Origin of the sequence: Seohaeicola sp. 4SK31, from assembly GCF_028802875.1 — a bacterium.
Taxonomy (GTDB): domain Bacteria; phylum Pseudomonadota; class Alphaproteobacteria; order Rhodobacterales; family Rhodobacteraceae; genus Seohaeicola.
Map to the genome: position 1 here is coordinate 1 of NZ_JARAMP010000010.1, position 115081 is coordinate 115081.

Genomic DNA, 115081 nt, shown 5'->3' on the forward strand with positions numbered 1-115081 from the left:
GGCACCCTGACCGGCCCCTCCGGCACCGTCACCTTCTCCGAGATCGAGAACATCGCCCTCGGCGCGGGCAATGACACCGTCACCGGCAGCGCGGGCAATGACGCCATCGACGGCGGCGCGGGCGATGACGTGCTGAACGGCGGCGCGGGCAATGACACGCTCGCGGGCGGCACCGGCAACGACGTCCTCGACGGCGGCGCGGGCGCGGATCTGCTCGACGGCGGCGACGGCAATGACACGCTGACGGGCGGCGACGGCAACGACACGCTCACCGGCGGCGCGGGCACCGACTCGCTGATCGGCGGGATCGGCAACGACACGCTGGACGGCGGCGAGGGCGCGGACATCCTGCGCGGCGGAGCCGGGACTGACTCGCTCGACGGCGGCGATGGGGATGACGTCATCTTCATGGGCGGCAATGACAGCGCAACTGGCGGCAGCGGAGACGATGTCTTCGCGCTGGATGCGACCGACCCGGCGACCGATATCAACATCACCCTCGACGGCGGATCGGACGGCACCAACGGCGCCGCAGGAGGCCCTGAGAATGGCGATGCCGGCGATATCCTCGACCTGTCCAGCGCGACGGCGCCTCTGACGGTTGATTTCAACCCGACCCCAGGGACCGGCACGGTCAACGGGCTTGATGCCGACGCGGCCACCGACATCACCTTCTCGGGGATCGAGCAGGTGGTGACCGGTGCAGGCAATGACACGGTGCTGGGCGATGACGCGGTCGATGCGATCAATGTCGATACCGGCGATGGCGACGATCAGATCGCGACCGGCGCAGGCGATGATACGATCACGGCAGGCGCAGGCGATGATGTCGTCGATGCTGGCACGGGGAATGACAGTGTCGATGGCGGCGCGGGCGATGATGTGCTCGACGGCGGCGACGGCGCGGACACGCTGAACGGTGGCGCGGACAATGACGTCCTCGACGGTGGTGCGGGCGATGACCTGCTCGACGGCGGCGACGGTTCCGATACACTGATCGGCGGCGACGGGGATGACAGCCTGGCGGGCGGCAGCGGGGCCGACACGCTGGAGGGCGGGATCGGCAACGACACGCTCAACGGCGGCGAAGGGATCGACAGGCTGACCGGGGGGGCGGGGGCAGATGTCTTCGTCGCGTCCGGAGATGCCGACATCATCACCGACTTCGACACGACCACCGGGATCGGCGATGACGTCCGCGAGAACAACGACTTCGTCAACCTGAAGCCCTACTACAACAACGAAACGCTTGCGGCGTGGAACGCGGCAAACCCGACAGAACAGTATGACAATCCGTTGGATCTGCTGCGCGCGGATCAGGCAGATGGGGTTCTGGATCTGGCAGGTGGCCTGGTCATCAGCAATGGGGGCGTCGCCGTCGCGGCCAACGAACTGAACTCGGAAAACACCGGCGTGGTCTGCTTCACGCGCGGCACCCACATCGCGACGACACAGGGCGAGATCCTGATCGAGAACCTCAAGGTGGGCGATCTGGTCCTGACCATGGATCACGGCTATCAGCCGATCCGCTGGATCGGGTCCACCCGTGTCGCGGCGGTGGGCAACCTGGCACCGATCCTGTTCCGCAAGGGCGTGCTGAACAACGTCCGGGACCTGATGGTCTCGCCGCAGCACCGGATGTTCCTGAACGGCTGGCAGGCCGAGGTTCTGGTGGGTGAACACGAGGTTCTGGCCGCCGCCAAACATCTGGTCAACGACAGCACCGTGCGGCGTGTCGAAGGGGGCGAGGTGGAGTATTTCCACATCCTCTTCGACACCCACGAGATCATCTTCGCCGAAGGCTGCCCGTCGGAAAGCTTCCATCCGGGCGTGGTCGGCTGGGGTGCCTTGGCCGAGGAATCGCGGCAAGAAATCGTCACGCTGTTCCCGCAGCTGGAGCATGGGAACTTCAACGCGTTCGGCGACAGTGCCCGTGTGACGCTCAAGCCGCATGAAGCGCGGATGCTCTTCGCGCAGCAGGGTGGCGTTGAATAACGCCACCCTCCGGGGGAAAGGGACCGCAGGTGATCGTCGAAGACACGCTCATTACCGTGTCGGCCCGCAGGGCGGAGCGCAGGGTGCAGGACCTGCGCATCGCCGACCTTGTCTACAATCCCCTGACCCGAACCTGTGACGAAATCGCGGATATCCTCTCGCGCGAGATCCAGCCCGGATCGACCGAAGCGCGGACCATCTGGCCGAAAGTCATCCCGGCGGGCAGTATCGCACCCATGCGCCCCCGCCGGGATCTGGCTGTCTCGCCGGGGCAGATCCTGATGACCCTGCGTCCGTCAGCAACAGATTCCCCCGTGGCGGGCGTGGTCGAGGTCAGGGCCGACAGCCTGAACGCCGTTGAGATGAAGGAAACCCGGCCGATCCGGTATTTTGCCATATTTTTCGACCGTCCCCGCTATCTTGATGCAGGCGGTGTCCTGGCCCGGGCCTTCACGCTTGAGGATGTCACCAGTGACCGATTTCGATAGCGCGACGCACCCTGCGGATCCGGCTGCCACGGGCACGGCAGAACCGCGGCGGATCGCGGCGGACCCCGCCAGCGCGGACATGAGCCGGGCAACACGGCGCCAGACCAGACCGGAATTTCCGGAACTCCACCCACCACGCCCCCAGAAGCAGACATCCCACAAGGCGGCTGTAGCGTCGATACCCGGCCGGATGCCGCTCTGGACCGCAGGTGTCTGGACAGCCTCGCCCCTGATGCGCAGCCTCATGGCGGGGATCGTCGCCGGCGTGGTCGCTGCGGCTGCCACAGTCTGGCTATTTGACAACATATTGCTGGCCATTCTGGCCTATGCGGTTTTCGGCGCTGTCGGAATTCTCGTGATGGCCCTAAAATAGCATCAACTGCCCTGCGGTTCAGCCGATCAATCACAGGGCACAACAGGAAAGGCAGGCAGCATCGGCACAGGTAACAAGTCACAACTATAAAAAATGAGCAGTAAAACATGCAGTTTGACCGACAGGACTACCGCCATGACTTTGGCGGTCTAGCGGTGCCGCTTGTGGCGCCAGAAACACCTACCCGGGCCGCGCCGCGCCATTGCTTCGCGCCCGATGCACGCATTGCCACCCTGATGGGCGAGCGTGAGATCGACAGCCTTGTCCCCGGCCAGATGGTTCTGACCAATTCAGGCCCGCGCTGTCCCAAAGTGACGCGGCTGACACAGACCGACGACAGCCTCGTGTGCCGCGTCCCTGCCGGCGCCTTCGGGCCGAATGTCCCGCTTCATGACCTGTGGCTGTCGCCCGACCAGCCCATCGCACTGCGGCTGGATCAGACTGTTCCGGGCCGCGTGCCGGTCACCCATCGCCTGACCAACCTTCTGACAATGTTCGGCAGCGAAACAGGGGCGACACCCAGGGTCATGCCGATGCCAGGGGCGATGATCCGGCTGGACTTCGATCAGCCTGCCGTCGTCTACATCTCGGGCCTGCCCGTCCAGATCGACGACACGGATCTCTAGCGCGGCACCGCGCGGGGCCAGCAAGTCCGCGCCGATCAGGGAACCGGGATGCCGCAGGCGCAACCCCTGCGGCACCCCATTTGCCATGCTACGGCGTCCCGACCCCGCGCCGCCGCGGGCCAAGGCGGATGCAACAAAACACCAACGCGCGGCTTGCGCGGCAGGCGCTTTTCAAAAATAGTCATCGCTCAAGGGGGACACCGCACCATGAGCCAGACATTCCGACATCCCGACATCCTCGAAATCGCAAGGACCGAGGGCAAGGTCACGGTCGAGGGTCTGGCAGAACGCTTCGGCGTGACGGTCCAGACGATCCGGCGGGACCTGACCGAACTGGCCGAGGCGGGCAAGCTGGAACGGGTGCATGGCGGGGCCATCCTGCCCTCGGGCGTCACCAATATCGGCTATGACGAACGCCGCCGCCTGAACGCCGCCGCCAAGGCCGCCATCGCCCGGGCCTGCGCGCAGGACATTCCCGAAGGCGCTTCGGTATTCCTCAACATCGGCACCACGACCGAGGCTGTGGCGCGCGAACTGCTGCACCACCGCAACCTGATGGTGGTGACCAATAACATGAACGTCGCCAATATCCTTGTCGCCAACCCGGAGGCCGAGATCATTCTGGCAGGCGGCGTCCTGCGGCGCACCGATGGCGGTCTGGTCGGCCCCCTCACCGCCAGCGTGATCGAACAGTTCAAGGTCGATCTGGCCGTGATCGGCTGTTCCGCGATGGATATCGAAGGCGATCTGCTGGATTTCGACGTGCAGGAAGTCAGCGTCAGCCAGTCGATCATCCGGCAGGCGCGCCGCACCTGTCTGGTGGCGGACCACTCGAAACTGCAACGCGCAGCCCCGGCCCGCATCGGTTCTTTGCGCCAGATCGACCGCGTCTATACCGACCACCCCTTCCCGCCCGACCTGACCCGCGCCTGTGCCGATTGGGGCACCGAAATCACGGTTTGCGTCAGCAGTCAGACCTGATACGCCTAAAAAACAGGCAAGACGCACAGGGTTTACGCGCGGAAATGAGCCCGTTTCGCGATTTTCATTTGGTGAACAGGAGGTTGACGGGCCATCTTTGCAAAGACCGCTCCCTCCTCTAACGTGGACCCATGGACAAACAAAGCCGTTTCTTTGACGAGATGTTCGACAGCGCCGGTCAGGCCCGACAGCCGTATTCGCGCTACAATGAATGGTTCCAGACCGAGGATATCAAACACCTCCGGCGGAAATCCGAAGAGGCAGAGGCGTTTTTTCGCCGTATAGGGATCACCTTCAACGTCTATGGCCAGCAAGAGGCCGACGAGCGGCTGATCCCCTTCGACGTGGTCCCGCGCATCATCTCGGCCCGTGAATGGGCGCGGCTGGAAGACGGGATCGCACAGCGTGTCCGCGCCATCAACGCCTTCCTGCACGACATCTATCACCGTCAGGAAATCTTGCGCGCGGGCCGCGTCCCCGTCGAACTGATCGCGCGGAACGAGGCGTTCCTGCCCCAGATGATCGGGGTGAACCCGCCCGGCGGGGTCTATACCCATATCGTCGGCACCGACCTTGTCCGCACCGGCGAGAATGAATTCTATGTGTTGGAAGACAACGCCCGCACCCCCTCCGGCGTCAGCTACATGCTGGAAAACCGCGAAACCATGCTCCAGATGTTCCCGGAACTCTTCACCCGCCTGAAGGTCCGGCCCGTCTCCAGCTATCCGCAAAACCTGCGCCGGTCCCTGTCCGACTGCGCGCCCCCCGCCTTCAACGGTGACAAACCCGAAGTGGCGGTGCTGACACCCGGCATCCACAACTCGGCCTATTTCGAACACGCCTTCCTCGCCGATCAGATGGGCGCGGAACTGGTGGAAAGCCACGATCTGCGCATCGAAGGCGGCCGCGTCTGCATGCGCACCACACGCGGCTACAAACCCATCGACGTGCTCTACCGCCGCATCGACGACGACTACCTTGATCCGCTGAACTTCAACCCCAACTCGCTTCTGGGCGTGCCCGGCATCATGGATGTCTACCGCGCGGGCGGCATCACACTGGCCAACGCCCCCGGCACCGGCATCGCCGACGACAAGGCGCTCTACAGCTATATGCCTGATATCGTAGAGTTTTACACGGGCGAGAAATCCATTCTCCAAAACGTGCCCACATGGCGCTGCGCCGATGCCGACAGCCTGAAATACGTCATCGACAACCTCTCCGAACTGGTGGTCAAGGAAGTGCACGGCTCGGGTGGCTACGGCATGCTGGTCGGCCCCGCCGCCAGCAAGCGCGAACTGGCCCGGTTCGAGAAGAAACTGCGCGCCCGCCCCGCCAATTACATCGCGCAGCCGACACTGGCCCTGTCCACCGTGCCGATCATGACCAAGCGCGGCCTTGCCCCGCGCCATGTGGACCTGCGCCCATTCGTGCTCGTCTCGCCCAACAAGGTGCAGATCACACCGGGCGGCCTCACGCGCGTCGCGCTCAAGGAAGGCTCGCTCGTGGTGAACTCGTCGCAGGGCGGCGGCACCAAGGATACATGGGTTCTGGGGGACTGACGCGATGCTGGGAAAAACCGCAGGCGGACTGTTCTGGATGTTCCGCTATCTTGAACGCGCCGAAAACATCGCCCGTCTGGTCGAGGCGGGGTGGCGCATCGCCCTGACCCGGTCAGGCGATACGGAAAACGAATGGGAATCGGTCGTCACCACCGCAGGCATGCGCGCGGTCTATTGCACCAAATACGATGACTTCGAGGCATCGCATGTCATCAACTACCTGCTGCGCGACCCGGAGAACGCCTCCAGCGTGATGTCCGCGATGAACGCCGCCCGCTCGAATGCCCGCCTTGTCCGCACCGCCCTGTCCTCCGAGGTCTGGGAAGCGGTCAACGAATGCTGGATGGCGGTCAAGGCCGCTCTCGCGCGCCCCGTGACCGAACGCAACCTGCCCGAGGTGCTGTCGATCATCCGCACCCGCAGCGCCGTGGTGCGCGGCGCATTGCACGGCACCATGCTGCGCAACGAGATCTACAATTTCTGCCGCATGGGCACCTTCCTCGAACGCTCCGACAACACCGCGCGCATCCTCGATGTCAAATATTACGTCCTGCTGCCCTCCGCCTCCTTCGTCGGTTCCAGCATGGACAACGCCCAATGGGAAAACATCCTGCGCTCGGTCTCGGCGGAACGCTCCTTCAGCTGGCTGCATGGTGGCGAGACAACCCCCCAAGGCATCGCGCAATTCCTGATCCTCGACCGCCGCGTGCCCCGGTCCATGGCCTTCTGCTGCTCCAAAACGCGCGAGCAGCTCTCCCATCTGGAAGGCGAATACGGCGCGCGCCAACCCTCGCAGGATCTGGCAGACCGGATGTGTCGCCGTTTCGACCAGCCCATTACCGCGATTTTCGAAGAGGGGCTGCACGAATTCCTCGACGCCTCGATCCGCGATACCGCCGCGCTCGCCAGCCAGATCGAGCAGGATTTCCGCTTTTACGGTTAGGATGATGCCATGCGATTGAAGATCAGCCACGTCACCACCTACACCTATGACAGCCCCGATCACTATGCGCTGTTGCAACTGCGCATGACGCCGCGCAGCGGGCATGGGCAAAAGGTGCTGGACTGGACCACCAGCGTCACCGGCGGCACCAAGGAGCTGTCCTTTCTGGACCAATATGCCAATCAGGTCGACCTGCTTCTGGTCAACCGCGACGCCACCACCGTGGAAATCCGCAGCGAAGGCACGGTCGAGGTCGAAGACCGCGCCGGCGTCATCGGCCCCAATAACGGGCTGGCCCCGGTCTGGCTGTTCACCTCCTCCACTCCCGCCACCGCCCCCGGCCCGCACTTGCGCAAACTGGCGACACAGGCCCGCAGGCTGGAGGCCGAGAACGATCTGGACCGGATGCACCGCCTCTCCGCGCTGATCCTGCAAACAGTGCCATGGGTCACCGGACGCACGGATTCCTCCACCACCGCCGAAGCCGCACTCGAAGCCTGTGAGGGCGTCTGTCAGGACCACGCCCATATCATGATCGCCGTGGCGCGGCTTCTGGGCTATCCGGCCCGCTACGTCTCGGGCTACCTGATGATGGAGGGGCAGGTTCAGCAGGACGCCAGCCACGCATGGTGCGAGATCTGCCTCGATCCCCTGGGCTGGGTCGGCTTCGACGTGTCCAACGGCCTCTCGCCGGATGATCGCTATGTGCGCGTGGCGCTGGGGCTGGACTATGCCGATGCCGCCCCCGTGCATGGTCACCGCATGGGCAGCGGCATGGAATCGATGAATGTCCACTTGCAAGTGGCGCAGCAGCCTGATCAAACACAAGGCCAATCGGGCCAGGCCCAGCAGCAAACCTCCTCCTGAAGCGCGCGCGCTATTTTCGGATACGTTCCATGACCTACTGTGTCGGTTTCACCCTTGATCGGGGTATCGTCTTCATCTCGGACACCCGCACCAATTCGGGCGTCGACAATATCTCGATCTTCCGCAAGATGACGATCTGGGAAGACCCCGGCGACCGCTGCATCACTCTTCTGGCGGCGGGCAATCTGGCCACGACGCAGGCCGTCGTCAGCCTGCTGGAAGAACGCTCCAAAAGCCCGCAGGACCGCGCGCCCAGCATCATGGCCGCCGACAGCATGTTTCAGGTCGCCACCCTGATCGGCAGCACCCTGCGCGAGGTGATCTCGACCCATGCCATGACCGGCCAGCGCGCCGATGCGACGTTCAACGCCACGCTGCTGCTCGGCGGTCAGGTCAAGGGCGGACAGCAGCGCCTGTTCCTGATCTACCCTGAGGGGAACTTTATCGAGGCCAGCAGTGACACGCCGTTCTTCCAGATCGGCGAGACGAAATACGGCCGCCCCATCCTGTTGCGCGCCTATGATCCTGACATGACCTTTGAAGAGGCGGTGAAACTCCTGCTCGTTTCCTTTGACAGCACGATCAAGGCGAACCTCTCGGTCAGCCCGCCGCTGGATATCCATATCTACGAAAAAGGCAGCCTCCGCCAAGGCCGCACCCTGCGCGTCGAAGCCGACGATCCCTATTTTCAAGAGATTTCAAGCGGCTGGGGCGTCGCCCTGCGCGAGGCGTTTTCCAAACTCCCCGCCTTCCACTTCGCGCCTGAGTGACAGGCCAAACCCAGCCCCGCCAAGGCCCCAAGCCATGACGCGGCACCCGCTTCATCTTGCCCCAAATACTCGTCAACAGGGGCATCAGGCGCAAACAGCGCTTATATTATCCTGTCCATAACGCCACAAAAAATCCGAAAAATACCGCTAGAGTTGTGATTACTCCATCACGGCCCGACAGACCCCGGATGCCGGATCACCGCCGTCGCCTCGATCTCGACCAAGGCCTCATCCTCGACCAGACCGGCCACCACGACCATCGTCATGGCCGGGAAATTGCGCCCCAGCACCCGGCGATAGGCTTGGCCCACCTCGGCTTGCCGCGCCAGATACTCCTTCTTGTCGACCACATACCATGTCAGCCGCACCAGATCCGCCGCACTGCCTCCGGCGGCCTCCACCACCGCCATGATGTTGCGCAGGGCCTGTTCCATCTGGCCGATGAAATCATGCGTGCGAAAGACCTGATCCGCATCCCAGCCGATCTGCCCGCCCACATACAATGTGCCATCCGCGGTCAGCACCCCGTTGGCATAGCCCTTCGCCGCGGCCCAGCCTGCGGGCTGAATGATCCGATGTGCCATCACTCTTTTCCTTTTACCTGAAATTCCAATGCCTTGCGCAATGCGCCAGACCACGGGACAGATCGCCCGTCTGGCCCGACATGGACCAATGTCGATGACGCCGTCAGACGCAGTTCCGCGCCGCACCGCGCCGCGAAAGCCAGATCCAGACTGCTCCGCCCCAGCCTTGTGCAGACCAGCGTGATGTCAAGCCAATCGCCCAGACGGCTCGGCGCGTTGAACACCGTGTCGATCCGCGCCGTCGGCACGGCATGCCCCTGATGCAGCGCCTCAAAGGGGCAACCCAGCACCTCGTCGAAAAAGCATTCGACCGTGTCGTTCAGCATCTCGAAATAGCGCGGATAGAAAACGATCCGCGCCGGATCGCAATCCTTGAACATGACCTTGCGGCGATGAACATAGGCCATGCCTCAGACCCCCAGATAGCGGTTGGCCAGATCGGCCGTCAGATCGGCCGGCCGCCCGGTCCAGACCGATTGCCCCCGCTCGATGATGACGGCGCGATCCGCAATCTTGTTCAACTCTCTCAAGGCCTTGTCGACCACAACTATCGCAAGTCCACTGTCGCGTTTCAGCGTGGCGATGGCCGCCCAGATCTCCTGCCGCACCACCGGCGCCAGCCCCTCTGTCGCCTCGTCCAGCAGCAACAGACGCGGATTCGTCATCAGCGCCCGTGCAATCGCCAGCATCTGCTGCTCGCCCCCTGACAGCGACGCCGCCCGCTGATCGCGCCGCTCCTCCAGCCGCGGAAACAGCTGCGCCACGCGGGCCAGATCCCAATGCCCCGGCCGCGCACTGGCGATCAGGTTCTCCTCCACCGTCAGTGGCGCGAAACAACGCCGCCCCTCCGGCACCAGCCCCAGACCCAACCGCGCCGCCCGAAAGGACGGCAACCGCAGCAGGTCATGCCCGTCAAACGTCACCGTCCCGCCCATCGCAGGCACCATCCGGCAAATCGCGTGGATCGTCGTCGTCTTGCCCATCCCGTTGCGCCCCATCAGGGCCACGACCTCGCCCTCGGCCACGCTCAGACTGACGCCGAACAACGCCTGCGAGGACCCGTACTGCACCGCCAGATGATCCACCGATAACAGCGTCATGCCGCGTCCTCCTCACCCAGATAGGCGCGCCGCACCTCCGGGTTCGTCCTGATCTCCGCCGCCGTGCCCGTGGCGATGATCTGGCCATAGACCAGCACCGAAATCCGGTCGGCCAGCGCAAAGACCGCATCCATGTCATGCTCGACCAGAAGGATCGGCGCTTGCGCGCGCAGCCCGTCCAGAAACCCCGTCAGGCGTTTCGACCCGCCCGCGCCCAAGCCCGCCATCGGCTCGTCCATCAGGAACGCCCGCGGCTTCAACGTCAGGGCCACCGCCACCTCCAGCTGCCGCCGCTGCCCATGGGACAGTTCCGCCGTGCGCGTGGCCGCATGATCCTGCAACCCCACCCGCTCCAGCGCCTCGCGCGCACGCTCCACCAGCGCGGAGTCCTTCATCACGGGCCGGAAAAACCGCATCACATCGCCCCGCGCACCCAAGGCCCCCAGCACCGCGTTCTGCAACACCGTGAACTCCATCGCCAAGGCCGAGATCTGGAACGTCCGCCCCAGCCCCAGCCTTGCCCGCGCCACCGTATCCAGCGCCGTCACGTCCTGCCCCAGAAAATGCACCGTCCCGCTGTCGGGTTTCATATTGCCCGCGATCTGCTTGATCAGCGTGGATTTTCCCGCGCCATTCGGCCCGATCAGCGCGTGAATCTCGCCCGGCCTCAGGTCAAGGCTGACATCGCTCGACGCCTTCAACGCGCCAAAGGATTTGCTGATCCCGCGCGTCTGCAACAAGGGCTCAACCATGCGCCACCTCCCGCCCGGCCAATGTGCCGATCAACCCGCCCCGCGCGAACAGCACCACGGCCAGCAGCAACAGACCAAGGAAAATCTGCCAATAGTCGCTGACCCCGCCCAGAAGATGCTCCAGCAGAATATAGAGCGCGGCCCCAACCACAGGACCGTAAAGCCGCCCCACCCCGCCAAGGATCACGAAAATCATGATCTCGCCACTGGTGTGCCAACTGAACATCGTGGGGCTGATGAACCGGTTCAGATCCGCGAACATCGCCCCCGCCAAGCCGGTGATCGCCCCCGAGATCACGAACGCCACCAGCCGCAGCCGGAAAGGCGCGATCCCCACAGTTTCCACCCGGTCCGCATTCTGCCGCGCCGCCGTCAGCGCCAGCCCAAAAGACGACCGCGCCAGCCGTGCCGAAAACCACAGCGCCAGCCCCAGCACCACATAGGACAGGATCAGGAACTGCACCGGCACCAGCGTGTTCAGCCCCGGAAAACTGTTGCGCACATAGATCGACAGCCCATCCTCGCCGCCATAGGCCGGCCAGCCAATGGTGAAATAGTAAAGCATCTGCCCGAAGGCCAAGGTGATCATGATGAAATACACGCCCGAGGTCCGCAGGCTCAGCACCCCGATCAGCAGCGCGGCAAGGGCGGAACTCACCATGGCAACCAGCCAGATCACCGGCATGGATTTCGTGCCCTCGATCAGGATCGGCCATTCCGCAATCGGATCAAAGACCTGCGCATGGCTGGCCAGAATACCCATCGCATAGCCGCCGATCCCGAAGAACGCCGCATGGCCGAAACTGACCAGCCCGCCCAATCCCAGCGCGATGTTCAGCCCCACCCCGGCCAGCGCCAGAATGGCCACCTTGGTGCACAGCGTCAGGATATAGGCCTGCCCCGTGGACCATGCCCAGAACGGCACCAGCACCAGCAGGAATGTCAGGGCCGCGTTGATATATGTCTCACGCGTCATCTCAGGCGCTCCCGTACAGGCCCGACGGGCGGACAATCAGCACGACCGCCATCAGGATATAGATCAGCATCGACCCCAGCGAGGCACCGATCGTGGTCGCCGCCGACGGGTCCATGAACAGCGCGAAGAACCGCGGCAACAGCACACCGCCCATCGTATCGGTCAGTCCCACCAGCAACGCGCCCACCAGCGCGCCCTTGATCGACCCGATCCCGCCAATGACGATCACCACGAAGGCCAGGATCAGCACAGGCTCGCCCATACCCACCTGCACCGACTGGATTGCCCCCACCAGCGCCCCGGCCAGTCCGGCCAGCGCCGCGCCCAGCGCAAAGACCAGCGTGTAAAGCCTTGATATGTCGATACCCAGCGCCGCGATCATCTCGCGATCAGCCTCGCCTGCGCGGATCTGGATGCCGATGCGGGTGCGCGCGATCAGCGCGAAAAGCCCCCCGGCCACCACCAGCCCGGCCACGATGATGGCAAGACGATAAAGCGGATACTGGATGCCTCCCGGCAGCGTGACCGGCCCCGACAGATAGCTTGGCACATCCAGATACAGCGGGAACGACCCGAACACCCAGCGCGTGCCTTCCGACAGGATCAGGATCAGCGCAAAGGTCGCCAGCACCTGATCCAGATGGTCGCGCTTGTAAAGCCGCCGGATCACCGTCAACTCGATCAGCGCCCCCGCCGCCGCAGCAGCAGCAAGGCTGGCCATCAGCGCCAGCACAAACGACCCCGTCAGCCCCGCCACCCAAGCCGCGGCAAAGGCGCCGATCATGTAAAGCGATCCATGCGCCAGATTGATCAGGCCCATCACGCCGAACACCAGCGTCAGGCCCGCCGCCATCAGGAACAGCATGATCCCGAATTGCAGCCCGTTGAGCATCTGTTCAGCGAAAAGCAGAAACGTCATGAGGTCCGTCCGCTTGGGTTGAGAAAAGAAACCCCGCGCGCGCAGGACGCGCGGGATGGATCAGACTGCGGGGTTCCGGCCCTTGCGGACCGGAACCGTCTCACTGATTACATCTTGCACTCGGCCGCATAGGCATCGACATGATCTTCCAAGGCAGTGCCGATGATCTTGTTCGTAAAGACATCGCCCTCCTGAATGACCTCACGGACATAGATGTCCTGAATCGGGTGGTTGTTGTTCCCGAACTTGAAGTCGCCCCGCGTGCTGGCAAAATCGGCTTCTTTCAGCGCAGCGCGGAACGCCTCCTTGTCCGAGATATCGGCCTTGCCCATGGCCGACAGCAGCAGGTTCGCCGTGTCATACCCCTGCGACGCATAGAGCGAGGGCAGACGTCCGTATTCCTCCTGAAAGGCCGCGACAAAGGTCTTGTTCGCCTCGTTGTCCAGATCCTTGCCCCATTGCGAGGTGTTCACCACACCCAGCGCTGCCGCACCCACGGCCTGCAAGATGCCTTGGTCAAAGCTGAACGCCGGTCCCACCACGGGCAGGCCCACGCCGCTGTCGGCATATTGCTTCATGAAGGAAATCCCCATCCCGCCCGGCAGGAAGAAGAACACCGAATCCGCCCCCGAAGCGCGGATCTGCGCGATCTCGGCCGCGTAATCGGTCTGACCCAGCGTGGTATAGACCTCACCCGCCAGCTCGCCCTTGTAGAACCGCTTGAACCCCGTCAGCGCATCGGTCCCCGCCGGATAGTTGGGTGCAAGGATGAACGTCTTGGCATAGCCCGCATTGCTGGCATAAGCCCCCGCCGCTTCATGCAGGTTGTCATTCTGCCACGCCACGTTGAAATAGTTGGGATGGCACCCCGCCCCCGCCAGCGCGGACGGCCCCGCGTTCACCGACAGATAGATCTTGTCCTGCGCCACAGCCGACGGCACCACCGCCATGGCCAGGTTCGACCAGATGATGCCCGTCAGCACATCCACATTCTCGGCCTGGATCATCTTGTCGGCCAGCTGCACCGCCACTTCGGGCTTTTGCTGGTCATCCTCGATCACCACCTCGACAGCATCGCTGCCCGACAGTTTCAGCGCCAGCATGAAGCCGTCGCGCGCATCGATCCCAAGGCCCGCACCGCCGCCCGACAGCGTGGTGATCATGCCCACCTTCACCTTGCCATCGGCCATGGCCGCTCCCGCCGCCAGCATGGCCGTCGTCGCCAGCATCGCCAGTTTCATCAGTGTCATCGTGTCTTTCCTCCGTGTTGACCCGTTCGGGCTTGTGATTTTCGGTCGTTCAGAACGCCTTGAACGTCGGTGTGGTCAGGGTGCGCTCCACCCCGTCGATATCCAGCAGGTGATCATTGATATACAAACCCACATCGTCACCTTCAGGAATATACAGCTTCATCAGAAGGTCAAACGCCCCCGATGTCGAGTAAAGCTCGGAATGGATCTCGCGCAGCACGATCTGCTCCGCCACCTTGTAGGTCATGCCGGGACGGCACCGGATCTGCACGAAAACACAGGTCACGCCTGCCCCTCCTTCAACCGGAACCGCTGAATCTTGCCGCTTTCCGTCTTGGGCAGCGCCGCGCAGAACACGATCCGGCGCGGATACTTGTAGGGCGCGATCTGCGCCTTGACGTGATCCTGCAAGGCTTTCGCCGTCGCATCCGACGCCTCTCCCCCCTCACGCAACACCACATGCGCCTGCACGATGGCCCCGCGCTCTTCGTCCGGCACACCGATCACCGCACATTCCGCCACATGCGGATGCGCCAGCAACGCCGCCTCGACCTCCGGCCCCGCGATATTGTAGCCGGACGAGATGATCATGTCGTCATTGCGCGCCGCGAAATGCAGATAGCCATCCTCGTCCATGACAAAGGCATCCCCCGTCACGTTCCAGCCGCCCTGCACATATCCCGCCTGCCGGTCGTCCGCCAGATAACGGCACCCCGTCGGCCCCCGCACCGCCAGACGCCCCACCTGCCCGCGCGGCACCTCGGCCCCCTCCGCGTCGATCACTTTTGCCTCATAGCCCGTCACCGGCCTGCCGGTGCAGGCCGGGCGATGATCATCGAACCGGTTGGTGATGAAGATATGCAGCAACTCCGTCGCCCCGATCCCGTCCAGCATCGGCTTGCCGGTCTTGGCCATCCACTCCTCATACACGGGCGCAGGCAAGGTCTCTCCCGCCGACACCGCCGCCCGCAGGGATGACAGATCCGCGCCCTGCTCCATCGCCGCCAGCATGGCGCGATAGGCGGTCGGCGCCGTGAAACACACGGTCGCGCGGTATTTCTGGATGATCTCGATCATATGGGGGGGCGAGGCATTCTCCAACAACGTCGCCGCCGCCCCGAAGCGCAACGGAAACACCGCCAGACCGCCCAGCCCAAAGGTAAAGGCCAAGGGCGGCGAGCCGACAAAGACATCCTCCGGCACAACGCCAAGAACCTCCTTCGCATAGCCATCCGCGATGATCATGAGATCGCGATGAAAATGCATCGTCGCCTTGGGCGCGCCCGTGGTCCCGCTTGTGAACCCCAACAGCGCCACATCATCGCGCCCCGTCGGCACCGCGTCGAACTGCACGGGCTTCTCCAGCGCCAGCCGGTCCAGTTCCGCGTCATGGTTCGACGTGCCGTCAAAACCGACCACCCGCTTCAGAAACCCCGAAGACGCCGCACACCCCTCCATCTCCGCCATCAGCCGCGTGTCGCACAACGCATGGCTGATCTCGGCCTTGTCCACGATCTTGCTCAACTCGCCCGCGCGCAGCATCGGCATCGTGTTCACCACCACCGCCCCCGCCTTGGTCGCGGCCAGCCAGCAAGCCACCATCGCCGGGTTATTGGCCGACCGGATCAGCACCCGGTTGCCCGGTTTCACCCCCAGATCATCCACCAGCGCATGCGCCAGACGGTTGGTCCAGTCGGCCAGTTCCTTGTAGGTCCGCCGCCGCCCGTTCCCGATCAGCGCCGTCCGGTCCCCGAACCCACGCGCCACCATCGCATCGGTCAACTCCACCCCGGCATTCAGCCGTTCGGGATAGTCAAAGCCGTCCAGCAGGAAATCGGGCCATTGGTCCGGGGGCGGCAGATTGTCCCGCGTGAAGGTATCGACATGCGCGCTTGGTCCCAGCATCTCAAATCACTCCCCCTGAAAGGCGCCCATCGCCTGCCGCGCGATCACGACTCGCTGCACGTCGGACGCGCCCTCATAGATACGCAGCGCCCTGATCTCGCGGTAAAGCCGCTCCACCACGGCACCCGACCGCACCCCGTCGCCACCATGCAACTGCACCGCCATGTCGATCACATGCTGCGCCTCATCCGTGGCAAAAAGCTTGGCCATCGCCGCCTCGCGCGTCACCCGCGGCGCCCCCGCATCCTTGGCCCAGGCCGCCCGATAGACCAGCAGCGCCGCCGCATCGACCTTCAATGCCATATCCGCCACATGCCCCTGCACCATCTGCAAATCGAACAGCGGCGCGCCCTGCACGCGGCGGTCCTGCACACGGGCCAAAGCCTCGTCCAAGGCGCGCCGCGAAAAGCCCAGCGCCGCCGCCGCCACGGTCGAGCGGAACACATCCAGCACACCCATCGCGATGCGGAACCCCTGCCCGCGCTGCCCGATCAGCGCAGAGCCCGGCACCCGCACCCCGTCAAAGCGCAACCTTGCCAGCGGATGCGGCGCAATGGTCTCCAGGCGCTCCACCACCTCAAATCCCGGCAGCCCCGCCGGCACCACAAAGGCCGACAGCCCCCGCGCACCGGGTGCCTCACCCGTGCGGGCAAAGACGGTATAGACATCCGCGATCCCGCCATTGGAAATCCAGGTCTTTTCCCCGTTCAGCACAAAGCCATCCCCATCGGCCTCGGCCGTCATGGTGGAACTGGCCACATCCGATCCCGACTGCGGCTCGGTCAGCGCAAAGGCCGAAATCGCCCGCCCCTCCCGCGTCCGGGTCAGCCATTCCTCTTTCTGGCGGTCCGTCCCGAACAAGGACAGCGCCCCTGTCCCCAAGCCTTGCATGGCAAAGGCGAAATCCGCCAACCCGTCATGCCGCGCCAAGGTCTCGCGGATCAGGCAGAGGCTGCGCACATCCAGCGCCCCCTCCATCGCGCCAGAATGGCGCAGCCAGCCACCCTGACCCAGCATGGCGACCAGCGCCCGACAGGCCGCATCCGTATCCGAATGATCCACCGCCCCCAGATGGGCCGCACACCAGGCCTCCAGCGCCCCCGCCAATTCGCGATGCCTGTCCTCAAAGAAAGGCCAGTCCAGAAACGACCGATCAGCCATGACGCGCCGCCCCCCGTTTCATCTTGCCAAAAATACTCAAATCCATCGCTCAATCCCCCGCAAACACAGGTTTTTCCTTCGCAACAAAGGCCTCATAGGCCCGCACGAAATCCTGCGTCTGCATGCAGATCGCCTGCGCCTGCGCCTCGGCCTCGATGGCCTGATCGATCGACATCGACCATTCCTGCGCCAGCATGGTCTTGGTCATCATGTTCCCAAAGCCGGGTCCCGCCGCGATCCGCGCCGCCATCTCCTGCGCCGCCGTCTCAAGCTGATCACCGGGCACCAGCCGGTTGAAGAACCCCCAACGCTCCGCCTCCTCGGCGGTCATCACGCGGCCCGTATAAAGCAGCTCCGCCGCCCGCCCCTGCCCGATGATGCGCGGCAGGATCGCGCAAGCGCCCATATCGCAGCCCGCCAACCCCACACGCGTGAACAAAAACGCCGTCTTCGCCTCGGGCGTGCCGATCCGCAGGTCCGACGCCATGGCGATGATCGCCCCCGCCCCCACGCAAACCCCGTCCACCGCCGCAATCACCGGCTTGCCGCAATTCACGATCGCCTTGACCAGATCCCCGGTCATCCGCGTGAACGCCAGCAATTCCTTCATGCTCATCTTCGTCAGCGGCCCGATGATGTCATGCACATCCCCGCCCGAGCTGAAATTGCCCCCGTTTGACGCAAAGACCACCGCCTTGACGTCATCCGCATAGACCAGATCCCGGAACCAGTCGCGCAACTCGGCGTAACTCTCGAAGGTCAGCGGATTCTTCCGCTCAGGCCGGTCCAGCGCAATCGTCGCAATCCCCCCCTCGATCCTGCACAGGAAATGCTGCACATCGCTCCGCATCGCACTCATTCGCTCGCTCCCTTGTCATCCAGTCTCTGCGCCAGCGTCCGCAGCCGCGCCGCATAGCTCCGCGCCTCATCCGCGCTCAACTCGGCCAGCATCGCGTCGATCCAGCCCTCATGCTCAGCCGCCTGCCGCGCAAAGACCTCCGCCCCCTTGGCCGTCAGCCGCACCAGCGTCGCCCGCCGATCCCCTGCCACGGGCACCCGCATCACCAGCCCATCCTCGGCCAGCCGGTCCACGATGCCCGTCACATTCCCGTTCGACACCCGCAGCACGCCCGACAGCGCAGACATCCGCAGCCCCTGCTCGTTCCGGCTCAGCGCCGCCATCACGTCAAAGCGCGGCAGCGTGCTGTCAAACTCGGTCCGCATCCGCTCGCGCAACTCCGCCTCGATCTTGCGCGTCACCGCCAACAGCCGCAGCCACAGCCGCAGCCGCTGCTTCGATCCCTGCTCGGCCGGGCGGATATCAGGCGTCGCACTCATATCTCGCCCCCCGACACCGCCAGCGCATGCCCGTTCACCATCGACGCGCCGGGCGAGGCCAGAAACATCACCGCCGCCACCACCTCATCCGTGGAAATCAACCGCCCCATCGGATTGTCGCTGACCACCTCGGCCAAAGCCGCCTCCCGGCTTAACCCAAACCGCTCAGACACCGCCGTTACAGCCGCCTCGGCCAGATCCGTATCCACGAAACCGGGGCAGACCGCGTTGCAGGTGATCCCCTTGCCCGCCACATCCAGCGCGACCGACCGCACCAGCCCCAAAACCCCATGTTTCGCCGCCGCATAGGCCGGAATCCCCGCGCCCCCCTTCAGGCTCGCGGTCGAGGCCATGGCGATCAGCCGCCCGCCCGGCCCCATCCCCCGCAAGGCCTCGCGGAACAGCAGGAACGTCCCCGTCATGTTCACCGCCAGCGTGGCGTTCCAATCCGCCAAGCTGACCCCCTTCAGCTTGCCCGCCACCCCGCCGCCCGCATTGGCGATCACCACATCATAGGGCGCATCAAACAACGCCTGAACCGCCGCCTCGTCCGTCACATCGGCGGTGCGGCAGTCCATCGCAAAGCCCTCCGCCGTCTCCTCCAAGGCCTCCAACCGCCGCCCGACAACGGTCACCCCGTCGCCTGCCGCCGCAAAGGCCCGCGCCACCGCCCGCCCGATGCCTGACCCGCCGCCTGTGACCAGAACCCGGCGTGTCATACCTTGCCCACCTGTTCCGCGCCGCGTTCGGCCAAGCGCATCGCCTGATCCCGCCCCGCCAGATAAGGCAGCGGCCAGCGCGCCTGCGTGTCGCCCAAGGCCACCCCCGCATGCAGCGTCCAGTAAGGATCGGCCAGATGCGGCCGCGCCAGACAGACCAGATCGGCACGCCCCGCCATCAGGATCGAATTCACATGATCCGGCTCATAGATATTGCCCACCGCCATGGTCGCCAAACCCGCCTCGTTGCGGATGCGGTCGCTGAACGGCGTCTGGAACATGCGCCCATAGACAGGCCGCGCCTCGGTCGAGGTCTGCCCCGCCGACACGTCGATGATGTCCGCACCCGCCGCATGGAACATCCGCGCGATCTCGACCGCCTCTGCTGGCGTCACGCCATCATCGCCCGCCCAGTCATTGGCCGAGATCCTGACCGCCATCGGCTTGCCCGCAGGCCAGACCGCCCGCATCGCCGCGAACACCTCCAAGGGCCAGCGCATCCGGTTCTCCAGACTGCCGCCGTATTCATCCGTCCGCACATTCGACAGGGGCGAGATGAAGGACGACACCAGATACCCATGCGCCGCATGCAATTCGACCATGTCGAACCCGGCCCGCGCCGCCATCTCGGTCGCCGCCACGAATTCCACTGTCACCCTGTCCATATCGGCACGGCTCATCTCACGCGGCACGGCATTATTCTTGGACCACGGAATGGCCGAGGCTGACATGACCTCCCAATTCCCTGCCACCAGTGGCGCGTCCATCTTTTCCCAGCCCAGCTGCGTCGATCCCTTGCGCCCGGAATGGCCGATCTGACAGCAGATCTTGGCCTCCGTTTCCGCATGCACGAAATCCACCAAGCGCCGCCACGCCGCCTCATGCTCCGGCGTATAAAGCCCCGGACAACCGGGCGTGATCCGCCCTTCCGGCGACACGCAGGTCATTTCCGTATAGACCAGCCCCGCGCCACCCTTGGCGCGTTCGGCATAATGCACGAAATGCCAATCGGTCGGGCACCCCTCCACCGCCTTATACTGGGCCATGGGCGACACCACGATCCGGTTCGCCAAAGCCATATCCCGCAACCTGAACGGTGCGAACATCGGCGCGCGCAGCGGCGCATCCTCAGGCACGCCCGCCTGAGTCTGGAACCAGCGTTCCGCCGAGGCCAGCCATTCCGGGTCGCGCAGGCGCAAATTCTCGTGGGAAATCCGCTGGCTGCGGGTCAGAAGCGAGTAATTGAACTGCACCGGATCAAGGTCCAAATACCGCTCCACCTCCTCGAACCACTCCAGCGAATTGCGCGCCGCCGATTGCAGCCGCAACACATCCAGCCGCCGCTCGTCCTGATATTTGACGAAGGCCTGTTCCAGCGTGGGCTCGGTATCCAGATAGGTCGCCAGCGCAATCGCACTGTCCAAGGCCAGCCGTGATCCCGATCCGATCGAAAAATGCGCCGTCGCCGCCGCATCCCCCATCAGCACCACATTCTGATGATGCCAATGCTCGCAATTCACTCTTGGGAAGTTGATCCAGACCGCCGATCCGCGCAGGTGATTGGCATTCGACATCAATTGATGCCCGCCCAGATGCCCCTCGAAAATCTTCCGGCAGGTCTCGACCGTCTCTTCCTTGGACATGTCGGCAAAGCCCCACTTGTCCCATGTGGCCTGCGTGCATTCCACGATGAAGGTCGCGGTCTTGTCGTCGAACTGATAGGCATGCGCCCAGACCCAGCCATGCGGGGTTTTCTCGAAAATGAACGTAAACGCATCGTCAAACTTCTGATGCGTGCCCAGCCAGATGAACTTGCACAGGCGCGTATCCACATCCGGCTTGAAATGTTCCGCCCATTGGCTGCGGACGCGGGAATTCAACCCATCCGCCGCCACCACCAGATCATAGTTTTTCGCGTAATCCTCGACCGGGCCGACCTCGGTTTCGAACTGCAAGTCCACACCCAATTCCCGGGCCCGCTCCTGCATGATGGTCAGCAGCTTCATCCGCCCGATGCCGGCAAAGCCATGCCCGCCCGACACCGTACGATGCCCGTCATGGACCACGGCGATATCGTCCCAATAGGCAAAGTTTTCGCGGATCGTCGCCGCACTCACCGGATCATTGGCCTCAAGATTGCCCAAGGCATCATCCGACAGCACCACGCCCCAACCGAAGGTGTCATTGGCGCGGTTGCGCTCGAACACGGTCACTTGCGTGTCAGGCTGGCGCAGCTTCATCGAGATGGCGAAGTAAAGCCCCGCCGGGCCGCCCCCAAGACATGCGATCTTCATTCCGCGTCATCCTTCCCTCAGCTCATGGGGAAAGCCTATCCGCCCTCGATTATATTTCAAGCATAAATGTTTTAAGTATGAAATAAATTCTCAACCGTCGCCCTTGCGGCCTGCTGTGACGGGCAAACGTTAAAAAGTGGTAAACGCAGACGCGTAACCCTTTGATATTGCTTGAACCGGAAAATGTCCCACGGTGGGACAGCCCCGCCCCTGATTGCCAGCAGCCCCCAGACATCCTAGACTGGCGGCTCCAGCAGAAGGGCGCGCCCATGTCCCATATCTTCCCCCGCCATTCCCGCCAAAGCCCGCCCACCGTCGCAGGCGGCGAAGGCTGCTACCTGATCGATTCGACCGGCAAGCGATATCTCGACGGATCAGGCGGCGCCGCAGTCTCCTGCCTCGGCCACGGCGACAAGACCGTGATCGACGCGATCAAGGCGCAACTGGACAAGGTCGCCTTCGCCCATACCGGCTTCTTCACCTCCGACCCCGCCGAGCAACTGGCCGACCTGCTGGTCGAACACGCCCCCCAAGGCATCGACCGCGTCTATCTGGTCTCCGGCGGCTCCGAAGCGACCGAGGCCGCGATCAAACTCGCCCGGCAATACTGGGTCGAGAAAGGCCAGCCCCAGCGCGGCCGCCTGATTGCCCGGCAGCAAAGCTATCACGGCAACACCATCGGTGCCCTGTCCGCAGGCGGCAACGCATGGCGCCGCGCGCAGTTCGGCCCCCTGTTGCTGGACGTCAGCCATATCCCGCCCTGCTACGACTACCGTCTGCGTCACGACGGAGAAAGCCGCGAGGATTACGCCCTGCGCGCCGCCAACGCGCTGGAGGACGAGTTGCTCCGCGTCGGTCCCGACACCGTCATGGCCTTCATGGCCGAACCCGTGGTGGGCGCCACCGCAGGCGCGCTGCCCCCCGCCCCCGGTTATTTCAAACGCATCCGTCAGATCTGCGACAAATACGGCATCCTGCTGATCCTGGACGAGGTGATGTGCGGCATGGGTCGCACCGGCCATCTTTTCGCCTGCGAGGAGGACGGCATCGCCCCCGATATCATCTGCATCGCCAAAGGTCTGGGCGCAGGCTACCAGCCCATCGGTGCCATGCTGTGCAGCGCCGAGATCTATGACACCATCGCGGCAGGCAGCGGCTTCTTCCAGCACGGGCACACCTATATCGGCCATCCCGCCGCAGCGGCGGCGGGGCTGGCGGTCGTGTCCTCCATCCTTGACCGTGGCCTGATCCCGCGCGTCAGGGCACAGGGCGACAAGCTGGCCGCACGGCTGGAAGCGCGCTTCGGGCAGCACCCGCATGTGGGTGACATCCGCGGCCGCGGCCTGTTCCGCGGCATCGAACTGGTGGCGGATCGTGAGACGAAAGCCCCCTTCGATCCGGCGCGCGGCATCGCAGGCAAACTCAAGAAAGCGGCCTTCGATGCGGGTCTCATCTGCTATCCAATGCAGGGCACGATTGACGGACGACAGGGCGACCATGTGCTGCTCGCCCCGCCCTTCATTATCGAGGATGCACAACTGGACGAATTGACCGAGAAACTGTCTATTGCGCTGGATTGTGTCTTGGCGGCCTAATCCAGTATTTTTATTAATATAAATCATTATCTTACACGAATTCGCACGGGCATTTACCCATGCGCCACGCTGTTCCTGCGTTGCACTTTGGAAAAATGCCGCTAGGGTTGTTATCAAAAGATAATCTTGGGTTGCTAATTAAAACCCAGAGGCAGGCATCCAAAGGCAAGACGTCTCTCGACACACGAGCTTTGAAAAAAGGGAGACCACCAATGAAAATGCTCAAAGCCGCATCCCTGACTGCGGTCGTCGCGCTCAGCGCGCAGATGGCCACCGCACAGGAACAATTCATCACCATCGGCACAGGTGGCCAGACCGGCGTCTACTACGTCGTCGGCCAGTCGATCTGCCGTCTGGTCAACCGTGGCACCGCTGATCACAACCTGCGCTGCACGGCGCCTTCGACCGGCGGTTCCATCGCGAACATCAATGCAATCAAGGCCGGCGACATGGACATGGGCGTCGCCCAGTCGGACTGGCAGTTCCATGCCTATAACGGCACCTCCGAATACGAAGGTGACAAGTTCGACAAACTCCGCGCGGTCTTTTCCGTGCATGGCGAACCCTTTACCGTGCTGGCACGCGCCGATGCGGGGATCACCGATTTCGCCGATCTCAAGGGCAAGCGCGTCAACGTCGGCAACCCCGGCTCTGGCCAGCGCGCCACGATGGACGTGGTGCTGAACGCATTGGGTTGGTCCATCGACGATTTCGCCATGGCGTCCGAGCTTCAGCCGTCGGAACAGGCGGCGGCCCTGGGTGACAACAAGGTCGATGCCATCGTCTATACCGTGGGCCACCCCAACGGCTCGATCCAGGAGGCGACCTCGACCGTCGACTCGCGGCTGGTCAATCTGACCGGACCGGAAATCGAGGCGCTGATCGCGGACAATCCCTACTATGCCAAGGCCACGATCCCCGGCGGGATGTATGCAGGCAACGACAACGAGACCACGACCTTCGGCGTCAAGGCCACTTTCGTGACCTCGGCCGATGTGGATGACGAGGTGGTCTACACCGTCGTGAAGGCGGTGTTCGACAACTTCGACCGCTTCAAGGGTCTGCACCCCGCCTTCGCCAATCTGACCGAGGAAGAGATGATTGCGAACGGCAACAGCGCCCCGCTGCATCCGGGTGCCGAGAAGTACTATCGCGAGCGCGGCTGGATCCAGTAAGCGCCATGGCGTCCTGACTCCGGGCAGGCCCGCATCGCTGCGCGGGCCTGCCTGCAACCTGCCCATATGAGGCAGGCGTAAAGGCAACTTCCGACAGGGACATGACCGATGAGCGACGATCCGAACCGCGCCTCCGCCTCAACCGCAGCACAGAACGCCACTGAAGGGCTGAGCCAGGAAGAGCTTGATGCCCTTGTGGCCGCTGCCGATACCGGCGGACGCACGCCGTCCGGCCCGGTGGGTCTGTTCATCCTGCTGGTGGCGCTTGTATGGTCGCTGTTCCAACTCTGGATCGCCTCGCCCTTGCCTTTCATGGTGGGCTTTGGCGTCTTCAATGACACCGAGGCACGCTCGTTCCATCTGGCCTTCGCACTGTTTCTGGCCTTTGCCGCCTATCCCGCTGCGCGCGGCACCTTCCAGACCGGCCTGGCCATCGCGGTGCCTGTGATCCTCTCGGCTCTTTTCATCTATGGCAGCCGCGAAGGTGATCCGATCTGGTGGATTCCGCTGGCCGGTGCCGCAATGGTGGGAATGGTCCTGCTGGGGTCGCCGCGCAACCGTGTACCTGTCTGGGAATGGGCGCTGGCGATCCTTGGGGCCGCAGCCGCGCTCTATATCTACTTCTATTATGACGAAATCGGCCGCCGCGTCGGGGCTCCAATCGTTCAGGATTTCGTCGTGGCCGTCATCGGCATCCTGATCCTGCTCGAGGCCACCCGCCGCGCCTTGGGACCCGCGCTGATGATCGTGGCCAGCGTCTTTCTGATCTACACCTTCCTTGGTCCGATGATGCCCTCGATCATCGCCCACAAGGGCAATTCGCTGTCCGAGGTGGTCAATCACCAATGGATCACCACGCAGGGCGTGTTCGGCATCGCACTTGGCGTCTCGACCTCGTTCGTGTTTCTCTTCGTCCTTTTCGGCTCGCTGTTGGACAAGGCTGGCGCGGGAAATTACTTCATTCAGGTCGCGTTCAGCCTGATGGGTCACATGCGGGGCGGACCGGCCAAGGCGGCCGTGGTCTCGTCAGCCATGACCGGCCTCATTTCGGGGTCTTCCATCGCGAACGTGGTCACGACCGGCACCTTCACCATCCCGCTGATGAAGCGCGTGGGCTTTTCCTCGGAAAAAGCGGGCGCGGTCGAGGTGGCATCATCGGTCAACGGCCAGATCATGCCCCCCGTCATGGGGGCTGCCGCCTTCCTGATGGTCGAATATGTGGGCATCCCCTATTTCGACGTCGTCAAGCATGCCTTCCTGCCTGCGGTCATCAGCTATATCGCGCTGGTCTATATCGTGCATCTGGAGGCGATGAAGGCGGGCATGGAAGGTCTGCCGCGCGCCTATACGCCCAAGCCCATCGTGCAGCGGCTGATCGGCATCGCCTTCACCATCGCGGTGATCTGCGCGCTCAGCTTTGCGGTCTATTACGGCATGGGCTGGATCAGACCCACCTTCGGTGATGCAGCAGGCTGGATCGTCTTTGCCCTGCTGATCGTGGTCTATGTGGCGCTGCTGCGCGTCGCCGCGAACGAAGCCCCGCTCAAGATGGAGGACCCCAACGCGCCGGTGACATCGCTGCCCCTGCCCGGTCCCACAATCCGCTCGGGTCTGCATTTCCTGCTGCCCGTGGTGGTGCTGGTCTGGTCGCTGATGGTGGACCGCCTCAGCCCCGGCCTGTCGGCCTTCTGGGCGGCGGCCTTCATGATCTTCATCCTGCTGACACAGCGCCCGATCATGGCGATCCTGCGCCGTGAAGGCGAATTGGCCATGGCGTTCCGCGCCGGGTTCATCGACCTGATCGAAGGACTGGTCGCGGGTGCGCGCAACATGATCGGCATCGGCATCGCGACGGCAACGGCGGGCATCATCGTGGGCGCGGTCAGCCAGACGGGTGTCGGCTCTTCCCTTGCCGATGTAGTCGAGGTGCTGTCGGGCGGTCACATCATGGCGATCCTGCTGCTGACGGCGGTGCTGTCGCTGATCCTTGGCATGGGTCTGCCGACAACGGCCAACTATATCGTGGTCTCGGCCCTGCTTGCGCCAGTGATCGTGACCCTGGGCCAGCAGAACGGGCTGATCGTGCCGCTGATTGCGGTGCATCTGTTCGTCTTCTATTTCGGGATCATGGCCGACGTGACCCCGCCGGTGGGTCTGGCCAGCTTTGCCGCTGCCGCCGTATCGGGCGGAGATCCGATCAAGACCGGTGTGGTGGCCTTCTTCTACTCGCTGCGGACGGCGGCGCTGCCCTTCCTGTTCATCTTCAACACCGATCTGTTGCTGATCAACGTGACATGGGCGCAAGGGATCCTAGTCTTTGTGGTGGCCACGGTCGCCATGCTGCTGTTCGCCGCCGCAACGCAGGGCTGGTTCCTGACCCGCAATCGCATCCACGAAACGGTGCTTCTGCTTCTGGTCGCCTTCACCTTCTTCCGGCCGGGCTTCTGGATGGACATGATCTCGCCACCCTATGAAATCCTACCCCCGGCACAGATCGACACCGCCGTGATGTCCACCCCACCTGGCGAGCTGCTGCGGCTGCGTGTGGACGGCATGAACGACGTGGGCGACCCAATCAGTTTCGTAGCCCTACTTCCCGTGGGCGAGGGTGACACCCCCGAGGACCGTCTCTTCGCGTCGGGTCTGGAACTGATCACGCAGGGCGACACGGTGATCGTTGACAATGCCACATTCGGCAGCCCCGCGCAGCAAGCGGGCTTCGACTGGGATCAGACGATCACGCAGGTTCTGGCCCCACTGCCGCAGCCGTCGAAATACTGGATGTTCCTGCCGGCCTTCCTTGTTCTGGGCGGGATCGTTCTGATGCAGCGCCGGCGTATCGCCCACGCCCCAGCCACCGCCTGAGGGAGACCGCAGATGTTCCGCAACATTCTCATGCCCATCGACATCGAACACCCCGAATCCTGGGAAAAGGCCCTGCCGATGGCGGTGGAGCTGACCGGGACCGAGGGCACGCTGCATATCCTTGGCATCGTCCATGATATCGGTTCCGCATGGGTGGCGCAGTCCTTGCCGCGCGATTTCGAGGAGAAATCCCTCCAGAACATGAAATCGCGCCTCAATGCCTTTGCTTCTGAACACCTACCGGGCAACATGCGGGTCAAGACGCATGTCGGGCATGGGCATGTCGCCGAGCACATCCTGAAGGCCGCCAAGACGATCGGGGCGGAACTGATCGTCATCGCCGCGCATCACCCCGACGATCTGCGCACGCTGCTGATCGGATCGAACAGTGGCAAGGTGGTACGCAACGCGACGATTCCCGTCCTGACCGTGCGCTAAGGCGAATGGCCGATCAGCGCCACAAGTTGACGCAGCGTCACCTTCGGAAAAACCGGACGAAATTCGAACAACAAGCTATTGTTCCGGCAGGAAGCGGCCCCAAATAGGGCCGTGCGCGCATCTGGTGCCAGTTTTTGAAGTGAAACGATCCGGTTTGGGGGGCTCCTTGGACCGGTCAGGTCGAAACCGTGTTGCACACAGGGTTTCAACCTCTTTAAAACGGCGCAACCCGTTTGCCGTCCACGGTATGACAGTCTGACCAAGGAGCCCCATTTCGTGTCTCTGATTCTCATCGCTGCCCTTCCGTTTCTGGGTGCGCTTCTGCCGGGACTGATGATCCGCGCGGGACGCAACGCCTGCGCCTGGACCACGGCCCTTGTCACACTGACTGCGTTGATCGGCCTGCTGGTCCACGCCCCCGCCGTCATGCGCGGCGAGGTGATCCAGTTTCGCCTGGACTGGATCCCCATGCTGGGCCTGAACGCGAATTTCTTCCTCGACGGTCTGGGCCTGCTGTTTGCCGGCCTGATCCTTGGGATCGGCCTCTTGATCATCATCTACGCGCGCTTCTACCTGTCGCGGAACGATCCGATGGGGCAGTTCTACACCTATCTGCTGCTGTTCCAGGGCGCGATGGTGGGCATCGTGCTGTCGGACAACGTCCTGCTGTTGCTGATCTTCTGGGAGCTGACCTCGCTCTCGTCCTTCCTGCTGATCGGCTATTGGAAACACCTGCCCGAAGGCCGTCAGGGCGCGCGCATGGCGCTGGCTGTCACCGGCATGGGCGGACTGGCCCTGATCGGGGGCATGCTGATCCTTGGCAATATCGTGGGCAGTTATGACCTGACCGTGATCCTTGAAAACAAGGACATCATTCAGGCAAGCCCCCTCTATCTGCCCGCGCTCATCCTGATCCTGCTGGGTTGCTTCACCAAATCGGCGCAGTTCCCCTTCCATTTCTGGTTGCCCCACGCCATGGCAGCGCCCACGCCGGTGTCGGCCTATCTGCACTCGGCCACGATGGTGAAAGCGGGTCTGTTCCTGATGGCCCGCCTCTGGCCGGTGCTGGCGGGCACGCCGGAATGGTTCTACATCGTCGCCACAACGGGCCTGATCACGATGGTGCTGGGCGCGGTGATTGCGCTGTTCAAGGATGACCTCAAGGCCCTTCTGGCCTTTTCCACCGTGTCACATCTGGGCCTGATCACGATGCTTCTGGGCTTCGGCACGCCCTTCGCCGCCGTGGTCGCGGTGTTCCACATCATCAACCACGCCACCTTCAAGGCAGCTTTGTTCATGAGCGCGGGCATCGTCGATCACGAGGCCCATACACGCGACATCAAGCGTCTGGGCGGGCTGCGCCACCTGATGCCGGTGACATTCACCATCGCCACCGTGGCAGGTCTGTCCATGGCGGGCATCCCGCTTTTCAACGGGTTCCTATCCAAGGAAATGATGCTCGACGCCGCCTCCAACACCGTCTGGCAGGGCAATCCCTGGATCATCCCGGCATTGGCCACCTTGGGCGCGCTTTTCTCGGTCGCCTATTCCTTCCGGCTGATCGTTCACACCTTCCTTGGCCCCAAGCGCGACGATTATCCCGCCAAGCCGCATGATCCGGGCTTCGGCATGTGGGCTTCGCCCGCGCTGCTGGCCACGCTGGTGATCCTGATCGGGATCATGCCCGCGCTGATGGTCGGCCCGCTTGTCGCCACAGCTTCCAGCGCGGTGATCGGCGGCGAACTGCCCTATTACTCGCTCAAGATCTGGCACGGGGTGAACACCGCACTGTTCCTGTCCATCGCAGCGGTCGTGGGCGGCCTGATCCTTCTGGCCCTGCACCGCCCGCTGGATGCCGCATGGATCCGCGCGCCCCGTCCCGAGGCCAAGGCGATTTTCGACGCGCTGCTGGGTGCCATCACCCGCGCGGCCAATGCCCTGACCGACGGTCTGCACAACGGAGCCATGACCCGCTATGCGGCGGTCTTCACCCTTGCAGTGATCGTAGCAGGCACGACCGCATGGTTCGGCGGCACGGCCCCCGCCCCCGCGCGCGAGGTGATGGCCATCGGGCCGGTCCCGCTGATCGGGTGGTTCCTGCTGGTCGTGGCCTCGGGCTGCATGGTGGCGTTCCACCGCAACCGCCTGCTGGCGCTGGTCCTGATGGGGATCGTGGGTCTGATCGTCTCGGTTGCCTTCGCCTATCTGTCCGCCCCGGACCTTGCACTGACACAGTTCTCGGTTGAGGTGGTCAGCATCATCCTGCTGCTTCTGGCCCTGAACTTCCTGCCCAAGACCACGCCCAACGAAAGCGGAAGTGGCCGTCGCCTGCGGGATGGCATCATCGCGGTGTTGGGCGGGCTGGCCGTCGGTGGGCTTGCACTTGCGGTGCTTCTGTCCGACTTCTCGCAAGAGAGCATCTCGGCCTTCCACCTTGCCAATTCGAAACCGGGTGGCGGCGGCACCAATGTGGTGAACGTGATCCTTGTGGACTTCCGCGGCTTCGATACCTTTGGCGAGATCATCGTGCTGGGCATCGCGGCCCTCGTGATTTTCGCCATGACCGAATCCGTCCTGAACGGGCCCGTCGGTGCCAGACTCAAGCAACGCCCGATCAACCCGAACGAGGCCGGAGACCGCCATCCGCTGATGATGGTCGTCGCCACGCGCGTGATGATGCCCATCGCCGTGATGGTCGGTGTCTTCATCTTCCTGCGCGGCCATAACGAACCGGGCGGCGGCTTCATCGCGGGCCTGATCGTGGCCATCGCTCTGGTCATGCAATACATGGCCAGTGGCTTTGAATGGGCGGCCGCGCGTCAGCGCTATCCCTATCACATGATCATCGCGCTGGGGATCTTTGCCGCCGCCTTCACCGGGATCGGCTCGTGGTTCGCGGACCGGCCCTTCCTGACCAGCAACTACGGCTATTTCCAGATCCCGCCGATGGGCGAGTTCGAGCTGGCCACGGCCATGGCCTTCGACGTGGGCGTTTTCCTCTGCGTCGTGGGTGCCGTGATGCTGGCACTGGAAAGCCTGTCCCGCTTTGCCCACCGGGCCGGCGATCGGCCCAGCCCCTATCCCATGGATATCGACCCCTCGCGGGATCTGCCGCAGGAGGCGAAGGACGCGTAATGGAATACCTTCTTGCAACAGCCATCGGCGTGATGACCGCAGCGGGGATCTATCTGCTGCTGCGTCAGCGCACTTTTCCGGTGATCCTTGGCATCTCGATGCTGACCTATGCGGTGAACCTGTTCCTGTTCGCTTCGGGACGGGTGGCCATCAACCTGCCGCCGGTCCTGCTGAACCAGACGCCCACCTATACCGACCCGCTGCCGCAGGCGCTTGTCCTGACCGCTATCGTGATCTCGTTCGGGATGACGGCGGTTGTGGTGCTCATGGGGCTGGGGGCCTTCCTCTCGGCCAGAACCGATCATATCGACCTGGCCCGGACCGGCGATCAGGCTGAGGAGTCGGGCAAATGAACCACTGGATCATCGCCCCCGTCCTGCTGCCGCCCCTTGTCGGCGCGGTCATCATCCTTGCCGCCCGCTATCAGGTGGCCTTGCAGCGTGTGTTCTCGGTCGCCTCAACCGTGGCACTGGCCGGAATCGCCATTGGCCTTCTGGTCCAGAGCATGAGCGGCCAGATCGGTGTCTATGAACTGGGCAACTGGCCCGCCCCCTTCGGCATCGTGCTGGTGCTGGACCGGCTGACAGCCACCATGGTGACCCTGACCGCGCTGCTGGGCGTGGCGGTCGTTCTCTATGCCATCGGCTCGGGCTGGGACAAACGCGGCAACCACTTCCATGCGCTCTTCCAGTTTCAGCTGATGGGCATCTTCGGGGCCTTCCTGACCGGCGACGTGTTCAACCTGTTCGTGTTCTTCGAGGTGCTTCTCATCGCCTCCTACGGTCTGATGATCCACGGCGGCGGCGCGGTGCGCCTGCGCGCGGGCGTGCAGTATGTAGTCTACAACCTGCTCGGTTCGACCCTGTTCCTGTTCGCGCTGGGCACGATCTATGCGGTGACAGGCACGCTGAACATGGCCGATCTGGCCCTGCGCGTGGCCGAACTGCCTGCGGATGACACCGCGATGATCCGGGTTGCCGCAATCCTGCTGCTGCTGGTCTTTGCGGTCAAGGCCGCACTGATCCCCCTGCATTTCTGGCTGCCCGCCACCTATGCCGAGGCACCCGCGCCCGTCGCCGCCCTTTTCGCGGTGATGACCAAGATCGGCGCCTATGCGATCATCCGCATCTACACGCTGGTCTTCGGCCCCGAAGTTGCGGCCACCGCCGACATCATCGGCCCGTGGCTAATGCCCGCGGCACTGGTGACGCTGGCCATCGGGATGCTGGGCGTGCTGGGGGCCACCCATCTGGGCCGTCTGGCCGCCTTTGCCGCCATCGGCTCGATGGGCACGCTGCTGATCGCCATCGCGCCCTTCACCCCGCAGGCCACCACGGCGGCGCTCTATTACATGATCCATTCGACGCTGGCGGGGGCCGCCCTGTTTCTGGTGGTGGACATGGTCCGCGCGCGGCGGCAGGCCGAGGATGACGCCATCGCTCCGCGCGCCGTGATTGCGCAAAACGGACTGATCGCAGCCTATTTCTTTGCCGCCGCCATCGCCACGGCGGGCATGCCGCCACTCTCGGGCTTTCTGGGAAAGCTGCTGGTTCTGGACGCGCTGCGCGGACATGATCTGGTCTGGCTGATCTGGGCGACGATCCTTGTCACCTCGCTGGTCGCCGTGGTGGGCTTTGCCCGCGCGGGCAGCATGGTCTTCTGGAAGGTCGAACCCGCGCCCGAGGTGGACTCCGCCGCCGCGCCCCCCGCCGCCCTGCCCTTTGTGGCGACAGGCAGCCTGATCGCGGGCATCGTGGCGCTGACCGTCTTTGCGGGCCCCGTCACCGCCTTCCTGTCCGACACCTCGGAACAGGTCTTTGACAAGCAAGCCTATATCGACGCCGTGATGGACACCCCCCGCGCGCAGGAGGCCGAGGCGGCGAATGCCGCGGGCAAGCCTCTGGCCTATTATGGCAACACCGAAGGCAGCGCGGACAAGGCCGACGCCGAAAGCACCACCGACAGCCAGCAGGAGAAGACCGAATGATCGCCCGTATCTTTCCCCATCCCCTGCTGACCCTGACACTGGTCATCGTCTGGCAGATGCTGGTCAATTACGTCTCGCTGGGCACCCTTGTGTTCGGCCTGATCCTTGGCATCGTGATCCCCCTGTTGACCGCTCCTTATTGGCCCGACCGCCCGCGCCTCAAAAGCCCGATGATGATCGTCGAGTTCATCCTGATCGTGCTCTGGGACATCGTCGTGGCCAATATCGTGGTTGCCAAGACCATCCTCTTCACCCGCAATGCATCGATGCACCCCACCTGGATCACCATCCCGCTGGACCTGCGCACCCCCGAGGCGATTACCGTGCTGGCGGGCACCATCACCATGACACCCGGCACCGTCAGCAGCGACGTCGCCGCCGATGGCCGCAGCCTTCTGGTGCATTGCCTGAACGCGCCCGATCCGGATGCAGTCGTGGCCGACATCAAGCAGCGCTACGAGCGACGCCTGAAGGAGATTTTCGAATGATCCTCACCTATGCCCTGATCTTTACGACCGGCTGTTTCGCCCTTGGCCTGCTGATGAACCTCTGGCGCGTCGTCAACGCACCGGGCGTGCCCGACCGCATCCTGGCGCTGGACACGATGGTGATCAACTTCATCGCCATCCTCGTCCTTTATGGCATCATCGAGGGCACGGCGGTCTATTTCGAAGCCTCGATCCTGATCGCCATGGTCGGCTTCATTTCGACCGTGGCCTATGCGCGCTTCATGCTGCGCGGCAACATCATCGAATGACGGGGGATATGGCAATGGGTCTGGACATGGCACTCTGGCAGGAAATCACTGTCTCGGTCTTTCTGGTCATCGCGGGCATCTTCGGCCTTGTCGGGTCGTTCGGCCTGCTCAAGCTGCCCGATCCGATGACGCGGCTGCATGCACCGACCAAGGCGACGACATTGGGCGTCGGTGGCGTGCTGATCGCCTCGATGCTCTATTTCATCTTCGCCAAGGGGCAGATCAGCTTTCACGAGCTGATGATCACGCTGTTCCTGTTCCTGACCGCTCCGATCACCGCGCATTTTCTGGCCAAGGCGAATCTTCATACCAATGTGAACCGCGCCGATGTGCCGCCTCCCGTGGGGGATCGCCCTTGGGCAGGCTATGAAAGCGACGACGCCCGCCGCATCGCCGAAGGCGAAAGCACCCCCGGCGCATGACCGATCAGCCAAGCGCCCCGCCTCCACGCGACGCGTTGATCGTGGCGCATGGCGCGCCCGCCGATCCCGCCCCGCAGGAGGAGGTGCTGCAAGCGCTTGCCGCCGCCACGGCCCCGCATCTGCCCGCAGGCTGGCGCGTCCGTGGCGCGACGCTTGCCGCGGACGGCGCGCTTGAAGCCGCTCTCCACGGCCTGACCGATCCGCTGATCTATCCGTTTTTCATGGCCGAAGGTTTCTTCACCGGCACCCTGCTGCCGCGCCGCCTGACAGAGGCTGGCGCGACGAACGCCCGGCAAACCGCCCCCTTCGGCGTGGACCCGGCCCTGCCCGATCTGATGGCCCGCGTAGCCCTCGCCGCGGCTGAGGGCAGACCCGAAGACACCAAGCTGCTGGTCGCCGCCCATGGCAGCAAAGTCTCGCGCACCTCGGCTGACAGCACCCATGCCATGGTCGCGGCCCTGGGCCCCTTGACCGGCTTCAACCGCATCTTGGCGGGATTTGTCGAGGAAGCGCCCTTTCTGGCCGATCAGGCCCGCGCTCTGGGCGCAGGCATTTGCCTGCCCTTCTTCGCATTGGAAGCAGGCCATGTCGTCGGCGACATCCCCGAAGCGCTGGAAGAGGCAGGCTTCCAAGGACCGATCCTGCCGCCCATCGGCCAGCACCCCGAGGTGCCCGCCCTGATTGCGGCGGCCCTGATGCGTGCGGCGGCGGATCATCCCGCCGCCTGATCCTGCTCTACTTGAACAAATCGCCGAACTGATTGCGCAATTCGTTCTTCTGAACCTTGCCCATCGTGTTGCGCGGCAGTGCCGCCACGATCTTCAACGCTTTCGGCTGTTTGAAACGCGCCAGCGACCCGCGCAACACCTGATCAATCGCCTGCAAATCCGGCGACTGCCCCGGCTCGGCCACGATCACGCCCAGCACTGCCTCGCCGAAATCGGGATGCGGCACGCCCACCACTGCGCTTTCCAGCACACCGGGTTGTTCGTCAAGGATCAGCTCCACTTCCTTGGGATAGACGTTGAAGCCGCCCGTGATGATCAGATCCTTCTGCCGCCCCACGATGGACAGATAGCCATCCGGATCGAACTGCCCTAGATCGCCGGTGATGAAAAACCCGGTATCGCGCAGCTCTTCCCGCGTCTTTTCCGGCATCTGCCAATAGCCCTTGAAGACATTCGGCCCCCGCACCTCGATCATGCCGACCTCGCCCTGCGGCAGAACCTCGCCCGTCGTGGGATCGGTCACCACCACCTCGACCCCCGGCAGGGGCAGGCCCACAGTGCCCGCGCGCCGGTCGCCCTCGTAGGGGTTCGAGGTATTCATATTGGTTTCCGTCATCCCATAACGCTCAAGAATGCGGTGGCCTGTGCGGTCCTCGAACTGCACATGGGTTTCCGCCAGCAGCGGGGCCGAGCCTGACACGAACAGCCGCATATGCGCGGTCAGATCAGCGGTGAAACGTGCATCATCCAGCAGACGGGTATAGAAGGTCGGGACCCCCATCATCGTGGTTGCACGCGGCATCAGGCGGATCATCTCGTCCATGTTCAGGCCGGGCAGAAAGATCATCGCCCCACCCGCCATCAGCGACACATTAGTTGCCACGAACAACCCATGCGTATGGAAAATCGGCAGCGCATGCAGCAGCACATCTGCATCCGTAAACCGCCATTCCGCCGTCAGCACCTTGGCGTTGGACAACAGGTTGCCATGCGTCAGCATCGCCCCCTTGGACCGCCCCGTCGTGCCCGAGGTATACAGAAACGCCGCCAGATCATCCGCGCCGCGTTCCACGGGTGTGAAGTCTTCGGATTGCGTAGCTGCCAGATCGGCAAAGCTGCCCGACCCGTCCGCATTCACGACCATCAGCGCCGCGCCATGCGCCTGCGCCACAGGGGTCAGCGCCTCGGCCTTGCGGCCATCGGCCAGCAACAGCTTGGGCGTGGCATTGCCCACGAAATAGTCGATCTCGGCCGCCGTATAGGCCGTGTTCAGCGGCAGAAAGATCGCTCCTGCCGCCACCGCACCGCCATAGATGGCCAGCGCCATCGGCGATTTCTCGATCTGCACCGCAATCCGGTCGCCGGGCTGCACACCGCTGGCCACCAGAGCATGCGCCACACGGTGAACCATGCGCAAAAAGGCATCGCCGCTGATCTCGGTGCCGTCGGGCAGGATCAGAAAGGCACGGTCGCGCCCGGACTGCGGGGCAAAAAAGGCATCATACAGCAGGTTGGTCATGGGTCTTTCCGTCCTTTGTCCTTCCGGTCTTTCACAGCCGCCGCCAGAGCCTTGACCCCGCGCGTGGCGGCAATGGTCTGATGGGTGGCGAATGCTTCGTGGTTTTGTTCCACCCGCGCCGGATCGTAAAGATAATTCACCATCGCACCGCAGGATTGCTGCCGCCCCTTGGGCGACAGATCTGCGGCCGCATGGATCTCGTGCACCTCGGCACCGTTGCCCAGATGGAACCGCGCCACCGGGTCCAGCGGCGCGCCGTCCTTGGCCTTGGCCTCCAGCAGGTAACGGGCGGCCAACCTGCGCAGCGCTTCCGCATCCAGCGTGGCCGGGTCTGCGGCCAGCATGTCGCGCGCGGCGTCATCCTGCGTCTCGATCCAGCGGGACAGGCCGGGAATGGGCGATAGCGTCACAAATGTCTTGAGCCCCGCCACCTCGCGCCCCAGCACATCCACCACCTGTTTGATCAGCGAATTGCCAAAGGAAATACCCCGCAACCCCGCCTGACAGTTTGAGATGGAGTAGAACACAGCCGTATCCACCTCTCCCGGCCCCAAGGGGCGGCGATCCTCGGCCAGCAGCGGGCCAATCGCACCGGGTATCCCCCGCGTCAGCGCCACCTCGACAAAGATCAGCGGATCATCCGGCATGGCCGGATGGAAAAACGCGAAACAGCGCCGGTCCGGCGGCTCCAGCCTGCGCCGCAGATCGTCCCAACTGTGGATCTCGTGCACGGCCTCATAGGCAATGATCTTTTCAAGGATATTCGCCGGGCTTTCCCATCCGATCCGCCGCAGCACCAGAAAACCCCGGTTGAACCACGAGGCGAACAGATGCCTGAAATCCAGATCCACACGGGCCAGATCCGGCGCGTCCTTGGCCGCTGCCATCAGATCAACCCGCATTGCCACCAGATCCGCCGTCCCGTCCGGCGCCTGATTGAGGCGCCGCAGCAGTTCCTGCCGGGGCGGCTCGGCCGCCTCCAGCAGTGCCGCCATATGCTTGGCATCCGGTGAATCCGCATAGGCCTGCGCCGCCGCGCTGACCGCCGCAGGATCAAGGTCCATCTCATCGGCCAGAAACCGGAAGAAGGCCACCTTCTCCTCGGGAGTGGCCGTGCGATAGCGCATCAGCACCTCGGCCGCGCGCTTCATGCCCGACACCTCGCCCTGCCCGGACAGCAGCGCCCGGCACAGCGTGGGCAGCGGCTTGCCGCTGGCGGTCACATCGCCCGCTCGCCGCCGCTCGAACAGGGTGGTCAGCAGATCACCCAGCGCCCAGCCGCCCAGATCCCAACCGCGTGCCATCAGACCGGCCCCATCACCAGATCAGGCAGCCATGTCACGATCCCCGGAAAGAAGCACAGGATCACGATCGCCAGAACCATGCAGCCCACATAGGGCAGCGAGCCCACCAGAATTTTCTTGAGCGGAATATCCGGCGCGATGGAGTTGATCACATAGAGGTTCAACCCCCACGGGTGGCGATATCAAACCGATCTCCATGTTGATGGTCAGGATCACGGCAAACCAATAGGGGTCGAACTCGGCCGCAAGGATGATCGGCAACAGGATCGGAGCCGCCATCAGGATCACCGCCACGGGCGGCAGGAAGAAGCCGGCCACCAGCAGGAACACGTTGACGATCCCCATCAGCACCCAGCGGTTCACGTCCAGATCCGAGATCCACGCGGCAATCGACTGTGTGATATAGAGCGAGGACAGCATGTAGCTGAACACACCCGCCGCCCCGATGATGAACAGGATCATCACGGATTCCCGCGTGCTGTCGGACAGGATGGTCCACAGCGCCTTGGGCGACCACAGCCGGTAAATCACCATCGCGATCACCAGACACAACAGCGCGCCCACCGCCGCCGTTTCGGACGGCGTGGCGATGCCACCATACATGGCATAGAGCACGCCGAAGATGATGATGATGAAGGGGATCACGCGCGGCAGGATCTCCAGCTTCTGCTTCAGCGTATAGGTCCGCTGCGCCAGAACCTCGGCCGAACCATGCCGCCAGGTGTGATAGATCGACCACGCCATGAACAGGCCCACCAGCATCAGTCCCGGCACGACGCCTGCCAGAAACAACCGCCCGATGGATGTCTCGGTCGCGATCCCGTAAACGATCATCGTCACCGACGGCGGGATCAGGATACCCAGCGTGCCGCCTGCCGCGATGGACCCTGCGGCCACCTCATCGGGATAGCCGCGCTTGCGCATCTCGGGGATGCCCATCTTGCCGATGGCGGCACAGGTCGCGGGACTTGACCCGGACATGGCCGAAAACAGCGCGCAAGCCCCAAGGTTCGACATCACCAGACCGCCCGGCACGCGGGTCAGCCAGCGCTCCAGCGCCTCATACAGATCGGCCCCCGCCCGTGTCGATGAAATCGCCGCCCCCATGATGATGAACATCGGAATGGACAACAGCGCGAATGAGTTGAGCTTGCCGAAGAAAATCTCGGGCATCAGTTCCAGCGACCGCATGCCGTCAAAGACCAGCAGGAACCCGGCGGAAACGATCAGCAGCCCCGAGGCGACGGACACGCCCGAAAACAGCACCACAATGGTCATCAATGCGACCAGAAGGCCAAGCGAAAGCGGATCCATCAGTTATCCTCCAGACCAAAGGGGCGATCCACGCCCAGCACCAGCGCCACGAAATCGGCAGCCAGTTGCAGCAGATACAGGCCAAAGCCCAGCGGCAGCGCCAGATAGGGAATCCACAGCTTGGGTGCCCAGACGGTTTCCGACCGCCAGCCCCGCTCCCATGCGAAATGCCAGTTCTCATAGGAATAGAACAGGATCACGCTGACCACGGCCATGGTCATCAGCAACACCACCCCCGCCAGGATCTTGCGCGCGCGGCCCTTCACCAAAATCGGGATCAGGTCCACGTTCACATGGCCGCGCAGGCTCTGCACATAAGGCAGTCCCAGAAGCGTGGCACCGATCATCAGGTAGATCACCGCCTCGGTCTGCCAGACGGTGGACTGCTGCATCACGAAGCGGACAAAGATCATCTGACAGGTGATCAGCACCGAGGCGAGGATCATCACCGCAGCGATCCAGCCGCAAACTGTGGACAGGCCCTTGATCAGGCGTAGGACAAGGTAGCCGCCAGTGCTGGCGGCACGGGCAGAGGGCAGGGTTGCCATGGGACAGGCTCCGATGCTTGGGGTTTCGCGGGGGGCCGGGCAATCGCAGGACTGCCCGGCCCGTCATGGTCTCAAAGCTGCCGGATCACTCGACCGAAAGGGCCATGTCCAGCAACGCCTGACCGTTCGGCACGCTGTCAACGAAGGACTTGTAGGAGCTGGTTTTCGCCAGTTCCAGCCAGGCGTTGAAATCGTCCTGAGTCATCTCGGCAATCTCGACACCGGCCGCCTTGAACACCTCGACGGATGCCGCGTCCTCGGCCTTGGCTTCCTCCAGATACCAGGCTTCCGCCTTCTCGGCCGCCGCCAGCAGCGCTTCTTTCTGCGCGTCCTCAAGCCCGTCGAAGGTGGACTTGTTCATCAACACCGGCTGATACATGAACCACAGCGCGACATCGCCCGCCGGGGTATAGCACTTGACCTGCTCCTGCAGACGGAACGAGGCAAAGGACGAGGACGAAGTGTTCACCGCCTGAAGAACACCGGTCTGCATCCCGTTATAGATCTCGGACGACGCCATGGACGAGATCGAGGCCCCGGCCGCTGCCAGCATCTCTTCAAAGGATTTGCCCGCCGCGCGTGTGCTCAGCCCGTTCACATGCTCGGGCCGGGTGATGCACTCGCCGACGCTGGCAAAACCACCCGCCAGGTAACCATGGACCAGCACCATGATGTCATCTTCGGCCAGGATCTTCTCGATCTCTTCCATGAAGGGGCTCTCGTTCAGCCGCGCCGCATGGTCGTGGTTCTTCACCAGACCCGGCATCAGGGTCAGGTTGTATTCCGGGCGCTGCCCGCCCGAATAGGACAGCGGATAGACGATCATGTCGATCTGCCCGCGCGACAGCGGATTATACTGCTCACGCGCCTTCAGAAGCGACTCGGACGGAAAGATCTTGATGTCCAGATCGACGCCTGCGGCGGCGACGTCGGTGGCGATCATCTCGGCAACCTTGTGGCGCACATCGCCGGTCGACCACTGATGCGACAGACGCAATTCGGTGGCATTGGCCGCCGTCACGCCCATTCCGAAAACGGCAAGAGCCGCAGCAGCGGCGAAAGTTCTGATGGTCATGGTATCCTCCCAGATGGATGCGCTGCGGGCTCCCTCCCGCAATCGTTCCGATCCTGCGCGGACGTGCATCCAATGTCAAACGTTTTGTATACAAGAATTCGATTGCCCAATATCAGGCCGCGGGATACTGTGGCCCACATGAACACCCGTATGGCCGATAACGTGCGCGAAGCACTGGAGCAGATGATCGTGACCGGCGAATTCGCCGATGGCGAGCGGCTGGACGAGAACCGGCTGGCGGACCGTTTCCACGTCAGCCGCACCCCCTTGCGCGAGGCGTTCCAGATGCTTGCGGCGTCCGGTCTGGTCGAACTCCTGCCGCGGCGCGGGGCCTTTGTGCGCCACCCTGCCTTTCACGAGATGATCGAGATGTTCGAGGTCATGGCCGAGCTGGAGGCCGTCTGCGGCCGTCTGGCCGCGCGGCGGGTCACACCCGAAGTGCTGGCCCAGGTCCGCGCCACCGTGATCGCCTGCGAAGCGGCGGTGGAGGCGGGGGATACTGACGGCTACTACCGCGAGAACGAGCATTTCCACATGCTGATCTATACCGCCTCAGGCAATGATTTTCTGGCCGGCGAGGCGCGGCGGCTGCACAAGCGGCTGCAACCCTTCCGGCGGATGCAGCTGCGGGTGCGGGGGCGGATGATCCAGTCGCTGACCGAGCATCGCCAGATCCTGACCGCGCTGGAGACGGGCGACAGCGCCGCCGCCGAGACGACCCTGCGCGACCACGTCGCGGTGCAGGGGGGCAAGTTCAACGACCTGATGGCCAGCTATAAGCAATCCAACCTGCGGGCCAACCCGCACCTTGTCGCCATGCGGGGGTAATCCGGGGATGTCCCATCGTGGGACATTTTTTCAGCCCAATGTTTTCAATGGGTTGCGTGACCGCGTTCAGGAAAAATTAACGATTTCGGGTGATCAGGGCGCACAGATGCGCAACGCACCCGCCCCGGTTGGGCGCCGCCAGAAACAGGGCGGGCCGTGACGCCGCTTGTGTTGAATGCAGCATTCGGCCCATGGCACCCTTGCGCGCTTTGAACAGAAGCGAAATGACCAGCCCTTCGCGGCAGGGAAAGAGCCTGCCGGGTCTGCCGGATCTTCCGGGGGCAAAGCCGATGTCCCTGCCACTCCGGAGATGATCCGCCTGAAGGGTCGCGCTCTGAAACGCGCCTACCAGCGATAGCTCACTGTCAGCGATCCGCCGTAGTCCTGCGTGTTTGCGGAATATTCTGCGTTCAGGCCGGCATCGAGATAGAGACCATTCATCGCAGACCAACCCGCATTTGCCGCAAGTAAAAGGCTGTCGCGGTCGCGCGTGGCGCCAGAGACGGGGATGCTGAGGCCGGGAATGATTTGATAGGAGGCCCGCCCGCCATCGTTGGAGGCCAGTTCATGCGCCCAGGCGGCGCGCAATCCAAAGGTTGGACGTGCTCCCTGCATACCCTCTGCCGGCCACTGCATCGCAACGCCAAGTTCAGTGCGCAGCGAAGTCGTGGTGTTTCGATCAAAATCCATTGCAAAGCTGGCCGTGCCGGAGGTTGCCGTCTCGGAATAGGCATCTGTGGTGATGGATTTCGCCCGCAAACCGGCGAACGGCGTGAACATCCCCATGTGATAGCCAGCTTCGACATGGGCTGCCATTGTCTGGGCGGAGGTCTCTCCGGCAAGCCGATCCGTCCCGGCGATGGTCAGAGTGCGGTTGGTGGTGATATCGCTTTGACCAAAGGCCAAAGCCCCTTGGATATACCCGCGTTCAGACACGGTCCGCCCGCGCAGGGCCACAAACACCGTATCGCTGGTCCCGGATCCGAACCCACCGACGAGTGAGAAATCCGCTTCATTCCACGAGACAGCAACCCCGACGTCGGTAGCGGCATTGAACGCATAATTCAGACCTGCGGCCAAACCGCGATTGTCTGAACTTCGGTCGTGATAACCGCGCCCGGCATCGCCGTCCGTCGTATTGCGTGAGCCATAGCCCGCGGCCCAGATATCCCAAGGCCGCGTTTCCATGGGCTGTGCTGCCGCAAATGACAAGGCCATCCCCTCGGACGCCGCATCGCCGCGCGAGGCCAACCGCGCCGTGTCATACTTGCTGCCGCCATATTTTCCGGCATAGGCCTCATCGTTGCCAACCAAGCCAATTGGGGCATCCAGTTCTGTCGCAGGCGTCATCTTGATAAATCCGGTGCGACCAGACCTCAGGGCAGTATCCAGAAAGGCATCCATGGCTTGCAGTCCCATGGGGGCCACACCTGTGGCCACCTCACCTGAAAGTTGCGAAAGGCTTGATGCCAGTTCGGTCGGCGACTGCGTCGCGGCGAGAATGGCGAACTCGATGGGAAGCACACCGCCATTGATCACAAAATCAGACAAGGCTCCGGCAATGGCTTTCTGGTTGGCGCTTAGCAACGGATCGACAGCAACAACACCAAAGCCTTGCGCAGCAAGTGTGCAGATCTGGATCGTGTTGGTATCCAGCGTCACCGATCCATTGCGGGCATAGGCAGAACCACACTCAAGGGACGCGCCCGTGTTCATCGTTATACTTGTCAGCGCCACGATCTGACCTTGCATTTGGGACGTGGTATGCAGTGTGGCAGAGCTGCCGACGCGGTAGAAGACATTGCCACCTTGGGCATCATTGATCAGCACCACCCCCGCGCCTGCTTCTGCGGTCAATGTCGATCCGATATTGAAGATGAACACCGCATTGGGATCACCGCCTGCGTCCAGCGTCAGGGTTTCACCTGCCGCAATAAATGCCGATGTGTCGAAGTTGTAGATGCCTGGGGTCAAGGTCCTGCTGCCGAGGTTCTGTCCCGTCAGGTTGCCCCCTGACGAGGTCGAGCGACCGGCAAGAAAGTTATAAAGGGTGGTCAGCCTGTCTTGCTGGCGTGCAGCAACGGCGTCGGCCACGAAGACCTCGCCAGTCTGCGTCACGCTTGCCGAACCGGTATAGGACGTTCCAGGGCTGAGGGCGATGTTCCCGACAATGGTCGTCGGACCGGTATTGGTCAGTGTCGCGCCAGAGATGATCGCAAAGCTGGTCAAATCCTGCGCGGCGGCGGGGCCGGTCTGCACCATCATCAGGGGCATTGCGCCAAGTGTTGCCCCCATGACAAAACGCGTCGCGCTGAATTTCCTCGCTTCCTTCGGTCCGGTGTTTGCTTTGAGGGGAGTGGTGTTCTTGGAGATGGGCCGAGCATATCGCTTGGACATATCGTGATCTTTCAGTGAGGTTGCGCATATCCGCGTGTGAACGACATGGGGTTGCGCATGCGGCCAAACTAAGCCCCACGATAAAGAATTATTCTAAGTGTCTTTTAAATCTCTTCTGCGGGTGGCCACTTGATTGCTGCGCCGCCTCCGCGTGGTGTGGGACGGGCGGATATCCTGAAGAAGCGTTTCCAGCCACACGGGCGCAACACGAGCCGACAGTGTCGACTTTGGCTGACGGAACAACATTTCAGCTATTCACATGTCACGATTTCAGCGGCTTTGGAGTTGCCGGTCAATGGCCGCCTCGCCCTATGCTTGGCAGGCTTTGGCGCAAGCGCATCAGTCGCCCCCCCATCGCGACGGGGTGGGGCCAACCTGCCGGGCTGCGGCCGGTTTTACACGGACAGATAGGCGTCGCGGATTTCGGGGTGGGCGTTCAGTTCGGCCAGGGTGCCGTGGAATTTCTGCGCGCCGCCTTCGATGATGACCGCGACATCGGCCACGGCGCGGGCGAAGTGGAGGTTCTGTTCGGACAGAAGCACGGTCAGGCCCTCGGATTTCAGTTGCAGGATTACGCGGGCCATCTGTTCGACGATGACGGGGGCGATGCCCTCGCTGGGCTCGTCCAGCAGGACGAAGCTGGGATTGCCCATCAGGGTGCGGGCGATGGTGAGCATCTGCTGCTCGCCCCCCGACATTTCCTTGCCCCGGTTGTGGCGGCGCTCGGCAAGGTTGGGGAAGAGTTCGAAGAGCATCTCATGGGTCCATGTGACGGTGCCGTCGCGCGGGGGCTGGCGGCCGACTTCGAGGTTCTCCAGCACGGTGAGATCGGTGAAGATGCGCCGGTCCTCGGGGACGTAGCCGAGGCCGAGCTTGGCGACGCGATGCGGCGGCAGGCCAACGAGGTCATGGCCCATGAAGCGGATCGCGCCGCTGCGGGGGACGACAAGCTGCATGATGGATTTCATCGTGGTGGATTTGCCCGCGCCGTTGCGGCCCAGAAGGGCGGCCACCTGCCCGCGTGCGACGGTGAAGCTGAGGTCGCTGAGGACATGGGCCTTGCCGTAGAAGCTGTTGACGGCGGCGATTTCAAGCATCTGCGCTCTCCTCGGCGGGATTGAAGAGGGTGCCGCCGCCTAGATAGACCTCCTGGACGCGGGGATCGGTGCGGATCTGCTCGACCGTGCCGTCGGCGATGAGCTGGCCGCGGTTCAGCACCATGACGCGGTGGGCATGGGCGAAGACGACGTCCATGTCATGTTCGGTGAAGAGGACACTGACGCCGCGGTCGCGCACGATGTCGGCGGTCAGTTGCATGAGGGCGATGCGTTCGCGCGGGGCCATGCCGGCGGTGGGTTCGTCCATCAGGAGCAGGCTGGGTTCATGCGCCAGCGCGATGGCCAGTTCCAGCCGCTTGAGATCGCCATAGGCCAGAACGGCGCAGTGGCGGTCGGCCTGATCGGCCATGCCGACGAGGGCGAGCAGGTCGAGCGCGCGGTCGCGGTAGAGGCGGTGGGCATAGGGCAGGATCGAGAAGACGCGGCCGTGATGCGAGATGAGGGCCATCTGCACGTTCTCGGCCACGGTCATCGAGGCGTAGGTGCCGGTGATCTGGAAGGTGCGGCCCACGCCCATGCGCCAAATCTGGCGGGGGCCGAGGCCCGCGAGGTTCTGACCGTTCAGCCAGACGGTGCCCGCGCTGGGTTTGAGCTGGCCCATCAGCATGTTGAAGCAGGTGGATTTGCCTGCGCCATTGGGGCCGATCATGGCCAGCAACTCGGCCTTGTGCAGGACGAAGGACACATCCGAGACGGCCTTGATCGCGCCGAAGGATTTGGACAGGCCCTTGGTTTCCAGAACGATCGTCATGAATATGCCTCCGGTCTGCGGGTCATTTGCTGTCCTCGGGGGTGCGCAGCAGGCCGGTGCGTTCGGCCAGTTTGCGCGCGGTGCCCACCAGCCCGTCCGGGGCGAGGATCACCACGACGATGATGAGCACACCCAGCGCAAGGCGCCAGTATTCGAAGCGCGTCAGCACATCCTTGACGCCTTCCAGCGCGACGCCGCCCACGACGCCCCCGGCCAGCGTCTTGACGCCGCCCAGGAAGACCACGATCAGCGCGTCAAAGCTGCGGGCGATTTCCAACTCGTTGGGAAAGACGCTGCCCTTGGAAAAGACGAACAACCCGCCCGCGAGACCCGCCATCGCGCCCGCCAATGCGAAGGCCGCCCATTGCACACGTTTGGTGTTGATGCCTGTCGCCTCGGCCTGCCGGGCGCTGTCGCGCGCGGCGCGCAGGGCATAGCCGAAGGGCGCATGGGCGGCGTGGCGCAGGAAGAGGATGCCCCCCACGCAGATCACGAGGCTGAGGTAGAAATAGACCGTGGTGCCCGAGGCCCATGCGGAGGGCCAGATATTGACCAGACCGTCATCCCCGCGCGTCACCTCGCCCCATTGGAACACCAGCGACCACAGGAGTTGCGAGAAGGCCAGTGTGAGCATGGCGAAATAGACACCCGTCAGCCGCAGGCAGACCCAGCCGATGATGATCGCGGCCATGCCTGCGCCCAAGGGGGCCAGCAGCATGGCCAGTTCCATCGGGGTGTCCGCGTAGGTGACCAGAAGGGCCGCGACATAGGCCCCGCCGCCGAAGAAGGCGGCATGACCGAAACTGACCAGTCCGCCCAGCCCCAGAATGAAATGCAGGCTGGCGGCGAAGAGGCAGAAGATCAGGATATCGGTCGTCAGCACCAGCGCGAAGCTGGACCCATAGAGCGGCATCAGCCCCAGCAAGGCCAGACCCGCCGCCACGATCATGCGCACCTGCGCGCCCGCGGGCTTGATCGGGCGTTCCGGCTCTCCGACCTGTCCGTGTTCGCCCGCCACTTCGGGGCGGCCGAAAAGGCCGTAGGGGCGGACCATCAGCACCAGCACCATGATGACGAACATCAGCACGAGCGTGCTTTGCGGCATGTAGGTGACCCCAAAGACGCCCAGCACCGAGATCAGCACTGCCGCCAGATAGGCACCGGGCAGCGATCCCATGCCGCCGATCACCACGACCACGAAGACGGCGGTGAGGATGTTGAAATCCATCAGCAGGTCAGCCCCGCCCTTGGGCAGTTGCAGCGCGCCGCCCAGACCGGCCAGCGCGCAACCCAGAAAGAACACACCCGTGAACAGCCATGACTGGTTGACGCCCAGCGCGCCCACCATCTCGCGGTCTTGCGTGGCCGCGCGGACCAGCACGCCGACGCGGGTGCGGGTGATCAGATACCACAGCGCCAAAGCCACAAAGGGAGTGATCGCCAGAAGGGCGAGGTCGTATTTCGGGATCGGCTCGCCCATGATCCGCACAACGCCGGTCAGGCCGGGGGCGCGCGGGCCCAGCTTGTCCTCGGCCCCCCAGATCATCAGGGTGAGGTCCTGAATGACAAGAATGACCCCGAAGGTCGCGACAAGCTGGAACAGTTCCGGCGCGCGATAGACCGGGCGCAGGACGCAGATTTCCACGATCACACCGATCAGGCCGACAATCACGCCCGCCAGCAGGATCGAGGTCCAGAATCCGACCATCCCCGGCAGGACCTGCATCAGCGAATAACCGACATAGGCGCCCAGCATGTAGAAGGAGCCGTGAGCGAAGTTGACGATCCGCGTCACGCCGAAGATCAGCGACAGGCCCGAGGCGACCATGAAGAGCGCGCCCGCATTGGCAAGCCCCGTCAAAAGCTGTGCGATGAAGAAACCCATGAAACGGTCCCGCTGATGGAGGGAAGATCACGGCGCTGCGCCATGCCTGCCGCGGGGGCGGCAGATCTGTTGACGACAGGCCCCAAGGATCCGGGGGATGGCGGGGGCGACAGCGTCGCCCCGGCCGATCCGCGAGGGGGGCGCGCCTTAGTTGGCTGGGCGCATCTTGGCCACTTCCTCGTCCGTGGGCAGGTAATCGGCCCCGTCCTTGTAGGTCCAGTCCACCATCACGCCCTTGCCATCCTTGAGCGCGGTGGTGCCGACGAAGGCCCCCATCGTGGCCTGATGGTCGATCGCGCGGTAGGTGATCGGCCCCACGGGTGTATCCAGTTCCAGCCCCTTGAAGGCGGCTTTCAGCGCCTCGGTCTCGGTGCTGCCGGCCTTTTCGAGAGCGGCCTGAATGGAGAGCACGGTCATGTAGCCCACCAGCGAGCCGATGCGCGGGTAGTCGTTGAAGCGCGCCTGATAGGCATCGACGAAAGCCTTGTTCGCGTCATCGGTCACGTCATACCAAGGGTATCCGGTGACGATCCAGCCTTCGGGGGCCTCATCGGCCAGCGGGTCGAGATATTCCGGCTCGCCCGTCAGCATTCCGTAGACCGTGCGCCCGTCGAACACGCCGCGCGTGGTGCCTTCGCGGACGAATTTCGCCAGATCGGTGCCGAAGGTCACGTTGAAGATGGCATCGGGCTTGGAGCGTTCCAGCGCCTGCACCTCGGCTCCGGCATCGATCTTGAAGAGCGCGGGCCATTGTTCGGTGACGAATTCGACATCGGGTTTCAGCGTGGTCAGCACTTTCTTGAAGGCTTCGACCGCTTCCTTGCCATAGGCATAGTTGGGCGCGATGGTCGCATAGCGGACGGCATCGGATTGCGCCGCCGCTTCGGCCAGCATCGCGGCCTGCATATAGGTCGAGGTGCGCAGGCGGAACGTATAGTCATTGCCGCTGGCCCAGACGATGGAATCCGCCAGAGGCTCGGAGGCGAGATAGAGGTATTTCTTTTCCGCCGCGAGCGAGGAAATCGCGAGGCCCACATTGCTCAGGATGGTGCCGGTCAGCATCACCGCGCCGTCCCGGGTCATCAGTTCCTCGGCGATCTTGATCGCCTCGCCGGGTTCGCCCTGATCGTCGCGGAAGATGAATTCAAGCGGCTTGCCCAGCACGCCGCCCGCGGCGTTCACCTCTTCCAGCGCCAGTTCGATTCCCATCTTGTAGGGTTCGGCGAAGGCGGCCATGCGCTTGTAATGGTTGATCTCTCCGATCTTGATCGTGTCTTGCGCAAAAGCGGGCAGACCTGCCACGGCAAGGGCGGCGGCGCCTGCCAGTCCTTTCAGAAACGTCTTGCGATGCATGGGGGTATCCTCTGCTGTTGGGTGTCCTCAGTCGTGCTGGACAAAGGTTGGGCTTACAGGTTCCCCGAGGTCTTCGGTCGCCTCGGCTTCGATCAGGTCGCGTATCCTTTTACGGTATACGTTCGGCCCTTTGTCTATGGCAATGCGGATGGGTTTGCGTTTTTGGGGACGTTGTTCCTCCAGATGGATGGCTTCGAGGATCTCCTTGTCCTCGGCGAAGGCCACGCGGAACATCGCGTCCATCTGATCCGAGGCCGCATCATCGCCCACCGCCGCGTTGCGGATATGCATCCAGTGGTCGATGGTGTAGTCGGCGGTCACGGGGGTCACGAAGTGCAGCGCGAAGATCCGCACGCCCTTCTGGCGGTCCTCCTCGGGCAGGTTGAGGGCCGCGTCGGCGCTGCCGAAATCGATGACGGCGGTGCTGGGCAGATGCAGGTGGTAGTAGTGCCAGCGGTCCACATTGCCGGTGAAGCCGCCGAATTTCTGGAAGAACCCGACGGGCGGCGCGTCCCTGATCCAGCGCCATGCGACGATGGATTTGCCCCGCGTGCTGACATGGACGGGCACGTTTTCCGAGGCGGAGCTGCCAAGCGTCGTGGGATGCACGAAGCTGACATGGGCCGGATCGACAAGGTTTTCGGCCACGTTGAGGTAATTGGCCCTCAGGTGCAGCGCGTCGCCGTGATGGACATGCCAGGCCGGGTCACTGAATTCCGGCATGTCGAAGATCTGCCCGGGATCGGCGCGGTCGGGATCGCCCATCCAGACCCAGACGATGCCGTGGCGTTCCTCGACGCGGTAGGCCTCCACATAGGCGCTGGCGGGAAGGTTGTCCTGCCCCGGCACCCGGACACAGGCCCCGGTGCGGTCGAAGGTCATGCCGTGATAGCCGCACTGGATGGTGTCGCCGATGCGCTTGCCCTTGGAGAGCGGAAGCTGACGGTGCGGGCAGCGATCCTCCAGCGCGACCAGCGCACCATCGCTGGCGCGAAAGATCACGAGCGTTTCATCGACAATGGTCAGGGCGCGCATATCGGCGCCGAAATCATGAGACCAACCAGCGACATACCAGGCATTTCTGACGAAAGACATCGTCTCACCCTCCTGTTGTGCCACCCTTGCGCAGGGCGGTCTGTGGGGGCCATGTGACGTGTCGCGATCCTGCGACCGATCAACACGGGACTTGACCTTACGTCCATACGGCCCCAAAAACTTGTTAGCTGTCAAACAATTTTTCAGACCAAAACAGGAAATGGACCCCGGCCGCCTTTCGTGAAACACTGGTGCCCGGAACATGGGCGGACCCGTGACGGACCAGAGGCCGGACCGGGGCTGCACCGCAGGAAAGACGACGGATGGACATCGAGAATCGCGACCTGCCGGTTTACCGGCTGGAAGAGCAGATCGGCTTCAAGCTGCGCCTGGCCAACCAGAAGCATCTTGAGGTCTTTGCCCGGATGATGCCCGATGTGACGCCCACGCAATTCGCCGTGCTGGCCAAGCTGCTGGAAGAAGACACGATTTCGCAGAACCAGCTGGGCCGTCTGGTGGGGATGGATGCGGCCACGACCAAGGGCGTGGTGGACCGTCTACGCGCCAAGGGTTTCGTGCGGCGCACCAAAAGTACCAGCGACATGCGGCGGCTGGAAATCTCGTTGACCGCCGAGGGGCGGGCCTTTGGCGAACAGGCGGTGATGACCGCGTCCGAGATTTCGGCGGCCACGGCGCAGAACCTGACCCGGCGCGAGCTGGAGCGCCTGCTGGAGCTGCTGGACAAATTGTAAGAGGCGCAGGTTTTCCCCGCGCCTCCGTTCATCTTGCCATAAATACTCAAAATCCAACGGTTGCCGCAGGATCAGCGCAGCCCGTCCTTGCCCTCGGCCTCGGCATGGGTCAGCCCGCCGACGCGCGGCAGGGGACGGCCCGAATCCGTGACGGCAACGGCGACCATGATCTCGCCCGCGCGGGGCGCATCGTTCAGGCGCACTTCGATGCCGTCGAAATGGCTGCGGACGTATGCCGCGTCCTTGTGGCCCAGCGGCACGTCCAGCACCTGCCCCGGCCCGCCCATCTTCTTGGACGAGGGCACGAGGGCCGCGCCTTTTTCCACGGCCGCACGCAACGGTGCGCCCAGTTTGGGGTGCAGGATGGCGGCGGCATGTTCCAGCTCTCCGCCCTCGCCGACCATCGCGGCCTTGCCATAGCTTTGCGCCTGTGCGGGTGCGATGCCCAGCGCGGCCACGCAGCGCGCGCCCAGAAGGCCGCCCAGTTCCGCGCCGATCTCGATCAGTTCGGACAGGTCCTCGGCATAGCGCCCGGCAAAGGGGTTTGCGATCACCGCCACGGCCACGGCCTTGCGGGTGGCGGGGCTGATGGCTTTGCCCATTTCGGCATGCGTCTCCTCGACCCAGACGGCGAGTTTGCGGATATCGGCGCTCATCTCAGCCCGTCCTTTCCGGTGATCTGGTCGGCGGCCAGCCCGCCCGCGCGGTTATGGACGCGCGGCCCGGTGGTCATCACCAGCATGAGCGCCATTTCATCGGCGCGCGGCGCGTCGTTCAGGCCCAGTTCCATCGCGTCGAAATGGCTGCGGACGTAAGAGGCGTTGATATGGGTAATGGGCACATCGAGCCGCGTGCCGACGCCGCCCACTTTCTTGGTGGAGGGCACGATGGCCATGGCATCGCCCAGCACCTCGCGCATGGCGTAGCCGCCCGGCGCATGCCAAAGCGCGCCGTGTTCCAGCTCGCCCGCAGCCCCTACGATGGCGCCTTTGCCATAGCCCTCGACCACTGACGGATCACCGCCCAGCAGGTCCACCAGACGGTTCGCCATGGTCAAGCCAAGGGGTTTGAGGTCTTCCATGAAGGGCTGGATATCCGCGACGTAGGAACCCGCGAAGGGGTTTTTGATCACCGCGATCACGGCGGCGCGGCGCAGGGGGGTGGTGGCGCGGGGGCCGCCTTCGTGGAAGACCTCCTCCACGACGCTGGCGAATTTGCGTATCTCGACCTCAGGCATGTTCGAGGCTCCTTTCCGTTTGGGCCGTGGCCCTGTCTGTGAATGTTCCGACCATGAGGCCCTGACCTTGCAGGACCAGCGCGGCGGCGGCAATGGTGCCTGCGTCGATCAGCCGTTGGGCGCGGGCAGCCCCCTGTGACAGCGCGGTGCGGATGTCATCTGCCGATAGCGGGCCGACATGGGTGACGACAAGCCGCTGGCCCAGATCGCTGTCGGGGTGAAGGTCGCGGGCCGGCTGGCGGGTAATGGCGGGGTGGTCCGGCAGATCGACCGCGTTGGCGATGAGCGTGGCGGCGGCGTCGGCGGTGGCGGCATTGGGGGCGAGCACGGTGACCGATGAGGCGATGCCGAGGCTGAGGCTGCGCCCGCCCTGCCCCGAGGTGGCGATGCCGCCGATCCCGTCACCTGCGTGGAGGGTGATATGCCCCGAGATCTGGCCGTCCAGCCCGGCGATGGCGGCGCGGGTGGTTGCGCCGGGGGCCAGATGCAGGGCGATGTCGCCGCCATTGTTCACATGGGCGCGGGTGAGCGGGGTTGCGGCCAGCATCGCGGCCAGCACCGTATCGGCGACCGATCCTGCGACCGCGGCCATGGGCGTGATGAAATCGCCCTGCGCCACGCTGGTGCAGGCGTGGTGCATCCGGCGGGCGATCCGCCCCTGCGGGGCGGCCCCCAGAGGGCTGCGCAACAGAGGCAGTTCGGGGACGAGTTCCGCCAGCACGGTGGCGAAACGGTCGCGGGCGGCGCGATAGGCCGTGCGGGTCGCCTCGCCCTGCCCCTCGGCCATGATCACCAGATCAATGGGGCCGTGGTGCAGGTGCAACCGACCATCCGGCAGCAGGGCGGCTTGTGGCCCCATCAGCGCCGTCCCTTGCGGTCGGGCCGCCAGCGGTAGTTCTGCGGGTCATGCGGGTCGGGCTGGCTGATATTCGGCAGCACCTTGCGGATGGCGGGGGTCAGCACGTCCTCGACCGGTTTGACATGATCCACATGGCCGCCCAGCGCCGCGTAATCGGCCAGACGCAGGGTGAATTCGATGGGGGCGACCAGTGCTGGCGTGGGGACGTAGCCGAAGGAATTGGTGGGCATGTCCATCACATCGGCCATGACGGTGATGCCGCCGCCGGGCCAGACATAAGCCTCGGCCCCGCCGCAGGAGACGTAAGTCAGCGCGTCCTTGACCGAGCGGGTCAGGCGCACGGGGTTTTCCGTGACGCCTGCACGCAAGCTGCCGCCCGCGCCGCCCATGAACAGCACCGAACAGAGCGAGGGTTCGCAGTTTTCCGCGATCCGTTCGGCGGTGGCCAGCAGGGAAGGCGTGATATCAGCCGGTTGCGGGATCAGGTTATCATCAAGGATGTAATAGGCCCATTGCTCGCCGGTGGTCGAGATCATCAGAAGCCGCAGGCCCGGCCAAGCGACCTTGGGATCGGCGGGTTTCAGGATGGTCAGCGGGTCTTCGACATTGGTGCCGCCCCAGCCGGTGCCGGGATCGGCGACCTGAAAGTAACGGCCCGGCGTGGATTTGCGGCCCTTCACCTTGATGCCGGAGGGGCGCATGTCGAGGCCCTTGCCGGCCTCATGCTCGCTCAGGACGCCGGTGATGTGGTCATCGACGACGACGACCTCGTCGACATGGCCGTGCCATTGCTTGGCGAACATGCCGATGGTGGCCGAGCCGCAGCCGACGCGCATCAGCTTTTCCGGCACGCCGTTGATGATGGGGGCCTGACCGGCCTGCACCACGATGGTGACGCCTTCGTCGATCTGCATCTCTACCGCTTCGCGGTTGCACAGGCGCATGAGCGCGTCGCAGGTGACGCGGCCTTCCTTCTTGGACCCGCCCGTCAGGTGTTCGACCCCGCCCAGGGACAGCATCTTGGAGCCGTATTCGGCGGTCATGACATGGCCGATCGCTTCACCATCCACGCGGACGATGGCGCGTTCGTGGCCGATATGGCGGTCGGTGTCGATCTTCACCTTGACCCCGCAATAGGAGAAGATGCCCTCGGTCACGACTGTGACCATGTCCACGCCTTCGACCTGCTGGGAGACGATGAAGGGGGCGGGTTTGTAGTCGGGATATGTCGTGCCCGCGCCCACGGCGGTGACGAAGGTGCGGTTGCCCTGGATCACGTCGCCATCCCAGTCCTGCGCATTTTCGCCCTGGTCAAGAAAGGCCACGGCCTGCGCGCCGCCCTGAATGACGGTCAGGGGATCAAGGCGCACCAGTTCGCCGCCGTGATTGGCATAGCGGTCGCAGGCGCCGGTATTGCCATCGGCGATGTAGCACATGACGGGACAGGCATCGCAGCGGATCTTCTCGGATGCGGCCTCGGTCAGGGGGGCGTTGTCGTCAGGCATGTCCAGCCTCCTTGAGGGCAGCGCGCACGCGGGCGGGGGTGGCGGGCACTTGGGTGATCCGCGCGCCGGTGGCGTGTTTGATGGCATTGAGGATCGCGGGCGCGGTGGGGATCAGGACGTGTTCGCCCAACCCTTTCGCGCCGTAGGGGCCATGGGCATCGGGCACCTCGACAATGAGCGTGTCGATGGGGGGCACGTCGCCGATGGTGGGTATCAGGTAGTCATGCAGGTTTTCGGTCCGGTGGGGGATATATTCCTCCATCAGGGCCATGCCCATGCCCTGGGCGATGCCGCCCTGCACCTGACCTTCGACCAGCAGCGGGTTGATGGCCTGACCCACGTCATGGGCGGCGGTGAAATGCAGCGGGCGGACACGGCCAAGGGCGGTATCGACCTCGACCACCACCAGATGCGCGGCATAGCCGTATTGGGCATAGGGTTCGCCCTGCCCGTTCCTGTCCAGCGGTTTGGTGGGGGGATCGTAGGTTTCATTCACCTCAAGCACATAACCTGCGGGGTTGGGGGTCAGCCGCGCCAGATCGAGGGTGAAGTGCTGTGCGCCATCGGTGACGGTGAGGCCACCGGGGGTGAGGGTGATGGTCGCCTCGGGGCTGGCATTGACTTGCAAGAGCACGGCGGCCCGCAGCGCCTCGCCCGCGAGACGGGCGGCGTTGCCGGTCACGAAGGTCTGACGGCTGGCCGAGGTCTTGCCTGCGTCCGGGGTGAGGTCGGTATCGGCCCCGATCAGCGCGATCTGCTGGACAGGCACACCAAAGGCGCGGGCGAAGATCTGCGGGATCACGGTATTGGAGCCCTGCCCGATATCCATCGCTCCTTGGTGCAGGACGACCGTGCCGTCGGCGCGCAGCCCCGCGCGGATCGTGGAGGGGTTGGGCATCGAGGTATTGCCGCAGCCATACCAGCCCGCCGCCAGACCGACACCGCGTTTCATCGTGGCATTGGTCGCGTTGAAGGCAGCACAGTCGGCCTGCGCGGCCTTCCATGCGGGGCGCAGGGCCTCGAGGCAGGGCTTGACGCCGACGCCCTGGGCAAAGACCTGTCCGCAGACCGTGGGCACGCCGTTGTCCAGCGCGTTGAGGATGCGGAAGTCGAGCGCGTCCATGCCCAGCTTGGCAGCCAGTTCGTCGAACAGGCTTTCCTGTGCAATGGCCGATTGCGGCACGCCGAAGCCACGGAAGGCTCCGGCGGGCACACAATGGGTGTTCACCGCGCGGGAGGAAGCGCGGTAGTCGGACACCCGGTAAGGCCCCGAGGCATGGACCGGCACGCGGTTCGCGACAGTCGGGCCCCAGGAGGCATAGGCCCCCGTGTTGAAATCCCCGTCAAAGGTCATGCCCGAGAGGCGGCCATCGGCGCGGGCCCCGATCCGCATCGTGATCTGCGCCGGGTGGCGTTTGGTGGTGGATTGCATGGATTCGGTGCGTTCATAGGTCATGCGCACGGCGCGGCCCGTTTTCATCGCGGCCAAGGCCAGAAACGGTTGCAACGATACGTCGATCTTGGAGCCGAAGCCGCCGCCCACCGCCGTGGGCACGATGCGGATGCGGTCGCGCGGCAGGGCGAGGATCTGCATCAGCGCGTCCTGATCCATGACAGGCGCCTGTGTGCAGGCATGAACCACGACGCGGTTGCCATCCATTTCGGCGAAGCCGGCCTCGGGTTCGATATAGGCATGTTCGACGAAGGCTGTGGTGAAGCGGCCTTCGACCGTGACATCGGCGCGGGACAGGGCGGCATCCGCGTCACCGCAGGCGACATGACCACCGCACATGATGTTCTGCGCGCGGCCGGGGTGGAGTTGCGGGGCATCGGCGGCCAGCGCGGCGTCCACCTCCATCAGGGCGGGGCGGACATCCCATGTGACGGGGAAGGTGTCGAGGTCCAGCCGCGCCATGGTCGCGGCGTCTCCGACGACGGCAGCGATGGCCTCTCCCCGGAAGCGGATATGATCGACGGCAAAGACCGGCTGGTCGATGAAGCCGGGGATCACGCCGAAGGCATTGAGGCCGGGCACGTCAGCGGCGGTCAGGATCGCGTGGATGCCGGGGTTTGCGGCGCGCCAGGCGTCCAGATCGCCAAGGGTGAAGCCCGCATGGGCATGGGGCGCGCGGATCACGCGCAGGACCAGTGCGCCTGCAGGGGCGACATCATCGCCGAATGCCTCGGCCCCTGTGACCTTGGGCAGGCCATCAAGGCGGCGGATGGTGGTGCCGACATCGCCCGAGCCTTCCTGCGGCTGCGTGGCCCCTGCCCCCACCACGGCGTCGATGATCTTGCGATAGCCGGTGCAGCGGCAGAGCACGCCGCCCAGCGCGTCCTGCACCTGCGTGGCGTCGGGCGTGGCCGTGTCGCGCAGGAGTGCGACGGCGGAGACCATCATGCCCGGCGTGCAGATGCCGCATTGCGCGGCCTGATGCGCCTGAAAGCTGTCCTTGAGCCGGGCGGCATGGGGATCGGTCCTGACCAGACCGGCCAGCGTTTCGACCTGCCGCCCTGCGGCCTGTTGCACGGGCATGAGGCAGGCGCAGACCGGCGCGCCATCGACCAGCACGGTGCAGGCGCCGCAATCGCCCGCGTTGCAGCCGATCTTGACGTCGCGCGCGCCCAGACGCTCGCGCAGGGCGTGGGAGAGGCGCTCTCCGGGGGCGGGTTCGACCTCGACCACGGTGCCGTTCAGATGGAAGGCGGTGATGGTCTGTGCGCTGTGCTTATCCATTGGACGGCTTCCCTTGGGTGAGTGCCTGCGCAAGCGCGCGGGCGCAGAGGGTGGCGGCGGCTTCGGTCCGGTATTCGGCGCTGCCGCGCACATCGGCGATGGGCGAGAGCGGGGCCAGATGCGCGTCGGTGATGAGGGCGGGGCCTGCGGCAAGGATTTCGGCGGCGTTGCGGCCTGTCAGTTCCGCCTCAAGCGCGGGCAGGCGTTGGGCCGTGGCCGAGCAGGAGCCGACCGCAAGCGCTGCCTGCGCGATCCGGCCGTCTTCGACGGTGACGAGCGCCGCGACCATGGCGATGGAGATCACCAGATAGTGCCGCGCGCCAAGTTTGAGGAAGGCCCCCTGCGCCGACGCCGGCAGGTCAGGCAGCAGCAGGGCCGTCAGCACCTCGCCGGGCATGCGGGCGGTCTGGCGCGGGCCCTTGAGGAAGGTCGAAAGCGGCATGCGACGGGTGCCGTGGGTCGAGACGAGCTCCACAACCGCGCCCAAAGTCAGCAGCGGCGGCACGCCATCGGCGGCGGGGGATGCGTTACACAGATTGCCTGCGATGGTGCCCGCGTTCTGGATCTGGATCGAGCCGACCTCGCGCGCGGCGGCTTTCAGCCCGTCGAAGGCGGGCGGCAGGTCGGCGCGGATCACATCGGTCCATGTGGTCGCGCCGCCGATGCGCCAGCCGGTGCTGTCATGGGTGATGCCTCGCAGGCCCGGCACGCGGGTGATATCGACCAGATCGCCCTTGAGCGGCCGTATGCCCTGGGCGGGGAACCAGTCTGTCCCGCCCGCGACCACGGCGGCATTCCCCTTGCCCAGCGCCTCCAGCGCCTCGGACAATGATGCGGCAACAAGATATCCCATCGCAGCTTCCCCGTTGTGACCCGCTTTTGTCTGCGGTGTCTGATATTGTTTGCACACGAATAAGAAATCGGCACCTGCCCAGCTGTCAAATCAATTGTGACGATCAGCCGACGAAAGCGCGTTCCACCACGAAGGTTGCCGGGTTGTTGTTCGCGCCTTCCACCAGACCAAAGCCTTCGAGCGCGGCTTTGGTGTCGCGCAGCATTTCCATCGAGCCGCAGATCATGCCGCGGTCGGTGGCGGGGTCGATGGGGGGCAGGCCCAGATCGGTGAACATGCGGCCCGAGGCCATGAGGTCGGTCTGCCGCCCCATCAGGGCCGAGGGTTCGCGGGTGGTGGTGGCGTAGTGGATGAGGCCCCCGGCCATCTCGCCCACCAGAGGGTCGGCGCGCAGATCGCGGACAAGGTCATGGCCGTAGGTCAGTTCCGCCACATCGCGGCAGGTGTGGCAGAGAATGACCTGTTCGAATTTCTCGTAAGTCTCGGGGTCGCGGATCAGGCTGGCGAAGGGGGCAATTCCGGTGCCGGTGGCGAACATGTAAAGCCGCTTTCCGGGCAGAAGCGCATCCAGCACCAGCGTGCCGGTGGGTTTCTTCTTCATCAGAACGGTGTCGCCCACCTTGATCTTTTGCAGATGTTCGGTCAGCGGGCCGCCGGGCACCTTGATCGAGTAGAACTCGATCTGGTCGTCCCAAGCGGGCGAGGCGATGGAATAGGCGCGCATCACCGGCTTGGCCGCATTGGGCAGGCCGATCATCACGAATTCACCCGAGCGGAAGCGAAAGGCGGCGGGGCGGGTGATGCGGAAGCGGAAGAGGCGGTCGGTGTAGTGCTGCACCTGGGTCACGGTTTCGGCGAACATGCCCTCGGGCGTGGGGAAGGTCTGGCTTGGCAGGGCTTCGGTCAGGGACATGCGCTTTCCTCATAGACTGAATCACGTTTCCATATTTGTTAGTATGCAAACAAATTACCTGTCAACGGTTTTGATGCGAGCCGGGGCGACCTCCCCTCTTGATCCGTGCAACATTTCTGTTAGCGTTCTAACAAATCAAAGGAGTGATCCCATGGCCGACGCCGCCCAACAGACGCTTGATGCCACCCATAAGCTGGTGATCCGCAACATCGGATTGATGCTGTCGGGCAAGATCGAGGCGCCGATCCATGACGCCGATTGCCTGATCGCGGTGGGCGGCAAGATCACCGCCTGGGGGCGGGAGAAGGACATGGATACGGAAGGGGCCGACACGCTGATCGACGCGCATGGCACCACGCTGTGCCCCGGCCTGATCGACAGCCATGTGCATCCGGTCGTGGGCGACTACACCCCACGCCAGCAGCAGTTGCACTGGATCGACTCGACCCTGCATGGCGGGGTGACCACGCTGATTTCGGCCGGTGAGGTGCATATGCCGGGGCGGCCCAAGGATATCGTGGGGCTGAAGGCGATGGCGATCGCCTCGCAGCGCTGGTACGAGAATTTCCGCCCCTCTGGCGTCAAGGTTCATGCCGGTGCCCCCGTGATCGAACATGGCATGGTCGAGGAGGATTTCGCCGATCTGGCCAAGGCGGGTGTCAAGCTGCTGGGCGAGGTCGGGCTTGGCACTGTCAAGGATGGCAAGACCGCGCGGCAGATGGTGGATTGGGCGCGCAAATACGGCATCCAGAGCACGATCCACACAGGCGGGCCGTCAATCCCCGGATCGGGGCTGATCGACGCCGACATGGTGTTGGAGACGGGCACGGATGTGGTGGGCCATATCAATGGTGGCCATTCCGCCCTGCCCGATGATCAGATCATCTGTCTGTGCGAAGGCTGCAAGGCGGGGCTGGAGATCGTGCATAACGGCAACGAGCGCGCGGCCCTGCTGACGCTGAACACCACGCGGGAACTGGGCAAGCTGGATCAGGTGATTCTGGGCACGGATGGCCCGGCCGGTTCAGGGGTGCAGCCCTTGGGCATCCTGCGGATGGTGGCGATGCTGTCGAGCCTTGGGAATGTGCCCGCCGAGGTGGCCTTCTGCTTTGGCACCGGCAACACCACGCGGATGCGCGAACTGGATACGGGGATGATCGAGGTCGGATTGTGCGCCGATTTCGTGCTGATGGATCAGGCGCAGCATGCACCGGGCAAGACGATCCTTGAATCGATTCAGCTGGGCAACCTGCCCGGTGTCGGCATGACCATCATCGACGGGCGTGTGACCAGCCAGCGCAGCCGCAATACGCCGCCTGCGGGGCGGATTCCGGTAATCGTCAAGGGCTGAGGCTGCTGGCAGGCCAGTGCCTTTGCACCCCTGCCCCGCTTCATCGATTCACACATACGCAATCGCCACCGTCGTCACGGGTCTGCGGTCTGTGGCTTGTGTCCGCGCGGCGGCGCTCGTCAAACACGGCCCGCTTCGCGGGACCCGAGCGGAGCGTCGTTTTCGGGGACTGCTGGCTGTCGCGACTGCGCTACTCTGACCCCATGCAGAACGGGGACAGACCATCGTGACACGGGCAAGGCCACATTTGGCGACACATTCGTCGAAAAATCCGACACTCCTGTCGCTTTTGACCGGGATGCCCGGCGGGGCATCGGTCAGGATCAGCCCTGCGCCGCGCGTTCTGTGCGGTGCGATCCCTTGTCCCTGCCGGAGCCCAAGATGACCCAGACCGCCACAAAAGACCCGCTGCTGCAACCTTATCGGCTGGGCCATCTGACCCTGAAGAACCGGATCATGACCACCAGTCACGAACCGGCCTATCCTGAGGACGGGATGCCCAAGGAGCGTTACCGCGCCTATCACGAGGCGCGGGCGCGGGCGGGGGTGGCGCTGACCATGACGGCGGGATCGGCGGCGGTGTCGCGCAACTCGCCTCCGGTGTTCAACAACGTGCTGGCCTATAAGGACGAGGTGGTGCCATGGATGCGCGCCATTGCCGATGCCTGCCATGGGCATGGTTGCGCGGTGATGATCCAGCTGACGCATCTGGGGCGGCGCACCCATTGGGCCAAGGGTGACTGGCTGCCCGTCGTGGCCCCCGGCCCGTTCCGCGAGCCCGCGCACCGGGCCTTTCCCAAGGTGCTGGAGGATCACGAGATTGACCGCATCATTCAGGATTACGCTGATGCGGCGGAACGGATGCAGGCGGCGGGTTTGGATGGGGTCGAGTTCGAATGCTACGGCCATCTGATGGATCAGTTCATGTCGCCGCTGACCAATGCGCTGGATGCGCCTTGGGGGGGCGGGCTGGAGAACCGGGCGCGGTTTGCGCTGGAGGTGTATCGCGCTTGTCGCAAGCGGGTGGGCAATGGGTTCCTGCTGGGGATGCGCTATGCCGCGGATGAGGCGGCGGAGGGCGGCATCTCCGCTGAAGAGGGCATCGCCATCGGCCATATGTTCAAGGCGGAAGGGGTGGATTTCCTGAATGTCATCAAGGGGCAGATCCATACCGATGCGGCCCTGACCGATGTGATCCCGGTGCAGGGGATGCGGTCCGCGCCGCATCTGGATTTCGCGGGCCGTATCCGGGCCGAGGTGGGGCTGCCCACCTTTCATGCTGCGCGCATTCCCGATGTGGCGACGGCGCGGCATGCTGTAGCCTCGGGGCAGTTGGACATGGTGGGGATGACCCGCGCGCATATGGCCGATCCGCTGATCGTGACCAAGATCATCGAAGGGCGCGAAGAGGATATCCGGCCCTGCGTGGGGGCGAATTACTGTCTGGACCGGATCTATCAGGCAGGGGATGCGCTGTGCACGCATAACGCGGCGACAGGGCGCGAGTTGACGATGCCGCATGACGATCAGATTGCGCCTGCGGCGGAGCGCAAGCATGTGGTCGTCGTCGGCGCGGGGCCGGCGGGGCTGGAGGCGGCGCGGATCGCGGCGATGCGCGGGCACAGGGTCACGGTGTTCGAAGCGGCCCCCGATGCGGGCGGGCAGTTGCGGCTGGCGGCGCAATCGCCCCGGCGGCGCGAGATGATCGGCATCATCGACTGGCGCATGGCGCAATGCGCGGCGCGCGATGTTGTGTTTCACTTCAACACCTATGCCGAAGCCGCTGACATCATGGCGCAAAACCCTGATGTCGTCATCATCGCCACGGGCGGGATGCCCCATACCGAGGTGCTGGAGGATGGCAACGATCTGGTGGTGTCGAGCTGGGATATCATCGCGGGGGATGTGAAACCGGGCACCCGCGTGCTGGTCTATGACGATGCGGGGGACCATCCGGCCCTGCAAGCTGCCGAAGTGATCGCGGCCAGCGGCGCGCATGTCGAGGTGATGACCCCGGACCGCAGTTTTGCGCCCGATGTAATGGCGATGAATCTGGTGCCTTATATGCGCAGTCTTCAGGACAAGGATGTCCGGTTTACAGTGACTTACCGCCTGATGGCGGTGCAACGGGACGGCAATCAGCTCAAGGCCGTGATCGGCACGGATTATTCCACGCATCGCGAGACGCGGGCGTTTGATCAGATCGTCGTCAACCACGGCACCTTGCCGCTGGATGCGCTCTATTTCGATCTGAAACCGCAATCGGCCAACAAGGGGGCCATGGATCAGGATGCGCTGATCGCGGGGCGGGCGCAGCCATGGCAGGCGGGGCCGGAGCAATTCACGCTTTACCGGATCGGCGATGCAGTGGCGGCGCGCAATACCCATGCGGCGATCTATGATGCGCTGCGTCTGGTCAAGGATATCTGACAACTTCTAGACGATTAAAACTTACATTTACTCAACCATAACCCTCCATCTCCTCCATAGGATCACAGTCATGCTTGACGATTCCGAACTTCAATCCCTTCTGGCCGCGCGCAAGCCCGCGCATTCCCTGCCCCGCCCCTTCTATACCGACCCGGAGGTGTTTGCGGCGGATATGGAGAAGATCTGGTATCGCGACTGGCTGTTCGCGATTGCGGCGGCCGAGGTGCCCAAGACCGGGTCCTATGTCTCGTTGCAGATCGGGGCCTATGCGATCATCATCGTGCGCGGCGCGGATGGGGTGATCCGGTCGTTTCACAATGCCTGCCGTCACCGGGGCAGCCGGATTTGCGCCGCCGAGAAGGGCAACGCGCCCAAGCTGGTCTGCCCCTATCACCAATGGACCTATGAGCTGGATGGAAAGCTGCTTTATGCGCGCGACATGGGGCCGGAGTTCAAGCCGCAGGATCACGGGTTGCGCGGCGTGCATTGCGCCGAAGCCGCCGGGATGGTCTTTGTCTGTCTGGCCGAGGAGGCGCCCGATTTCGCGCCCGTGGCGGCGCAGATGGCGCGCTATATCACGCCCCATGATCTGAGCGGGCTGAAGGTCGCGCATCAGAGCACGATCACGGAAGCCGCCAACTGGAAGCTGGTGATGGAGAACAACCGCGAGTGTTACCACTGTTCCGGCTCGCATCCGTCGCTATGCCGGACGTTCAACGACGACCCCGATCTGGTGGGGGCGGATGACAGCATTTCATCCCCGGCAGGTCTGGCGCATGTGGAGCGCTGCGAGGCGGCGGGGCTGCCCTCGCGCTATGTCGCCGATCCGGACGATCAGTGGCGGCTGGTGCGGATCCCGTTTCTGGGGGCGGCTGTCAGCTATACGATGGATGGCAAGGCCGCGGTGGCGCGGCGCGTGGGTCAGGTGCCGTTCGACAATGCGGGGTCGTGCCTGTTTTTCCATTATCCCAACACATGGAACCATTTCCTGTCGGATCAGGTGCTGTTGTTCCGCCTGATCCCTGTATCGGTGACCGAGACGCAGGTGACAACCACGTGGCTGGTGCACAAGGACGCGGTCGAGGGTGTCGATTACGATCTGAACCGCCTGACAGAAGTGTGGATTCACACCAATGACGAGGATCGCCGGATCGTTGAGGAGAACCAGAAGGGCATCAATTCACCCGCCTATCTGCCGGGGCCTTATTCGGTGCGGCAAGAAAGCGGCGTGATCCAGTTTGTCGACTGGTATGCCAATACGATGGCGCGGCGGCTGACAGGGCCGTCCCGCATGGCAGCGGAGTAAGGCGCATGATCCCGATGCCCCGCGCCGACACGCCCGTCTGGCAGGATAGCGAGCCGCTGGAATGCGTGGCCGTGGTGCCCGAGACGCCGGGTGTGCGGACCTTCGTGTTCCGCCCGCCGTCGGGGGCCACTTTCGTCTATCGCGCGGGGCAGTTCTTGACGCTGGATCTGCCCTTGCCGGGTGGCCATGTGCAGCGGACCTATACGATGTCCAGCAGTCCGGTGGTGAATGCCTATGTCTCGGTCACGATCAAGCCGGGGCCGGACAGCGTGGCCGGGCGCTGGATGATGGAGAACCTGAGACCGGGGATGCGGATCAAGGCTTATGGCCCGTCGGGTCTGTTCCATCTGCCGCCGCAGCCGGACGGGAAATACCTGTTCATTTCGGCGGGGTCAGGCGTCACGCCGGTCATGTCCATGGCCGCGACCCTGTTCGAGCGGGGCGAGGACCCGGATATGACCTTTATCCAAGTTGCGCGGCGGCCAAGCGAGCTGATCTTTCGGCGCAAGCTGGAATATATGGCGGGGCGCGTGCAGGGGTTGAAGCTGCATTTCGTGGTCAGCCATGAGGACCCCTATGAGGTCTGGACCGGCTATCGCGGGCGGTTCAACCAGTTGATGCTGGGCCTGATGGCACCGGATTATCTGGAGCGGGATGTCTATTGCTGCGGGCCGGACAGTTTCATGCAGGCCGTGCGGGACATGCTGAACGCGCTGGGGTTCGATATGAGCCGCTATCATCAGGAAAGCTTCCACGCGCCGGCCGAAACGGTGGCGGAACTGACCGAGTTCGACGATGTGGTCCCGCAGGAGGATGTGGGGGCCGAGATGATCTTTGCCAGCGCGGGGATTTCGGCGCGCTGTTCACAGGCCGACACGGTGCTGAACGTGGCGCGGGGGGCGGGGCTGAACATCCCGTCGGGCTGCCAGTTCGGGATTTGCGGGACCTGCAAGATCCGCAAGATCGCGGGCGAGGTGCATATGGTGCACAACGGCGGCATCAGCGAGGATGATTTGGCCGAAGGCTATATCCTGGCCTGCTGTTCGCATCCCATCGGCAAGGTGACGGTCGAGGCTTAGCGCCGGTGGGTCAGCCCTTGGGCGTGCCCTGCCGCTTGCGCGCGGGGCGCGGCAGGTGGCGGGCGCGGAAGCGGTCCACCTCGGGCCCGGTCGGGGTCTTGCCGGTGAATACCTCGATATAGTTGGGCATCCGGTCGACACGGATCTGGGTGTCTTCCTTGACCATCATCGCGACATAGCCGACTTGGGTGTAATAGATGGAAAAGGCGCGGATGCGGGCGTCATCGGACGCATAACCGAAGCGTTCGAACATGGTGGCGATGGCGTCGATGCGTTCGCCGTCATTGCGTTCCAGCACGCGGCGCAGGGACGGGTCGCCCAAGGCCCAGTTGCGGATCGCATGGTCAAGGCGCGCGTCGAAGAGATCGGGGCGCAGCCAGCAGTCGAAGATGTTGAACACGGCCTCGGTGATCGTTTCGGCATAGGCCTGCGTCTGGCGGATCAGGTTGCCGGTGTTGCGGTCGCGCCAGCGGGCGACAAGCGCGTCGAGCAACGCCTCGCGGCTGTCGAAATGCCCGTAGAAGCTGGTGCGCGACAGGCCGAGGGTCTGGGCCAGCGGCAGGACCTTGACCGCGTCCACCCCCTTTTCGATCAGAAGGTCATAGGCGGCGTTGAGCCACAGATCTTCGGACCCGCGCCAGCCGCTTTTCTTCTGAGGGGGTTGCTCGTTCATGGCCCTTGTCTAGCAAGCGCGCGGGGGCGTCGCAATGGTATCGGGGGCCGACGGATCGGCCCCCAAGAGCTGTGTTGCCTTACGCCAGCCGCATCAAGAGCGCCGCCGTCAGCTTGGCGCGTTCGGCCAGGCTGGCGACCTCGATATGCTCGGTCAGCGTATGCAGGCCCTTGCCGCGCACGCCGATGGAATCGAGGGTGGGGATGCCCATGAAGCCGGTAAAATTGCCGTCCGAGCCGCCGCCCGAGCTGCTGCCTGTCAGGGTGAAGCCCAGATCGGCGCAGATCTCCTTGGCGATGTCGAACATGGCCATGGTGCCGGGCTGGTCGGGCTCCCATACAGGCCGCGTCACGCCGCGTGTCACCTCGAAGCTGACGCCGTTCTCCTCGCCTTGGAGGGCCATCATGGCGGCGACTCCGCGGTCCAGATCTTCCTGCGTCTTGGCCATGGTCAGGGCTTGGGCTTCGCAGGAAGACGAGACGCAGTTCACCCATTGCCCGGCATGGATCACGCCCACCGAGAAGGTGCAGTCGTCGGTCGTCATGGACTCGATCTCGAGGATCTTCTTGGCCATGGCGGCGATGGCGGAGCGGCCTTCGGCCAGCGCCCAACCGGCGTGGCTGGGACGGCCCACGGTGCGCAGGTTGAAGCGCGCGATGGCGTAGCGGCCGATCACCGCGCCGCCGTCTGGCTTGGCGGGTTCGGGGACAAGGACGTATTTGTTCTTGGCGGCCTCGGCCTCGATCAGGTCGCGGGTCGAGGGGGTGCCCACCTCTTCATCCGGGGTGAAGAGGACGGTGACGGGCAGCGGTGTCTGCATGCCCGCCATGGCCAGTGCTTTGATCGCCTCGAGGCTGATGAAATTGCCGCCCTTCATGTCCATGATGCCGGGGCCGTAGCAGATGTCACCTTCGCGTTTGAAGGGCAGTTTTTCCAGCGTGCCGATGGGATGGACCGTGTCCATATGGCCCGCGATCAGGATGCCCGGCTTGCCGAAATCGGGATGCGGAAAGCGCGCCCTGACCGAGCCGCCAAAGCCCATGCGGCCGGGGATGCGTTCGACCACCGCGCCTGCGACCGTGAGGTCATAAGCGGCAAGGTCCATCATCCGGTTCACGGCGTCGGCGTCATAGGGCGGGCTTTCGCATTCGATCCAGGGGCGCAGGCGCGCGACCATGTCATCGGCGTCGAAATTCAGGTCGAGCGGGTTCATGCAGCGGCCTCCGCCAGTGTTTCAGCGGGGTTCAACCGGCGTTCGACGATGCGGGCCATGATGGAAGCGCCGACCGGCAGAAGTTCGGTGCCCAGCACGAAACCGGGGTTGTGCAGGGGCACGGTGCCGGTATGGCCGACGCGGCAATAGGCGCCGGGGACGACCTTGAGCATGTCTGCGAAATCCTCGGACCCGGTCGCGGGTTCGTCGTTGCGGGAGATCATCTCATCCCCCACGATGTCGCGGGCGGCGTCCATATAGGCGTCGGACAGGTCGTGATCGTTCATCAGCACGTCAAAGACATTGCGCAGATCGACCTTGATCTCGGCCCCGAAGGCGGTGCCGAAACCGGCGCAGATTTCCTTCATCCGGGTTTCGGCGATGGCGTAGACCTCGTCCTTGAAATAGCGGATCGTGCCGCAGATATGGGCGGTTTCGGGGATGACGTTATAGGCGCTGCCCGCATGGATCTGCGTGACCGAGACGACGCAGGTGTCCAAGGGGGCGACGTTGCGGGCCACGATGGTTTGCAACTGCCCCACCAGCGCCGAAGCGGTGACGAGTGCGTCGCGCGACTGCTGCGGCATGGCGGCGTGGCTGCCTTTGCCGGTCACGGTGATGTCGAAGAAGGCGGCCCCGGCCATGGCCGCGCCCTTGCAGATACCCACAGTGCCGGGCTGGCCGTTGGGCGAGTTGTGCATCCCGTAGACCTCGTCGCAGGGGAAGCGGTCGAACAGGCCATCGGCCAGCATCCCGCGCGCGCCGCCCAGACCTTCTTCGGCGGGCTGGAAGATCATTACGGCGGTGCCGTCGAAATTGCGGGTCGCGGCCAGATGTTTGGCGGCGCCCAGCAGCATCGTGGTATGGCTGTCATGGCCGCAGGCGTGCATTTTGCCTGCGTTTTTCGAGGAATAGGGCAGGTTCGTCTGCTCGTGGATCGGCAGCGCGTCCATGTCGGCGCGCAGGCCCACGCGCTTGCCGCCCGCATCTTTGCCGCCGCGCCCGTAGATGATGCCCACGACGCCAGTGATGCCGATGCCGGTATGGACTTCATCCACGCCATAGCTGCGCAGTTTCTCGGCCACGATGGCGGAGGTGCGCTGCTCTTCCAGCCCGATTTCGGGATGGGCGTGCAGGTCCTTGAAAATCGTCACCAGCTCCTCCGTGCTGGCCTCGATCACAGGCAGAATGTTCATGTCTCTCTCCTCGGTCTTTAGTGGGGAAGGGATCAGGCGGTGGCCAGTTCCCGGAAATTGGCGAAGTCCCAGGCGCGGCCGGGGGCCGCTTCGATCAGGGATTTCGTGTAATCGTGCTGCGGATTGGCGAGAACAGCGGCGGCGGGGCCTTGTTCGACGACCACGCCGCGCTGCATCACCAGAACGTCGTCGCAGATCTGGGCGGCGACGCGCAGGTCATGGGTGATGAAAACGATGGTGATGCCAAGCTTTTCCTGAAGGTCGTTGAGCAGGTCGAGCACCTGCGCCTGCACGGAGACGTCCAGCGCCGACACGGCCTCGTCGGCCACCAGAACATCGGGCTGCATCATGACGGCGCGGGCGATGGCGATGCGCTGGCGCTGTCCGCCCGAGAATTGGTGCGGGTAGCGGTCAAGGCTGTCGCGGGGCAGGCCCACGATCTCCATCAGTTCGGCGGCGCGGGCCATGGCGTCCCGCGGGCTGGTGCCATAGTTCACGGGGCCTTCGATCAGGCTGCGGCCCACGGTCCAGCGCGGGTTCAGGGACCGGAACGGGTCCTGAAACACGACCTGAAGATGTTGGCGGTGGGGTTTGAGCTGGGCGCGGTTCAGATGCGCGATATCGGTGTCGCGCAGCCGGATGGAGCCTGCTGTGGGGGCGATGAGCCGCATGATGCAGCGCGCCACGGTGGACTTGCCAGAGCCGGATTCGCCGACGATCCCCAGCGTCCGGCCACGGGCGACGGTGAAGGTCACGTCCTTGGCGGCATGGGTGCCGGGGCGTTTCACGAAGAAACCGCCGCCGCCATAGATCATGTCGAGGTTATCGACCTTGAGCACCGGATCACCGCCCGGTGCCGCACGTGCGGCGCGCGGGATCAGGCTGGGCACGGCGCGCAGAAGTTTCTGGGTGTAATCCTGCTTGGGCGCGCGCAGCAGGGTTTCAATGGGCGCGTGTTCCACCAGATCGCCGGATTTCATCACATAGACGGTATCGGCGATTTCGGCGACGACGCCCATGTCATGGGTGATGAACAGCACCGCCGTGCCGTGCTTTTCCTGCAATTCGGCAATCAGCGAGAGGATCTGCTGCTGCGTGGTCACGTCCAGCGCGGTGGTGGGTTCGTCCGCGATCAGCAATTCGGGTTCAAGCACAAGCGCCATGGCGATCATGATCCGCTGGCGCTGTCCTCCCGAAAGCTGGTGCGGATAGCTGCGGTGGATGCGTTCGACATCGGGCAGATGGACTTGCTCCATGATGTCGATGACGCGTTTGCGGCGCTCGTCGGCGGAGAGGGAGGTGTGGCTTTCCAGAACTTCCTCGATCTGATCGCCGACGCGCATCACGGGGTTGAGCGCGGTCATCGGTTCCTGAAAGATCATCGCCACGCGGCGGGCGCGGATATCCTGCATGGCCGATGCGGGCTGCGCCAGCAGATCGGTGTCAGACAGGGTGATCTTGCCGCCTGTGACGAACAGCGCGTCCTTGGGCAGAAGGCCCATGATCGCGAGCGAGGTCACGGATTTGCCCGAGCCGGATTCGCCCACAAGGCAGACGGTTTCGCCCGCGCGGATGGTCAGATTGATGCGGTTGAGCACAGGCGGGGCCTTGGCGGCGGGGGGCAGGCTGACGGTCAGATCCTGCACCGTCAGCACGGTTTTCGCATCGTCGAAATTGCGCGTCTTGAACAGCATCGGCTTATTCCCCCCGTTTCTTGAGGCGCGGGTCCAGCATGTCGCGCGCGGTGTCACCCAGCAGGTTGATCGACAGGATGCAGAGCGACAGCATCAGGCCGGGCCAGAGGATCAGTTCAGGCTTGATACGGAAATACTGCCGTCCCTCGGCCATGATGTTCCCCCATGTGGGGATCTCGGTCGAGACGCCCGCGCCAAGGAAGGACAGGATCGCCTCGGTCAGGATGGCGGAGGCGAGGATATAGGTGCCCTGCACGATCAGCGGCGCCATGGTGTTGGGCATGAGGTGCTGGAACAGGATTTTCGGCATGGAGGAGCCAAGGGCGATGGCGGCCTCGACATAGGGTTCCTCGCGCGCGGTGAGGACGACCGAGCGGACAAGGCGCACGACGCGCGGGATTTCGGGGATGGTGATGGCCATGATCACCGACGTGATGGAGGGGCCGTTCAGGGCCACCAGCGCGATGGCCAGCAAGATCGAGGGGATCGCCATGAGGCTGTCCATCACCCGCATGATGAGCGTGTCGGCCAGCCGGAAGAAGCCGGCGATGAGGCCGATGATGAGGCCGATGAACACCGACACGACCGCAGCCCCGATGCCGATGAGCAGCGAGACGCGGCCCCCGATCAGCACGCGGGAATAGATGTCGCGACCGAAGGGGTCGGTGCCCAGCATATTCGTGTCGCTTGGCCCTTGCAGGCGGTTCATGGGGTTCATTTCCAGCGGATCGAAGGGGGCGAGCCAAGGCGAGATCAAGGTGACGATCACGATCATGGTCAGCACAGCGGCGGCGATCAGCGGGCCCGTGCCCAGCTTGGCGAGCGACGGGATCGAGAACAGCCGCAGCACCGATTGCATGGCCGAGGATGGGGGCGCGTAATGGGACATCAGTAACGGATCCTCGGGTCAAAGACGGTGTAGGAGATGTCGATGATGAGGTTCACCACCACATAGGTCGCGGAGGTGATCAGGATCATCGCCTGGATCACCGGATAGTCGCGGGCCAGAATGGCATCGACGGTCAGACGGCCAATGCCGGGAATGTTGAACACGCTTTCCGTGACCACCACACCCGAGATCAGCAGGGCAAAGCCGGTGCCGATGACGGTGAGGATCGGCACGGCGGCATTGCGCAGCGCGTGGCGGAACAGCACGCGGGATTCCTTGACGCCCTTGGCGCGGGCGGTGCGGATGTAATCCTCGCCCAGCACTTCCAGCATGGAGGCGCGGGTCATCCGGGCGATGAGCGCGATATAGATCGTGGCCAGCGTCAGGGCGGGCAGGATGGCGCGGTAGAGAAATTCGCCGAAGCCGTCGGCGGGGGCGGCATAGCCCTGCACCGGCAGCCAGCCCAGCACGATCGAGAACACGAGGATGAAGATATAGCCGATCACGAAAACCGGGACGGAGAAGCCCAGCACGGAAAAGCTCATGACCGCGTAATCGACCCATGAGCGGTGCCGCCATGCGGCCAGAACGCCCATCGGCACAGCGATGGCCACGGCGATGGCGATGGTCAGCAGCGCAAGGTTGATGGTCGGAAAGATGCGCTGGCCCACCATTGTGGTCACGGGTGTGCCGGAGATCAGCGAGGTGCCGAGATCGCCCTGCAGGAGCCGCCCCATCCATGTGATGAACTGGGTGTGGATCGGCTGGTTCAGGCCCATCGCCTCGCGGATACGCTCGAGCTGTTCGGGCGTGGCCATGTCGCCCGCGATGATCGCGGCCGGATCACCCGGCGTGAGGCGCAGCAGCAGAAAGACGAAAATGGCGACGATCAGCATCACGGGAAAGATCGCGAGGATGCGTCGGATGATGTAGCCCAGCATCGGCAGGGGACCCTTTCGGCGGGGAAATTCAGCGGGCAGGCGCGGTCAGGATCGACCGGCCACACAAGGAGCGACCCGGCGCGCAGGCTGCGCGCCGGGAAGGTTCAGACCGTGACGGTCACTCTTTCTTGACGTTCCAGAACACCGGCACGGGCGCGGGGATCATGTCGGTGATGTTGGCGCGGCGCGCCTGCGGGCTGACATACTGACCCAGCGGAATATAGAGCACCTGCTCCATGTTATGGGCCTGAATGTCTTTCGCGACGGCCAGCTGCTCTTCCGGGGTGCCTGCGTCGATGAAGGCTTCTTTCAGCTCTTCGATGCGGGCATCTTCGGGCCAGCCGAACCATGCGCCATCGCCGCGACCGTTCAGCATCGGCGAGATCAGCGGGCTGGAGATTTCAGGCACCAGCCAGTTGGTGAAGAAGATGTTCCAGCCACCATCGGCAGGCGCGTTCTGGCTGGCGCGGCGGGTCACGAGGGTCTGCCAGTCCATCGGCTGCATGTCCACGTTGAAGCCAGCATTGCGCAGCGACTGTGCCGCCACGACCGGCTGAGCGGCCAGCGTGACCACATCGGTCGGGGCCATCAGCACGATGGGCGTGCCATCGTAACCGGCTTCTTCCAGCAGCGCCTTGGCCGCTTCGATATCGCCGCCCGAGGTCAGGCTGTCGGACCCGGTTGCATCCGCCAGCGGGGTGCCGCAGCCGAAGATCGCGCCGCAGGTCGAGTAATATTCGGGGTTGCCGATCAGCGCGGCCAGAACCGCCTCTTGATCCAGCGCCATCATTGCGGCCTGACGGATCTTGACGTTGTCGAAGGGCGGGTGCTTGAAGTTCATCCGGCCGATGGTCTGATAGCCCAGCGGTTCACGCTTTTCAAAGACCACATCGGGATCCCCTTCCAGCAGGGGCAGAAGGTCCACCTGCACGGATTCGATATAGTCGATCTCGTTGCCCAGAAGCGCGTTGATCGAGGTCGATGCGTCGGGCATCGTGGCCCAGACGACCTTGTCCACATGCACGACCTTGCCGCCGGCCATGTTGTCGGCGGGCTCGTCACGGGGGACGTAATCCTCGTTCTTGACATAAGTGACGCTGACACCGGGCTGGAACTCAGCCTCGACGAACTTGAAGGGGCCGGAACCGACATGCTCGGTGATCGCGGTATCGGCCGGGGTTGCGGCGACGCGGGCGGGCATGATGAAGGGCGGCAGGGCGGATTGCTTGGCAATCGTGTCCAGCAGCGGGGCGAAAGGCTCTGTCAGGGTCCAGACAAGGGTTTTGTCATCGGTGGCGGTCAGGCTTTCGGTGCGGTCCATGATGAGCTGGCCGCCGGAATCCTTCTGTGCCCAACGCTTGAGCGAGGCTTCGGCATCGGCTGCGGTGACCGCGGCGCCATCGTGGAACTTCAGGCCGTCGCGCAGGGTAAAGGTATAGACCTTGCCGTCGTCGGACACGGTCCAGTCGGCCATCTGCGGCTGCGGCTTGAACTCGCTGTCCAGGGCGACAAGCACGTCATAGATCATATAGGCGTGGTTGCGGGTGATATGGGCCGTGGTGATGACCGGGTCCAGCACGCGCAGGCCGGAATGCATCACGGCGGTGATCGTCGTCTCGGCCCAGGCGGCGGATGCTCCGACCAGCGCGGTCGAGGCCATCAGCGCCCCTGCCATCAGGCTGCGGACGCGGGAGGCGCCCTTTGAACGGAAACTGTGTAAGGTCATGATATTCTCTCTCTGTTGCACTTCGGGTGGTCGTGATGTGCCCCGGTTCTTTGACGGGTGCACGGGGGTGAAAACGTGACTCAGCTCTCCTCAAGACTGGGGGCGGGGGTTTGCGCCGGTTGCCAGCGCAGGCCCATCGGTTCCAGTTTCATGCCCGGTGCCAGCCGTGTCCATGGCAGGCTGGCCGGGCTGATCGGCATCGGTCCGGGCGCGGTGCAAACGAGGATTGTTTCAGCGATCGGCTGAAAATCCGCGCGAAAATGCACCGAACTTTTGTTGACGAGTATCGCCTGTTGCGTGGGTTCGATCCCCACGAAGCGATACATCTGCTGGTCGGCCATCTGCGCCTTGTGTGTTGATACCACAATCCGCACGTCTCCGATACGCAGACAGGCGGAGGGGCCAAGATCAAGAGGGGCGCTGCCGTAAAAGGGGCCCGAGGCGATGAACTTGCCGTCCGACAGGGTTTCGACGGTGAAGCGCGCCTGAAACGGGCTGTCGCCGGGGATGTTCGAGAAGCCGCCGAGGGCGATGTCGATCTCGGCCCCCTGCCCTGCGGCATGGGCGGCGGCGGCGGCGGCGGGGTCGACGATGATGCCGGTGGCCGCGCGCTTTGCCTCCGCCCGCACGAGGGCGCGCAACATGCCGGTGGTGTTGCTGTCGCCGCCTGCGCCCGGATTGTCCTGCGTGTCGGCGATGACGACGGGTTTGCTGGCGGTGGCGGCGATGCGAATGGCTTCGGCCACACCTTCGTCGGGGCCATATGCCTTGCCCGCAAAGGCGGGTTCAGCCGCGCGCACATCGGCTGCGACCGCATCGGCGGCAGCATCAGCGGCGGCCTGCGTGGCGGCATAGGCCACGACCGTAGGACCACATTCGGGGAAATCGGCGGCGGGAAAGCCGGGGAAGAAGGACACCGTGGCGACCTCGCCGCCCTCAAGCGCCGCCATGCGGGCATAGATGCCTGCGGCGGGTTCCATCACGGTGCTTTGCCATGCGATGGGGATCAGGAAATCCAGCCTGCGGAAGGCTTTGGCGAAGGGCGCGCCGCGCGCCATCAGCGCGTCCAGCTGCACGGCGGCGCGGCGGCCTGTTTCGGCCATGTCCACATGCGGATAGGTGCGGAAGCCCACCAGCGCATCGGCGGCCTGCACCATTTTCGCGGTGATGTTGCCATGCAGGTCAAGTGCGGCGACGATGGGCACGTCGGGGCCGACGACCGCGCGGACGCGGGCCAGAAGCGCGCCTTCGCCGTCATCCTCGTGTTCCGCGACCATCGCGCCGTGCAGGTCAAGGAACACACCGTCCAGCGCGCCTGCGGCCTTGATTCCATCCACGATTTCGGTGGTGATCGCCTCATAGGCGTCGCGTGTCACATGGGCCGAGGGGATCGCCCCGCACCACAGGATCGGAACCATGTCCCAGCCCGCGCCTTCGCCATGTTCGACGGCACCGCCGATGCCGAGGTTGATGCCCCGGCCCGCTGCCATCAGCGCGGCGCCGCGCGCCATCGGCATATAGCCACCGCCCTGCACGAAGCTGGCCATGTCAGCAGGGCTTGGCGCAAATGTATTGGTTTCGTGCAGAAAGCCTGCAAGCGCCACGCGTTTGGTCATCTGTTCGGTTCAGCCCCCGTCATCCCGTCACGATCCGCCACAATCTGCCCTGTCCGGTGCCTTGTCGGCGGGATCAGATCGGAGATTTAGTGTATTGTCAGGCGATACGCTTGCATCGTATTCTCAGCCTAGGGGCTAACTTGCCGCCAAGTCAACTGGCACTGCGAGAGATCAGATGAGAAATACGCTGCGTGCCGAATCCGGTGTCCGTTATTTGAGCGAAGAACAGCGTGCGGACCCGCTTTTCACCAATTCCATTGCCCGCGCGATGCAGGTTCTGGCGGCGTTCCATCATGCGGATCACCCCTTGTCCCTTGCCGAGATCGCAACCCGTGCCGGAGTGGACCGCAGCGCGGCGCAGCGAATCGTCCACACCCTTCGGACGATGGGCTATATCACCCGCGATGCCGAGGATCGGGGCTTTCTTCCCGGTATCCGCATTCTGGATCACACACTGGATTACCTGCGGCTGAACCCGCTGATCCAGCGGGCGACGCCGGTGATTCTGGAGTTGCGCCGCAATGTGCGCGAGCGGGTCGACCTGTCGCTGTTCGACGGGCAGCGGGTGGTCTATGCCGCGCGGATGCAGAGCAAGCGCGAGACGTTTTACGCCACGCTGGTGGGGCATAGCGTGCCCACGTTCTGTTCCTCGGGCGGCTGGGCGATTCTGGCGCGGCTTGAGGACGAGGCGGTGCGGGCGATCGTCGATGCCTCGAACCGGCAACCCTTCACCCCGCGCACCCTGACCGATCCCGAAGAGATCATGGCCGAGGTCGAAGCGACCCGTGCGCGGGGCTATTCCATTGCGGTCGAGCAGATCCTGCTGGGCGAGGTGGCCATCGGCGTGGCCGTGACCGGGCCGCAGGGTCGCCCGGTGGCGGCGATCCATGTGGCCGGGTCGCTGGCCGAATGGACGGCCGAGGATTTCAGCACCCGCGTCGCCCCTCTTGCGCTGGAAGCGGCGCGCGCCATCAGCCAGATCTGACCTGAACACCGGAGCAAACGCCATGACCACCCATCACCTGCCCGGCCTTGCCGCCCCCGTCACCCTGCGGATCGACCGCTGGGGCCTGACCCATATCAAGGCCGGGGGTCTGGCGGATCTGTTCTTTGCCCAGGGCTTCAATGCGGCGCGGGACCGGCTGTGGCAGATCGACCTGTGGCGCAAGCGGGGACTGGGGCTGTTGGCGGCGGATTTCGGCCCCGGCTATCTGATGCAGGACCGTGCGGCGCGACTGTTCCTGTATCGCGGGGATATGGCGGCGGAATGGGCGGCCTATGGCGATGATGCCGAGACGATCTGCACGGCCTTTGCCGCCGGGATCAATGCCTATGTCGATCTGGTGCTGGCGGGAGAGATGCCCCTGCCCGCCGAATTCGCCGCGCTTGGCAGCAAGCCCGCGCATTGGGCCGCGGAGGATGTGGTGCGTATCCGCACCCATTGCCTGACGCGCAACGCGGCGTCTGAACTGGCGCGGGCGCAGGTTCTGGCGCTGGCCGATCCTGAGGTGGACTTGCTGCGCGCGCCGCTCAATCCGCCGGTGGAGGCGGCGGAATGGGCGGTGAATGCGGGCGAGGATCTGCCGCCGGAGGCGCTGGCGGTGTTCGAACTGGCGACAGCGCCGGTGACGTTCGCGACCGAGAGACTGGCCGCTGGATTGGAGGAGGCCGGGCGCTGGAGCCGTGTCGATCCGCGCAAGACGGTGGTGCAGGCCCCCAGCGTGGAAGGATCGAACAACTGGGTGGTGGCGGGGTCGCGCACCGCTTCGGGGCGGGCGATCATGGCAAGTGATCCCCACCGGCAGCATGCGGCCCCGTCCTTGCGCTATATGGTGCATCTGACGGCGCCGGGGATTGATGTGATCGGTGCGGGCGAGCCGTCCTCGCCGGGGATCATGGCGGGGCACAATGGGCATGCGGCCTTCAGCCTGACGATCTTCTGCGCGGATCAGGAGGATGTGATGGTCTATGACACGGACCCCGCCGCCCCTGTCCGCTATCGCTATGGCGACGGCTGGGAGGAGATGGAGGTCGTGACCGAGGTCTTTGCGGTCAAGGGCCATCCCGATCAGACGCTGGAGTTGCGTTTCACCCGGCACGGTCCGGTCGTCTGGGAGCAGGCGGGATTCGGGGCCGAGCCGGGGCGGGCGCTGGGCTTGCGGACGGTCTTCACCGAACCGGGCACCGCGCCTTACATGGCAAGCCTCAAGTCGATGCGGGCGAACTCGTGGGAGGGGTTCAAGGCGGCGGTGGACACATGGGGCGCGCCGTCGGTCAATCTGGTTTATGCGGATGTGGCGGGAGATTACGGCTGGCAGGCGGCGGGTTACGTGCCCAAGCGGAGCGGCTGGCGCGGGTTGGTGCCCGTGGCGGGGGACGGGCGGTTCGAATGGGAGGGGTTCATGACGGCGAGCACCCTGCCCCGGCTTGATCATCCTGCGGCCGGGTTTGCCCATTCGGCGAACGAGATGAACCTGCCAGTGGCGGCGCAGAACGGCCCCGCCATCGGGCATGAATGGTTCGAGGATCAGCGCGCGGCGCGGATTGCTGCGGCGCTGGGGGCGCGGGACGATCATGATCTGGGCGCCAGCACCGCGTTGCAGACCGATACCGGATCGCCCTTTGCGGCGCGGTTGATCGCGTTGCTGCCGCAGGATGCGCCGGGGCGGGATCTGCTGGCGGTCTGGGACGGGCGGTCCGATGCGGGATCGGCCCCGGCGCTGCTGTATGAGCTGTGGCTGTCCTCGCATCTGCGCCCGGCCCTGCTGGCGCGGGTGGCACCGGACCCGGATCTGCGGCGGTTTCTGGTGCCGGGGAACGTGCCGGTTGTGACGGAATTGCTGGAGGGCAAGCATCCGACCCTGACGGCACGAGCCGGGCTGGATGCGCCCGGTGCGCGGGATGCGCTGCTGCGCGAGACGCTGGCGGCGGCGCTGGCCGATGTGACGGAGCGGTTCGGCGCTGACCCGACGACATGGCGCTGGGGGGATCTGCATGTGGGCTGGTTCGAACATGCGCTGACGCCCTTGGGGGCCAGTTTCGATCTGGGGCCATGGCCCAAGGGGGGCGGGAACACCTCGATCATGCTGGCGCATCACGAGGCGTCGGATTACCGGGTGCGGATCGGGGCCAGTGTGCGCATGGTCGTGGATGTGGGCGCGTGGGACAACAGCCTGTGGATCAACGCGCCGGGCCAGTCGGGGATGCAGGACAGCCCGCATCTGGCCGATCTGGCACCGCTCTGGGCGGCGGGGGACTATGTGCCGATGGCCTATACGGATGCGGCGGTGGAGCAGGTGACCGTGGAGACGATCACCCTTTTGCCCGCCTGAAGCGCTTAGCGGCGCAGGCGCGTGACGATCTGCGCGGCCAGACGGTCGATCGCCTGCCCCTGCGCGGCGGCAATGGCACCGGGCCCTTCGCCGGCCAAGGGCACGCGGATGTCGAAACGGTCCAGCACCTCGCGGCCGGGCGCGTCGAAGCTGGACACGGCATATTGCCCGGCCATCTGATAGGTGCCATCGGCGCGGGCGACCAGCGCATCCACCCGCACATCAAGGCGTCCGGCGGGGGACTCCGAGAGGGGCCAGGGTTCGGCCGCGACGGCGGCAGTGGTTTGCAGATCAAGGCTGCGGGCCAGCGCGGCTGTCACGGCGCGGGCGGAGCTGTCGGCCCATTCGGCCCCCTTGATGGGGCGCAGCGCGCCGGTGGCGTCTTGCGCGAGGATCTGCACATCTTCGGCATAGGCGGGCAGGACCGTGTCGCGCACTTCGATACTGGACAGGCGCAGAGCCACGGGGGCGGCGGTGGGCGCGGGTTCGACCAGATAGCGCGCGGCGGTGTCGCCGCAGGCGGCCAAGCCAAGGCTGAGGGCAAGGGTCAGCGGGGCAAATATCTTCATGATCAACGTCCAATCAGCAGGGAATTCGGATTGCGTTCGATGGTGCGGGCCAGCTGCGTGACCGCGCGGGCGGTGGCGCGGAATTCGCGCATCACGTCCAGCGCTTCGGCGTTGAAGTCTGACCGCGCGCCATAAGAGGCGATCAGGCTGTCGGCCTGTGTCACCAGCCGGTCCAGCCGGGCGGATAGCGCGGGCAGGCTTTCCATCGCCTGCGCCACGGAGTCGGCGGCAGAGCGGGTGGAGGCGAGCGTGCGGTTCACGTTCTCGACCGCCTCGCCTTCGCGCAGGGCGGCGAGGACCTGTTGCACCTCGGCCAGCGCGCCCGCCAGTGCGGGGGGCAGTTCGCGCATCTGGTCCGAGCCGACCAGTTCTTCGGTGCTATCCAGAAGGCGGGTGGCGGCGGCGGCCAGTTCCTCGATCTCGACGCCCTGCGCGCGGTCCACCAACGTCTGCATGTCCTGCACCAGTGCCGGGAAATCGGCAGAGGCGGTGGCGGTGTTGGCGGCGATGGTATCGGCGCTGTCCAGCACGCTGGCCAGCCGGTCGATGGCACCACGCAGGCGCAGCTCCTCGACCACGGCGCGGAGTTCGGCCAGACCTTCGCGCAGCTCGCCCGGCAGGGCCTGGGTATCCTCGCCGCCGACCAGACCGCGAATATCCTCGATCAGCGCCAGTGCGGCGTCGGGGGCCTGCCGCGTGCCCTCGGAGGAGACGACCGCTTCGACCGAGGCCATGAGGGTGATGGCCTGATTGAGCAGATCCTCGACCGGGAGGGCGTTGATGCGTTCCAGCACGCCTTCGGCGGTGGCGGTGAAATCGGGCAGTTCGGAATAGACGGACGGCATGATGGCCAGACTGTCCTCGGGTCGTTCCAGCGTGGCGGGGGCGGCGTCGGGAAGTTCGGCCAGTTCCACGATCAGCGCGGCCGTGAAGAGGCTGGAAGTGGCCAGACGCGCGCGCATGCCATCAGCGACCGCCTCTTCGAGGAAGGCCAGCGTTTCCTCGGCCCCGGCCCCGTCGGGCAGGCCCAGCGCCTGCGGGTCGATGGCCAATGTGGTGCGCAGGCGGACGTCTCTTGCGCCGCTGTCATCGGACAGCACCGCGCCGATGGCGCGCACTTCGCCGACACGCAGGCCGCGGAAGCGCACGGCGGCGCCGGTGGTCAACCCGTTGACCGAGCCATCGAATTCCACCGCGATTTCGACGGCATTGGCGGCCACGCCCCGGAACAGGCTTTGCCGCGCGGTCTGCTCGTCCGGGAAGAGGTCGAAGACATAGCCGGGGTTGAGCGGTTCGCCGTTCGAGAAAACGGTATCGAAGGCGATGCCGCCGGTGACAAGGGCGGCGAGGTTGCCCACGTTCAGCGACAGGCCCGTGGCCCCCAGCGAGACGTTGAATCCCGATGTGTCCCAAAAGCGCGTCGCCGTGGTCAGGCGGCGGTCATGCGGCGCTTCGATGAAGGCGTCAAAGACCACGCTGTCGCCGGACAGGATCAGGCGCGGGGCCTCGATCTGGCCTACCTCGATTCCCCGGAACAGGATCGGCGCGCCTTCGGAAATGCGGTTGGCATCGCGGGTACGCAGGGTGATGCGCGTCCCCTCTTGTCCGGCGCGCATCAAGGGCGGCGCATCGGCCCCGGTGAAACGGCGCACTTCGGACGCTTCACCCGGCGGGAAGGACGCCTCGATATAGACGCCCGACAACACGGTGGAGAGGCCCGTGATGCCACGGGCGCTGACCTCGGGCTGGACGACCCAGAACTGGGCGTCTTCGGGCAGCGTCTCGGCCACGGCGCGGTCGATGGAGGCCTTGACCACGACCTGCGCCAGATCAGGGGTGAAATGGACATCCTCGACCGTGCCGATGACCACATCGCGGTAGCGGATCGTGGTTTCGCCCGGTGTCACGCCCGAGGCATTCTGGAAGGTGATCTCGATCTGCACGCCGCGCGCGGCATAGGTCTGCCAGGCGATGCCCAGCGACACGGCAAGGGCCACGATGGGCACCAGCCAGACCATGGACAGGTTGCGCCAGAAGGCGCGTTTGGGCGGGTCGATCCGCATGGCGGCGGGCTCTTGTTGGCTCATGGGGCGGTGCCCTCCTCTGCGTCCCAGATCAGGCGGGGATCGAAACTTTGCGCGGCCAGCATGGTGAATGCAACCGATAGCGAGAAACTGACAGCCGCGATGCCGGGGCTGATGGTGGCGGCGAAATCCAGTTGCACCAGCGCGGCAAGGATCGCGACGACGAAGACGTCGATCATCGACCAACGCCCGATGAATTCCACCACCTCATAGAGGTGCTGGCGACCGCGCAACCCGCTGCCCCGCCCGATCCGGGCACCGGGGCGCACCACGAGGGCAAGGTAGCCGATGGCGATGAATTTGCCCACAGGGATCAGGACGCTGGCGACGAAGACGATCAGCGCCACGCCGAACGAGCCATAGTCGATCAGTTCGATCACGCCGCCGATGATCGTGTTTTCGGTGGTGCGGCCGAAGCTGGTGGTCAGCAGCATCGGATAGATGTTTGCCGGGATATAGACCACGATTCCGGCGAAAAGCCAGGCCCAGACCTTTTGCAGGCTGCCGGGCCTGCGGCTGTGCAGGGTCGCGCCGCAGCGTTGGCACTGTGCGATGCCGTCCCGGTGGACGCGCCCGCAGCTTTCGCAGGCGACCAACCCGGCCGCCCGCGCGGTCAGCGCCGGGGGGATCTGCTGGGGCACGGGTCCGCTCATGGCCGTCTGCGCTCTTCCAGGGTTTTCCAGACGGTCAGGCGGCACATGTAATTGTCGCTGAGCACGGTCACGAGAACCAGTGCCGCGAAGGTCCAGAAGGCCGGACCGAAAGAGAGTTTCGCAAGGCCCGCCACCTTGACCAGGGCGACCGAGACGCCGACGATGAAGATCTCGGCCATGGCCCAAGGCCTGAGCGCCTGCGTCAGGCGGAAGATCGGCACCGCATGGCGCGCCGGATGCCAGCCCAGCGCCATCGGGGCCAGCGCATAGACGATGCCCGCCAGACGCAGGGTCGGCAGCACGATGATCAGCGCGGCCGTGGCGAAGGTCAGCGGCAGCATCATGCCCGAGGAGAAGGCCAGCACCGCATCCAGCAGCGAGGAGCGGCGCACCATGCCCCCGGCGCTGAGTTCCAGAAAGGGAAAGAACACCGCCGCGACCATCAGCACCAGTGCGGTGGCCGCCAGCATGACGATCCGCGTCATCGCCCGCTCGCGCGGGGCCATGAGGACCGTGCCGCAGCGATGGCACCGCGCCTGCGCCCCGACCGGCACAGCGGCGTCATGCTGCAAGGCATCGCAGTTGGGACAGGCGATCAGCCGATCAGGATCAAGGGTCGGCGGGGACCCTGACCCTGCCCGCGCGCGTGTGGGGTCGGAGGCGTCAAACATGGGTGCAGTTTCTAGGTCGCGCGCGACAGATGCAAGGCAGGGTTGACGGGAACGTGATCACGGGGATTCACTCGGCGGTGAATTGCCGCTGAAACGGTGTCCAGAGCGGGCGATGGCGCGACGGCGGTGGCCCTGCTGCGGAGCGCGCCGTGTCCGACTGTTGCGAAAGGCAGAGCGATGCGCAAACCCCAAAGCGTCAAGGCGCTGGACGATCTGGGCCGGGTGCGGCTGTCCGAGAGTTTCTATCTGCGTGACTTCCTGCATAGCGAGGTGGCCGCGTTTCACGGGATGCCCAATATCCCCGATGATCCCGATCTGGCCATCGCGGCGGGGCGGCGTCTGTGCGAGGTCTTGCTGGAGCCGTTGCAGGCAGCCTTCGGGCGGATCGCGATCCGGTCGGCCTATCGCTGCGCGGCGGTCAACGCCTTTTGCAACGCGCAGCAAAGGGCGGGCAAGGCGGGCTATCCCTGCGCCTCCAACGCCACGACAGCGGCCAATCACATCTGGGACCTGCGCGATGCGCAGGGCCGGATGGGGGCCACGGCCTGCATCGTGATCCCGTGGTTCGCCGATCGCTATGCGGCGGGGGCGGATTGGCGCGGTTTGGCGTGGTGGGTGCATGACCACCTGCCCCATCACAGCCAGTTCTTTTTCCCGCGCAACGCGGCCTTCAACCTGACATGGCGCGAAGACCCCGAGGGGCGGATCGACAGCTATGTCGCGCCGCGCGGCTGTCTGACCAAGCCGGGCATGGCGAACCATGCCGGATCGCATGCCGCGTGGTATGAGGGCTTTCCCCCGGGGCCGGAACGCGGCACTCTGGGCCATCCCTGATCCGAGGACTAGTCATGCTGACCATCGACCCTGCCCGCTCTGCCCTGCTGGTGATCGACTTTCAGGAGCGGCTGATGCCCGCGATTGATCAGGCCGGTCAGCGGCTGGATCAGGCCGCGCGCCTGATCCGGGCGGCGGAGGTGCTGGGCCTGCCGCGCCACGTGACCGAGCAGAACCCCGCACAGCTGGGCGGCACCGTGCCCATGCTTGAGATCCCGGCGGGTGAGGCCATGGCGAAAATGGATTTCGACGCGGCGCGCGATCCGGTCATCGCGGCGGCGCTGGCGGGGGATCGGGCGCTGGTCGTCTGTGGCTGCGAGGCGCATGTCTGCGTCCTGCAAACCGTGCTGGGGCTGCTTGCCGAGGGGCGGCAGGTCTATGTGGTGGCCGATGCCGTGGGCTCGCGCACCGAGGCGAACCGGCAGGCGGGACTGGCGCGGATGGCGCGGCACGGGGCCGAGATCGTCACGACCGAGATGGTCCTGTTCGAATGGCTGGGCAGCGCGGCGCATCCGGCCTTCAAGGCGCTGATGCCGCTGATCAAATAGGGGCAACGACTCGGTTGACAGATGCGGGCGCGCGGCGCGACGCTGCGGGCAAGGCGGGATGGACCCGCCGTGACCAACAGGGAGTGTGAAGCGATGTGCCATGCCTGTGTGATGGAGTCAGTGAAGAACCGGATGTTGAGCCGCCGCGATCTGTTTCGCGGCACGGCGGCCAGTGCGGCGGCGGTGGCCCTTGGCGGGGTTGCGGGCGGTGGCTTGCTGGGCGCGCGGCCTGTGGCGGCCTCGACCCATTCCAGCGTGGCGGACATGACGCACACGCTGCATCCCGATTTCCCGACCTTTTTCGGGGATCAGCAGTTCTTCGAGGAGCAGAAGTTCAATTTCGCGGAACATAGTTTCAACCTCAAGGAATTGCGGGTGAACGAGCATACGGGCACGCATGTGGACGCGCCGCTGCATTTCTCGGCCGATGGAAACGCGGTGGACGAGATCGCGGTCGAAAACCTGATCGTGCCGCTTTGCGTGGTGGACATCCGCGAGCGCGCGGCGGCGGATGCGGATGCACAGGTGACGCCGGATGATCTGAAGGCGTGGATCGACGCGAATGGCCCGATCCCCGAACGCGCCTGTGTGGCGATGAATTCGGGCTGGGGGGCGTTTGTGAATGACCCCAAGTTCCGCAATGCCGATGGCGAGGGCAAGATGCATTTCCCCGGTTTTCACGTCGAGGCGGCGCAGATGCTGCTGGAGACGGGGGCTGTGGGGATTGCCAGCGATACGCTGTCGCTGGATCACGGCATCTCGCCGGATTTCGCGGCGCATTACGCGTGGTTGCCGCAGAACCGTTGGGGGATCGAGTGTCTGGCCAATCTGGACGCGGTCCCCACCACGGGGGCCACGCTGGTGGTGGGCGCGCCCAAGCATCGCGGCGGCACGGGCGGGCCTGCGCGCGTCTTTACCCTGATCTGATCCATGCCGGGGCGGGCCGCGTGTCCGCCCCCCCTTAGGAGCGTTCGATGGCCACTGTCACTCCCCCCGCCGATCCCGAAGCCGATCCCCGCGTCAAGGCGGTGTTCGACGATATCCGCGCCACGCGGAAGTCGGATTTCATCAATAATGTCTGGCGGTATCTGGCCTTTGATCCCGGCTTGCTGGAGGAGGTCTGGCGCGATGTGAAGGCGGTGCTGGCGACGCCCTCTGCCCTTGATCCCAAGGTCAAGGAAATGATCTATGCTGCCGTGTCCATCGCCAATGCCTGCGACTACTGCACCCATTCGCATCTGGCCTCTGCCCGCGCGAAGGGGATGACGGCGGCGGAACAGGCAGATCTTCTGCGCGTTGTTGCCACGGCGGGCAAGACGAACCATATCCTGAACGCGATCCGGCCACCGATCGACGATGCCTTTCTGATGGACAAGGGCTGACGCGATCCGCGCCTCCACCTCGTGGTGATCAGCGGTCATCCGCCCGGCGACCGGTGCAGGACCGCACTACACGCCATTGTGACGGAACGGATGTTCCGGGTCGTGCGTTTAGTCTCCAGATGAGCCAAGTCATCCGCGATATGGCCTGCCCCGCAGGTCCAGCACAAAGGCACAGGTGAGACATGACACGCAGAACACTGAAAACCACGACCGCCAGCATCCTGGCGCTGTCGTTGATCCAGCCCTATCCGGCGATGGCGCAGCTTCGTGCGCTGAATCCGCAAGCGGCGCAACATTCCAGCGCGAACACAGGGTCAGAGCGGATTTTCCTTGCGCAAGCCGAGGATGCAACATGCTTCACCGATGGTGAAGTCGATACCGCCCGCTGCGATATCGACATGATGCGTGCCGAGCTTGAGGCGCTGCTGGAAAACGGTCTGCCCGATGCGGCGGACCGGCCCGCCGAGGATGAGTTGACCGCCGCCTTGACCGCTGAAGAGCGGATCGGGTTGCTGAGCGCGGCCATCGAGGATGCGGAACGCGAAGCGTCGCTGGAGGCGGAAACTGTGGCCAATGCCGAAGCCGAGGCCACCGTTGCCGCAGAGGCCGAGGCGGCCGCACGGGCCGAAGCCGAGCAAGCGGCGGCTGCCCAGGCCGCGGCCGAGGAAACCGCGCTGAAAGAGGCTGAAGCTGCGGCAGCGGCGGAAGCCGAAGCGGCGATGGCGGCGGAAGCGGAAGCCGAAGCGGCCGCCCGTGCCGATGCCGAGGAGGCTGCGGCCGCCGGTGCCGCTGCGGAAGAGGCGGCGGCCGCCGAAGCCGCGCGTCTGGCGCAGGCAGAAGCCGAGGCTGACGCCGCTGTCGAAGCCGAAGCGGCAGCCACCGCAGAGGCCGAAGCCGCAACGGAGGCAGAGACCACAGCCGAGGGCGAGGTCAGCGCCGACGCCGAGGCCGAAGCGCTGCGCGAGGCCCTGACGGCTGCGGAGGCTGCGGATGCGGTTGCGGCGGATACCGCCGAAACCGACAGCGGTGAGGCAGAGCCTGCACCGGAAGCTACCGCCGAGGCAGAGATGGAAACTCCTGTCGAGGCCGAAGCGCCGGCCGAGGACGCAACCACCGACACGGCCGCCGAAGAGGTGCCCGCTGATACGGGCCCCGTCGCAGAGGCCCCCGCCGAGGAAGCCCCTGTCGAGGCGACCTCGACCCCGCAAGCGGAGACGCTGGTGACGAGCGAGGAAGAGACGGAAGCCTCGGCGTTGAAGGATGCCGAGATTCTGGCCGAGCAGGAGGCTGCGCAGACTCTGGGCGCGGTGGCCAGTGCTCTGGCCGGGGAAGAGGCGGGCGAACCCGCAGGGACCACGGACGGCACCGCGTCGGACGCTGATCCTGCCGCAGAGGCCGAAGCCGAGTCCGAGGTCACGACCGAGGTTGTGACCGAGCAGGATGTCCGCAGCAGCGACGAGGAATTCGCCGCTCCCGCCATCAGCAGCGCCGCCGCCCCGCAGGCGGTGGAAGCGGACCGCGACAGCGGCCTGTCCAATCTGGAAAAGGCCGGTCTTCTGGCGCTGGGAGCGCTGGCCGTGGGCGCGATCATGTCGAACGGGCAGCGGGTTGCCGCCACTTCGGGCGACCGGGTGATCGTCGAGGACAATTCGGGCCGGTTCCAGGTTCTCAAGGATGACGACGCGCTGCTGCGCCGTCCCGGATCGACTGTCGAAACCCGCCGTTTCAACGATGGGTCCACCACCACGACCACGACCCGCGAGGATGGGTCGCGCGTGGTGACGATCCGCGATGCCTCGGGGCGGGTGCTGCGCCGGTCGGTCTTTGACACCAGCGGGCGCGAGACGCTGCTGATCGACGACATCACCACGGTGGAGCCGGTCAATGTGGCCACCCTGCCCCCGGCCCCGCGGATGAACTTTGCCGCGACCGATCGTGACGCGCTGGAAGCCGCGCTGCGCGAGGCCGAGCGGCGTGATCTGGGCCGGACCTTCAGTCTGCGTCAGGTGCGCGAGATCGTGGAAGTGCGCGATCTGGCCCCGCAGATCAGCCTTGAGGATGTGACCTTCCGCAGCGGGTCGGCGGCGATCGAACCGTCGCAGGCCGAACAACTGCGCGAGATCGGCAATCTGATGCGTCAGATGATCCGCGAGAACCCGCGCGAGGTGTTTCTGATCGAAGGCTATACCGATGCCGTGGGCGGGGCTGCGTCCAACCTGCTGCTGTCGGACCGTCGCGCCGAAAGCGTGGCGCTGGCGCTGACCGAGTATTTCGACGTGCCGCCCGAGAACATGGTCGTGCAGGGTTTCGGTGAGCGGTTCCTGAAGATCCCGACGCTGGAGGCCGAGCGCCAGAACCGCCGCGTCGCCGTGCGCTGGATCACCGATCTGATTGCCGCGCGCTAAGGCTTGAGAATGTGAGAATGACGAACGGCCCGCTGTCACAGGCGGGCCGTTTGCCTGTGGCGGATCAGGTTACGCCATAGCCGTGCAGGAAACGGTCCACGGCGCGGGCAATCGCCTGCGCCGGATCGTCAGGGGTAGGCACCTGATAGATATGGCGGCGGATGCCGATATAGACGATGCCGCCATGCAGGTTCCAGATATCCTCCATCTGCGGATCGACGGGTGCAGGAGCGGCGGCGCGGATCTCGTCCAGCAACGGATGCAGAATCACCGTGCCCATATGGTGCAGATAGCGGCGATTGAGTTCCGCCCCGGCCAGCCCCGAGAACATGAAGATCCGCATCCATTCATATTCGAAGATCAGTTCGCTGTATTCGGTGTAGAAGGTCAGAAGCCGGGTGCGCAGCGGCAAACTGCGATCCGTCAGGCGGCTGGGCCAGTCGGGCGAGAGCCGGTCGATATAGACATGCTCATAGACGGCCTCGATGATTTCCGCCTTGTTGGCGAAATAGTTGAAGAGCAGCGATTGGGTGATCCCCAGTCGCTTGGCCAGATCGCGGGTTTTCCCGTCCAGCCCCACATCGGCGAAGAAGGTGACGGCCCCCTCGACGATCTGGCGGCGGCGTTCTTCGGGCGGCAGGCGACGCCGCTCGGCCGGTTCGGCGGCGACACTGTCAGGCGAGATCTGGTCCATGAACGTCCCCCAAGGCCAACGCATCCAGAGGTAGCGTAAAAAATTTCCACTTGCAAAACTATGCGATTTATAGATCATTCGATCAATAGGGTTGATCAGATGATCAACAAGCCTGTGGGAGCGGGCGCCTGTGAGGGAGGATTTCGCATGAAGGCTTTGGCGGGTGGCTATGCCCGGGCAAGAGACGTGACGCACGCGCTGGACCTGCTGGCGCAGGCGGACGGGATGGGCCGTGTGCTGGCGGGCGGGCAAAGCCTGATCGCGGCGATGAACATGCGGCTGAGCACAGGCGACATGCTGGTGGATATCTCGCGAATCGCGGATTTGCGCGGGGTGGCGGTCCAGGATGGTTGCCTGCGCATCGGCGCGCTGACGCGGCACGCCGATATCGGAACCGACCCTTTGGTGGCGACACATGCGCCGCTGCTGGTGCAGGCGGTGCATCACATCGCCCATGCCGCGATCCGTAACCGTGGCACCATCGGCGGATCGCTGGCCCATGCGGACCCTGCGGCGGAATTCCCGGCCTGCGTGCTGGTCTTGGGGGGCACGATCCATCTGCAGGGGTCGGAAGGCGTGCGGCAGGTAGCGGCGGAGGATTTCTTTGTCGATGTGTTCGAGACGGCGATTGAAGAGGGTGAGATCCTGACCGCGATCACCCTGCCCCTGCTTGAGGCTGGAGAGCGGCATGTGCTGATCGAGACCGCGCGGCGGTCGGGCGATTATGCGTTGGCGGGGCTGTGCGTGGTCAAGCGCGCGGCGGGGCATCGGGTCACGGCTTTCAGTGTGGGGCCGCGTCCCGTTCTGGCCATGGCGGCGATGGAACGGCTGGATGCGGGCGATACGGCGGGTGCCGTGGACGCGCTGCGGGCCGAGATTGATCCGCCCTCTGACACGCAGGCGAGCGCCGCCTATCGGCGCCATCTGGCGGGGGTCCTCTTGACCCGCGCCTTGCACGATCTGACAGGAGAGACCGCATGACCGAGGCGTTTCGCGACCGTATCGACATCGCCCTGACCGTGAATGGCGAAGCAGTGGAGGGCCGTGTGCCCGCAGGCCGCCATCTGATCGACTTTCTGCGGCTTGATCTGGGTCTGACCGGGTCCCATGCCAGTTGCGAGCATGGCGTGTGCGGCGCTTGCACGATCCATGTGGATGGGCAGGCCGTGCGGGGCTGTCTGATGCTGGCGGCGCAGGCGGACGGGGCCGAGGTCTGGACTCTGGAAGGGCTGACCGAGACGGGTGTGATCCGCGATCTGCAGGACGCTTTCGTGGAGCGCAACGCGCTGCAATGCGGGTATTGCACACCGGGGATGCTGGCCTCGATCAAGGAGTTGCTGGACATGGGCGGCGTGCCGGACCGGGCCACGATCCGCGAACATCTGTCGGGCAACTATTGCCGCTGCACCGGATACGAGGCGATCATCGACGCGGTGGAGAGCGTGGCAAAGGTCCGCGCCGGGGGGGCTGCGGCATGACCATTTCCTTCGGCAATCCCGACCGCCCGAACAGCTATATCGGCAAGACCGTGCCGCGGCCGAATGCGCCAAGGCTGGTGCAGGGGCGCGGTAAATATGTGGACGATATCGTGCTGCCGCGCATGGCGCATGTGGTGTTTGTGCGCAGCCCCCATGCGCATGCGAAGATCGGGGCCATCGACACGGCTGAGGCCGCGGCGGTCAAGGGTGTGTTGCGCATCTTTACGGGGGCGGACATTGCCGAGGTCTGCACGCCGTGGGTCGCGGTGCTGGCGCATCTCAAGGGGCTGAAATCCCCGCCGCAGCATGCGTTGGCGGTGGATCGGGCCTGCTGGGTCGGTGATCCGGTCGTCGCCGTGGTCGCCACGTCCCGCGCGGCCGCCGAGGAAGCGGCCGCACTGGTCGAGGTGGATTATGACCCCCTGCCCGCCGTCACCGACATGATGAGCGCGCTGGATGCGGACACGCCCGTGCTGCATCCCGATATGGGCGACAATCTGGCCTTCCGTCGGCTGCACGAGGAAGGCGATGTGGAGGCGGCCTTTGCCAGCGCTCACAAGGTGGTGGAGGCGCGGTTCAAGACGGCGCGGCACACGGGTGTGACGCTGGAGCCGCGCTCGATCCTTGTGGACTGGAACCCGGCCGAGAGGCAGATGACCGCGTGGCATGCGACACAGGCCCCACATATGATGCAGACGGTTTTCGCCAAGCATCTTGATCTGCCCGAAGGCCGGGTGCGCGTGATCTGCGACGATGTGGGCGGATCATATGGCATCAAGGTGCATGTCTACCCCGATGAGGTGGCGACGGCGGCGATTGCCAAGATCATGGCGCGGCCCATCAAGTTCGTGGCAGACCGGCTGGAGAGTTTCACGACCGATATTCACGCCCGCGACCACGAGATCGGCGCGCGGATCGCGGTGGATGAGACGGGCAAGATCCTGGCCATGGATATCGACGACTGGACGGCGATCGGCGCCTATTCGGTCTATCCGCGCACCTCGGCGATCGAGGGCAATCAGGTGGTGAACCTCTGTGGGGGACCCTATGATTTTGCGCATTACCGCGCGCAGACATCCGTGGTGTTCCAGAACAAGACGCCGACCTGCCAGTATCGCGCGGTGGGGCATCCCATCGCCGTGGCGGTGACCGAGGGTCTGGTCGATATGGCGGCGGCGGAACTGGGCATGGACCCGGTCGAGATCCGGCGGCGCAACATGTATGCCGATGACGCTTATCCCGTGACCTCGCCCGCCAAGATGCGGTTCGAGGGGCTGTCGCATCACGCCAGCATGGACAAACTGATGGCGCTGATGGATTACGAGGGCCTGCGCGCCGAACAGGCGGAATTGCGCAAGAAGGGCATCCATCGCGGCATCGGGATCGCCAGTTTCATCGAACTGACCAACCCATCGCCCTTCATGTATGGGATTGGCGGGGCGCGGATTTCGGCGCAGGATGGCTGCACCGTGCGGATGGACCCGGATGGCTCCATCGTGGCGCTGTCGGGTGTGACCGAACAAGGCCAGGGGACCGAGGCGATGCTGGCGCAGATCGTGGCCGAAGGCGTGGGCGTGGCCCCCGGACGGGTGCGCGTGATCACCGGGGATACGCAGGTGACGCCCTATGGCGGCGGCACATGGGCATCGCGCGGCGCGGGCATCGGTGGCGAGGCGGCGTTGCAATCGGCGCTGGCGCTGAAAGGGTCGATCCTTGAGGTGGCGGGTGCAATGCTGCAAGCGCCTGCCGACGCGCTGGATATTCGGGATGGTCAGGTCGTGGACACGGCCACGGGCGAGGCGCGGATGCCTTTGGAAGAACTGGGACGGATCGTCTATTTCCGGGGCGACACGCTGCCCAAGGGGCTGCCCCGCGAATTGGTGCAGACCCGGCATTTCATCACCTCGGACTATCCCTTTGCCTTCACCAATGGCGTGCAGGCCAGCTATCTTGAGGTGGATACCGGCACCGGCGAGGTGAAACTGCTGAAACACTGGTGCGTCGAGGATTGTGGGCGGATCATCAACCCGCAACTGGTGGATGAACAGATCCGGGGCGGGATCGTCCAGGGTTTGGGCGGTGCGCTGTTCGAGGAAATCCACTACGATGAGGATGGCCAGCTGCTGAACGGGTCGATGGCCGATTACCTTGTGCCGATGGCCGCCGAGATGCCCGATATGGTGATCGGCCATGTGGAGACGCCCACGATGGAAAGCACCCTTGGGGCCAAGGGCGCGGGAGAGGCGGGCACCGCCGGGGCGCCTGCTGCCGTGATGAATGCCATCAATGACGCGCTGCGCCCGCTGGGGGCGCAGGTCACCGCCATGCCCTTCACGCCGGAACGCATCCTGCGCGCGATGGGACAGATCGAAGACTGACGAAACCGCAGCGCGCAGGAGGAGGCACGCTGCACTAGGGAGGAAACACCATGAAGTTCACGACACTTACAGCGGCAACCGCGCTGGCCGTCTTTGGCGCGGGCTGGGCACAGGCGCAGCAATCCATCACGGTCAATATCGGATCGAGCCACCCGGAGGCGAATATCTGGGTCTATGCGATGAAGAACGCGTTCCAGCCCGAGGTGGACCGTATTCTGGCGGAAGCGGGCGAATACAAGATTACCTGGAACGAAGCCTATGGCGGCACGCTATACAAGTTCACCGACACCCGCGAGGCGGTGATGGACGGGATCGTGGATGTCGGCATGGTGGGCACTGTCTGGGAAGGCTCGGACATGCCGTTGCAGAACGTGACCTATTTCACGCCTTTCGCCACCTCGGATCACAAGATGATCATCGAGATCTTCGACGAGCTGAGCGAGACGCTGCCCGAACTGCGCGACAGCTGGGCTGCGAATGGTATGGTGCATCTGTCCTCGCTGATCACCGACAGCTATGACATCTATGCAAATTTCCCCGTCAGCAGCATGGCTGATCTGCAGAACCGCAAGCTGAACGCGCCGGGCACATCGGCCAACTGGTTGCAGGGCACGGGGGCGACCCCGGTGGATGGCGCGCTGACCACCTATTACACCAATATCCAGACCGGCGTGACCGAAGGGGCCTTGTCCTTTGCCTCGGGCATTTTGCCGACGCGGGTTTATGAGGTGGCACCTGAACTGACCCGCGTGGGCATCGGGTCGATGTATTTCGGCGGGATCGCGGCCAACAAGGACTTCTTCGAGGGTCTGCCCGAGCCCGTGCAGGCCGCATTCCGCGAGGCGGCCAAGGCTACGTCCAAGGCGCATGGCGATTATGTCCAGCAGCTTGCCGACCGCGCCATGACCGAGATGCAGGCGGCAGGTCTGAAAGTGACCGAACTGCCCGCCGATCAGAAGGCGGCATGGGTTGAAAACCTGCCCAATATCATCGAGCCTTGGCTCCAGCAGACGGGTGATGCGGGCAAGACCGTTCTCAAGGCCTATTTTGCGGCACTGCGCGAGCGCGGGGCCGAGCCACTGCGGGCCTGGGACGAAGGTCTCTGATCCGCACCACCACTCACGCGACATGCGCCCGTCCGGATCTGTCCGGGCGGGTGTTGCACCAAGAAAGGCAGGACCACAGCCATGGCAGGGCAGGATGACACCGGGACGCGGGCCGGCATAGGCGCACCGCTTGGCCCCATCGGAGCAGCGCTGTCCATGGCGGCGGCGGTCTTGTCCAGTATCGGCACGGTCTGGATCGCGGCGCTGATGTTTCTTGTCGTGGGCGATGTGATCGGCCGCAATTTCATGAATGCCCCGATCACCGGCGTGGCCGAGATCGCGGCGCGGTCGGTCGTGGCCATCGTGTTCCTTCAGGTGGCCCATGCCATCATGCAGGGGCGGCTGACGCGGGCGGATTTCCTGATCCGGGGGATCGGGGCACGGCTGCCCATGGCGCGCGTCGCGCTGGAGCGCAGTTTCGCGATTGCGGGCGCGATTGTCTTTGCGCTGATCGTCTGGGCGTCCTGGGGCAAGACGGTGGGCAGCTGGACCTCGGCCGAGTTTTTCGGCGTGCAGGGGGTGTTCACCATCCCGACCTTTCCATTCCGGGCCATCACCATCATCGGCGCGTCGCTGGCCTGTCTTGCCTGCCTCTATCGTGCCGCCCATCTGGACGACAGCGGCGAGGCTGACGCATCATGACCACTCTTGCCATCGGCTTTGTCCTGATCGTTCTTCTTGTGGCGCTGGTCCTGCTGGGGATGCAGATCGCCTATGCGCTGTTCGGCGTGGCCTTCATCGGCATCTGGATCATCCGCGACAATATCGACCTAGGCTTCCGGATGCTGGAGCTGACGGTCTATAGCGGGATTGCGGATTATCTGTTCGCGACCATTCCCCTGTTCGTGCTGATGGGGTTGCTTGTCAGCGTGTCCAATGTGGGCCGCGACACGTTCGAGGTGGCCGAGGAATTGCTGCGCCGCATGCTTTGTGGTCTGGGCGTGGCGACGGTGGCGGCGAATACGGTCTTTGCGGCCGTGACGGGCGTCTCCATCGCATCGGCGGCGGTCTTTACACAGGTGGCGGTGCCCGAGATGACACGGCACGGCTATCGCCCGGCCTTTGCCGCAGGCACGGTGGCCGGATCGTCGGTGCTGGGCATGATGATCCCGCCGAGCCTGTTGCTGATCATCTATGGCGTGTTGGCCGAGGTGTCGATTGGCGGCATGTTCATCGCCGGCATCGTGCCGGGTCTGCTGATGGCGGTGGGTTTTGTCGTGATGCTGATGCTGATGGCGCTGCTGGCACCGCGGTTCGTCTTTGTCGATGCCGCCGCCGCGCGGGAGAAGCGGCTGGACCGGAACGGGCCGAAGATGCCGCTGGGCGTCATGCTGTCCAAGCTGGTGCCCATCGTGGTGCTGGTGCTGCTGGTTCTGGGCGGTCTCTATACCGGGTTTTTCACGCCGACCGAAGCGGGCGGTGTCGGGGCCTTTGGCGCGCTGGTGATCGCGCTGGCGCGGCGCAGTCTGGACCGCCGCAAGATGTGGGAGGTGCTGAAACAGACCGGCACGATCTCGGTGTCGATCCTGCTGCTGCTGATTGCGGCCAGTTTCTATTCGCGGATGCTGTCGATTGCCGGTCTGCCCGCCGCCATTGCCGATCTGGTGCAGGCGGGCGGGTTCAGCCCGCTGGGGTTCCTGTTTCTTTATGCGGTGATCATCTTGCTGATGGGGATGATCCTGGACAGCACCTCGATCCTGCTGATCATGGTGCCGATTGCCGCGCCCATTGCGCAAAGCCTTGGCATTGACCTGATGCAGTTCGGGATCGTCACCGTCATCGCGGTCGAGATCGGCTTGCTGACGCCGCCCTTCGGGATCTCGGTCTTTACGGTGCACAACACGCTGAACAGGCCGGATGTGAAGGTGGAGCAGATCTTTGCGGCCACCCTGCCCTTCATCGCGGTGATGCTGGCGGTGCTGCTGCTGGTGGCGCTGGTGCCCGCAACGGCGACGGTGTTCCTGTAGGCGGAGCGGGATCGCCCCGCGCGGTGTCAAGGCGCGGCTCGCGCCGCCGCGCGATTGGCCGATCCGCCCCGCGTGTCGGCCATCGCACCCTCACCGTTGCAGATCAGCGCGCGCCCATCGGCAGGTGCAGGACCAGTGCGGGAAAGACGATCACCAGAAGCAGCGCCGCGATCTGGATCAGAACGAAGGGCATGACCCCCTTGTAGATGGTCGAGATCGGGATATCGGGGGCGATGCCGCGCAGGTAAAAGAGCGCATATCCGAAAGGTGGCGTCAAAAAGGACGTTTGCAGGTTCACCGCCAGTGCGATGGCGAACCAGATCATCACCTGCTCGGACGGCATGCCGAAATCCAGCAGCGCCACGACGGGGGCGACGATGGGGACAACGACCAGCGTGATCTCGACCCAGTCCAGAAAGAAGCCCAAGAGGAAGATCAGCGCCATGATGATGAACAGGACCCAATAGGGGTTCGCATCCTCGATATTGAAGATCTCCAGTATCATCGCGTCCCCGCCCAGACGGCGGAACACGACCGAAAAGATCGAGGCCCCGATCATCACGAACACGATCATGGCCGTGGTCTTGGTGGTCTCGTAGACGGCGCCTTGCAAGGCCGGGAATGTCAGCTTGCGCGACATCAGCGCCAGCAGCAGCGCGCCCGCCGCGCCGATGGCCGCGGATTCGGTGGGGGTGGCGATACCGGCGATGATCGTGCCCAGCACCGACAGGATCAGCACGAACGGGGCCAGCAGATCGCGGGTCAGCGCCCATGCGGCGGGCCAGAAGGCGATAGGCTCGACCCGTTCGGGCGCGGGCACGCGATGGGGCGCGAAGAACGCCACCCCAGCGAGGTAGAGGAAATAGAGTCCGGCCAGCAGCAGCCCGGGCCCGATGGCCCCCATGAACAGATCGCCCACGGACAGGCGCATCTGATCGCCCAGAATGATCAGCATGATCGAGGGCGGCAGCAGGATGCCCAATGTGCCCGATGAGGCGATGAGGCCACAGGAGAGCTTCATGTCATAGTTCGCCTCGCGCATGGCGGGCAAGGCCATCATGCCCATCATCACGACAGAGGCGCCGATGATGCCGGTCGAAGCCGCCATGATCACACCGATGATCGCCACCGCGAAGGCATAGCCCCCCGGCAAGCCGCGAAAGAGGGCGGCCAGCGAGCGCATGAGCCGTTCCGCGATGCCCGAGCGTTCCAGCATCAGGCCCATGAAGACGAACAGGGGGATGGCGACCAGCAGCCAGTTGGTCAGGATGCCCGAATAGATGCGCTGCACGCCCATGGACAGAAAGAGCATCGGCACATCGGCCAGCACGGCAAAAAGGATGCCGACGCCTGCCAGAATGAAGGCTACCGGATAGCCCGAGAACACGCCCGCCATCAGCGCGAGCAGCATCAGCATGGGCCACAGATGTTCGGTCATGACAGGTCCTTCTGGTCTTTGTCCGTTGTGCCGCGCAACAGTTCCACCGCTGTGCCAAGCCCGCGCAGGAGGCCCATCAGACCCAGAATGGCAAAGGACAGCGGCACCATCGCCTTGATGATCCAGCGGCTGTTCAGCCCGCCCTGGGTCGAGCCTTCGCCGGTCGTCCATGCGGTCAGCGCAAAGGACCAGCCATACCATGCGATGATCAGGCAGAAGGGCAGCAGGAAGAGAAGATCGCCCAGCATGCGGGTCCACAGACGCTGGCGCTGCGTCATCATCAGTGACAGGAAATCCACCGCCACATGCTTGTCGTCACGCAGGGCCCATGCGCCGCCGAACAGGACCAGAAGCGCGAAAATATACCATTGCAGGTCGAACAGGCCGTTCACCGTCAGGGCGCGGCCCAGAACGGGCAGTTGCGCATCCCACGCCATCAGGGTGTTCAGGCCCATCTTGGCATAGACCACCGCGATCAGGATCGAGGCGATCAGCGGCAGGATCAGCCAGCTGACCCATTTGCCGGGCAGGCACAGCAGGTCCAGCAGTTTCGTCAGGATTGCAGGCATGTCTCCCCCTCCCCTCGCAAGGAACAGGGCGGCGCGGGGCCGCCCTGCCATTGGTTCAGTCTAGCAAAGGGTCAGCGCGGCGGAAGGGCTTGCAGCGCGCTCCATTCCCCGACCGAGTCCATATAGGCGCGCAGCGATGTCAGCGCCTCGGCGAAGATCGGGTCGTTCTGGGCCTGCTCTTCCAGCACTTCCTCGGATGCGGCGCGCAGGGCCAGCAGCACCTCATCGGGGAAGCGTTTGATCTCGACGCCGGCTTCGCGGATCGTGGCGATGGCCTCGGCCTGCGCATCGACCTGATCGTGCAGGTTATAGGCGATGTTGGCGTAGCAGGCTTCTTTCATGATCTCCTGCGTGGCCGCGTCAAAGCCGTTCCAGACATCCATGTTGATGATGATGCTGTCCCAGCTTGAGGGCTGATGCCAGCCGGGGAAGTAGTAGTATTTCGTCACGCGCTGGAAGCCGAAGCCCACGTCAAGCTGCGGGGCGGAAAACTCGGCGGCGTCGATGCGACCGGTTTCGAGGCTGAGGAAGATCTCGCCCGCTGGCACCATCTGGGTATTGGCGCCCAGCTTGGCCATGGTCAGGCCACCAAGGCCCGCGATGCGCATGTTGAGGCCCTTGAGGTCGTCAACCGTGTTGATTTCCTTGTTGAACCAGCCGCCCGCCTCGGCACCGACCAGATGGCAGGGCAGAACCTTGACGTTCAAAGGATCATAAGCCTTCTGGATGATCTCGAGCCCGCCGCCTTCGAACATCCAGGCCAGCGCGATATCGGGGGTCGGGCCGAAGGGCATGGAGCCCACGAGGTTCGCGACGGGGATCTGTTGCGCCCAGTAGCCGATCCAGTCGAAGCCCATCTGGAGCGCACCCGAACTGACCGCGCCGAACACTTCGAACGGGGGCACGAATTCGCCTGCGCCATGCACCTTGATGGTGACATCGCCGCCGGTCATCTTCGACACGCGATCCGCCCAAAGCTGCGGGCTGGGGCCGATCGAGGGCACGTTCAGACCGAAGACGCTTTGCAGGTCATAGGTCTGCGCCTGCGCCACGCCGACGGATGCGCCCGTGGTCATCACAGCGGCCAGAACAGCCGTACTCAACACATGTTTCATGGTTTCTCCTCCCTGAAGGTGCCTGCGCGGTCTGGGCCGGCAGGCGGTCTTTGGCACAGCATGGGACTGCCCCTGCCGCTCCCTATTTGTTAGATATAATCAAATACGTTTGCAAGAAACAAATTATTTGCTAGGTACAGCCCAAGGATGAACCGGGGAGGATGGGACATGACAGAGCGGTTTGACGGCAAGGTGGCCGTCGTCACGGGAGCGGCGCAGGGCAATGGAAAAGCCATCGCCACAGCGCTGGCACAGGCCGGGGCCGCCGTCGCCTGCTGTGACATGCAGGCCGATTCGCTGGCATCCACCGTGGCCGGGATCACCGCAGCCGGAGGCCGCGCCGTCGCGGTGCCGCTGGACGTGACGGATGCGGCGGGATGTGTCGCGGCGGCTGAACGGGTGCGCGCGGAACTGGGTGACGCCGCCATTCTGGTGAACAATGCGGGCATCATCCGGCGCACGCCGCTGGACGCGGACAGCTTTGCCGCCGACTGGGACGCGGTCATGGCCGTCAACACGACCGGCGTGATGCAGGTCAGCCGGGCCTTTCTGGATCAGTTGAAGGCGACGCGGGGCAGCATCGTCAACCTTGGCTCGATCATGTCGGTGACGGCAGGGCCGGGATTGTCGGCCTATGCCGCGTCAAAGGGCGCGGTGCTGCAACTGACCCGCGCGATGGCCCATGACCTTGCCCCCTTCGGCATCCGGGTGAACGCGATTGCGCCCGGCGTGATCGAAACTCCCATGACCGAGGCGACCCGCACGAATGCCGATGCCATTGGCCGGTTCATGGCCCATACGCCGATGCGCCGCGTGGGCCTGCCCGAAGAACTGGCGGGGCCGGTCCTGTTTCTGGCGTCAAGCGCCGCAAGCTATGTGACGGGGGCCTTGCTACCCGTCGATGGCGGATACCTGTCCGCCTGAAGGAAGGAATTGACGAGATGACACGCAAGGATGTGGATGTATTGGTGGTAGGTTCGGGTGCGGGCGGGCTGGCGACAGCTGTCGCCGCCGCCCATCGCCGCCTTGAGGTGCTGGTGGTGGAGAAAGAGCCTGTGTTCGGCGGCACCACGGCGCGGTCGGGCGGCTGGATGTGGATCCCCGGCAACGGGCCTGCGATGCGCGCAGGTGTGGATGACAGCGCGGCCAAGGCGCGGACCTATCTGGAACATGAGGCGGGCGCGCATTTCGATGCCCCCCGCGTGGATGCCTTTCTTGAGGCGGGCCCCAAGGCGGTGGCGTTCTTCGAGGACAACACCGCGCTGCAATTCGACCTTGGCCCGTTCTTCGCCGATTATCATCCCGATGCGCCAGGGGGCATGGACGGGGGCCGTTCCATCGTGGCGCGGCCCTTCGACGGGCGGGAGTTGGGGCCGGAGATAGCCCGCCTGCGCCCGCCTCTGGCCGAGATCACCTTTCTGGGCATGATGATCGGGTCGGGCAAGGAATTGCTGCACTTCTTCAATGTGACACGCTCGCCCGTCTCGGCCTTCTATGTGGGCAAACTGTTCCTCAAGTTCCTGCGCGACATGGCCTTTCATGGGCGGCCGATGCGGCTGATGAATGGCAATGCGCTGGTGGGGCGGCTGGCGCGGTCGGCCTTTGACAAGGGCGTGCCGATCTGGACCAACGCGCCGGTGCGCGGGTTGATCCGCGACGATGCGGGTCGGGTGATCGGGGCGCGGGTGGACAGTTCGACCGGACCGGTCGAGGTGATGGCCCGCAAGGGCGTGGTGCTGGCGGCGGGTGGCTTTCCGCAGGATGCGCTGCGCCGCAAGGAACTGATGCCCCATGCGCCGAGCGGGCACGAGCACGTCTCGCCCGCCCCTCCGGGCAATACCGGCGACGGGTTGCGTCTGGGAGAATCCGTGGGGGCTGTGGTGGATACCACCCTGCCCCATGCCGCGGCCTGGGTGCCGATCTCGCGCCCGCGCCGCCCGGACGGCACCTTGGGCACGTTTCCCCATTTCGTGGACCGCTCGAAACCTGGTGTGATCGCGGTCACGCGGTCGGGTCGGCGCTTTGTGAACGAGGCCAATTCCTATCACGATTTCTGTCAGGCGATGGTCGCGCGCTGCCGCGCGGAAGCTGGCGAGGATGCCGAGATCGCGGCGTGGTTCGTGACGGATCACCGCGCTTTCCGCAAATACGGGTTGGGCTTTGCCAAGCCCGCGCCGGTGCCTTTCGGCAAGCTGATCAAGGATGGCTATCTTTTGCAGGGCAAGACACTGGCCGATCTGGCCGCGCAGATCGGGGCGGATGCGGCGGCCTTGCAAGAGACCGTGCGGCATTTCAACGAGGGCGCACGACGGGGCGAGGACCCGGACTTCGGCAAGGGCACGACCAGCTATAACCGTTCGCTGGGGGACCCGGATCATGGGCCGAACCCCTGTCTGGCCCCGCTGGAGACGGGACCGTTCTATGCGGTGCGCCTCTATGTCGGCGATCTGGGCACCTTTGCGGGCCTCAAGACCAATGCCAATGCGGAAGTGCTGGACGAGGCGGGCAAACCGCTGGGTGGGCTGTATTCGGTGGGCAATGACGCGGCTTCGATCATGGGTGGCAACTATCCCGGTGGCGGCATCACATTGGGTCCCGCGCTGACCTTTGGCTATATCGCGGCCCGGCACATGTCCGGCGCCAATGACTGAGGCGCGCCGGGCCAGGGTCGGCATCGCGCTGGGGCTGGGGGCAGCGTTCAGTTGGGGCATCTACAACGTCGGGGCCGAGATCGGTCAGGCCAGCGGGTTTCGCCCCGCTGACCTGACCATGCTGCGCTATGGCGGGGCCGCGCTGCTGATGCTGCCCCTGCTGTGGCTGGCGCGGCATCGCTTGCCGCCGCTTGGGCAGATCGCATGGGTGACGCTGCTGATCGGTCCGCCCTTTGCATTGCTGTTCAATTTTGGTTTTCAGCGCGCGCCGCTGTCGCATGCGGTGGTGATCGGGCCGGGCATGTCGATGCTGATGGCCAATGCCTTGGTGCGATGGCGGGACGGTGTGCCTTTGACCCTGCACCGCAAGATCGGCATGGGCGTGCTGATTGCGGGGCTTCTGGTGATCGCCGCCGATCAGCCCGCGCCGAAATCCTGGGGCGGGTCGGTTCTGCTGGGGGATCTGTGCTTTGTCGGATCAGGAAGCCTGTGGGGGATTTACGTCTATCTCATGGGCCGCTGGCGGTTGCCGCCAATCGAGACCACGGCGGCGGTGGCAAGCCTTGCCACGCTGTGCTTTGTGCCGGTCTACATGATCGTCTGGGGGCTGCCGGTCATGCCTGCGGCGCTATGGGCCGAGCAGTTCTTCTATCAGGGCGCGATCGGTGGCTGTCTGGCCTTTGTGGTTTTCGCCGCCGCCGTGGGGCGTCTGGGTGCGGGGCGGGCCGCGCTGTTTGCGGCGCTGGTGCCGTCATCGGCGGTGCTGCTGGCGATTCCGCTGACAGGGCAATGGCCAGAACCGCTGCAATGGGCGGGTGTGGTGCTGGCCTCGGTGGGGCTGATCGTGTCGCTGGACCTGTGGGCGGGGCGCAGGACACCATTGCCGCAGGCCGTGCCGGGCACTAGGTCTGGGAACTGACAACAAAGGGCGCGGATGTGAGCATCGCAGAGGACAAACCGACCAAGGCGCAACGCGGTATCCGGTCATTGGAGACGGGGGGCGCGATCCTGCGGGCCATGGCGCTGTCGCAGGACCCGATGAAGCTTCGGGATCTGGCTGAGGCGGTTGATATCGCGCCGGCGCAACTGCATCCCTATCTGGTCAGTCTGCGGGCCATCGGCATGGTCGAGCAGACGGAAACCGGGCTTTACCAGCTTGGCCCCTTTGCGCTGGAACTGGGGTTGAGCCGTTTGCGCGCGCAGGACGCCTATCACGAGACGATCCGCCGTGTTGGCGCGCTGGCCGAAGAAACGCGGCTGATGGTGGCCCTGTCGGTCTGGGGGCTGCACGGCGTCACCATCGTGCATGTGACGGAAGGCAGCGCGCAGATCCATGCCAATGTGCGTGCCGGTGGCGGGTTCATGATGACGGCCACGGCTACGGGGCGCCTGTTCGCGGCATTCCTGAACCCGGCCCTGACCGCGCCCGTCATCGCGCGCGAGATCCGGGACAACGCCACGGGCAATGCGCCACCCTTCGACGAGGCACGCTATCGCGCCGAGGTGGCGGCCATCCGCGCGCGCGGATACGAGACGACGCTGGATGCGCCGATCCCCGGTGTCAGCGCTGTGACCGCGCCCGTGTTCGACTATAGCGGGACGATCCAACTGGCCATCACCGTCGTCGGCCCGACATCGCAGATCGACCTTGCGCCAGAGGGGCGGACGGTGCGGGCTGTGCTGGATTTCACAGGACGGTTGTCGGCCGATCTGGGCTATTGCGTGGCCCATTCCGGCGGGCTTGAAGCGCGGGGTTGAGCCGCGCCTGAAAAACGGACGGTTGCTCGATTTTTTGCGGCCTTGCGCCATGATCCGACTTGCCAAGCCATGCGGATGACATAAGCTTCCCAAGGGTAAACATATGGGAGGATTACCGGAATGACTTGGCTTGCATCCTCGATCATGGGGCGGCGCGGTGAGGCGCAGGCGCGCGCGGGAAAGACGCATTTCCTGAGCGAGGCGGCGCAGGGGCAGTATCACTATGTCTATGGCCCCTATGCCGATCCGGTGATGACAGTGGCCCCCGGAGACGTGGTCGCGGTGGAAACGCTGGATGCCTTTGGTGGCGCGGTCAAGACCGAAGCCGACCTGCCGTCCAAGGTGCTGAACATGCCCTTCGTGAACCCGCAGAACGGCCCCATTGCCGTAACAGGCGCGAAGAAGGGCGATGTGCTGGCGGTCTATATCAAGGACCTGCTGCCGCGCGGGCCGCAGCCTGCGGGGACCACGGCGCTGATCCCCGATTTCGGCGGGCTGGTGGCCTCCAGCCTGACCCATCTGAACGCGCCGATTGCCGAGCGGGTCAAGAAGATGGAGGTGACGCCGGATGGCGTGAAATTCTCGGACAGGATCACGCTTCCTTACGAGCCTTTCGTGGGCACGATGGGGGTCAGCCCCGAGCTTGAGGCGATCTCGTCGCTCGTGCCGGACTATTACGGCGGCAACATGGACCTGCCCGACGTGGCCCCCGGTGCGGTGATCTATTTCCCCGTGCAGCGGGATGATGCCTATTTCTTCATCGGCGATTGCCACGGCCGACAGGGCGATGGCGAGTTGTGCGGCGTGGCCGTGGAAATCCCCGCCACCGTGACCGTGCAGATCGACCTCATCAAGGGCTGGTCAATCCCCGGCGTGCGGCTGGAGACCGAGGATTTCATCATGTCGGTGGGCTCTGCCCGCCCGATGGAGGATGCGGCCCGCATGGCCTATCGCGATCTGATCCGCTGGATGGTTGATGATTACGGGTTCGAGGAATCCGAGGCTTATTTTCTGGCGACACAGGCGGGAAAGATGCGCGTCGGGAATATGGTGGACCCGAAATATTCGCTGGGTGCGTCAATGTTGAAAAAGTATCTGGGCTGAGAGGGACGACACGAGATGGATCTGGGATTGAAAGGCAAGCGCGTGCTGGTCACGGGCGGCACCAAGGGGATCGGCCTGCATTGCGCCGAGATCTTCGCGGCGGAAGGCGCGGCGGTATCGGTCTGCGCACGCGATGCGACGGGCGTGACGGCCACGGTCGAAGCGCTCAAGGCCAAGGGCGCCCATGCCTTTGGCCGGGCGGTGGATGTGTCCAATGCGCATGCGTTGAAATCATGGGTGCAGGACAGCGCCGCCGCTTTGGGCGGCATCGACATTGTCGTGGCGAATGTGTCGGCGCTGGCCGTGGCCGATGACGAGGCGGCGTGGCAGGCCGGGTATGAGACGGACATGATGCATTCGGTGCGTCTGGTGAATGCCGCGATGCCTTGGCTGGAGAAATCCGATGCGGCGTCGATCACGCTGATCTCATCGGTTTCGGGGCGCGAGGTGGATTTCACCGGACCCGCCTATGGCGCTTTCAAGGCCGCTTTGGTGCATTACGCGCAAGGTTTGGCGATGAAACTGGCCCCCAAGGGGATCAGGGCCAATACCGTGTCGCCGGGCAATACCTATTTCGACGGCGGCATCTGGCAGTCGATCGAAAAGAACAACCCGGCGCTGTTTGCCGAAGCCTTGGGGATGAACCCGATGGGGCGGATGGCGAAACCCGAGGAGATTGCACGGGGTGTTGTCTTCCTCGCCTCGCCCGCGTCCAGCTTTACCAGCGGCACCAATCTGGTGATCGACGGGGCGCTGACCAAGGGCGTGCAGCTTTAACGAAAAAACACCTCCGGCCCTGTCACCACGGTGGCGGGGCCGTCGAGCAGATGGCCCGCGGCGGCGAAGAACCCTTGCGATCCCGCGCCGTTGTTGTGCCGCTCCATCGCGGCGCGGTCCGTGAACCGCTCATGGGTCACGAAAAGACAGGGATCATCGGCGCTTTGCGTTACGAAAAAACTGGCCGTGTCGGGTTCTTGGGCGCGGACATAATCGCCCACCTTCAACAGTTCCGCCTTCACCGTATCCTCATGCCCCTTCTGGGCGCGCAATATTGCGGTCAGGGTGAACATCGGTCTTTCCTTTTCTGATCAGGCGGTCAGGCCCAGATCGGCCATCATCTTGTCGCGCATGATGAATTTCTGCGGCTTGCCGGTGACGGTCATCGGCATGTCGGTGACGAAGCGGATGTAGCGCGGCACCTTGTAATGGGCGATCTTGCCACGGCACCAGTCGCGCAAGGCGTCTTCGGTCATGGACGCACCGGGGCGCAGGATGATCCAGGTCGCAACCTCCTCGCCGTATTTCGCATCCGGCAGGCCGAAGACCTGCGCCTGCGAGATGTCGGGGTGGGTGGTCAGAAACTCCTCGACCTCGGCGGGGTAGACGTTTTCGCCGCCCCGGATCAGCATGTCCTTGGACCGGCCCGTGATGCGGCAGTAACCTTCGGCGTCGATGGTCGCCAGATCGCCGGTGTGCATCCAGCCGCGCTGGATCGACTCGGCGGTGCGTTCGGGATCGTTCCAGTAGCCTTTCATCACCAGATAGCCGCGTGTCAGCAACTCGCCCTGTTGCCCCACCGGCAGGGTGCGGCCATCGGGGCCGACAACCTTGCATTCGGCATGGGGCTGGATGCGGCCCACGGTCGAGACACGGCGGTCCAGGGGATCATCCACGGCGGATTGGAACGAGATCGGGCTGGTTTCGGTCATGCCGTAGCCGATGGTGATCTGGTGCAGATGCATCCGTTCCATCACGCGGCGCATCAGGGGTTCGGGGCAAGGTGCCCCCGCCATGATGCCAGTGCGCAAGCTGCGCATGTCGAAGCTGTCGAATTCGGGATGGTCCAGCATCGCCTGGAACATCGTGGGCACGCCGTGGAGGGCAGCGCAGCCTTCGGCGTCGATGGCGGCAAGGGTGTCGCGGGCATCGAACGCCTCGCCGGGGATGACCATCGTCACGCCATAGGAACAGGCGGCCAGATTGCCCAGCACCATGCCGAAGCAATGATAGAAGGGCACGGGGATGCACAGCCCTTCGCCCGGTTGCAGGCGCATGGCGCGGGCGGTGGAGATGGCGTTGTTGACGATGTTGCGGTGGCTGAGGGTGGCCCCCTTGGGTGCGCCTGTGGTGCCCGAGGTGAACTGGATATTGATCGCGTCATCGGGGTTGAGGCTGGCGCTGATCGCGTCCAGACGGGTGCGGACGGCACGGTTGCCCCGGTCCATCACCTCGTCGAAGGACAGCGCGCCGGGGCGGGGTTTGGGACCCAGTTGCACCACGCTGCGCAGGGCGGGCAGGCGTGCGGCCCGCAACCGCCCCGGCGGGCAGGTGGCCATTTCGGGGGCAAGTTCCGCCAGCATCGCCATGTAGTTGGAGGATTTGAACTGCGGCGCCACGATCAGGCAGGAAACACCCGCCTTGTTCAGCGCGTAGTCCAGCTCGGACGTGCGGTAAGCCGGGTTGATGTTCACAAGGATCGCGCCGATGCGGGCGGTGGCGAATTGCGCCAGCAGCCATTCGGGACGATTGGGGGACCAGATGCCGACGCGGTCGCCCTTGTAGACACCGATCGACAGCAAGCCCGCTGCCAGCCGGTCGATCAGGCGGGCGAATTCATCGTAACTCCAACGGTCGCCAGTCTGACGGAAGACCGCCGCCGCACGGTGGCCGTGGCGGCGCACGACCTCGGCCAAGAAGGCCGGGATCGTCGCCTCGATCAGCGGGCGGTCGGTGCTGCCCGCCACATGCGACAGCCCGTTGGCGGGGCGGATGCCCGGCTGTGATGTGACCCGTGCCGACATGATCCGCCCTTGCCCCCTGCCCTTACATCTTGCGCCAGTCGCCGGCCTGCTCGAACGCCCCGGCGGCGCGGTAGATCGTGCTTTCCTCATAGCGCCGCCCGATCAGTTGCAGGCCGATGGGCAGGCCATCGGACATGCCGCAGGGGATCGACATGGCGGGATGGCCCGTCACGTCGAAGGGCGAGGTATTGGGCAGCATCTCGAAGGCGCGCTGTGTCCAGAGGGCGAGCGAACTGTCGGGCGGCGGCAGCGGGGTTGCCTTCATCGGCGTGGTGGGCATCAGGAGCAGGTCATAGGAGGCGAGGACCTTGTTGTATTCCTCGCGCAGCTGCCGCGACAGGTTCTGCGCCTTGGCATAGTAGCGCCCGCGCGTGTGCTTGAGGTGATACTGCCCCACCAGCATCGAGATCTTGAGCGTGTCCGACAGCTCATCCGCGCGGGAACGCCAGTTCGAGTGATAATCCAGCAGGGAGGTTGTATAGAGCCCTTCCCAGCCGGTGCCGAAGCCATTGCCCAGCATCATCTGGTTCGTCAGACCTTCCAGACCGATGGGTGTCCAGATGGCGGGTCCGTGCAGGTGCCAGGGGATAGAGATCTCGTCCACGGTTGCGCCCAGACGGCGGAACATCTCGGCCCCGGCGCGGACTTTCGCGTCCACGTCGGCCTCGGACGAGGCATGGCCGAAACCTTCCTTGACGACCCCGATCCTGAGGCCCGAAACGCCCCGGTTCACGGCGGCGGTGTATTTGTCGGTGACGACGTCATATTGGCGCGGATCAAGCCCGTCGGCCCCGGCGATGACTTCCAGCATCAGGGCGTTGTCCATGACGGTCTGAGTCATCGGCCCGGCATGGTCGATGGTGTTCTCGATCGGCATGATGCCGGAATAGGGCACAAGGCCGTGGGTCGGCTTCATGCCGTAGACGCCGCAGAAGGACGCAGGCATGCGGATCGAGCCGCCCTGATCGCCGCCAATGGCCATGTCCACCAGCCCGGCCCCGACCAGCGCGCCGGAGCCGGAGGATGACCCCCCGGCCGAGTATCCGTGCTTGTGCGGGTTGTGCACCGCGCCCGTGGCGTTGGTATGGCTGCCGCCGGAGAGGCAGAAATATTCGCAATGCGCCTTGCCCACGATGGTGGCACCTGCGTCCAGAAGCCGGGTGACGATGGTGGCGTCCAGATCAGGGGTGTAGCCCTTGAGCGTGGCCGCCCCGTTCATCATCGGCACGCCCGCAAGGCAGACGTTATCCTTGAGCGCGATGGTCCGCCCCAGCAAGGGCCCGCGCGGCGCGCCCTTGATCTCGGTCTTCACATACCACGCGTTCATCGGGTTTTCATCGGCCGTGGGCCGATAGCCGGAGGTGCGGGGATAGAGCACCGGGGGCAGGTAATCGGGCAGCGCATCGACAATGTCATAGGCATCAAGCGTGCCCTGCATCACGTCCAGAAACTCCTGCACGCGGGCATCCGACATGTGCATGCCCAGTTCCTCGACGATGGTTTTCATCTGGGCATGGGTGGGGCGCTGGACGGTCATGTAGGACATCCTTTCTTGCAACGGGGCCGGGGCGGCGGACCGTGTCGTCTGTGTCTTGGCCTGTGTCGCGGCGTGTTGGGGCGGTGCGGCAGGTTTGGCCGCGCCTAGGGGTTTGGGCGCGGGTTTGGCCGCCTTGCCGCCGCTGGCACCGAAGCCGGTGAATTCCTCGATCAGGGCGGGATCGGCGGCCTCGGACCCTGCCACCTCGCCCATGATGCGGCCCTTCTGGATCAGCAGGACGCGGTCCGACAGGGCGGTGATGAAATCAAGGCTTTGTTCGACCAGAATGATGCTGAGGCCATCGCGGCGGTTCAACTCTTTCAGAAGGTCGATGATCTCGTCGATGATCGAGGGCTGGATGCCTTCGGTCGGCTCGTCCAGCAGGATCAAATCGGGTTCCGAGATCAGGCAGCGGGCGAGGGCCAGCAATTGCTGCTCGCCGCCAGAGAGCGCGCCGCCGTCGCGGTCCAGCAGACGGACAAGGCGGGGGAAATCGGCCAGCACGCGGTCAATCGCGCTGTCTTCGTCCATGTCATGGGCAGCAACGCCCATACGCAGGTTGTCGCGCACACTGAGGTTGGGGAATATCCCGCGCCCCTGCGGCACATAGCCGATGCCAAGCTGTGCGCGGCCAGAGGACCGCATCCGCACCATGTCCTGCCCGTCAAAGACCATGCTGCCACCTGAGGCCGGGATGATCCCCATCAGGGTTTTCAGCAACGTGGATTTGCCCATGCCGTTATGGCCCAGAACACCGAGGATTTCCCCTTCGTTCACGGTCAGGTCGATCCCGTGCAGGACCGGGACGCGGCCATAGCCGGCGCGCAGGCCCGAAACTTTCAGAAGCGTGCTCATGCCCGATGCCCCAGATAGACTTCGCGCGCGCGCTTGTCCGCCGAAATGGCGTCCATCGTATCCTCCATCAGGATGCCGCCTTCATGAAACAGCGTGACCGTGCGCGAGATCATGCGGATGAACTGCATGTCATGCTCCACCACGATCAGGGCCGATGTCTTGTTGATCTCTTCGATCAGCTCGGCAGTGCGGAAGGTTTCTTCATGCGTCATGCCGGCGGCGGGTTCATCCAGCAGCACCAGCCACGGCTCGGCCGCCACCACCATGCCCAGTTCGACCCATTGGCGCTGCCCATGGGCCAGACGACCCAGTTGCATCCGGCGGATATCGCCCAGACGCAGCCGTTCGATCGTCTCGGCGGTCATGCTGCGGGCGCGGCGGTCGTCATGCCAGCGGCGGGCGGAGATCCAGATGTTTTCCTCGGCGGTGAGGCCGTCGAAGACATTGGGCACCTGCGTCTTGATACCGACGCCAAGGCTGGCCACCTCGAAGGGTTCGGCCCCGGTCATGTCCTGCCCGCGGATCTTGACCTCGCCCGCGGAGGGGCGCAGCTGTCCGGTCAGGCATTTGAAGAAGGTGGATTTGCCTGCACCGTTCGGCCCGATCAGGCAGCGCAATTCGCGGTCGAACAGGGTGAAATCGACCTGATCCACAGCGCGGACGCCGCCGAAGTGCATACAGAGGCCACGGGTTTCGACGACCACTTCACCGCGTTGACGTGTCATTCTGTTCCCTCCGCCCGTGCGCCACGGCGGCGGCGTGTGCGCGTGGGGGCCTTTTTGCGCCTTGCATTGACCCAGTCGATGATCGTCGGAGCGACGCCCTTGGGCACCAGGAGCACGAAGACGATCAGGATCACGCCCAGCACAAGGTTGTTGTTCAGCACGCTTTGCCCGCCGAGGGCCGAGGTCAGGTAGAACAGCGCGAAGGTGGCCCCGATGGGGCCGATCAGCGTGCCGCGCCCGCCCACGATCACCCAGATGATCGTCAGCGCCGCGTTATACAGGCTGAACACATCCGGCGTGGTGCGCCCTACCCCGTTGCAGAACAGAACCCCGCCGATGGCCGCGATCCCTGCGCCGATGGTGAAGATGCCCAGTTTGTACAGGCGCGTGTCATAGCCCAAGAGTTCGGCGCGCAGCTCATTCTCGCGGATGGCGACGCAGACGCGGCCGAATTTGGTGTTCACCAGCCAGCCCACGAAGACATAGCACAGGATCAGGGCGGCCATGGCGACGTAGAACACATGTTCCGGGAACAGGAAGGCGGTGGGGTTCCACGGCAGGTTGATGGGCGGCGATGACACGCCGTTGAAGCCGCCCAGAAGCGCGTTGCCGATCTTGTATTCCGGCCCCGAGGTGCGCCGGATCAGCGAGAAGAAGATCAGCGTGACTGTCAGGGTGATGACGCCCAGATAGACATCCGACACCCGGCCATAGAAGATGAAATAGCCCAAGGCGGCGGCAAAGGCCGATGTGACCAGGACCGCCACAAGGATCGCCCATGTCGAGCCGCCGAAGTTGATGGCCGAGATCGTATAGGCGTAGGCCCCAAGGCCAAAGAACGCGACCTGTCCGAAGCACAGGATGCCGCCATAGCCCCAGATCAGCGCAAGGCTGAGCGCCAGCACCGCCAGTGCGATGGCCGTGGTCAGGTTGATGATGGTGAAGAGTTGCAACACCTGTGGGGCGGCAAACATGAACACCACGCCCAGCAGGGCATAGAAGAAGGTCGGGCGCATCTGGCGCAACATGCCGCTGTTCATAGCGATTTCCGGAAGAAGCGGCCCGTGATCCCGCGCGGCATCAGGCGCAAGAGGATGATGGCGGCCAGAAGAAGCGCGATCTCGCCGAAGGTCGATCCCGCGATGAAGGAGAATATGCCGTTGATCCCGCCCAGCAGGACCGATCCGGCCGTGGTGCCCGCAAGGATCGCCGATCCGCCCGAGATCACGGTGATGAAAGCCTTGGCGATATAGGTGGCGCCGATGGTGGGCAGAACGCCTGTCATGGGGGCCAGCAAGCCGCCCGCAAGGCCCGACACGGCCGCGCCCAGCCCGAAGGTGATCATGTAGATGCGGCTGGTGGAGACGCCCAAGGATGAGGCCATTTCCGCGTTCTGCATGGTGCCGCGCGCCAGCAGCCCCAGCTTGGTAAAGCGCAGCGTCAGCCAGACGGCGATCAGCAGGACGATGGTGATCAGGATCAGGAACAGCTCATATCCCGACGCCGAATAGGTGCCGATCTGGATCGCGCCCAAGGGCGGGGCCACGGTGGTGGCCGTCGAGGCCCCGAAGATCGAGGTCACGATCCCCACCAGCAGCAAGGACAGCCCCCATGTGGCCAGAAGCGTGTCCACCATCCGCCCATAGAGCCAGCGGATCAGCAGGCGTTCCACGATCACGCCGATGATCCCCACGACCAAGGGGGCAAGGATCAGCATGGCGACCCAGATGTTCACGCCCGCATTGGTGGCCACCACGACCGTATAGCCGCCCAGCATCAGGAATTCGCCATGCGCAAGGTTGATCACCCGCATCATGCCGAAGATGATCGCAAGGCCAAGGCTGATCAGGGCCAGGTTCGCGATGACATAGGCCAGTTGCAGGCCGATCGCAGCCACGAGATCCAAGGGGCTCTCCGTTCCGGTTCAGGGTTGCGCCGGGGCCATGGGGACCCCGGCGACAGGGTCAGGTCAGCAGCGGGTCGGGATCACTTGATCCCGGCGGCGGCCAGACCGTTTTCGAAGTAGAAGGTCGAAAGGGTCGGATTGGCGTTCAGGTCGCAGACAAGCTGCGTATCCGCCGGAGGCTGCGCCTCGTAGCTTTCGACGATGTTGAACTCCTGATCCTGCAATTCGCCCAGCACGACGTTCTGGATCGCGTGGTTGGTCTGTGGGTCGATGGTGATGGGGCCGGAGGGGCCGTTATAGGTCAGGCCCGACTTGAGCGCCGCCGTCACTTCGGCATGCTCGACGCTGCCAGCTAGTTTGACAGCCTCGGCCCAGAGCATCGCCCCCTCGTAGGAGCGCACGGTCAGCTCGTTCATCGTGGCGCGGTTGGCCCCGAACTTGGCATCCATGCGGGCGAGGAAAGCCTCGTTCTCGGCGTTCTTCACTCCTTCGAAGTAGGAGTAGGCGGCCAGCAGACCGTTGCCCTCTTCGGCGGAGATCAGCTTGTGTTCGTTCCCGATGCCGAAGGTCGTGGAGGCAATCGGGATTTCCTTGTTCATGCCTGCCGCCGCATATTGGCGGTAGAAGGACACATGCGCGCCGCCCACGAGGCCCGAGAACACGAGATCCGGCTTGGCCTGCTGGATCTTGTTGATGGTCGGTCCGAAGTTGGTGACGTCGAGCGGGAAGAATTCGATGGCCAGAGTCTCGCCGCCGTTTTCCTTGACGAAGCGTTCCACCCACTGGGCGATGATCTGGCCATAGTTGTAATCGGCCGCGATGATATAGGCCTTCTTGCCCCATTTGTTCATCGCGTAAGGCACGACCTTGGCCACGGTCTGTGCGGGTGTAGAGCCGGTGCAGACGTTGTTGAAGTCGCACACACCGCCTTCATACTGAGTGTTGTAGAAATAGAGCGTCTTGAAGCGGGCGAGCGTCGGCCGGATGGCTTCGCGGCTGGCCGAGGTGATGCCGCCATGCACGGTTGCGGCGCGGTCGCCTGCGGCGGCTTGGGTGGCGTATTGGGTGTAGAACTGGATGGTGGACTGCGCGTCATACATCTTCAGCTCCACCTCCTTGCCCAGAAGGCCGCCAGCGGCGTTGATGTCGTCGATGGCAAGGCTGGTGGCATCGGCCATTGCGGTGCCGTAGATATCAAGGCCCCCCGACAGGTCGAGGATCGAGGCGAAGATGATCTTGTCGCTGCCCTGCGCCCGCCCGATGATCGGGGCGGATGACAGTGCCAGCGCGGAAGATCCGGCCAGAAAACTTCTACGCGAAAAAGTCATGTCAGTCTCTCCTGTTGGGTTGTGACCTTTGCGGTGCCCTTGCGGGGCCAAGCCGCATCAGTCCTTGGATTCGGACGTTTTGCCGTCCGTTTTCTTGGAACGGGATGCGCTGCTGCGGCGGTCCAGTTGTTCGGTCACGCCGCGCACGCCATCGCCGATATTCATGCCTACTTCCTCGCCCAGCCGCTGAACGGCGGGCAGTTGCAAGGCCATGGACAGCACACCATCGACAAGCTGGTTGACGGTGCCGCCATCATTGGCGGTGCCGCCCTCGCCACCGCTGCCACCTGCCCGGCCCATGCCGGTGATATGGTTGATGCGGATGCTTTCGATTTTCTCGGCCGGTTTGAGCATGCGTTCCACCACTTCGGGAAGGGTGCGGATGCGCGCCTCGTCGAGCTTCATGGCCATCAACTCGGTGCTCTGGCTGTTTTCGGCGGTGATGACGGCGCTGCGGCCCTCGGCCTCGGCCAGAAGCTTGGCCTTCTGCGCCTCGGCGCGTTCCAGCATGGCTTTTGCCTCGGCCTCGGCCATGGCCAGCAGCGTGCCCACTTCGGACCGGACGCGGGTATCGTCCACCTCGGCCTGCTCGGCGGCACGGATCAGGGCCAGCACCTTTTCGCGGTCGGCGGCGGCCTGTTCGCGGATGGTGCGGACCTTCTCCTCGGCCTCGGCCCCGGCGGCGGTGGCGGCAATCGCCTCGGCCTCGGCATGGGCTTCCTCGACCCGCTTGGCGGCAAGGCGCACGGCGTTGTCTGTCCTGGCCAATGCGGTGGCCAGTTCGGCGGCCAGCGTCTGCTCGCGCAGTTCGCGGTCCTTGCTGATCTCGGTCAGGCGCACTTCGCGTTCGCGGGCGATGCGCGCTGCCTCGCGGCGCTTCTCGGAGGTGGCCTGCTCCTCGGCGGTTTCGGCCATGGAGCGGGAGCGGGCGATCTCGATCTCGCGCTGCTGGGTGATCATCGCCTCTTCTTCTTCGCGGCTGATGGTCAGTTTGCGCTTGGTGGCATCCAGCTGGCTTTGGCGGACTGCCACTTCGGCATCCGCCTCGATCACGGCGCGCTCTTTCTTGTTCACGGCAATGATTTCAGCCAGGCGGCGCATACCGAGTGCGTTGAAGGCGTTGTTTTCATCCAGCGCATGGAATGGCGTCTGGTCGATCCGCGTCAGCGAGACGGATTCCAGCAAAAGGCCGTTCTGTGCCAGATTGTCGGTCAGCACGTCCGAGACTTCGCGCGCATAGCCCGCGCGGTTGTCCTGCAATTCATCCATGGTGTAACGCGCGGCGACGGACAGCATGGCATCGACCAGCTTGCCCTCAAGCGTTTCGGCCAGATCGGCAGAGCGGAAGGATTTGCCCGCCAAAGCCTGCGCCGCCGTGGCGACGCCTTCGGCTGTGGCCCGCACACGCACATAGAATTCCGCCCCCACATCGACGCGCAGACGATCCTTGGTGATAATGGATTTCGGCCCCAGCCGTTCGATTTCCAGCTTGGTGGTCCGCATGTTCACTTCGGAGACCTTGTGCAGGAAGGGCAGCGCGATGCAGCCCCCGTCCAGCACGACCCGCTGGCCCCCGGCACCCGTCCGCACGAGACTGACCTCACGCGTGGCTTTGCGGTAATACCTGTTCAGGAAAAGAATGATCAGAATGACGACGACAAGAAGGATGACCAGACTGACGAACACCGTCATCGCGCGCACTCCCGTTGAAGCGGCTCCTTCGGTCTGCGTGACCGTAGAGCGCTGTTATGTCGGCGAACATGTCACCGGATTTCGAACAACTGTTCGCTTTTATTGACCCAGCGTAAGCGGTGCTTTGAAATTCTGTCAATCACCTTGTGTGAGGGGCTTAAGTCCAGACGGCAAGGATGCGTGATGCCAGTTCGCGGGGCCTTTTTTCACTGCCACGCATTTACGCAACGCCCGGTGGCAAAGGCACGGATCAGGGCACGTTTTGTATCGCTTGCGGTTGATCAGACCTGCGCGGCAGACCATGCGGTTTCCAGCCCGATGCGCAGCCCGGTGACCATGTCATCAAGGTGCATCGAGGCGAAATCCGCCCTCTGATGCTGTTCGACCTGCGCGTCATGCGCGATCTGGTCCAGCAGATCAGCCACTTGCGCGGGCAGATAGGGCAGATGGATGAAACCTGCCCGCGTTTCGGGGTGATGGAGTGCACAATGATTGAGCACAGTGTAGAGCGTGGCGTTGCACAGATAGGTGCCCGCGCTGCCGGACTGGCGGCATGGCAGGCCGCTGGCGCGAATCGCTGCCTGCATCGCATCGGCGGGCAAGGTGGAGAGATAGCCGTCCGGGCCGCCATCCAGAACGCGGCCATTCTGTCGATGGCCCATGTTGTCGGGCAGTTCGAACCACGACCAGTTGGCGGCC

101 protein-coding genes and 1 pseudogene (1 of these 102 cut by a window edge) are annotated in these 115081 nt (G+C 64.5%); 45 read left to right on the forward strand and 57 right to left on the reverse strand.

Annotated features, from left to right (window positions below; translation table 11 throughout):
- The 9 genes from PVW27_RS09835 to PVW27_RS09875 form a co-directional block, all read left to right on the forward strand.
- Positions 1-1995: Hint domain-containing protein (locus PVW27_RS09835; protein ID WP_274557292.1), on the forward strand; the 1995-nt coding region annotated here is incomplete at its 5' end.
- Between the two features lie 29 nt (positions 1996-2024).
- A complete protein-coding gene (locus PVW27_RS09840) occupies positions 2025-2483 on the forward strand; it encodes a Hint domain-containing protein (protein WP_274557294.1) in 459 nt (152 codons plus the stop codon).
- Positions 2467-2856 (forward strand): hypothetical protein, encoded by a 390-nt coding sequence (locus PVW27_RS09845; RefSeq protein ID WP_274557296.1) that lies wholly within the window; start codon positions 2467-2469, stop codon positions 2854-2856. Before PVW27_RS09840 ends, PVW27_RS09845 begins: the two co-directional genes overlap by 17 nt.
- Positions 2857-2963: 107 nt before the next feature.
- Positions 2964-3482 carry a Hint domain-containing protein gene (locus PVW27_RS09850; protein ID WP_274557298.1) on the forward strand — a complete coding sequence of 173 codons (519 nt, stop codon included), beginning with the start codon at positions 2964-2966 and terminating at the stop codon, positions 3480-3482.
- Positions 3483-3689: 207 nt separating this feature from the next.
- A complete protein-coding gene (locus tag PVW27_RS09855) occupies positions 3690-4463 on the forward strand; it encodes a DeoR/GlpR family DNA-binding transcription regulator (RefSeq protein ID WP_274557299.1) in 774 nt (257 codons plus the stop codon).
- Positions 4464-4594: 131 nt separating this feature from the next.
- Complete coding sequence (locus PVW27_RS09860; protein ID WP_274557301.1) at positions 4595-6025, forward strand: circularly permuted type 2 ATP-grasp protein; 1431 nt, start codon at positions 4595-4597, stop codon at positions 6023-6025.
- Positions 6026-6029: 4 nt separating this feature from the next.
- Entirely contained in the window at positions 6030-6968 is a 939-nt protein-coding gene (locus PVW27_RS09865; RefSeq protein WP_274557303.1) for an alpha-E domain-containing protein, read from the forward strand.
- A gap of 9 nt (positions 6969-6977) precedes the next feature.
- Positions 6978-7835, forward strand: coding sequence for a transglutaminase family protein (locus PVW27_RS09870; protein WP_274557304.1), 858 nt, complete (start codon positions 6978-6980; stop codon positions 7833-7835).
- A 29-nt stretch (positions 7836-7864) separates the two neighbouring features.
- Complete coding sequence (locus tag PVW27_RS09875) at positions 7865-8605, forward strand: peptidase (protein ID WP_274557305.1); 741 nt, start codon at positions 7865-7867, stop codon at positions 8603-8605.
- Positions 8606-8772: 167 nt separating this feature from the next.
- Here PVW27_RS09875 and PVW27_RS09880 read toward each other — a convergent pair whose 3' ends face one another.
- From PVW27_RS09880 to PVW27_RS09945, 14 genes are all read right to left on the reverse strand, one after another.
- Positions 8773-9189: a RidA family protein gene (locus tag PVW27_RS09880; protein ID WP_274557306.1), complete on the reverse strand. Its 417-nt coding sequence runs from the start codon at positions 9187-9189 to the stop codon at positions 8773-8775.
- On the reverse strand, positions 9189-9596 hold the full coding sequence (locus PVW27_RS09885) for an acyl-CoA thioesterase (protein ID WP_274557308.1): 408 nt from the start codon (positions 9594-9596) through the stop codon (positions 9189-9191). Before PVW27_RS09885 ends, PVW27_RS09880 begins: the two co-directional genes overlap by 1 nt.
- A gap of 3 nt (positions 9597-9599) precedes the next feature.
- Positions 9600-10289 (reverse strand): ABC transporter ATP-binding protein, encoded by a 690-nt coding sequence (locus PVW27_RS09890; protein WP_274557311.1) that lies wholly within the window; start codon positions 10287-10289, stop codon positions 9600-9602.
- A complete protein-coding gene (locus PVW27_RS09895) occupies positions 10286-11041 on the reverse strand; it encodes an ABC transporter ATP-binding protein (protein ID WP_274557312.1) in 756 nt (251 codons plus the stop codon). The genes PVW27_RS09890 and PVW27_RS09895 overlap by 4 nt, the downstream gene beginning before the upstream one ends.
- The gene (locus PVW27_RS09900; protein WP_274557314.1) at positions 11034-12017 is read right to left on the reverse strand and encodes a branched-chain amino acid ABC transporter permease; all 984 of its coding nucleotides are present in this window, start codon (positions 12015-12017) and stop codon (positions 11034-11036) included. Before PVW27_RS09900 ends, PVW27_RS09895 begins: the two co-directional genes overlap by 8 nt.
- Before the next feature lies 1 nt (position 12018).
- Positions 12019-12936 carry a branched-chain amino acid ABC transporter permease gene (locus PVW27_RS09905; protein WP_274557315.1) on the reverse strand — a complete coding sequence of 306 codons (918 nt, stop codon included), beginning with the start codon at positions 12934-12936 and terminating at the stop codon, positions 12019-12021.
- A gap of 107 nt (positions 12937-13043) precedes the next feature.
- Positions 13044-14186 carry an ABC transporter substrate-binding protein gene (locus PVW27_RS09910; RefSeq protein WP_432762071.1) on the reverse strand — a complete coding sequence of 381 codons (1143 nt, stop codon included), beginning with the start codon at positions 14184-14186 and terminating at the stop codon, positions 13044-13046.
- 49 nt (positions 14187-14235) lie between these two features.
- Positions 14236-14472, reverse strand: coding sequence for an Lrp/AsnC ligand binding domain-containing protein (locus tag PVW27_RS09915; RefSeq protein WP_274557316.1), 237 nt, complete (start codon positions 14470-14472; stop codon positions 14236-14238).
- A complete protein-coding gene (locus tag PVW27_RS09920; RefSeq protein ID WP_274557317.1) occupies positions 14469-16091 on the reverse strand; it encodes an AMP-binding protein in 1623 nt (540 codons plus the stop codon). Before PVW27_RS09920 ends, PVW27_RS09915 begins: the two co-directional genes overlap by 4 nt.
- 6 nt (positions 16092-16097) lie before the next feature.
- A complete protein-coding gene (locus PVW27_RS09925; protein WP_274557318.1) occupies positions 16098-17252 on the reverse strand; it encodes an acyl-CoA dehydrogenase family protein in 1155 nt (384 codons plus the stop codon).
- Between the two features lie 49 nt (positions 17253-17301).
- Positions 17302-18102 (reverse strand): enoyl-CoA hydratase family protein, encoded by an 801-nt coding sequence (locus PVW27_RS09930; protein ID WP_274557516.1) that lies wholly within the window; start codon positions 18100-18102, stop codon positions 17302-17304.
- A 5-nt stretch (positions 18103-18107) separates the two neighbouring features.
- On the reverse strand, positions 18108-18590 hold the full coding sequence (locus PVW27_RS09935; RefSeq protein WP_274557320.1) for a MarR family winged helix-turn-helix transcriptional regulator: 483 nt from the start codon (positions 18588-18590) through the stop codon (positions 18108-18110).
- Positions 18587-19309, reverse strand: a complete 723-nt coding sequence (locus tag PVW27_RS09940) for an SDR family NAD(P)-dependent oxidoreductase (protein ID WP_274557322.1) — start codon at positions 19307-19309, stop codon at positions 18587-18589. Before PVW27_RS09940 ends, PVW27_RS09935 begins: the two co-directional genes overlap by 4 nt.
- Positions 19306-21603 (reverse strand): bifunctional salicylyl-CoA 5-hydroxylase/oxidoreductase, encoded by a 2298-nt coding sequence (locus PVW27_RS09945; protein ID WP_274557324.1) that lies wholly within the window; start codon positions 21601-21603, stop codon positions 19306-19308. Before PVW27_RS09945 ends, PVW27_RS09940 begins: the two co-directional genes overlap by 4 nt.
- 269 nt (positions 21604-21872) lie before the next feature.
- Here PVW27_RS09945 and PVW27_RS09950 point away from each other — a divergent pair, with 269 nt between their 5' ends.
- From PVW27_RS09950 to PVW27_RS10000, 11 genes are all read left to right on the forward strand, one after another.
- Positions 21873-23198, forward strand: coding sequence for an aspartate aminotransferase family protein (locus tag PVW27_RS09950; protein WP_274557325.1), 1326 nt, complete (start codon positions 21873-21875; stop codon positions 23196-23198).
- A 212-nt stretch (positions 23199-23410) separates the two neighbouring features.
- Entirely contained in the window at positions 23411-24373 is a 963-nt protein-coding gene (locus PVW27_RS09955) for a TAXI family TRAP transporter solute-binding subunit (RefSeq protein WP_274557326.1), read from the forward strand.
- Between the two features lie 108 nt (positions 24374-24481).
- Positions 24482-27238: a TRAP transporter permease gene (locus PVW27_RS09960; protein ID WP_274557328.1), complete on the forward strand. Its 2757-nt coding sequence runs from the start codon at positions 24482-24484 to the stop codon at positions 27236-27238.
- Between the two features lie 12 nt (positions 27239-27250).
- The gene (locus tag PVW27_RS09965; RefSeq protein WP_274557330.1) at positions 27251-27676 is read left to right on the forward strand and encodes a universal stress protein; all 426 of its coding nucleotides are present in this window, start codon (positions 27251-27253) and stop codon (positions 27674-27676) included.
- Positions 27677-27952: 276 nt separating this feature from the next.
- Positions 27953-30811, forward strand: coding sequence for a monovalent cation/H+ antiporter subunit A (locus PVW27_RS09970; protein WP_274557332.1), 2859 nt, complete (start codon positions 27953-27955; stop codon positions 30809-30811).
- Positions 30811-31164, forward strand: coding sequence for a Na+/H+ antiporter subunit C (locus tag PVW27_RS09975; protein WP_274557333.1), 354 nt, complete (start codon positions 30811-30813; stop codon positions 31162-31164). Before PVW27_RS09970 ends, PVW27_RS09975 begins: the two co-directional genes overlap by 1 nt.
- A complete protein-coding gene (locus PVW27_RS09980; RefSeq protein WP_274557335.1) occupies positions 31161-32798 on the forward strand; it encodes a monovalent cation/H+ antiporter subunit D in 1638 nt (545 codons plus the stop codon). The genes PVW27_RS09975 and PVW27_RS09980 overlap by 4 nt, the downstream gene beginning before the upstream one ends.
- A complete protein-coding gene (locus tag PVW27_RS09985) occupies positions 32795-33286 on the forward strand; it encodes a Na+/H+ antiporter subunit E (protein WP_274557337.1) in 492 nt (163 codons plus the stop codon). Before PVW27_RS09980 ends, PVW27_RS09985 begins: the two co-directional genes overlap by 4 nt.
- Positions 33283-33555: a K+/H+ antiporter subunit F gene (locus tag PVW27_RS09990; protein ID WP_274557339.1), complete on the forward strand. Its 273-nt coding sequence runs from the start codon at positions 33283-33285 to the stop codon at positions 33553-33555. The genes PVW27_RS09985 and PVW27_RS09990 overlap by 4 nt, the downstream gene beginning before the upstream one ends.
- A gap of 14 nt (positions 33556-33569) precedes the next feature.
- Positions 33570-33977: a Na+/H+ antiporter subunit G gene (locus PVW27_RS09995; RefSeq protein WP_274557517.1), complete on the forward strand. Its 408-nt coding sequence runs from the start codon at positions 33570-33572 to the stop codon at positions 33975-33977.
- On the forward strand, positions 33974-34705 hold the full coding sequence (locus PVW27_RS10000) for a CbiX/SirB N-terminal domain-containing protein (protein ID WP_274557340.1): 732 nt from the start codon (positions 33974-33976) through the stop codon (positions 34703-34705). Before PVW27_RS09995 ends, PVW27_RS10000 begins: the two co-directional genes overlap by 4 nt.
- Positions 34706-34712: 7 nt before the next feature.
- On the opposite strand, the gene PVW27_RS10005 is transcribed toward PVW27_RS10000, so the two are convergent.
- The 5 genes and pseudogenes from PVW27_RS10005 to dctP form a co-directional block, all read right to left on the reverse strand.
- A complete protein-coding gene (locus PVW27_RS10005) occupies positions 34713-36224 on the reverse strand; it encodes a malonate--CoA ligase (RefSeq protein WP_274557342.1) in 1512 nt (503 codons plus the stop codon).
- On the reverse strand, positions 36221-37528 hold the full coding sequence (locus PVW27_RS10010; protein WP_274557343.1) for a malonyl-CoA decarboxylase: 1308 nt from the start codon (positions 37526-37528) through the stop codon (positions 36221-36223). The genes PVW27_RS10005 and PVW27_RS10010 overlap by 4 nt, the downstream gene beginning before the upstream one ends.
- Positions 37528-38842, reverse strand: a pseudogene (locus tag PVW27_RS10015) (TRAP transporter large permease). Before PVW27_RS10015 ends, PVW27_RS10010 begins: the two are co-directional and overlap by 1 nt.
- The gene (locus PVW27_RS10020) at positions 38842-39390 is read right to left on the reverse strand and encodes a TRAP transporter small permease (protein WP_274557345.1); all 549 of its coding nucleotides are present in this window, start codon (positions 39388-39390) and stop codon (positions 38842-38844) included. Before PVW27_RS10020 ends, PVW27_RS10015 begins: the two are co-directional and overlap by 1 nt.
- 85 nt (positions 39391-39475) lie before the next feature.
- Positions 39476-40465 carry a TRAP transporter substrate-binding protein DctP gene (gene dctP, locus PVW27_RS10025; RefSeq protein ID WP_274557347.1) on the reverse strand — a complete coding sequence of 330 codons (990 nt, stop codon included), beginning with the start codon at positions 40463-40465 and terminating at the stop codon, positions 39476-39478.
- A 138-nt stretch (positions 40466-40603) separates the two neighbouring features.
- Between dctP and PVW27_RS10030 the strand changes: the two genes are divergently transcribed.
- Complete coding sequence (locus tag PVW27_RS10030) at positions 40604-41293, forward strand: GntR family transcriptional regulator (RefSeq protein WP_274557349.1); 690 nt, start codon at positions 40604-40606, stop codon at positions 41291-41293.
- Between the two features lie 345 nt (positions 41294-41638).
- On the opposite strand, the gene PVW27_RS10035 is transcribed toward PVW27_RS10030, so the two are convergent.
- The 6 genes from PVW27_RS10035 to PVW27_RS10060 form a co-directional block, all read right to left on the reverse strand.
- The gene (locus PVW27_RS10035) at positions 41639-43588 is read right to left on the reverse strand and encodes an ice-binding family protein (RefSeq protein WP_274557350.1); all 1950 of its coding nucleotides are present in this window, start codon (positions 43586-43588) and stop codon (positions 41639-41641) included.
- Between the two features lie 497 nt (positions 43589-44085).
- Entirely contained in the window at positions 44086-44787 is a 702-nt protein-coding gene (locus tag PVW27_RS10040) for an ABC transporter ATP-binding protein (protein ID WP_274557352.1), read from the reverse strand.
- Positions 44780-45559 (reverse strand): ABC transporter ATP-binding protein, encoded by a 780-nt coding sequence (locus PVW27_RS10045; RefSeq protein WP_274557354.1) that lies wholly within the window; start codon positions 45557-45559, stop codon positions 44780-44782. The genes PVW27_RS10040 and PVW27_RS10045 overlap by 8 nt, the downstream gene beginning before the upstream one ends.
- A gap of 22 nt (positions 45560-45581) precedes the next feature.
- A complete protein-coding gene (locus PVW27_RS10050) occupies positions 45582-47444 on the reverse strand; it encodes an ABC transporter permease (RefSeq protein ID WP_274557356.1) in 1863 nt (620 codons plus the stop codon).
- A gap of 147 nt (positions 47445-47591) precedes the next feature.
- Entirely contained in the window at positions 47592-48797 is a 1206-nt protein-coding gene (locus PVW27_RS10055; protein ID WP_274557358.1) for an ABC transporter substrate-binding protein, read from the reverse strand.
- Positions 48798-48824: 27 nt separating this feature from the next.
- On the reverse strand, positions 48825-49892 hold the full coding sequence (locus tag PVW27_RS10060; RefSeq protein WP_274557359.1) for an aromatic ring-hydroxylating dioxygenase subunit alpha: 1068 nt from the start codon (positions 49890-49892) through the stop codon (positions 48825-48827).
- Between the two features lie 263 nt (positions 49893-50155).
- On the opposite strand from PVW27_RS10060, the gene PVW27_RS10065 reads away from it, so the two are divergent.
- A complete protein-coding gene (locus PVW27_RS10065) occupies positions 50156-50584 on the forward strand; it encodes a MarR family winged helix-turn-helix transcriptional regulator (protein ID WP_274557361.1) in 429 nt (142 codons plus the stop codon).
- A 71-nt stretch (positions 50585-50655) separates the two neighbouring features.
- Here the strand turns inward: PVW27_RS10065 and PVW27_RS10070 are convergent, their stop codons facing one another.
- The 7 genes from PVW27_RS10070 to PVW27_RS10100 all read right to left on the reverse strand — a co-directional run bounded on the left by PVW27_RS10070 (position 50656) and on the right by PVW27_RS10100 (position 58688).
- On the reverse strand, positions 50656-51240 hold the full coding sequence (locus PVW27_RS10070; protein WP_274557363.1) for an amino acid synthesis family protein: 585 nt from the start codon (positions 51238-51240) through the stop codon (positions 50656-50658).
- Positions 51237-51821, reverse strand: a complete 585-nt coding sequence (locus tag PVW27_RS10075) for an amino acid synthesis family protein (RefSeq protein WP_274557365.1) — start codon at positions 51819-51821, stop codon at positions 51237-51239. Before PVW27_RS10075 ends, PVW27_RS10070 begins: the two co-directional genes overlap by 4 nt.
- Positions 51814-52680 carry a UPF0280 family protein gene (locus tag PVW27_RS10080; protein ID WP_274557367.1) on the reverse strand — a complete coding sequence of 289 codons (867 nt, stop codon included), beginning with the start codon at positions 52678-52680 and terminating at the stop codon, positions 51814-51816. Before PVW27_RS10080 ends, PVW27_RS10075 begins: the two co-directional genes overlap by 8 nt.
- Positions 52680-54185 carry a 6-hydroxynicotinate reductase gene (locus PVW27_RS10085; protein ID WP_274557370.1) on the reverse strand — a complete coding sequence of 502 codons (1506 nt, stop codon included), beginning with the start codon at positions 54183-54185 and terminating at the stop codon, positions 52680-52682. Before PVW27_RS10085 ends, PVW27_RS10080 begins: the two co-directional genes overlap by 1 nt.
- Entirely contained in the window at positions 54178-56922 is a 2745-nt protein-coding gene (locus PVW27_RS10090) for a molybdopterin-dependent oxidoreductase (protein WP_274557372.1), read from the reverse strand. Before PVW27_RS10090 ends, PVW27_RS10085 begins: the two co-directional genes overlap by 8 nt.
- Positions 56915-57775 carry an FAD binding domain-containing protein gene (locus PVW27_RS10095; protein WP_274557374.1) on the reverse strand — a complete coding sequence of 287 codons (861 nt, stop codon included), beginning with the start codon at positions 57773-57775 and terminating at the stop codon, positions 56915-56917. Before PVW27_RS10095 ends, PVW27_RS10090 begins: the two co-directional genes overlap by 8 nt.
- A gap of 103 nt (positions 57776-57878) precedes the next feature.
- Positions 57879-58688 carry a ferredoxin--NADP reductase gene (locus PVW27_RS10100; protein WP_274557375.1) on the reverse strand — a complete coding sequence of 270 codons (810 nt, stop codon included), beginning with the start codon at positions 58686-58688 and terminating at the stop codon, positions 57879-57881.
- A 151-nt stretch (positions 58689-58839) separates the two neighbouring features.
- Here PVW27_RS10100 and PVW27_RS10105 point away from each other — a divergent pair, with 151 nt between their 5' ends.
- The 4 genes from PVW27_RS10105 (at position 58840) to PVW27_RS10120 (ending at position 64854) form a co-directional block, all read left to right on the forward strand.
- Positions 58840-60039, forward strand: coding sequence for an amidohydrolase family protein (locus PVW27_RS10105; protein WP_274557376.1), 1200 nt, complete (start codon positions 58840-58842; stop codon positions 60037-60039).
- 381 nt (positions 60040-60420) lie between these two features.
- Positions 60421-62469 (forward strand): NADH:flavin oxidoreductase, encoded by a 2049-nt coding sequence (locus tag PVW27_RS10110; protein WP_274557378.1) that lies wholly within the window; start codon positions 60421-60423, stop codon positions 62467-62469.
- A gap of 70 nt (positions 62470-62539) precedes the next feature.
- Positions 62540-63775, forward strand: coding sequence for an aromatic ring-hydroxylating oxygenase subunit alpha (locus tag PVW27_RS10115; RefSeq protein WP_274557380.1), 1236 nt, complete (start codon positions 62540-62542; stop codon positions 63773-63775).
- Between the two features lie 14 nt (positions 63776-63789).
- Positions 63790-64854 carry a 2Fe-2S iron-sulfur cluster-binding protein gene (locus tag PVW27_RS10120; protein WP_432762072.1) on the forward strand — a complete coding sequence of 355 codons (1065 nt, stop codon included), beginning with the start codon at positions 63790-63792 and terminating at the stop codon, positions 64852-64854.
- A gap of 10 nt (positions 64855-64864) precedes the next feature.
- Here PVW27_RS10120 and PVW27_RS10125 read toward each other — a convergent pair whose 3' ends face one another.
- From PVW27_RS10125 to PVW27_RS10160, 8 genes are all read right to left on the reverse strand, one after another.
- Positions 64865-65527 (reverse strand): TetR/AcrR family transcriptional regulator, encoded by a 663-nt coding sequence (locus tag PVW27_RS10125; protein ID WP_274557383.1) that lies wholly within the window; start codon positions 65525-65527, stop codon positions 64865-64867.
- Between the two features lie 79 nt (positions 65528-65606).
- Entirely contained in the window at positions 65607-66740 is a 1134-nt protein-coding gene (locus tag PVW27_RS10130) for a M20/M25/M40 family metallo-hydrolase (protein ID WP_274557385.1), read from the reverse strand.
- Entirely contained in the window at positions 66737-67936 is a 1200-nt protein-coding gene (locus PVW27_RS10135) for a M20 aminoacylase family protein (RefSeq protein WP_274557386.1), read from the reverse strand. Before PVW27_RS10135 ends, PVW27_RS10130 begins: the two co-directional genes overlap by 4 nt.
- Before the next feature lie 32 nt (positions 67937-67968).
- Positions 67969-69630: an ABC transporter ATP-binding protein gene (locus tag PVW27_RS10140; RefSeq protein WP_274557387.1), complete on the reverse strand. Its 1662-nt coding sequence runs from the start codon at positions 69628-69630 to the stop codon at positions 67969-67971.
- Positions 69631-69634: 4 nt separating this feature from the next.
- The gene (locus PVW27_RS10145; protein ID WP_274557389.1) at positions 69635-70519 is read right to left on the reverse strand and encodes an ABC transporter permease; all 885 of its coding nucleotides are present in this window, start codon (positions 70517-70519) and stop codon (positions 69635-69637) included.
- Complete coding sequence (locus PVW27_RS10150; RefSeq protein ID WP_274557390.1) at positions 70519-71460, reverse strand: ABC transporter permease; 942 nt, start codon at positions 71458-71460, stop codon at positions 70519-70521. Before PVW27_RS10150 ends, PVW27_RS10145 begins: the two co-directional genes overlap by 1 nt.
- 118 nt (positions 71461-71578) lie before the next feature.
- Entirely contained in the window at positions 71579-73186 is a 1608-nt protein-coding gene (locus PVW27_RS10155) for an ABC transporter substrate-binding protein (protein WP_274557392.1), read from the reverse strand.
- 80 nt (positions 73187-73266) lie between these two features.
- The gene (locus tag PVW27_RS10160) at positions 73267-74802 is read right to left on the reverse strand and encodes a M81 family metallopeptidase (protein WP_274557393.1); all 1536 of its coding nucleotides are present in this window, start codon (positions 74800-74802) and stop codon (positions 73267-73269) included.
- Positions 74803-74977: 175 nt separating this feature from the next.
- Here PVW27_RS10160 and PVW27_RS10165 point away from each other — a divergent pair, with 175 nt between their 5' ends.
- Both PVW27_RS10165 and PVW27_RS10170 read left to right on the forward strand, forming a co-directional pair.
- The gene (locus PVW27_RS10165; RefSeq protein WP_274557395.1) at positions 74978-75787 is read left to right on the forward strand and encodes an IclR family transcriptional regulator; all 810 of its coding nucleotides are present in this window, start codon (positions 74978-74980) and stop codon (positions 75785-75787) included.
- Between the two features lie 22 nt (positions 75788-75809).
- A complete protein-coding gene (locus PVW27_RS10170) occupies positions 75810-78134 on the forward strand; it encodes a penicillin acylase family protein (RefSeq protein WP_274557396.1) in 2325 nt (774 codons plus the stop codon).
- A 5-nt stretch (positions 78135-78139) separates the two neighbouring features.
- Here PVW27_RS10170 and PVW27_RS10175 read toward each other — a convergent pair whose 3' ends face one another.
- Genes PVW27_RS10175 through PVW27_RS10190 form a run of 4 tightly spaced genes read right to left on the reverse strand, consistent with a single transcriptional unit; the run spans position 78140 to position 82111 of the window.
- The gene (locus tag PVW27_RS10175) at positions 78140-78703 is read right to left on the reverse strand and encodes a PqiC family protein (RefSeq protein ID WP_274557398.1); all 564 of its coding nucleotides are present in this window, start codon (positions 78701-78703) and stop codon (positions 78140-78142) included.
- A gap of 2 nt (positions 78704-78705) precedes the next feature.
- On the reverse strand, positions 78706-80790 hold the full coding sequence (locus PVW27_RS10180; RefSeq protein ID WP_274557400.1) for a PqiB family protein: 2085 nt from the start codon (positions 80788-80790) through the stop codon (positions 78706-78708).
- Positions 80787-81440 (reverse strand): paraquat-inducible protein A, encoded by a 654-nt coding sequence (locus tag PVW27_RS10185; protein ID WP_274557402.1) that lies wholly within the window; start codon positions 81438-81440, stop codon positions 80787-80789. The genes PVW27_RS10180 and PVW27_RS10185 overlap by 4 nt, the downstream gene beginning before the upstream one ends.
- Complete coding sequence (locus tag PVW27_RS10190) at positions 81437-82111, reverse strand: paraquat-inducible protein A (protein WP_274557404.1); 675 nt, start codon at positions 82109-82111, stop codon at positions 81437-81439. The genes PVW27_RS10185 and PVW27_RS10190 overlap by 4 nt, the downstream gene beginning before the upstream one ends.
- Before the next feature lie 177 nt (positions 82112-82288).
- Here PVW27_RS10190 and PVW27_RS10195 point away from each other — a divergent pair, with 177 nt between their 5' ends.
- The 5 genes from PVW27_RS10195 to PVW27_RS10215 all read left to right on the forward strand — a co-directional run bounded on the left by PVW27_RS10195 (position 82289) and on the right by PVW27_RS10215 (position 87280).
- The gene (locus tag PVW27_RS10195) at positions 82289-82945 is read left to right on the forward strand and encodes a hypothetical protein (RefSeq protein WP_274557405.1); all 657 of its coding nucleotides are present in this window, start codon (positions 82289-82291) and stop codon (positions 82943-82945) included.
- 14 nt (positions 82946-82959) lie between these two features.
- Positions 82960-83493, forward strand: a complete 534-nt coding sequence (locus PVW27_RS10200; protein WP_274557406.1) for an isochorismatase family protein — start codon at positions 82960-82962, stop codon at positions 83491-83493.
- 93 nt (positions 83494-83586) lie between these two features.
- On the forward strand, positions 83587-84420 hold the full coding sequence (locus tag PVW27_RS10205; RefSeq protein WP_274557518.1) for a cyclase family protein: 834 nt from the start codon (positions 83587-83589) through the stop codon (positions 84418-84420).
- A gap of 47 nt (positions 84421-84467) precedes the next feature.
- Positions 84468-84875 (forward strand): carboxymuconolactone decarboxylase family protein, encoded by a 408-nt coding sequence (locus tag PVW27_RS10210; RefSeq protein ID WP_274557407.1) that lies wholly within the window; start codon positions 84468-84470, stop codon positions 84873-84875.
- A gap of 182 nt (positions 84876-85057) precedes the next feature.
- A complete protein-coding gene (locus PVW27_RS10215) occupies positions 85058-87280 on the forward strand; it encodes an OmpA family protein (RefSeq protein ID WP_274557409.1) in 2223 nt (740 codons plus the stop codon).
- A 64-nt stretch (positions 87281-87344) separates the two neighbouring features.
- Here PVW27_RS10215 and PVW27_RS10220 read toward each other — a convergent pair whose 3' ends face one another.
- Positions 87345-87974 carry a TetR/AcrR family transcriptional regulator gene (locus tag PVW27_RS10220; RefSeq protein WP_274557411.1) on the reverse strand — a complete coding sequence of 210 codons (630 nt, stop codon included), beginning with the start codon at positions 87972-87974 and terminating at the stop codon, positions 87345-87347.
- 147 nt (positions 87975-88121) lie between these two features.
- On the opposite strand from PVW27_RS10220, the gene PVW27_RS10225 reads away from it, so the two are divergent.
- The 6 genes from PVW27_RS10225 (at position 88122) to PVW27_RS10250 (ending at position 94903) form a co-directional block, all read left to right on the forward strand.
- The gene (locus PVW27_RS10225) at positions 88122-88955 is read left to right on the forward strand and encodes an FAD binding domain-containing protein (protein WP_274557412.1); all 834 of its coding nucleotides are present in this window, start codon (positions 88122-88124) and stop codon (positions 88953-88955) included.
- Positions 88952-89452: a (2Fe-2S)-binding protein gene (locus PVW27_RS10230; RefSeq protein WP_274557414.1), complete on the forward strand. Its 501-nt coding sequence runs from the start codon at positions 88952-88954 to the stop codon at positions 89450-89452. Before PVW27_RS10225 ends, PVW27_RS10230 begins: the two co-directional genes overlap by 4 nt.
- On the forward strand, positions 89449-91830 hold the full coding sequence (locus PVW27_RS10235) for a xanthine dehydrogenase family protein molybdopterin-binding subunit (RefSeq protein ID WP_274557416.1): 2382 nt from the start codon (positions 89449-89451) through the stop codon (positions 91828-91830). The genes PVW27_RS10230 and PVW27_RS10235 overlap by 4 nt, the downstream gene beginning before the upstream one ends.
- A gap of 50 nt (positions 91831-91880) precedes the next feature.
- Entirely contained in the window at positions 91881-92936 is a 1056-nt protein-coding gene (locus tag PVW27_RS10240; RefSeq protein WP_274557417.1) for a C4-dicarboxylate TRAP transporter substrate-binding protein, read from the forward strand.
- Between the two features lie 81 nt (positions 92937-93017).
- On the forward strand, positions 93018-93578 hold the full coding sequence (locus tag PVW27_RS10245) for a TRAP transporter small permease subunit (RefSeq protein ID WP_274557419.1): 561 nt from the start codon (positions 93018-93020) through the stop codon (positions 93576-93578).
- A complete protein-coding gene (locus tag PVW27_RS10250; protein WP_274557421.1) occupies positions 93575-94903 on the forward strand; it encodes a TRAP transporter large permease in 1329 nt (442 codons plus the stop codon). The genes PVW27_RS10245 and PVW27_RS10250 overlap by 4 nt, the downstream gene beginning before the upstream one ends.
- Before the next feature lie 103 nt (positions 94904-95006).
- Here the strand turns inward: PVW27_RS10250 and PVW27_RS10255 are convergent, their stop codons facing one another.
- The 3 genes from PVW27_RS10255 to PVW27_RS10265 all read right to left on the reverse strand — a co-directional run bounded on the left by PVW27_RS10255 (position 95007) and on the right by PVW27_RS10265 (position 98025).
- The gene (locus PVW27_RS10255; RefSeq protein WP_274557423.1) at positions 95007-96341 is read right to left on the reverse strand and encodes a TRAP transporter large permease; all 1335 of its coding nucleotides are present in this window, start codon (positions 96339-96341) and stop codon (positions 95007-95009) included.
- Positions 96338-96910, reverse strand: coding sequence for a TRAP transporter small permease subunit (locus tag PVW27_RS10260; RefSeq protein ID WP_274557425.1), 573 nt, complete (start codon positions 96908-96910; stop codon positions 96338-96340). Before PVW27_RS10260 ends, PVW27_RS10255 begins: the two co-directional genes overlap by 4 nt.
- Before the next feature lie 71 nt (positions 96911-96981).
- On the reverse strand, positions 96982-98025 hold the full coding sequence (locus tag PVW27_RS10265) for a TRAP transporter substrate-binding protein (RefSeq protein ID WP_274557426.1): 1044 nt from the start codon (positions 98023-98025) through the stop codon (positions 96982-96984).
- 168 nt (positions 98026-98193) lie between these two features.
- Between PVW27_RS10265 and PVW27_RS10270 the strand changes: the two genes are divergently transcribed.
- The 6 genes from PVW27_RS10270 (at position 98194) to PVW27_RS10295 (ending at position 104315) form a co-directional block, all read left to right on the forward strand.
- Positions 98194-98949: an SDR family NAD(P)-dependent oxidoreductase gene (locus PVW27_RS10270; RefSeq protein WP_274557428.1), complete on the forward strand. Its 756-nt coding sequence runs from the start codon at positions 98194-98196 to the stop codon at positions 98947-98949.
- A 17-nt stretch (positions 98950-98966) separates the two neighbouring features.
- Positions 98967-100676 (forward strand): FAD-dependent oxidoreductase, encoded by a 1710-nt coding sequence (locus PVW27_RS10275; protein WP_274557430.1) that lies wholly within the window; start codon positions 98967-98969, stop codon positions 100674-100676.
- Positions 100669-101595, forward strand: a complete 927-nt coding sequence (locus PVW27_RS10280) for a DMT family transporter (RefSeq protein WP_274557431.1) — start codon at positions 100669-100671, stop codon at positions 101593-101595. Before PVW27_RS10275 ends, PVW27_RS10280 begins: the two co-directional genes overlap by 8 nt.
- Before the next feature lie 17 nt (positions 101596-101612).
- Positions 101613-102434: an IclR family transcriptional regulator gene (locus PVW27_RS10285; protein WP_274557433.1), complete on the forward strand. Its 822-nt coding sequence runs from the start codon at positions 101613-101615 to the stop codon at positions 102432-102434.
- A 120-nt stretch (positions 102435-102554) separates the two neighbouring features.
- The gene (locus PVW27_RS10290; RefSeq protein WP_274557434.1) at positions 102555-103538 is read left to right on the forward strand and encodes an acetamidase/formamidase family protein; all 984 of its coding nucleotides are present in this window, start codon (positions 102555-102557) and stop codon (positions 103536-103538) included.
- A 15-nt stretch (positions 103539-103553) separates the two neighbouring features.
- Positions 103554-104315, forward strand: a complete 762-nt coding sequence (locus tag PVW27_RS10295) for an SDR family NAD(P)-dependent oxidoreductase (protein WP_274557436.1) — start codon at positions 103554-103556, stop codon at positions 104313-104315.
- On the opposite strand, the gene PVW27_RS10300 is transcribed toward PVW27_RS10295, so the two are convergent.
- From PVW27_RS10300 to PVW27_RS10340, 9 genes are all read right to left on the reverse strand, one after another.
- The gene (locus PVW27_RS10300; RefSeq protein ID WP_274557438.1) at positions 104312-104608 is read right to left on the reverse strand and encodes a putative quinol monooxygenase; all 297 of its coding nucleotides are present in this window, start codon (positions 104606-104608) and stop codon (positions 104312-104314) included. The two genes, PVW27_RS10295 and PVW27_RS10300, sit on opposite strands and share 4 nt — an antisense overlap.
- Positions 104609-104626: 18 nt before the next feature.
- Entirely contained in the window at positions 104627-106339 is a 1713-nt protein-coding gene (locus tag PVW27_RS10305) for an AMP-binding protein (protein ID WP_274557439.1), read from the reverse strand.
- 22 nt (positions 106340-106361) lie between these two features.
- The gene (locus tag PVW27_RS10310; protein WP_274557441.1) at positions 106362-108731 is read right to left on the reverse strand and encodes an amidase; all 2370 of its coding nucleotides are present in this window, start codon (positions 108729-108731) and stop codon (positions 106362-106364) included.
- Positions 108728-109456: an ATP-binding cassette domain-containing protein gene (locus PVW27_RS10315; RefSeq protein ID WP_274557443.1), complete on the reverse strand. Its 729-nt coding sequence runs from the start codon at positions 109454-109456 to the stop codon at positions 108728-108730. Before PVW27_RS10315 ends, PVW27_RS10310 begins: the two co-directional genes overlap by 4 nt.
- Complete coding sequence (locus PVW27_RS10320) at positions 109453-110496, reverse strand: ABC transporter permease subunit (RefSeq protein WP_274557445.1); 1044 nt, start codon at positions 110494-110496, stop codon at positions 109453-109455. The genes PVW27_RS10315 and PVW27_RS10320 overlap by 4 nt, the downstream gene beginning before the upstream one ends.
- Entirely contained in the window at positions 110493-111353 is an 861-nt protein-coding gene (locus PVW27_RS10325; protein ID WP_274557520.1) for a branched-chain amino acid ABC transporter permease, read from the reverse strand. The genes PVW27_RS10320 and PVW27_RS10325 overlap by 4 nt, the downstream gene beginning before the upstream one ends.
- 89 nt (positions 111354-111442) lie before the next feature.
- Positions 111443-112690, reverse strand: a complete 1248-nt coding sequence (locus PVW27_RS10330) for an urea ABC transporter substrate-binding protein (protein WP_274557447.1) — start codon at positions 112688-112690, stop codon at positions 111443-111445.
- A gap of 57 nt (positions 112691-112747) precedes the next feature.
- Positions 112748-114382 carry a flotillin family protein gene (locus PVW27_RS10335; protein ID WP_274557448.1) on the reverse strand — a complete coding sequence of 545 codons (1635 nt, stop codon included), beginning with the start codon at positions 114380-114382 and terminating at the stop codon, positions 112748-112750.
- 281 nt (positions 114383-114663) lie between these two features.
- Positions 114664-115081, reverse strand: partial view of a pyroglutamyl-peptidase I family protein gene (locus PVW27_RS10340; RefSeq protein ID WP_274557450.1) — the 3' portion only. 239 nt of this gene lie beyond the right edge of the window; only the last 418 of its 657 coding nucleotides appear in the window; the start codon falls outside the window, past its right edge; it ends in the stop codon at positions 114664-114666.

Excerpts from the sequence above, each read along its gene's own strand:
- PVW27_RS09850 (WP_274557298.1), top strand. The coding sequence starts at position 2,964 with ATGCAGTTTGACCGACAGGACTACCGCCATGACTTTGGCGGTCTAGCG.
- PVW27_RS09855 (WP_274557299.1), top strand. The coding sequence starts at position 3,690 with ATGAGCCAGACATTCCGACATCCCGACATCCTCGAAATCGCAAGGACC.
- PVW27_RS09860 (WP_274557301.1), top strand. The coding sequence starts at position 4,595 with ATGGACAAACAAAGCCGTTTCTTTGACGAGATGTTCGACAGCGCCGGT.
- PVW27_RS09865 (WP_274557303.1), top strand. The coding sequence starts at position 6,030 with ATGCTGGGAAAAACCGCAGGCGGACTGTTCTGGATGTTCCGCTATCTT.
- PVW27_RS09870 (WP_274557304.1), top strand. The coding sequence starts at position 6,978 with ATGCGATTGAAGATCAGCCACGTCACCACCTACACCTATGACAGCCCC.
- PVW27_RS09875 (WP_274557305.1), top strand. The coding sequence starts at position 7,865 with ATGACCTACTGTGTCGGTTTCACCCTTGATCGGGGTATCGTCTTCATC.
- PVW27_RS09880 (WP_274557306.1), bottom strand. The coding sequence starts at position 9,189 with ATGGCACATCGGATCATTCAGCCCGCAGGCTGGGCCGCGGCGAAGGGC.
- PVW27_RS09885 (WP_274557308.1), bottom strand. The coding sequence starts at position 9,596 with ATGGCCTATGTTCATCGCCGCAAGGTCATGTTCAAGGATTGCGATCCG.
- PVW27_RS09890 (WP_274557311.1), bottom strand. The coding sequence starts at position 10,289 with ATGACGCTGTTATCGGTGGATCATCTGGCGGTGCAGTACGGGTCCTCG.
- PVW27_RS09895 (WP_274557312.1), bottom strand. The coding sequence starts at position 11,041 with ATGGTTGAGCCCTTGTTGCAGACGCGCGGGATCAGCAAATCCTTTGGC.
- PVW27_RS09900 (WP_274557314.1), bottom strand. The coding sequence starts at position 12,017 with ATGACGCGTGAGACATATATCAACGCGGCCCTGACATTCCTGCTGGTG.
- PVW27_RS09905 (WP_274557315.1), bottom strand. The coding sequence starts at position 12,936 with ATGACGTTTCTGCTTTTCGCTGAACAGATGCTCAACGGGCTGCAATTC.
- PVW27_RS09910 (WP_432762071.1), bottom strand. The coding sequence starts at position 14,186 with ATGACACTGATGAAACTGGCGATGCTGGCGACGACGGCCATGCTGGCG.
- PVW27_RS09920 (WP_274557317.1), bottom strand. The coding sequence starts at position 16,091 with ATGCTGGGACCAAGCGCGCATGTCGATACCTTCACGCGGGACAATCTG.
- PVW27_RS09925 (WP_274557318.1), bottom strand. The coding sequence starts at position 17,252 with ATGGCTGATCGGTCGTTTCTGGACTGGCCTTTCTTTGAGGACAGGCAT.
- PVW27_RS09930 (WP_274557516.1), bottom strand. The coding sequence starts at position 18,102 with ATGCGGAGCGATGTGCAGCATTTCCTGTGCAGGATCGAGGGGGGGATT.
- PVW27_RS09935 (WP_274557320.1), bottom strand. The coding sequence starts at position 18,590 with ATGAGTGCGACGCCTGATATCCGCCCGGCCGAGCAGGGATCGAAGCAG.
- PVW27_RS09940 (WP_274557322.1), bottom strand. The coding sequence starts at position 19,309 with ATGACACGCCGGGTTCTGGTCACAGGCGGCGGGTCAGGCATCGGGCGG.
- PVW27_RS09945 (WP_274557324.1), bottom strand. The coding sequence starts at position 21,603 with ATGAAGATCGCATGTCTTGGGGGCGGCCCGGCGGGGCTTTACTTCGCC.
- PVW27_RS09950 (WP_274557325.1), top strand. The coding sequence starts at position 21,873 with ATGTCCCATATCTTCCCCCGCCATTCCCGCCAAAGCCCGCCCACCGTC.
- PVW27_RS09955 (WP_274557326.1), top strand. The coding sequence starts at position 23,411 with ATGAAAATGCTCAAAGCCGCATCCCTGACTGCGGTCGTCGCGCTCAGC.
- PVW27_RS09960 (WP_274557328.1), top strand. The coding sequence starts at position 24,482 with ATGAGCGACGATCCGAACCGCGCCTCCGCCTCAACCGCAGCACAGAAC.
- PVW27_RS09965 (WP_274557330.1), top strand. The coding sequence starts at position 27,251 with ATGTTCCGCAACATTCTCATGCCCATCGACATCGAACACCCCGAATCC.
- PVW27_RS09975 (WP_274557333.1), top strand. The coding sequence starts at position 30,811 with ATGGAATACCTTCTTGCAACAGCCATCGGCGTGATGACCGCAGCGGGG.
- PVW27_RS09980 (WP_274557335.1), top strand. The coding sequence starts at position 31,161 with ATGAACCACTGGATCATCGCCCCCGTCCTGCTGCCGCCCCTTGTCGGC.
- PVW27_RS09985 (WP_274557337.1), top strand. The coding sequence starts at position 32,795 with ATGATCGCCCGTATCTTTCCCCATCCCCTGCTGACCCTGACACTGGTC.
- PVW27_RS09990 (WP_274557339.1), top strand. The coding sequence starts at position 33,283 with ATGATCCTCACCTATGCCCTGATCTTTACGACCGGCTGTTTCGCCCTT.
- PVW27_RS09995 (WP_274557517.1), top strand. The coding sequence starts at position 33,570 with ATGGGTCTGGACATGGCACTCTGGCAGGAAATCACTGTCTCGGTCTTT.
- PVW27_RS10000 (WP_274557340.1), top strand. The coding sequence starts at position 33,974 with ATGACCGATCAGCCAAGCGCCCCGCCTCCACGCGACGCGTTGATCGTG.
- PVW27_RS10005 (WP_274557342.1), bottom strand. The coding sequence starts at position 36,224 with ATGACCAACCTGCTGTATGATGCCTTTTTTGCCCCGCAGTCCGGGCGC.
- PVW27_RS10010 (WP_274557343.1), bottom strand. The coding sequence starts at position 37,528 with ATGGCACGCGGTTGGGATCTGGGCGGCTGGGCGCTGGGTGATCTGCTG.
- PVW27_RS10020 (WP_274557345.1), bottom strand. The coding sequence starts at position 39,390 with ATGGCAACCCTGCCCTCTGCCCGTGCCGCCAGCACTGGCGGCTACCTT.
- dctP (WP_274557347.1), bottom strand. The coding sequence starts at position 40,465 with ATGACCATCAGAACTTTCGCCGCTGCTGCGGCTCTTGCCGTTTTCGGA.
- PVW27_RS10030 (WP_274557349.1), top strand. The coding sequence starts at position 40,604 with ATGAACACCCGTATGGCCGATAACGTGCGCGAAGCACTGGAGCAGATG.
- PVW27_RS10035 (WP_274557350.1), bottom strand. The coding sequence starts at position 43,588 with ATGGGGGCAACACTTGGCGCAATGCCCCTGATGATGGTGCAGACCGGC.
- PVW27_RS10040 (WP_274557352.1), bottom strand. The coding sequence starts at position 44,787 with ATGCTTGAAATCGCCGCCGTCAACAGCTTCTACGGCAAGGCCCATGTC.
- PVW27_RS10045 (WP_274557354.1), bottom strand. The coding sequence starts at position 45,559 with ATGACGATCGTTCTGGAAACCAAGGGCCTGTCCAAATCCTTCGGCGCG.
- PVW27_RS10050 (WP_274557356.1), bottom strand. The coding sequence starts at position 47,444 with ATGGGTTTCTTCATCGCACAGCTTTTGACGGGGCTTGCCAATGCGGGC.
- PVW27_RS10055 (WP_274557358.1), bottom strand. The coding sequence starts at position 48,797 with ATGCATCGCAAGACGTTTCTGAAAGGACTGGCAGGCGCCGCCGCCCTT.
- PVW27_RS10060 (WP_274557359.1), bottom strand. The coding sequence starts at position 49,892 with ATGTCTTTCGTCAGAAATGCCTGGTATGTCGCTGGTTGGTCTCATGAT.
- PVW27_RS10065 (WP_274557361.1), top strand. The coding sequence starts at position 50,156 with ATGGACATCGAGAATCGCGACCTGCCGGTTTACCGGCTGGAAGAGCAG.
- PVW27_RS10070 (WP_274557363.1), bottom strand. The coding sequence starts at position 51,240 with ATGAGCGCCGATATCCGCAAACTCGCCGTCTGGGTCGAGGAGACGCAT.
- PVW27_RS10075 (WP_274557365.1), bottom strand. The coding sequence starts at position 51,821 with ATGCCTGAGGTCGAGATACGCAAATTCGCCAGCGTCGTGGAGGAGGTC.
- PVW27_RS10080 (WP_274557367.1), bottom strand. The coding sequence starts at position 52,680 with ATGGGGCCACAAGCCGCCCTGCTGCCGGATGGTCGGTTGCACCTGCAC.
- PVW27_RS10085 (WP_274557370.1), bottom strand. The coding sequence starts at position 54,185 with ATGCCTGACGACAACGCCCCCCTGACCGAGGCCGCATCCGAGAAGATC.
- PVW27_RS10090 (WP_274557372.1), bottom strand. The coding sequence starts at position 56,922 with ATGGATAAGCACAGCGCACAGACCATCACCGCCTTCCATCTGAACGGC.
- PVW27_RS10095 (WP_274557374.1), bottom strand. The coding sequence starts at position 57,775 with ATGGGATATCTTGTTGCCGCATCATTGTCCGAGGCGCTGGAGGCGCTG.
- PVW27_RS10100 (WP_274557375.1), bottom strand. The coding sequence starts at position 58,688 with ATGTCCCTGACCGAAGCCCTGCCAAGCCAGACCTTCCCCACGCCCGAG.
- PVW27_RS10105 (WP_274557376.1), top strand. The coding sequence starts at position 58,840 with ATGGCCGACGCCGCCCAACAGACGCTTGATGCCACCCATAAGCTGGTG.
- PVW27_RS10110 (WP_274557378.1), top strand. The coding sequence starts at position 60,421 with ATGACCCAGACCGCCACAAAAGACCCGCTGCTGCAACCTTATCGGCTG.
- PVW27_RS10115 (WP_274557380.1), top strand. The coding sequence starts at position 62,540 with ATGCTTGACGATTCCGAACTTCAATCCCTTCTGGCCGCGCGCAAGCCC.
- PVW27_RS10120 (WP_432762072.1), top strand. The coding sequence starts at position 63,790 with ATGCCCCGCGCCGACACGCCCGTCTGGCAGGATAGCGAGCCGCTGGAA.
- PVW27_RS10125 (WP_274557383.1), bottom strand. The coding sequence starts at position 65,527 with ATGAACGAGCAACCCCCTCAGAAGAAAAGCGGCTGGCGCGGGTCCGAA.
- PVW27_RS10130 (WP_274557385.1), bottom strand. The coding sequence starts at position 66,740 with ATGAACCCGCTCGACCTGAATTTCGACGCCGATGACATGGTCGCGCGC.
- PVW27_RS10135 (WP_274557386.1), bottom strand. The coding sequence starts at position 67,936 with ATGAACATTCTGCCTGTGATCGAGGCCAGCACGGAGGAGCTGGTGACG.
- PVW27_RS10140 (WP_274557387.1), bottom strand. The coding sequence starts at position 69,630 with ATGCTGTTCAAGACGCGCAATTTCGACGATGCGAAAACCGTGCTGACG.
- PVW27_RS10145 (WP_274557389.1), bottom strand. The coding sequence starts at position 70,519 with ATGTCCCATTACGCGCCCCCATCCTCGGCCATGCAATCGGTGCTGCGG.
- PVW27_RS10150 (WP_274557390.1), bottom strand. The coding sequence starts at position 71,460 with ATGCTGGGCTACATCATCCGACGCATCCTCGCGATCTTTCCCGTGATG.
- PVW27_RS10155 (WP_274557392.1), bottom strand. The coding sequence starts at position 73,186 with ATGACCTTACACAGTTTCCGTTCAAAGGGCGCCTCCCGCGTCCGCAGC.
- PVW27_RS10160 (WP_274557393.1), bottom strand. The coding sequence starts at position 74,802 with ATGACCAAACGCGTGGCGCTTGCAGGCTTTCTGCACGAAACCAATACA.
- PVW27_RS10165 (WP_274557395.1), top strand. The coding sequence starts at position 74,978 with ATGAGAAATACGCTGCGTGCCGAATCCGGTGTCCGTTATTTGAGCGAA.
- PVW27_RS10170 (WP_274557396.1), top strand. The coding sequence starts at position 75,810 with ATGACCACCCATCACCTGCCCGGCCTTGCCGCCCCCGTCACCCTGCGG.
- PVW27_RS10175 (WP_274557398.1), bottom strand. The coding sequence starts at position 78,703 with ATGAAGATATTTGCCCCGCTGACCCTTGCCCTCAGCCTTGGCTTGGCC.
- PVW27_RS10180 (WP_274557400.1), bottom strand. The coding sequence starts at position 80,790 with ATGAGCCAACAAGAGCCCGCCGCCATGCGGATCGACCCGCCCAAACGC.
- PVW27_RS10185 (WP_274557402.1), bottom strand. The coding sequence starts at position 81,440 with ATGAGCGGACCCGTGCCCCAGCAGATCCCCCCGGCGCTGACCGCGCGG.
- PVW27_RS10190 (WP_274557404.1), bottom strand. The coding sequence starts at position 82,111 with ATGTTTGACGCCTCCGACCCCACACGCGCGCGGGCAGGGTCAGGGTCC.
- PVW27_RS10195 (WP_274557405.1), top strand. The coding sequence starts at position 82,289 with ATGCGCAAACCCCAAAGCGTCAAGGCGCTGGACGATCTGGGCCGGGTG.
- PVW27_RS10200 (WP_274557406.1), top strand. The coding sequence starts at position 82,960 with ATGCTGACCATCGACCCTGCCCGCTCTGCCCTGCTGGTGATCGACTTT.
- PVW27_RS10205 (WP_274557518.1), top strand. The coding sequence starts at position 83,587 with ATGTGCCATGCCTGTGTGATGGAGTCAGTGAAGAACCGGATGTTGAGC.
- PVW27_RS10210 (WP_274557407.1), top strand. The coding sequence starts at position 84,468 with ATGGCCACTGTCACTCCCCCCGCCGATCCCGAAGCCGATCCCCGCGTC.
- PVW27_RS10215 (WP_274557409.1), top strand. The coding sequence starts at position 85,058 with ATGACACGCAGAACACTGAAAACCACGACCGCCAGCATCCTGGCGCTG.
- PVW27_RS10220 (WP_274557411.1), bottom strand. The coding sequence starts at position 87,974 with ATGGACCAGATCTCGCCTGACAGTGTCGCCGCCGAACCGGCCGAGCGG.
- PVW27_RS10225 (WP_274557412.1), top strand. The coding sequence starts at position 88,122 with ATGAAGGCTTTGGCGGGTGGCTATGCCCGGGCAAGAGACGTGACGCAC.
- PVW27_RS10230 (WP_274557414.1), top strand. The coding sequence starts at position 88,952 with ATGACCGAGGCGTTTCGCGACCGTATCGACATCGCCCTGACCGTGAAT.
- PVW27_RS10235 (WP_274557416.1), top strand. The coding sequence starts at position 89,449 with ATGACCATTTCCTTCGGCAATCCCGACCGCCCGAACAGCTATATCGGC.
- PVW27_RS10240 (WP_274557417.1), top strand. The coding sequence starts at position 91,881 with ATGAAGTTCACGACACTTACAGCGGCAACCGCGCTGGCCGTCTTTGGC.
- PVW27_RS10245 (WP_274557419.1), top strand. The coding sequence starts at position 93,018 with ATGGCAGGGCAGGATGACACCGGGACGCGGGCCGGCATAGGCGCACCG.
- PVW27_RS10250 (WP_274557421.1), top strand. The coding sequence starts at position 93,575 with ATGACCACTCTTGCCATCGGCTTTGTCCTGATCGTTCTTCTTGTGGCG.
- PVW27_RS10255 (WP_274557423.1), bottom strand. The coding sequence starts at position 96,341 with ATGACCGAACATCTGTGGCCCATGCTGATGCTGCTCGCGCTGATGGCG.
- PVW27_RS10260 (WP_274557425.1), bottom strand. The coding sequence starts at position 96,910 with ATGCCTGCAATCCTGACGAAACTGCTGGACCTGCTGTGCCTGCCCGGC.
- PVW27_RS10265 (WP_274557426.1), bottom strand. The coding sequence starts at position 98,025 with ATGAAACATGTGTTGAGTACGGCTGTTCTGGCCGCTGTGATGACCACG.
- PVW27_RS10270 (WP_274557428.1), top strand. The coding sequence starts at position 98,194 with ATGACAGAGCGGTTTGACGGCAAGGTGGCCGTCGTCACGGGAGCGGCG.
- PVW27_RS10275 (WP_274557430.1), top strand. The coding sequence starts at position 98,967 with ATGACACGCAAGGATGTGGATGTATTGGTGGTAGGTTCGGGTGCGGGC.
- PVW27_RS10280 (WP_274557431.1), top strand. The coding sequence starts at position 100,669 with ATGACTGAGGCGCGCCGGGCCAGGGTCGGCATCGCGCTGGGGCTGGGG.
- PVW27_RS10290 (WP_274557434.1), top strand. The coding sequence starts at position 102,555 with ATGACTTGGCTTGCATCCTCGATCATGGGGCGGCGCGGTGAGGCGCAG.
- PVW27_RS10295 (WP_274557436.1), top strand. The coding sequence starts at position 103,554 with ATGGATCTGGGATTGAAAGGCAAGCGCGTGCTGGTCACGGGCGGCACC.
- PVW27_RS10300 (WP_274557438.1), bottom strand. The coding sequence starts at position 104,608 with ATGTTCACCCTGACCGCAATATTGCGCGCCCAGAAGGGGCATGAGGAT.
- PVW27_RS10305 (WP_274557439.1), bottom strand. The coding sequence starts at position 106,339 with ATGTCGGCACGGGTCACATCACAGCCGGGCATCCGCCCCGCCAACGGG.
- PVW27_RS10310 (WP_274557441.1), bottom strand. The coding sequence starts at position 108,731 with ATGAGCACGCTTCTGAAAGTTTCGGGCCTGCGCGCCGGCTATGGCCGC.
- PVW27_RS10315 (WP_274557443.1), bottom strand. The coding sequence starts at position 109,456 with ATGACACGTCAACGCGGTGAAGTGGTCGTCGAAACCCGTGGCCTCTGT.
- PVW27_RS10320 (WP_274557445.1), bottom strand. The coding sequence starts at position 110,496 with ATGAACAGCGGCATGTTGCGCCAGATGCGCCCGACCTTCTTCTATGCC.
- PVW27_RS10330 (WP_274557447.1), bottom strand. The coding sequence starts at position 112,690 with ATGACTTTTTCGCGTAGAAGTTTTCTGGCCGGATCTTCCGCGCTGGCA.
- PVW27_RS10335 (WP_274557448.1), bottom strand. The coding sequence starts at position 114,382 with ATGACGGTGTTCGTCAGTCTGGTCATCCTTCTTGTCGTCGTCATTCTG.